This is a genomic window from Neorhizobium sp. DAR64862/K0K3, assembly GCF_050500185.1.
GTDB classification, from domain to species: domain Bacteria; phylum Pseudomonadota; class Alphaproteobacteria; order Rhizobiales; family Rhizobiaceae; genus Neorhizobium; species Neorhizobium soli.
Map to the genome: position 1 here is coordinate 1,969,239 of NZ_CP191449.1, position 112,269 is coordinate 2,081,507.

A 112,269-nucleotide genomic window follows, 5' to 3' on the forward strand; every position below is an offset into this window, starting at 1 on the left:
GCCAGCCGTTCCAGCTCACCCGGATCAAGCGGCTTTCCCACGAAGGTCGTTCTTACGTCCATGACCCTGCCTCCCACTCTTCATCAGTGATTTCTAATATTAGGCAGAATGGACAAAACGCAAAACACAGGTTTTGGTTAAGATTAACCGGTAACTAAACGCCGGCGGTGAAAACCGCTTTTCAACAGCTTTTTCGATGGGATTTCGGACCGGGAACGCATCAGCAAATCTCTTGACCAAACAGTGGCCTCGCGCCATAAACGACGGATGAACACGGCGATTTCCATCTGCGGGATCATTATTCGCTCAGCGTAAAGCGCTGGCCTGGCCGTTTTCGTCTCTCGAAAAGCTTTGAAGACAAACGCTCTGGTCCGCTCGCCATAGATGCATGCGACGTCAGGATGTTGGGAGATTTTTCGATGAGCGTCACGCTCAAGCTATACAATACCTTGATCCGCGCGAAGACGGCGTTCGAGCCCATCGATGCCGACAACGTCCGCATGTATGTCTGCGGCCCGACGGTCTACGATTTCGCCCATATCGGTAACGCCCGGCCGGTGATCGTGTTCGATGTGCTGTTCCGGCTGCTGCGGCACGTGTATGGCGACGCCCACGTGACCTATGCGCGCAACATTACCGACGTGGATGACAAGATCAACGCCCGGGCGCTGCGCGATTTTCCGCATCTTGCGCTCAACGATGCGATCCATGCGGTGACCGAAAAGACGGCGAAGCAGTTTCACGACGACGTCGCGGCCCTTGGCTGCCTTGAGCCCAGCATCGAGCCGCGCGCCACGGACAATATCGCGCAGATGATCGCCATCATCGAAAAGCTGGTCGGCAACGGAAATGCCTATGTCGCCGAGGGCGAAGTGCTGTTCGACACCAAGTCGATGGCCGATTACGGCCAGCTTTCCAAGCGTCCGCTGGACGAGCAGCAGGCCGGTGCGCGCGTCGCTGTTGATGCGCACAAGAAGAACCCGGGCGATTTCGTGCTGTGGAAGCTTTCCTCCCACAACGAACCCGGCTGGGACAGCCCTTGGGGCCTCGGTCGTCCCGGCTGGCATATCGAATGCTCAGCAATGAGCGGCCGCTATCTCGGCGAAGTCTTCGACATTCATGGCGGCGGGCTGGACCTGATCTTTCCGCACCATGAAAACGAGATTGCCCAGTCGCGCTGCGCCCACGGCACCGACGTGATGGCAAATGTCTGGATGCATAACGGCTTCGTGCAGGTCGAAGGCCGCAAGATGTCGAAGTCCGACGGCAATTTCATTACCATCAACCAGTTGCTGGATACCGACACATTCGGCGGCCGCAAGTGGCCGGGCCAGGTGCTGCGCCTCGCCATGCTGATGACGCATTACCGCGAGCCGATCGATTTTTCGATCAAGCGCATCGAGGAGGCCGAGCGGCTTCTTGCCAAATGGCCGGCCGTCGACCTCGCCGACATTCCTTCGAGCACGCAGCCCTGCCCGATCGTCCTCGACGCGCTCGCCGACGACCTCAACACGGTTGCCGCGATCCAGCGCATCCACGCACTGGCGCAGGAAGCCAACGCCGACAGCACGCTGCTGACGATGTTTGCCGCCAGTGCCGCCCTTCTCGGCGTCGCGCCGGAAAAGACGGAAGTGGACGGGGCGCTTGCCGAAGCGGTGGATGCGCTCGTCGCGCTGCGTCTCGAAATGCTCAAAGCGAAGAACTTTGCCGAAGCCGACCGCATCCGTGACGAATTGTCAGCCAAGGGCATCCAGCTCAAGGATGGCAAGAACGCCGAGACCGGCGAACGGGTGACCACCTGGGAGGTAAAGCGCTAACGCTTGCCGCATGGGCGGGGTGGTCCTATGCTTTTGGCACGGGACCACCCAAAGGATGAGGGGAGGATGACATGAGTGCAGAGCGCCAACCAAACCCTGTGGGCAGTCGCGGCCGTCAGACCTCGCTACGGGGCAATACATGACGAGCCATGACATTTACACCGGCGGCTGTCAGTGCGGCGCCCTGCGCTTTCGCCTCGACGGCAAGCCCGACCATGTCTCGATCTGCCATTGCCGCATGTGTCAGAAGGCGTTCGGTGCCTATTATGCGCCCCTCGTCTCCACCCGCGGCACCGGCTTTTCGTGGACGCGCGGACAGCCGAAATATTTTCACTCTTCGAACCATGTGCGGCGCGGCTTCTGCGACAATTGCGGCACGCCGCTGACCTATGAGGCGGCGGACGGTATCGCGGTTTCGGCCGGTGCTTTCGACGATCCGTCGGCGCTACCGCCGTCGGTCCAGTACGGCACCGAAGGCAAGATACCCTTCGTGGATCATCTGCACACCCTGCCGGGGCACGATACAATGGATGATATCGACGAGGCGCCGTTCCTTTCCGATATCGTTTCCAACCAGCACCCGGATCACGATACACAGACGTGGCAACCAGTTCCCGCCGATCGCGGAATGACGAAGGAGGACGACGCATGAGTGAAACGGAAAAAGCCGGTCAGCCGAGAACCGGCGGGTGCCAGTGCGGCGCCGTGCGTTTCAGGATCAACGGACAGCTCGGTCGTGCCTCCATCTGCCATTGCCGGATGTGCCAGAAGGCGTTCGGCGGTTTCTTCGGGCCGCTTGTGGCAGCACCGCAGGAAGGTGCGGAGACCGGGGTCGAGTGGACCCGCGGCGAGCCGAAGTATTTCCAGTCGTCGATCAATATCGACCGCGGCTTTTGCGCGGAATGCGGCACGCCGCTGACCTATCGTACGCCGACCAGCCTCGATATCGCGATCGGTGCCTTCGACGAGCGCGACGACCTGATGCCGCAGGTGCAGGTCAACCACGCTTTCCGGCTGCCCTGGGTGGAGACGATCTTCGACGCTCCCGTTCATGGCGATACAGACTACTATTCGAAGCAGGAGCAGATCATCTCCTTCCAGCACCCCGATCACGATACGGAAAACTGGCCGGCGAAAGGGCTGCATCTATGACGGAAGTGCTGCGCACGCTCTACCCGGCAACGACTGCCTTTGAGACCGGTACGCTCGATGTCGGCGACGGTCACTCGATCTATTTCGAACGGCATGGCACGAAGGGGGCAAAACCCATCGTCTTCCTGCATGGCGGCCCGGGCGGTGGCATCACGCCGATCCAGTCGCGACTGTTTGATCCTGAACTCTACGACATCCTTCTGTTCGACCAGCGCGGCTGCGGCAAGTCGACGCCGCATGCAAGCCTTGAGGCCAATACGACCTGGCATCTGGTCGCCGATATCGAGCGGCTGCGCGAGATGGTCGGCGTCGACAAGTGGCAGGTGTTTGGTGGATCCTGGGGTTCGACGCTCGGCCTCGCCTATGCTGAAACCCATCCCGAGCGGGTGAGCGAGCTGCTGCTGCGCGGCATCTACACGCTCACCAAAGCCGAGCTCGACTGGTACTACCAGTTCGGCGTCTCGGAAATGTTTCCCGAAAAATACGAGGCGTTTCTCGCGCCGATCCCCGAGGACGAGCGCCACGAGATGATGGCCGCCTATCACCGCCGCCTGACCGGCACCGACACGGCGGCGCAGCTTGAGGCAGCCAAGGCCTGGAGCATCTGGGAGGGATCGACGATCACCCTTCTTCCCGATGCGGCACTGACCGCCGGATTCGGCGAGGAGCATTACGCCATCGCATTTGCCCGCATTGAAAACCACTTCTTCATGAATGCCGGCTGGCTTGAGGAAGGCCAGCTGCTGCGTGATGCGACAAAACTCAAGGGCATTCCGGGCATCATCGTGCATGGCCGTTACGACATGCCCTGCCCGCTCAAATACGCCTACCAGTTGTCGAAAGTCTGGACCGACGCAGATTTCCACATCATCGAAGGCGCTGGACATGCCGTATCGGAACCGGGGATTACGGATCAACTGATCCGGGCGACGGATCGGTTTGCGGGGAAGGCATAAATGCGAAGCTTGCGGGGCGTCTCGCCCCGCATTCGGCTCCCGCCAATGCCTCACCCCTCCCGATCAACATCCCGTTATGCCGGTTGAGATTAACCGCCGGCCGGCACAGTTAGGGCTCCCTGCCTTATCGCATCCTCCTGAAGCCGAGCCCCATCGACGTGTTTCATCTCGCCAAAGCCCTTCTGTGCCTCTACGTCGTCCTCCGCTTCCTTCTGCCGCTGCCTTGGCCCCGCTGGGCGAAGGGAACGATCGCGGTCGTGCTGATGGTGGTGTTCCAGCACAGCCTGATCAGCCGGATTGTGTTTGGCACGATGTTTTCGCCTGAAGTGCCGCGGATGACGATGATCATCGTCAACTGGATGGCGGGCACGATCCTGTTGCTTGGCATATTTCAGCTTGTGCTCGATCTGGTCTCCCTCGCCACGGCAGCACTTCGCCGTCGCCGGATCCGGATACCGGTCGGGCTGCGCTACGGGATCGGTGCACTCGCCATGTCGCTTGCGGCTTTTGCCGTCAATCAGGCAATCCGGGTGCCGCCGGTCAAGGAAGTCGAGATCCGGATCCCCGACCTGCCAGCGCAGTTTGATGGCTACCGGTTGATCCAGCTGACGGATCTTCACATCAGCCGCCTGTTTCAGGCGCCCTGGGTCGAAGAGACGGTAGCCAAGGCCAATGCCCAGAATGCCGACCTCATCGTCATCACCGGCGACCTGATCGATGGCGATCTGCAGGCGCGCAATCTGGATGTTGCCCCGCTTGCCAAACTGCGCGCTCCGGACGGCGTCTTCACCATTCCGGGCAATCACGAATATTACTTCGGCCATGACGACTGGATGCGGCAATACGAGACGCTTGGCCTTCGCACCATTTCCAACGGCCACGTGGTGCTGTCGCGCGGCGGTGCGCAGATGGTGCTGGCCGGCGTCAACGATCTCAACGCCACCCGGTTCGGCCTGGAAGGCCCTGACGTCGGCAAGGCGCTATCAGGTGCGCCAGCTGATGTTCCGGTCATCCTCCTCAACCACCAGCCACGCGATGCGAAGCTTTCGGCGGATGCCGGGGCCGATCTGCAGCTGTCCGGCCATACCCATGGCGGCATGATCTGGGGGTTCGATCGCCTTATCGCCCGCTTCAACAACGGCTTCGTGTCCGGTCTCTACGACGTCGATCAGATGTCGCTCTATGTCAATAACGGTACGGCCCTGTGGATCGGTTTTGCGCTCCGGCTGGGCGTGCCCTCGGAACTCACCGTGATCACGCTGCGGCCGAAGTGAGCCGCGTTATCCAGTGTGAGTATGGGCTGGAGCGGTCGCGCCACTGATCCATGCTTCACAGAAATGAATTGGCCGGGGGCTCTGCCTTGGTGTATCCCGCCAGCCAACGATAACAAATTGCCGGAAACGCCCTGATGGCCACCGATACCGTTCCCCTCGCCGCACAACCCGCGGGAGCGAAGAACGAGGACACGCCGCGCGGCTTTGCCTTCGGCATCACCGCCTATCTCCTGTGGGGCGTCCTTCCCTTCTACCTGAAAGCGGTCGCGCATCTTCCGGCGCTGGAAGTGCTGGCGCACCGCGCCATCTGGTCGGTGCCGATCGCCGGCCTCGTGCTGATCATTCTCGGACGCACCGGGGATGTGAAGACCGCGATCCGGACGCCGCGCATGCTCGGCATGGCCTGCGTCACCGCCGCCTTCATCACCGCCAACTGGGGCATCTATGTCTGGGCGGTCTCGAACGGTCATGCGATCGATGCCGCGCTCGGCTATTTCATCAATCCGCTGTTCAGTATCCTCATGGCAGCGCTGGTGCTGAAGGAAAAGCTTTTGCCGATGCAGAAGGCGGCGATCGGGCTTGCCGTGGTCGGTGTCGCAATCCTCACCTGGGGTTCGGGCGGACTGCCGTGGGTGTCGCTGGCGCTGACATTTACCTGGGGTTTTTATGCCCTCTTCCGCAAGACGCTGCCGATCGGTCCGAACCAGGGGTTTTTCCTCGAAGTGCTGCTGATCAGCATTCCGATGCTGCCCTACCTCATCTGGCTGGAAGCGACGGGCCAGGGCCATTTCCTGAACGGTGTCGGCTACGATGCGGCCCTGCTTGCCTTTGCCGGTATAGCGACAGCCGTGCCGCTGATGATCTATGCCAATGCCACCAAGCTGCTGAAGCTGTCGACCATCGGCATCATGCAGTATATCGCACCGACAATGATCTTTTTGACCGCTGTGTTTATCTTCAAGGAGCCGTTAAGCGGCATCAAGCTCACCGCCTTCGTGTTCATCTGGTCGGCACTTGCCGTCTATACGCTGGCGATGCTGCGGGACCTTCGCAGCCGCTGACCGCCCATCAGGAGATTTCGTTCATGCAGATGTCAGATATCCCCTTCGGCACGACCGACTGGTCGCAGATCGAGCCGACCGTCCACAAGGGTGACACCGGACACTCGACCTGGCGCACCCGCCATTTCGGACCAATCCGGGTGCGGATGGTGGAGCATTCGCCGGGCTATCTCGCCGACCACTGGTGCGAGAAGGGCCATATCCTGCTGTGCCTCGAAGGCGAGATGACGACCGAACTTGCCGACGGACGCGTCTTTGTGCTGAAGGCCGGCATGAGCTATCAGGTGGCCGACAGCGCCGAACCGCACCGGTCCTCGACGACACTGGGCGCCAAGCTCTTCATCGTCGACTGACGCGTCTCTAGCTTCTCTGCAGCGCGAGATGCGCGCCGAGACCGACCAGGATGGTGCCGCCTGCCCGCTGGGCAAGCTTTTGCGCCGTGCTCGATCGGTTGAGCCGTGCCATCACCAGGCCGGCAAGGGCGACGGCGAAGATATCGGCAATCGTGAAGATGATGCTGACGGCCAGTCCCAGAACCACGAATTGAACCCAGACCGGAAGGCTGGCCGCGCTGTCGATGAACTGCGGCAGGAAGGCCAGGAAGAAGATCGCCGTCTTCGGGTTGAGAACCTCGACGACGATGCTTTCGGCAAATGCCTTTCGGGCAGATCTCGGTGTCTCCGCCTGCAGATCGCCTGAACCCGCAGCCTTCGTGCGAAACAGGGAAATGCCAAGCCAGATCAGGTAGATCGCGCCTGCAAGCTTCACCAGCGCATAAACTACTGGGACGGCGTGAAAGAGAACCGAGAGCCCTGCAGCTGCCGCAACGATATGCGCGTAGGATCCGAGATGGACGCCGAGCACCGCCATCATGCCCGCCTTGCGTCCGGCAACCATCGTGCGGGCCGCTACGTAAAGCATCGCGGGTCCCGGAATGAAGGCGAAGATGGACGTCGTCACAAGGAAGGCGAACAGGATATTCCAGTCTGGCATGCGGTGCTCCTGTCCCCTGCCCTAGGCGGGAGCCTGAAACCCTAGAGTTTCGAGATGACGGCGGCTTCGCCCTTTGACGCGGCCTGCTGTTCGTCGCGGTCGAGAATGGCCGGCACGATGTCATCCACGTCAGGGATCACCATCGGCTGTACCAGATGCCCCCGGTGGATGAAGCCTTCCTCGCGCATATGGGTGACGAGCGACAGCATCGGATCCCAGAAACCGCCGATATTGGCAAACACCATCGGCTTCTCATGACGGCCGAGCTGGCCCCAGGTCATGATCTCGACGATCTCTTCCAGAGTGCCGATGCCGCCCGGAAGTGTGACGAAGGCATCGGAGCGTTCGAACATCTTGTGCTTGCGCTCATGCATGTCCTTGGTCACGATCAGTTCGTCGAGCTGGCCGAGCGAATGGCGGGTTGCCTCCATATCGACAAGAAAGTCCGGAATGATGCCCGTGACCTTGCCGCCATGCGCCAGAACGCCTGCGGCAACCGCACCCATGATGCCCTTGGTGCCGCCGCCATAGACCAGCCGCAAACCGTGGGCTGCAATGGACTTTCCGAGCGCACGGCCGGCCTGGATATAGGCGGGATCGCGTCCCGGCTGGGAGCCGCAGTAAACGCAGATGGATCGTATTGGCACAGTTTTCTCCGTCAAGCACTTCAAAGAGTTGGCACGCGACGCACCAACCATGAGATTTGGCTGGAAATACTGCGCAGAGCAAGGCTGAAACACTGGAAAAGCTTGTTATGACTAGAGGAAACGGATAATCCGGAAAGACGATGGAGGGTCCATCGGGAAAAGGCTTTGCTCATGAAAAACCGCGCCGGTTGGCTCGCTCTGGTCGTACTCGCCATCGCATCGCTGCTGATGGTCTTTTTCGTGCTGCCGCGGATCAATCATGATGCCAAACCGCTCGGCGATGCGATCAACGCTGCCGGCGATGCGGTCAAGGACGCGGTCGAGAGCACGAAGCAGGCGGTGAAGCCGACAGACGCACCGAATTCTCCGGACGCGCCGAAACCGCAGGAGCAGGCATCCGTGCCCGCGACGACGCCGGCCGCTCCCATATCTCCCCCGGCAACCCCTTCCGCTCCGGCAGCGCCCTCCGCTCCGGCCGCACCCGCAGCAACAGCTGCACCGAGCGCGACAAGCCCGGTCACCGCCCAGCCGAACGCTGCCCAGACGCCAGCCAAGCCCGCCTTTGACGTGCTGCGCGTCGAGCCCGACGGTTCGGCCGTGATTGCCGGCCGCGCGCTGCCCAATTCGACACTCGAAATCTCCAGTGGCAACTCGGTCGTCGCAAAGATCGACGTCGGCCCGAGCGGCGATTTTGCAGCCGTTCTCGACAAGCCTTTGCCGCCTGGCGATCACCAGCTGGTTCTCAAGGCCACCGGCAAGGACGGCAAGACGGTCGTCTCGGACGAGACCGCGACGGTCTCCGTACCGAGCGATCCGAAGACCGGCAAGCTGCTTGCCATGGTGACGACGCCGGGCAAAGCGAGCCGGGTCATCGCGACGCCGAACGCGTCTGCGCCTGCCGCACCGAATGCCGCAACATCACCGACACCCCCTGCCCCTGGCGCTGCGCCGTCCACTGCAGGCCAGACGGCTGCGGGTCAGTCTCAGACGCCAGCCGTCACTCCGGCCTCGCCGCAGGCATCGTCGCAGATCGCATCCAGCGCGCCAAACGTCTCTGCTCCGTCCTCGACCGCGGCTCCCGACGCGACGCCTGCTCCGGCTGGAACACCGGATCTGCAGATCACCGCCGTCGAGCTTGAAGGCTCGAAAATCTTTATCGCCGGCATCGCCCGCTCGGGTGTCATGGTGCGCGGTCTTGTCGACGGCGAGCCCGTCGGCCAGTCGCGCGCAGGCGGCAACGGCCATTTCGTCATCGAGGGCAACACGCAGCTTTCGGTCGGCGATCACCGGATCAGCGTCGAGGCACTGAACGGTGCCGGCCAGCGCACCGTCATGGTCGAGGTTCCGTTCAACCGTCCGGCCGGCGAACAGGTGGCGGCAGTCGCAGCCCCCGCAGTTTCAAGCCCGATGTCGACGATCGATGGCGGCGCCTTCGAGAAGCTTCGCAACGAAGTGGTACGCGCCTTCAACCTGCTGCAGAACCTCTACGCCGACGGCAAGGTGCCGAGCGGCGAACAGATGGCGGCGGCACGTTCGTCCACATCGATTACGCTCAAGTCTTTGACCGAATACCGCCTGCCGGCCGACGCTTCCGTTTCCGCCCGCTCCGTTGCCGACAATGCCGCCAAGGATGCAGCGTCAGCACTTGCCGCACTCGACAAGGTTCCAAACGACGTTGCCGCCGTTGGCGCAGCCCTCAAGGACCTCGGTGCCATGATCGCCCGCGCCGTCGGGCCCGCCATGGCACGGCAGATGGATGGTGGCAACGAACAGGAAATGGCCGGCACGCCGGCTGCTCCCGCCACAGGCGTCGACGGCACAAAGACGTTCCAGCAGGCGCCACTGACGCAAAGCGAACGCAACTCGGTGATCATCCGACGTGGCGATACGCTGTGGCAGATTTCGCGCCGGATGTATGGCCAGGGCGTGCGCTACACGACGATCTACCTCGCCAACGAGGATCAGATCCGCAACCCCGACATCATCCAGCCCGGCCAGATCTTCGGCGTGCCGGAGGAGTTCCGGCCGGATTCGGAAGAGCTGCACCGCGAACGGATCCAGCATCGGAAATGATGACGCAGCCCCAATTCTCCTGAAAACGACTTAAAACCGCAGGGCCAATGCTTCGGGTTCCCCAATCTCCACATTCCTGTGCTCATCACGGGAATGCGGGAGGTTGAGCTTCACGTCGCGGCGGCGGCTATCGGTGCAACACTCTGCAGAAAAACAGACTTACGACCGATCGCCGATCATCAGTTGCGACGGCGTGACTGCCAGTGAATGGGCGGCAACGTGCAGTGAAAGACTGTTGCGCTCGACAAGTGCTGTGACCGTTTCCAGTATATTCAGATGCGGTACATGCTTGACCACCGTATAGGCAGTGAAAGCCGCGCCGGCCGAGGCTCCCCACAGAAGAGTGCTCAGGGCAGTCGCAACGGCAATCGTCTTGAAGCGCATGATATTCCTCCCAATGCGAGCTTCCCTCGAATAGCCAGACCTCCTCCGCCTCGCAATTCGGACTTATACACTCCGTAGTCATACCTACTTTCGACCGATGAGGCCAGATGAGGTTTCATGCGAGTTTCATTTGCAACATGGCCCTGCGCAGCCTATTTGCCGGGAAGGCGTTTCTTCGCCCTCAGATTCAGGTAAAATCCATGGCAGCAAAAAAGAAGACCGTATCTGCGGATAGCGGCAATCCCTTCAGCACACTCGTCAACCTGTGGCCCTATATGTGGCCGGTCGGACGCGCGGATCTGAAAGCGCGCGTCATCTGGGCGACGGTGTTTCTGCTGCTGGCAAAGCTGGTGCTGATCTCTGTCCCCTATTTCTTCAAGTGGGCGACGGATGCGCTAAACGGCAAGCTCGACATGGCGGGCATCCTGCCGGTCTTTCTGCTGGGCGCCGTCGTGCTGGTCGTCGCCTACAACTTTACCCGCATTCTGCAGGTGGGTCTGAACCAGCTGCGTGACGCGCTGTTTGCCTCGGTCGGCCAGCACGCGGTGCGCCAGCTTGCCTACAAGACCTTCGTGCACATGCATCAGCTTTCGCTGCGCTTTCACCTGGAACGCAAGACCGGCGGCCTGTCGCGCATCATCGAACGCGGCACGAAGGGCATCGAAACGATCGTTCGTTTCACCATCCTCAATTCGGTGCCGACGGTGATCGAATTCCTGCTGACGGCGATCATATTCTGGGCCGCCTACGGGTTCGCCTACCTCGCCGTCACGGCTGTTACGGTTGCCGCCTATATCTGGTTCACGATCAAGGCCAGCGACTGGCGCATCTCCATCCGCCGGACGATGAACGACAACGATACCGAGGCGAACACAAAAGCCATCGATTCGCTTCTCAACTTCGAGACGGTGAAATATTTCGGCAACGAGGACATGGAAGCCAAGCGCTTCGATTCCTCCATGGAGCGCTATGAAAAGGCCGCGACCGACGTCTGGACCTCGCTCGGATGGCTGAACTTCGGCCAGGGCGTGATCTTCGGGCTGGGACAGGCAGTGATTATGATCATGTCGGCGCTTGCCGTGCAGCGCGGCGACCAGACGATTGGCGATTTCGTGTTCGTCAACGCGCTGCTGATGCAGCTCGCGGTTCCGCTTAATTTCATCGGCTTCGTCTACCGCGAAATCCGCCAGGGGCTGACCGATATCGAGCAGATGTTCGACCTTCTTGAAGTCGAAGCAGAAGTCGTGGACCGGCCGGACGCGAAGGATCTTGTCATCGGACAGGGACCTCAAAAAGGCGCCATCGCCTTTCGCGACGTGCAGTTCTCCTATGATCCGGCACGACCGATCCTTAAAGGCATCTCCTTCGACGTGCCGGCCGGGAAGACGGTGGCGATCGTCGGCCCTTCGGGTGCTGGTAAATCCACCATTTCGCGCCTGCTCTACCGCTTCTACGATATCCAGGGCGGATCGATCACCATCGACGGCCAGGATGTGCGCAACGTGACGCAGAAGTCGCTGCGCTCGGCCATCGGCATGGTGCCGCAGGATACGGTGCTGTTCAACGACACGGTCGTCTACAACATCCGCTACGGCCGGCCGGGTGCCTCGGATACCGAAGTCCAGGCGGCGGCCGAGATTGCCCAGATCGACCGGTTCATCAAGGCTCTGCCGGATGGCTACGAGACAAAGGTCGGCGAACGCGGGTTGAAACTCTCGGGCGGCGAAAAGCAGCGAGTGGCGATCGCCCGAACGGTTTTGAAGAGCCCGCCGATCCTTATTCTCGACGAGGCGACCTCGGCGCTCGATACGACGACCGAGCACGAGATCCAGTCCGCACTCGATCTCGTTTCGAAGAACCGGACGACGCTTGTCATCGCCCACCGCCTCTCGACGGTTATCAATGCCGACGAGATCATCGTTCTGCGCGACGGCCAGATTGCCGAGCGCGGCACCCATTCGGGGCTGCTGCAGCAGGAAGGCCTCTACGCCTCGATGTGGAACCGTCAGCGCGAGGCGACGGAAGCGGAAGAGCAGTTGAAGAAGGTGCGCGAAAACGACGATCTCGGCATTGTCCGTCGCGGCGCACCTGCTGCTGAGTAAGGGCAGCAGAATAACAGGAGAACAGCATGAGACGATATACGAACAGGCGGATGCTGGTACTCGGCGGTATCGCCATCATCTATATGCTGGTGCTGGTCTTCTACGGCTCGCCTCTGCTCGCCTTCTCGACCTGGATGGGCTGGGTGGACCCTGAGGCGGTTCGCTGAGGCGAAGATTTCTGTGGCAATGCACCGCGTCTGCGAGTGTCAGAAGACGAGGATGGGCCTTCGGGAAACTGACGCGTCAGGGATAAACCGCGTTCAAGCAGAGGTCGCTGGGCGCTTCAAACGGTGTATTCCGTCAATTATACCGGGAAGTTGTATGACGTCATGGGCGCATCGACGGAACCGGATTGCCGCAAATAGGGTTTTTCTATAGGCAGGCAGCACAGACCATTGAGGAGAACCAAGGGTTGATCAATCTTTTCGACACCATCCGCAACACGCTCGTGCCGATCCACAAGGAAGGCTACGTTTTCGTCGTCATCTTTTTCGTCGTCTCGCTGATCCTCGGCTACTTCGCCGAGCCGCTGTTCTGGATCGGCCTGGTGCTGACGCTCTGGTGCGCCTACTTCTTCCGCGATCCGGAACGGGTCGTACCGCAGGATGACGATCTCGTCATCAGCCCTGCCGACGGCCGCGTCAGCCATGTTGCTCTGGTCGTGCCGCCGGCCGAACTGGATCTCGGCATCGAGCCGATGCTGCGCATCTCGGTCTTCATGAACGTGTTCGACTGCCACATCAACCGCGCCCCTGTTCGGGGCCAGGTGACACGCATCGAGTATCGCGAAGGGCAGTTCGTCAACGCGGAACTCGACAAGGCGTCCAGCGACAACGAGCGCAACGGGCTTGTCATCGACACCCCGCACGGCCGGGTCGGCGTTGTACAGATCGCCGGTCTCGTGGCACGCCGCATCGTCTGCTGGGTCAAGCCCAACGAGCCGGTCAGCGCCGGTGAGCGCTTCGGCCTGATCCGCTTCGGTTCGCGCCTCGACGTCTTCGTTCCGGCCGGTGGCCAGGCGCGCGTCGTGGTTGGCCAGAGAGCGGTCGGCGGCGAAACCGTATTGGCCGAATTCGGCTCCGCCAAGGGACCGACCATCGGCCGTCGTGCCTAACTAAACGCAAGGAGATCATCTGATGGAGACGCCCGTCTCGCCGCCGGAACAGAACCATACGACCGACGAGGCCCGTGGTCCGCGCCTGCGCGAGATCCCGGTCCGCCTGATGATCCCCAACCTGATCACGGTGCTGGCGATCTGCGCCGGCCTTACCGGGATCAGACTTGCCTTCGAGGGACGGTTCGAGCTAGCTGTCGCGATGGTGCTGCTGGCAGCCTTCCTCGACGGGATCGATGGTCGGATCGCACGGCTTCTGAAGGCAACGTCGAAATTCGGCGTGCAGATGGATTCGCTCGCCGACATCATCAATTTTGGCGTCGCGCCCGTTCTCGTTTCCTATGCCTTCCTGCTCGACGGAGCGAAATCCTTCGGCTGGATAGCGGCACTTCTCTATGCGATCGCGGCTGGCCTGCGGCTTGCCCGGTTCAACGTGATGGAAGACCGCGGCATCAAGGCGCCCTGGCAGTCGGAGTTCTTTGTAGGCGTCCCGGCACCCATGGGTGCGCTTCTCGTGCTTCTGCCGGTCTATCTCGGTTTTCTCGGCGTCGAACAGACGAAGTTTTTCGTGTATGCCAGCGTTCTCTACACGCTGTTGATCGGCTTCTTGTTGGTCTCGCGTCTGCCGGTCTGGTCGGGCAAGTCGGGCCGCATCCGCCGTGACTTGATGCTGCCGATCATGCTTGTGGCCGTTCTCTATGTCGGCCTCTTGATGAGCTACACCTGGGAAATCCTGGCAATCACCGCGATTGCCTATCTCTGTGTTCTGCCGTTTTCTGCCCGTGCGTGGAAAAAGCGTTATGGCACGATCACCATCGAGGACGAGCGCACGCACGTCTGATCGTCCTTCCCTTGCGACTGATGCTGCGGCGCACACGAATTGTTGCGTCGCAGCCCCAGCTTGCGGCAAGTTGGCGCGTCCATTCTTTCTCTATCGCATCGTAAAGCCGCAGCCATGATTCCGCCCGGATTGGCGGCGAAATGCGCCGGCCCGCCCTTAAGCGGAACAGAGATTCGTGAGGAGACAGACGTGAGCAGCGAAACCAACAAAACCAACATCGAGACCAAGCCGGACCTCTCCAGCCATTACCGTCCGCTCGGCCTCAAAGCCGTTGCTGCTGCGGCGATGATGCTGAAGCGCAAGCCAGCGCTCAGCCCGGCTCGCTGATCCGTCTCAGGCGCCGCGCAGGAAGCTTATGAGAAGCCCGAGCGCGAGCAAGCCCATGACAACGCCGATCAGGCCATCCAGCACCCGCCACGCGGCGGGTCTGGCAAATAGCGGCGCCAAATAGCGGGCGCCGTAGCCGAGGCCGAAGAACCAGGCGAAGGATGCGAGCACCGCGCCCGCGCCATAGGCTACCCTTTCCGGGCCCTGATAGGCCGCAGACAGGCTGCCGAGCAGCACGACCGTATCGAGGTAGACATGCGGGTTTAGAAATGTGAAGGCGAGACAGGTCATCACCGCCGCCTTGAGTGCCATGCCCTCAGGCGCGCCGGCGACCATCGCACCGGGCTTTACCGCCCGCCGGAATGCCATGGCCGAATAGGTGGCGAGGAACAGCGCGCCGCCGAGCGTCACCACCGAGATCAGCAGAGGCGACTGCGACACGATCGTTCCAAGCCCGCCGACGCCCGCGGCAATCAGCAAGGCGTCGGATGCCGCACAGATTAGGCACAGCACGAAGACATGGCTGCGGATCAGCCCCTGACGCAGGATAAACGCATTCTGAGCGCCGATCGCCACGATCAGCGAGCCGCCCAGCGCAAAGCCGGAAAAACCGGCGGATATCAGGTTCATAGGGAAATCCGTTCAGGACGTGATTCGAAGACTGGATGGTGTGACGCGGTCGGAACGGATCAAAACAGCGACATCTGGCCGCTGCTGCCGGATGCCTTTGGCGGCTTTTCCTGCGGCTGTGCCACCGCGACCGGTTTCTGCAGATCCTTGCCCATGTTGGACACCTTGTTGACCAGATCTGATACCGGAAACGCCTCGAAGAAATCGTCCTGTACCGGCCGCATCAGATCCGCCACGTGGCGTGGCTCACCGTTCTTGCAATCCAGCCAGCGATCGAAATCCTCCGGCGCGATGACGACGGGCATGCGGTCGTGGATCGGCCGCAGGGCGTGATTGGCAGCAGTCGTCAGGATCGCCGCGGTATCGACTTCCGAGCCATCGGCAGATGCGTAGGTTTCCATCAGTCCCGCAAAGGCGATGACGCCCCCATTCTTCGGGCGGATCCAGAAGGGCTGTGAGGGCAGTCCCGTCTCCTTTGGGGGCCGGCGCCATTCGTAGAAACCGGAGGCCGGAATAAGAACGCGGCGGTGACGCATGGCGGCCCGGAACGACGCCTTTTCGGCCGCCGTCTCGGAGCGCGCGTTGATCATCAGGGGAAAGTCCTTGATATCCTTGACCCAGCCCGGAATCAGGCCCCACCGGGCAAGTACGGCGCGACGCGGCGGAAGATTGCTGCCGGGCTTCACATACTCGTTGTGCATGACGATCAGGATCGGCTGCGTCGGGGCAATATTGTAGCGGGCCGGGAAACCTTCCTCCCCCAGCGCCTGCATGACCTCCAGAATTTCCTCAGAAGTCGCCGTCAGGGCGTAGCGTCCGCACATACGAGATTAGATGGCACCGGGGTAGGCAGACGTCAAGCGGATCAGGCGCTGCGGGGACCGAAGAGGATGATCGCGCCGCCGAGGAGGCACACGGTCGTGCCGATCAAGTCCCAGCGGTCGGGCATCCGGTTCTCGACACCAGCAAGCCAGAGGATGGAGGCCAGAATGTAGATCGATCCATAGGCGGCGTAGGTCCGCCCGGCCGCGTCGCTTGGCACGAAGCTCAGCACCCAGGCAAACAGCGCGAGCGACACCATACCCGGCACCAGCCACAGAGCCGGCTTTTCCAGCCGCCACCAGGCCCAGAAGGCAAAGCAGCCGGCGATCTCGAACAGGGCGGCAAGCGAGTAGAGGAGATAGGTTTTCATGCTGTCCAGCCGTTGAGGTTCACCGGCATGGTTCGGGCCGTGTCATGCCGTGAGAGAGGGTTTTTGCGCGCGACATGATATGTCCTTGATGGGCGGCTATTCCCGCCTACACTATCCTGACCTTATCGCTCTTCAAAGCTTCAGCAGTCCATGACAACAGCCACGCCCTCCCCGCAAGCCGCGTCGTCGGCCATTCTCGAACGTGACGGCAAATTTCTGCTGATCCGGCGATTGAACCCGCCCTCGGCCAATCTGTTTGCCTTTCCAGGGGGTCGGGCCGAGCCCGGCGAGACGCCATCGGAGACGGCGGTGCGGGAATTCTTCGAGGAGACCGGCATCGCTGTGCGCAATCCGACCCTGTTTGCCACCTACGACCTTAATAAGGACAAGGACGACAACCGCCATTTCTCGCTCTCGGTGTTCCGTGTCGAAGCGGACCCCGAAGGAGAAGCGATTGCCGCCGACGATGCGGCCGATCCGGGATGGTATTCGGTTGAGGAGATCCGCAATCTTCCAGTGCCTGCGAGCGTGCTGGAGTGCGCCGAAAGGCTGGCGGCGGAACTGAAACGCGGTTAGGAGTTCGTATGCACCGCCTGATGTCTTTCCTCACGTCTTCCCACCGATTCGCGATCGTTGCTGCGATCGCGCTGAGTTGTGCCGCCGCGCCGGCTGGCGCCCAGTCGCAGAAAGCACCGTCGAAGCAGGCGCCGTCTGCGACAACGGCCGCGCCACAGACGGAAACCGAATCAAAACCGGCTCCGTATGATTCGCAGATGATGCGGCTTGCGGAAGTGCTGGGCTCGGTCACCTATTTGCGGTCGCTTTGCGGTGCAACCAGTGACGATTGGCGCGGATCCATGCAGAAATTGCTGGATTCTGACACCGCCAGCGAGCCTAAACGGCGGGAACGCTTGACCGCCGCCTACAACCGCGGCTACCGCTCGTTTGCCGCGGTTCACACATCCTGCAATGAACCCGCACGCATGGCTGAGGAACTCTACCGTGCCGAAGGCGCAACACTTGCCGCCGAAATAGCCAGTCGCTACGGAAATTAGCGGTTTATTTACCTCTTTTGACCTCAAGCCGTGTCGTTTTGATAAAAGGCTGATAAAGTTCTTAATGGGTCAGTAATTAATACGGGTACCGAGGATCAAGAGTATGCAGACAGGCCGCAACGAAATCGATGACATGATCGTCCACGAGAAGATGCAGGCTGCGTTGGAATATCAGAATGAAGCCTGGGCTGATGGCCGTGCCGATGGCATCGAGGCTGAAATCATTGCTGATGTCGCGATGGCCTGTGCCATTCGCGAGACGATCCGCCTGCTGGGCGAAACCGGCGCCGAAGCGCTGCTGGATTCGCTGAAGAACCGCATGCTGGCCGGAGAGTTTTCGCCGGAACGGATCGTTCAGTAATCTCGCACATCCTTATCAGGCATCAAGAAAAGCCGAGAATTCCCCTTCGGAAGGCGGCCGGAATGCATATCATGACAAACTTCAACGGTCTGCGTCTGGCGCTTGCCGCAACATGTTTTTGCGGCTTGCAGGTTATGGCACCGGCTTCCGCGCTGGCGCTGAGCACCACCGCGCAGGGTGAAACAGGCGGCAGCAAGCCATCGTCCGGCGTCATGCAGGCTTTCGAGGGTCCGCAAGTGCCGGCGACCGGGTCGGCCCAGGCCCCCGTAGCAGCGCCCGCTGCACCTGCCGCCGGCCAGCCAACGGCTGCGGCGACCGACACGATCCAGGCCGACATCATCCGCGACATGACAACACTGCCGGAGCCTGTCAAGAAAATGCGCGCCGCCTTGATCGAGGCCGCTGCCTCCGGCGATATCGAACGGCTGAAGCCGCTGACCAATCCCGGCCCGAACCAGACCCAGGTTATGGACTATCAGGGCGACGATCCGGTCGGAGCGCTGAAGAACTTTTCCGGCGATCCAGACGGCCAGGAAATCCTGGCGATCGTCATGGACCTTCTCTCCGCCAGCGCCGTGAGGCTCGAGGCCGGGCAGCCGGAGGAGGTTTACGTCTGGCCGTATTTCGCCGGCAAGTCGATCTCTGCGCTCACCCCACCCGAGCGCGTCGAGCTGCTGCGGATCGTTACGGCCGGCGATATGATCGGCATGGAAGAAAACGACGCCTATAATTTCTACCGCATCGGCCTGTCGCCCGACGGCCAGTGGAAGTTCTTCACCGGCGGCGACTGACTCTTGCCGTTCCGCTTGCGGCACCGCGACTGCCCTTGTTCGCGCGGTCGGGAGGGCTTACCTGTCGGGTTCGACATTCCGGCTCAACAATCGGACCTTTCGCCATGCCCGCCGTCCATCTTCCTTCGCGCCAGCTGATCCGGGTTTCCGGTGTCGATGCACGCGATTTTCTCCACAGCCTGATCACGACAGATATCGAATCCCTGCCTGAACGCACGGCCCGCCCCGGTGCGCTTTTGACGCCACAGGGCAAGATCCTGTTCGATTTCATGATCTCCCGTGACGGCGACGATTTCCTGATCGAAACCGAATCGGCCCAGCGCGACGCGCTGATGCGCCGGCTCACCATGTACAAGCTGCGGGCGGCCGTGACGATTGCAGCCGACGATGCCGATGGCGTGACGGTAACCTGGGGCGACGGTTCGGTTACTGGTGCTGCGGATGCGGCGTTTGCCAAAGCCGGCGTGACTTTGTCGCGGTATCCGGGAAAGCCCGAGGGCATCGCGATCGACGCGTCGGAAGCCGAGTACGAGACGCTGCGGGTCACGTCCGGCATTCCGGCCTCCGGCTTCGACTATGCCCTGCAGGATGCCTTTCCGCACGACGTTCTCCTCGACAAGACCGACGGGCTGTCGTTCCGCAAGGGTTGCTATGTCGGGCAGGAAGTCGTCTCTCGCATGCAGCACCGTGGCACCGCACGGCGGCGTGTCGCGCTCGTCACAAGCGAGACTGCCCTGCCCGTCTCAGGCACGGACATCATGGCCGGTGGCAAGCCGGTCGGCACGCTCGGATCCGTCTTGGGTAACAAGGGGCTTGCAGTCGTGCGGATCGACCGGGTCGGCGATGCGATCGCCAATGGTATTCCCCTGACGGCGGGCGATGTGACCGTCCTTCTCTCGCTGCCGGAATGGACCGACCTGTCGTTCCCGACAGCGACGCAAGAGGCCGAGCCGTGAGCGGATCGAAATCAATGCGGGCCTGGCAGCGGATGCTTTCCGGCCGTCGGCTCGACCTGCTGGACCCCTCTCCGCTCGATGTCGAGATTGCTGATATCGCCCACGGGCTTGCCCGCGTTGCGCGCTGGAACGGCCAGACCAAAGGCGACCACGCGTTTTCGGTGGCGCAGCACAGCCTGATCGTTGAGCAGATCTTTTGTCGCACCAATCCCGATGCCTCCAGCGAGGCGATGGCGCTGGCGCTGTTGCATGACGCACCCGAATACGTCATCGGCGACATGATCTCGCCCTTCAAGTCGGTAGTCGGCGGCGGTTACAAGGCGGTCGAATTGCGGCTCGAGGCTGCGATCCATATCCGCTTCGGTCTGCCGCCGCATCCGACCAAGGAGCTGAAGGTGATGATCAAGAAGGCCGACACCGTTGCCGCGTTTTTCGAAGCGACCGAGCTTGCCGGGTTTTCCGTCACCGAAGCCCAGAAATTCTTCGGCGTGCCGCGTGGAATAACCCGCGACATGCTGGAACTGAAGCCGATGCCGGCGCTCGATGCTCAGGCGCGCTTTCTCGAGCGCTTTCATGCGCTTGAAGCCGATCGCGGTGTGACGGCATGAGCCGGATCATCGTCTGTCCGCTCGACAAGATCGCTGAACTCTCGGTCCGCCACGGCGCCCGTGAGATGGTGAGCCTGATTGCCGAAAAGCAGGATTTCCACCGGCCTGCCGTGATTGCCGCCGCGCGCCACCTGAAGCTCAAGATGAACGATATTGGCTTTGCCGGCACCGGCACTCTGATTGCGCCGAGCGAGGCACATGTGGAGCAGCTGATCGCCTTCGTCAAAGACTGGGATCAGTCCGCACCGCTCGTCGTGCATTGCTGGATGGGCGTGTCCCGCTCTCCGGCAGCTGCCGTCATTGCGTCGCTTTCACTTTATCCCGATCAGGACGAGGTCGAGCTCGCGACAAGGCTGCGCAAGGTCGCGCCGCATGCGACGCCGAATACAAGGCTGATTGAGATCGGCGACCGTCTTTTGCAGCGTGACGGACGGCTTGTGCAGGCGATCAAGCGGATCGGGCGCGGCGCTGAAACCGATGGTCGGGCCTCGTTCGTGCTGCCTGTTACGGCACAGGCCGAAATCGAAAACCGCGCGTCCTGATCCCCTGCGGCGGGTGAGAAACGTCGCTCCGTTTGCCTTGACCTGACAGTCACCCGCGCCAATTAGCCTCCTCTTTACAGCAAAGGATCAGGCCCCGAATGGAACAGGCATCGGCTTTCGTCGTCGCAACTCGTACGGCACTCTCACAGCTCACAGCCCTCGGCATCCAGTATTCATTCTCGGTCATCGGCGCCATTCTTCTTCTGATCGTCGGATGGGCCGCCGCCCGCCTGCTCAGCCGCTGGGCGCATAACGGTCTGTCGCGGGTGAACGGCATCGACGCAACGCTGGCGCAGTTCTTCTCCAACATCATCCGCTACGCGGTGCTGATCATCGTCGTGGTGATGGTGCTCGGCCAGTTCGGCGTCCAGACGGCATCGGTCCTTGCGGCGCTGGGCGCGATCGGCCTTGCGGTCGGTCTTGCCCTGCAGGGCACGTTGCAGAATATTGCAGCCGGCATCATGCTTCTGGTTCTGCGCCCGTTCCGCGTCGGCGAATCGATCGAGACGGGCAATGTCAGCGGCACGATCGTCGATGTCGGCCTGTTCGCGACCGAGCTTCGCACCGCCGAAGGCGTCTATCGCCTGGCGCCGAATTCGACGCTTTGGAACGTGCCGATCACCAACTATTCGCGCCTGCACACGCGCCGGCACGAGATCTCGGTGACGCTGTCGGCCGACCAGAGCCTTGACGAGGCCGAAGCCAAGCTCAAGTCGATCGCCAAGGCGGAAACGCGGGTGGAGAGCAACCCGGCACCGACCACCTATCTTGCGGATTTCGATGCCGGCAGCGCCAAGCTGACACTGCGCTACTGGATCAAGAGCGCCCAGTGGTGGGCGGTCAGCCGCGACATGACCAAGGCCGTCAAGCTTGCATTCGACAAAGTGGTCGAGGAAGAAGTGCCGGCCGATACGCAGGACGACGGTCCGGCTTCATACACCCCATAACGGTATCGACGGGTAGATCGGCTTTTCTTTGCGGACCAATGGTATAACGTCCGCTGACCTTCTCAACCGAGCCCGCTAGCATATGATCCTCCAGCTTCTGCTGATCGTTCTCATTCTCTCCCTCGTCGTCTCGCAGCGAAAGCTGTCGGGCCGGGTCGCTTCGCTGGAGAAAGAACTTTCGGATGTCCGGGCGCGCCTGCTGAGCGGCGTTCCCGTCACTTCCGAGGCGGTCGTGTCGCCCGAGGCGGCGCTTGCAGAGATACGCACCGAAGCCGCGGCTGAGATGGCCGCCGACACGGGCTTTGCAAAGGCTTCGGCAGAACCGTCGAAGACCGAAGTCCTGGCAGAGATCACGGCGCCCGAGGAGAGGACGTCCAATCAGGCAGCCGAAACACCTCCGCTCCCCGCGCCCACTCCGCGCTTCCGCCGTGAAAATCTGGAAAGCTATCTCGGTGCTCGCTGGCCGGTCTGGGTGGGTGGCGTGGCACTCGCCTTTGGCGGCATCTTCCTTGTCCGCTATTCGATCGAAGCCGGTCTGCTCGGCCCCGGTGCTCGTCTGTCGCTGGCAGCGATATTCGGCTTGGTGCTGATTGCCGCCGGCGAGCTGGTGCGCCGTCGGGCAATGCCCACGATGTCGGAGCTCTACGCCAATGCGATGATCCCCGGTGCGCTGACGGCCGCCGGTAGCATCACGCTGCTGGGCGCGTCCTTCGCGGCCTACGCCTTTTACGATTTCATCGGCTCCGGCACCGCCTTCATGCTGATGGCCCTGATTTCGTTTGCAACAATCGGGCTGTCGCTGCTGCACGGGCAGACGCTGGCCGGGCTTGGCCTGCTTGGCTCGCTGATCACGCCGCTTCTGGTGACGACCGACGACCGAGACGTCAACGCGTTGTTCCTGTTTCTCGGCGTGAGCTGGCTGGCGTTGAACGCCGCCTCGCGCATCCGCCGCTGGACCGTGGTGCCGATGATCGCCAATTTCGGGATCGGCCTCTGGGTTCTCGCCTACACGTCACAATCGCTGCCGATCGACATGATGCCGCCTTCGCTGGTGCTGCTGATGATGATTGCCGGAACGATCCTCATCTGGCCCGGCCGCGTTTATACGCGCGGCTCGACAGGGAGCGGCGGCTGGCGGGCGCTGCTGAAGAGGCCACCGCTGCGGATCACCCTGTCGTTATCAGTCACGGTCGCGCTTTCGGCGCTTGCCATGCTGGTCGCCACGCCTGGGGGCTCTCTTCATCCGCTGTTCGTCTTCGTCGCCCTGATCGGCGCGCTGGCCGCCGTCGGCAGCAGTCGCAGCTACGGGGTGTGGACGGTCGTGGTTGCAGCGCTCGCCGCGCATGCCGGTATCGCGACCGTTGCGTCGACATTGCTCGCCTATGTGATGCCCCAACCGGTGACCGGCACAACCGCGCCTGTCGTTGCCGCTTTCGGCCACGAGATTGCAGGCTTCCTGCTCCTCGGCGGCATCTTCACGCTGCTCGGGGCCGGGTTCCTCAGGCGCTTCCGGCATGAGGAACCGACGTTTTCGGTACTCTGGTCCTTTATGATGGGGGCAATGCCGGTCACGATCGGGTTCATCTCGTTTCTGAACTTCGGCAATTTTTTCCGCGACTGGACGCACGGCCTCTATGGCATCGGCATCGGACTTGTGATGCTCGCGGTGGCGGAGTGGCTGTTTCGCGGACGTGACGAAAGCGATGGCGACGGCATCGATTGGCCGGCGAATATCGCCGTGCTCGGGTCCTTCGCGGGGTTCACGCTGGCGCTTCATGCGCTCACCAACGGCATCGTCACGACCATCCTTCTTTCCGTTCTCGGCTTTGCCTATCTGATGGCGATGCGAGTGCGGACATGGGCTGCCCTGCCCTGGATGATGGCGGCGGCAATCGCGATCGTGTTCGGTCGCATCGCCTGGCAGCCGACGCTGGTCGGGCCGGACAGTCTCGGCACGACGCCGTTCTTCAATGCGCTGCTGCCGGGCTACGGTATTCCGACCCTGCTCGCGATTGTAGCAGCCTGGATGCTGCGAAATTCACCCGATGTCCGTGTCCGCAACGTTTTGCAGGGACTGGCATCGCTTGCAGCCCTGCTGACACTTGCCGTGCTGATACGCCACGCGATGAATGGCGGCGTGCTCGATGCCAGTACGCCGACGCTTGGCGAGCAGTCGATCTACACGCTCTTGACGATCGGCTTCTCCGGCATTCTGATGACGCTCGACCTGAAAAGCCCGAGCCCGGTCTTCCGCTACGGCTCGATGATCGCCGGCGCGATCGCGACGGTGAACGTGCTCTCGGCGCATGTGTTTGCGCTCAATCCGTTCTTCTCCGGCGAAAGCACCGGCTCCTGGCCCGTCCTCAACCTTCTGCTGCTCGGTTATCTTCTCCCGGCGCTCGCCTATGGACTGACCTCGTACTTGGCGCGCGGCCGGCGGCCAGCGCCCTATGTGGCGATGCTCGCCGTCTCGGGCGCCCTGCTCGGCTTTCTCTGGGCGACGCTTTCGGTTCGACGCTTTTTCCAGGGCCAGAATATTGCCCAGTGGAAGGGCTTTCTCGCTTCCGAAACCTATGCCTATTCTGTCGTCTGGCTCCTGATCGGCATCGGCCTTCTGGTAGCGGGCTCGAAATGGAACGCCAAGAGCCTGCGGCTTGCTTCTGCAGTGCTGGTGCTGGTGTCCGTGGCAAAGGTTTTCCTGATCGACATGGCCAATCTCGAAGGCATTATGCGGGCCCTGTCCTTCATCGGGCTGGGGGCAGTTCTGATCGGAATTGGGCTTTTCTATCAACGGATTCTGGTCAACAAGAACGACACATCTAATACAGACGATTCTCACGAACCCTCGTAGAAACCAGCATGACCGCGTCACTCGCAGAAGCCTTTTCGCCCCACCAGGATCTGGCCAGAAGCCTCATTCCGCATGCGAGTGCTGGCGACGATGGAAGCCACGATCTGGCTCACATCGCCCGCGTCTTCAAGAATGCGATGCGCATTCATCAACACGAAGGCGGCGACGGGCGGGTGCTGGCAGCCGCGGTGCTGCTGCATGACTGCGTTGCGGTGGAAAAGAACTCGCCACTGCGCAATCAGGCATCTCGTCTTGCCGCGGAAAAGGCGGCGGGCATTTTGGGCGAGATGGGCTGGAGCGAGACCGATATCGATGCGGTTTCCCACGCCATCCTCACCCACAGTTTTTCGGCAAACCTCGAGCCGCAGACCATCGAGGCGAAGATCCTGCAGGATGCGGACCGGCTCGATGCAATCGGCATGATCGGTGCGGCACGCTGTTTCTACATTGCCGGGCGGATGGGTTCCGCGCTTTACGATCCGGCCGATCCTCTCGCCAAGCATCGACCGCTGGACGACAGGACGTTTGCAATTGATCATTTCGAAACGAAGCTGTTCAAGCTCGCCGACGGCTTCAAGACGCAGGCCGGCAGGCAGGCGGCAAACGAACGCCACCAGCGTCTGAAAAGTGTTCTCGACCTCTTTCTCGATGAAATTTGAGGAAAACCCATGCATGTCAGCGAGATCAACTACTACCCCTTGAAGAGCGGCCGCGGCATTTCGCTCACTGAGACGCAGATGACGTCCACGGGCATACCCGGCGATCGCAGCTTGATGCTGGTCGATACCAGGGGGCATTTCGTCAACCAGCGCGATCTTCCAGAAATGGCGCAGTTGCAGGTCCTGCCCGACACGGACGGGTTCCGGTTTTCGATGGAGAGCAAGGGCGAGATCACCGTCGCCCGGCCGCCGGGCTACCGGCGTACCGATGTGGTCGTTTGGAATTCGATCGTCAGCGCCGCGCTGGCCGACAAGGATATCAACTCGACCCTTTGCGACTGGCTGGGATGCGACGTGCGGCTTGTTTTCTTCGATGAACGTTCGAAGCGGACCGCAAGCGACGACTGGGCAGGACCCGATACGCCGGTCACATTTGCCGACGGATACCAGGTCCTGGTCACGACCACCGGCTCGCTCGAGGCGATCAATGCCGACATGGAGAAGCATGGAGAAGGCGCCGTCGGGATGGACCGGTTCCGCGCCAACATCGTCATCGACGACGGGGACGCCTTTGGCGACGACCATTGGGAGGCGATCGAGATCGGCGGCGTTCGTCTCGATCTCGTCAAACCCTGCGCCCGCTGCATCATGATCACCCAGGATCAGGTGACCGGTTCACGGGATGTCGCCAACCCGATGCCGGCACTCGGTCGCCTGCGCATGTCGGGCGACCGGCGTGTTCCCGGCCCGCTGTTCGGATGGAACGCCGTGCCGCGCGGCAGCGGCATGATCGCAATTGGTGACGACGTGAAAGTGGTCTCAACACGCGGCGCGTGGGCCATCAAGCAGCGGTAAAGAAAAGCGGCCGTGTTGTTGTCTGGCCGCGTCCCCTTACCGGACTTGAGAACTGTCGTGAGCTTACCGAGCCAAGCGCATTGCCTGGCCCTGGCAATCCAGCACCTCGTCGATGGCGTAACCAATTTTTTCGATCAGTTCCTGCAGGTTCGGGTTTTCCGGATCGAGAAAATCGCCAACGAAGGCGACAACATTATCCGCCGTCAAAGGAAAACCGCTGATGCTACACTTCAGGATTGCCTGGTTTGCAATCGTGGTCGCGGTGATGCGCTCCAGAAATTCGTTTCGCTGGTCTTCCGTCATCCCAGTGAGCATCGTTTCTCCTGATTTGCTTGCCCAAGTCTAACTCAACCTTGAGAACATATGTTCCAGTCGCCAGTACGGGGAAGACCTCAAGTGCAGGTCTCCAGAACTATTTGCAGTTTCTCATATACCTTTTTCGGGTCTGAAGGTTCCCTCTGACGGCACCGCATGGCAGACATGTCCAATCGGCGTTTGTTGACAAAGGTCAAAACCGGTCAAGAACACCAATCTCACAAACGTAGGGCGTCACGGCGGCGCTTGCGCGCTCCGCACTGGAATCGATCACCATCATGACATCTCGGTCTACGGGACTTCTCTTCGCGTTGACTGCTGTCATTATCTTCGCGGTTCAGGACGGCATCTCGAAACACCTGGGCGGCGCCTATCCTCCCATTTTCGTGGCGATGATCCGCTACTGGGCCTTCGCAGGTTTCGTGCTCATCGTGGCCGGTCGCTCGTCCGGCGGTGTCAAAGGTGCAGCGTCCGCGAACAGGTTGTGGCTGCAGATTGCCCGCGGGGTCATTCTGGTTTTCCAGATCGCGCTGTCGATCTTCTCCTTTGCCGAGGTCGGTCTTGCGGCCACCCATACGATCTTTGCTGCGACGCCGCTGCTCGTTGCCTGCCTTTCGGTGCCCTTGCTTGGCGAGAAGGTCGGCTGGCGGCGGTGGACCGCGATCGGCGTCGGCTTTGCCGGCATCCTGATGATCATCAATCCGCTGCATGCGACATTCGATTTCCGGATCGTCATCCCGCTGATCGGCACCACGATGTTTGCGCTCTACTCGGTGCTGACCCGGCTCGCGAGCCGCACCGACACGGCCGATACCGCGTTTTTCTACACAGGTATTGCCGGTGCTGCGGCGATCACGCTGGTCGGTCCGTTCTACTGGTCGAACATCACGCTCTCCGACTGGTTCTGGATGCTGACGCTTTGCATTACCGGCATGACCGGGCACTATCTGCTGATCCGCGCCTACTCGCTCGTCGATGCCGTCGCGGTACAGCCGATGTTCTACGTACAGTCGGTGCTCGTCTGCCTGATCGGTGTGATGCTGTTTGGCGAGATGATGACCATCAACATGGTGGCCGGGTGTGCGATCGTCATTAGCGCCGGCGCCTTCACGCTCTGGCGCGAATCGCGGCTTGGCAAAGTCCCACCGCCCCCGATCGAGCCGCCCGGCGCGCTGTAGAAAAGGCTTTGTCGCATCAGCTGTTGTGATGCATCGCGTCAGGAAAAGTCGTTTCCCATTTCACACCTGCGCGGCTATGGATAATGCCTGATTTCAGGAGGCAAGCATGTCCAACCCCGCGCGCTCATCGATGCCCTGGCTGATCATCACGGCCGGTGCCTTGGTTGCGATGCTGACCTTCGGCCCGCGTTCGGCAATGGGCTTCTTCCAACTGCCGATGTTGTCCGATCGTGGCTGGGATCGCACCACTTTCGGGCTCGCGATGGCGATCCAGAACCTCGCCTGGGGCCTTGGCCAGCCGATATTCGGAGCGATAGCGGACAAATACGGTACCGGCCGCGTGCTCGCCCTGTCCGGTCTCCTCTATGCGGGCGGACTGTTTCTGATGTCGTCCGCGCAATCAATTCCGATGCTGCACCTGTCGGGCGGCCTGATGGTGGGGCTTGCCGTCGGCGCCGGTTCGTTCGGCACGATCCTGTCAGCCTTTGCCCGCAACGTGACGCCCGAACAGCGCTCCTTCGCGTTCGGGATCGGCACTGCCGCCGGCTCCGCCGGGATGTTTCTGTTTGCGCCGCTCAGCCAGGCGCTGATCACGGCCTACGGCTGGTCGGACAGTCTGATGATCATGTCGGCGATGATGCTTGCTGTTCCGCTGCTTGCCATCCCGCTCCGTGGCAACGCGAGCTCCGGCACGCAGAACCAGACGGAGTTAAAGCAGACCGCGGCGCAGGCACTGCGGGAAGCCTTCGGGCACAAGTCGTACCTGTTGCTGACCTCGGGCTTTTTCGTCTGCGGTTTTCAGGTAGCTTTCATCACCGCGCATTTCCCGGCCTATCTTCGCGATATCGGCATTGACGCTCGGTATGCGGTGATCGCCATGGCACTGATCGGTTTCTTCAACATCATCGGCTCGCTCGGCGCCGGCGTGCTCGGGCAGCGCTACTCGAAACCCTATCTGCTCGCCTATATCTATATCGGCCGCTCGATCGCCGTCACGGCCTTCCTGCTTCTGCCGCAGTCTCCGACCTCGGTCATCATCTTTGCCGCCGTGATGGGTCTCTTGTGGCTGTCCACGGTGCCGCCGACCAACGGACTGGTGGCGATCATGTTCGGCACGCGGCATCTGGGCCTGCTTGGCGGTTTCGTGTTCCTGTCGCACCAAGTGGGGTCGTTCCTCGGCGTCTGGATGGGCGGCGCGCTTTACGACAGGCTCGGTTCCTATGACATGGTCTGGTGGTTCGGCGTCGTGTTCGGCCTGTTTGCCGCGGCCGTACACTGGCCCATTCGCGAAAAGACGGTGAACCGCCAACCGGTCATGCAGCCGGCGGAATGATACCTGATCCTTGCGGCGTCTGATCGTCAGGGGCTTTCGACAGCGCCTTCAGCGCCGCCTGAACGAACCCGTCGCGGGCGGTACTCTGGGTCATTCCGCGCGGTTCATAGACATGCCGGGATAGGAAATGGCCGGTCAGACGGAAGGCCGCGGCCATGCCGTCGCGGTCGGCAGTCCTGGATGCTCCCTCTCCCAGAAAATCCGGCAGGGCCAGCATGCGGTCCGCATAGGGAGCGCCGGCATCGCGGCTCACGGCGCGACCGGATTTTGGCGACACATAGACAAGATCGCTGCGTGTGCCTGTCGCTGCACATTCCGAAAGATCCAGTCCGAAACCAAGATCGTTCAGTACCGCGAGTTCGAACCGGACGAAGAGTTCGCCCGCATCGGACGGATCATCCATCGCATCGAGAATGATATCGAGGGCTTCAAACAGGTGCGGATGCGGATCACGCTCGGGAAGCAGCCGAAGCAAAGCCCCCATCGCCTGGACACCGTAGACCGCCGTTGCGGTTTCCATCAGCTTTGCTGCACGCAGTTGCAGCGGTTCGAGCTTGAATTCGCCGAGATGCTCGTCGAGACGCGCGCGCCAGACCACCTCCACGCGGTTTCCCGGCTGCAGCACCGGTTGCATCGAGCGCGAGCGGCCGGATCGGACGATGCCGAGATGGCGGCCGCGTTCGCGCGTCATCAGTTCGGCGATGACACTCGTCTCGCCGTGGCGTTTCACGCCGATGATGATTGCCTCGTCCTGCCACTGCATCGATAGGTGAACTTCCTGTCTGCGTTGATCAGTTCTACCGTATAACCTCTTGGGACTGAATCGGTTTCTGCGTCTTTCCGGCACGGTTTGCGGGCTCTGTCGGTGTCTAGGTGTGGCTGTCGCGCCTCCCTTGATTTATCTCTCGATCGGGCTGGAACAAATTGCCTTCGCCGCGGATTTCTCCGCCGAACAGCCAAGAGCAATACGCTGCCGGAGATCACATGAAAAACGCCCTGCTCGCTACCGCTATCATTGCCGCGATGCCCTTTGGCCTCGCCTTGCCAACGCCTGCGGCCGCACAGTCGCCGCAGCTTGAACAGGCCTGCGTCGCGGTTGCCAAGAACTTCCTGCTCATTCCAGACGTCAAGACCGGCATTGTGCAGTCCTTCCCGGAACTCGATCCGCCGGGCGCACGTCTCACCTATTCGACCCGCCAGGACGCCAAGCCGACGGACTTCACCAACGAGATCGATTGCGAGTTCGGCAAGGGTGGACCTCCCTTCACGCTGCTGCGCTTCTGCATCTCGAAGACATGCTACGGCCCGGGTGAGCAGGAGCCCGAAAATCGTCGTCGCTTCGAAGAGGTCAAGGCGCTGATGGAGCGCAAGAAGTAAGATCTCCGTCTCAGCCGAGATCCGGCGTCAGCATGTTCAGTGCTGAAGACAGATATCGCGCGGCCAGAGCATGGCCGCGCGCTGAAGCGAGATCCAGCGCTGCCCGGCAGTGGCTCTCGAGCGGATCACTGATCTGAATCGGTTCGGCGAGAGCTGGCTGCACGATGACAGTGCCGCTGTAGATCGAAGGCAGTCCATCGACATCGCGCAGACAGCGTCCGTTCGCGCGAACACTAACCTTACGGCCATCCGGATGGGTCAGGCTGTATTCGGCATTGTAGGCTGCACCATCGACGATCGCCATGTGGATAGCCTTGGCCACACGCTGCTTGTCGCCTTCGTCGATGTAGCGCACCAGGACGTCGATCGGCATTCCGATCGACAGGTCCTCAATCGAGAGACCAAACACATGGGCGATGACCTCGTCACCATAGACGCGGTTTTCTGCAACATTCCAGCTGTAGAACCCCACCGCGTTGATGAAATCTTGATCCGCTTCGTCAGAAGCGATCGTTCCGCGTGCCATGTCCGCTCCCTATGCCAATACGACGCGTAGTTGTACCATCACCATCGCGTTAGCAATCGCGTACATTGATAGATGACAAGTTGCTACGGGGTTCTACGTAACGAATCACGAGCGCCCTTTGGCTGACAGGAATGTCCAAGGGAGCGATTCTGCAGCCATCGTGCACGACCGGAGGATGCAGCCGCAATTTGCACGAACCATGGATGCTTTACGCTTTTTTGCCGCCATCTAGCACGTTGAGTGCGGAGGACAGGTAGCGGGCCGCAAGCGCGTGGCGGCGGCTGTTGGCGATTTTCAAAGCCTCGAGACAATGGGTCTTGAGTGGATCGCCAGAATGAGCACCACTGCCCACTTCGACAGCGGTAACGGAGCCTGTGTAGATCGACGGCAGGCCGAGCTTGTCGCGAAGGCATCGTCCCTGCCCTGTCACCGTGACGCGGCGACCGTCCACATGGGTGATCCCATAACTCTGGTGGCACTTTTTGCCAGAAATGATGGACTCGTGCAGGGCTTTTGCTACGCGCTGCTTGTCGCCATCGTCGACGTTGACGATGACCTGTTCGATCGGCGCGCCGCTCTCGAGGTCCCTGTAGGGGACCCCGTAGATGAATGCGAAGACCTGATCGCCGTAGACCTTGTTCTCCTGAACGTTCCAGCTGAAGAACCCAACCGCATCGCTGAGATCCATACCACTGAAGGCATCAAAACGTCTTATATCGCTCATGCCTGGCACCACCTCCACGATTTGCCGAGATCGCCTCAGTCCTTCAATACAACCAGCGTAACCCGTCGGCGTATTTTAGGAAATAACAATTAAGCATTTCCGAATTTACTAACATTCGAAATTACACAGCAGTTCCTTCTCCCGATATCAAGCTAACGCATCGGAAGGAGTCGGCAAGCCAAAAACGGTCAAACATTCAGTTTTTCGGGAATTCCAGCCCCATTTCGCGGAAACGTTGTGGATCGTCTCCCCAATTTTCCCTGACCTTCACAAAAAGGAACAGGTGTACGGGCTGTTCAAGGATCTCGGTCAGTTCCTTGCGCGACGCTGTGGAGATCGCCTTGATGGCGTCGCCGTTCTTCCCAAGAGCGATCTTCTTCTGGCTTTCGCGCTCGACATAGATGACCTGTTCGATCCTGACGGAGCCATCCTTGCGCTCTTCCCACTTCTCAGTCTCGACATGCGAGGCGTAGGGAAGCTCTTGGTGGAGCCTGAGAAAGAGCTTCTCGCGGGTGATTTCGGCAGCAAGCTGGCGCATCGGCAGATCGGAAATCTGATCCTCCGGGTAGTACCAGGGGCCTTCCGGCAGGGTCGTGGAGAAATAGTCCATCAGATCGTCGCAACCCGAGCCTGTCGTGGCCGAGATCATGAAGGTGCGCACGAAATCGATCTTTTCGTTGGCCGCAGCAGCAAGTGCCAGAAGATCCTCGCGCTTGACCTGATCGATCTTGTTCAGAAGCAGCAGTTTCGGCTGATGCACATCCTTCAGACCCTCTAGGATCGCGTCGGCATCGCCGCGCAGGCCGCGTTCGCTGTCGATCAGGAGCGCGATCATGTCGGCATCCTTGGCGCCGCCCCAGGCGGTGGTCACCATGGCGCGGTCCAGCCTGCGGCGCGGCTTAAAGATGCCGGGCGTATCCATGAAGACGATCTGGGCGTTGTTGTGGATCGCGATGCCCCGAACGATGGCGCGGGTCGTCTGCACCTTGTGGCTGACGATCGACACCTTGGCGCCGACGAGACGGTTGACCAGCGTCGACTTGCCGGCATTGGTCGCTCCGATCAGCGCCACGAAACCGGAATGGGTCGGGCCGGCTTCAACCGGAGCCGCGGGGGTCTCATCGGCTGCGGCTTCCGGCTGCGCGGCGTTTGCCTGGTCGTCTTTGCCTTCGGTGGTGTTGTCTTCGATCATGATGTCCAATCAGTCTTCAGCAGAGGTCTTCTGCCAGACGCCTTCGCGTTCGAGTATCCGGGTGGCAGCCACCTGTTCGGCTGCACGTTTCGACCGGTCGGCGCCCGTTTCGGGCGAAACACCGGGAATCTCGACCGTCACGGTAAAGCGCGGGTCGTGATCCGGGCCGGAGCGGTCGTCAATGCGGTAGGACGGGGTCACACCGAATTTGGCATGTGCCCATTCCTGCAATTCCGTCTTGGCGTCGCGGCGGGCGCCATCGGCGCGGGTCGCACGCGCCTTCCAATGACGCAGAATGAAACCGCGGGCAGCTTCCAGTCCGCCATCCAGATAAAGGGCGGCAATCAAGCTCTCCACCACATCGGCGCGGACGTTCATCATCCGCTTGCCGGTGATCTTCTTGACGTCGGCGCCGGTTCGGATGAAACGGTGCAGTTCCATCTCGTCTGCAACAATGGCACAGCTTTCGGCGCTGACCAACTGATTAAGGCGCACAGACAGCTCACCTTCCGGTGCGGACCGGAAGGTGGTGAACAGAAGTTCGGCAACGCAGAGCCCGAGCACACGGTCGCCCAGAAACTCCAGACGCTCGTAATTGGCATCCTTGGCAAGACCGACGCTGGCATGGGTCAGCGCCCGGTCAAGCCACTGCTTCTCGGAAAAGACATGGCCGATTATCGTCTCGAGACGGCCGCGTTCTTCTTCCGAGAGTGAGAGCGGTTTCATCAATGAACGCCCTTGAAGAGACGGTCCCAACGCATGTTGGACGGCCATTTCCAGATCTCGCGGAAGGACGTGTCGTTGCCGAGCGAGAAGAAGATGACGCTGGCGCGACCGACGAGGTTTTCGGCCGGAACCATGCCCGGACCTTCGTCAAAGCGGCTGTCGAGCGAGTTGTCGCGGTTGTCGCCCATGAAGAAATAGTGTTCCGCCGGCACGACGAACTCGCGGGTGTTGTCGCCGCGCGAGCTTGGGGACTGGTCGAGCGTGTCAAAGGTCACGCCGTTGTCGAGCGTCTCGCGGAAGACCGGAACGTTGGTGCCGGGATCGGAGCGGTAGTCGGATGTGAAAGCGCCGTCGCCCTGCTTGGGTACAGCGGTTCCGTTGACGAAGAGCACGCCGTCGCGAACCTGGATGCGGTCACCGGGAAGGCCGATCAGGCGCTTGATGTAATCGATCTCGGGCTGCTGCGGCAGGCGGAACACAATCACGTCGCCGCGCTTCGGCTCGCTGAACTGAAGGACGCGGCCCTCAAACAGGTCGGGCGAGAACGGCATCGAATATTTCGAGAACCCGTAGGCGAACTTGTTGACGAAGATATAGTCGCCGACCAGGAGCGTCGGCATCATCGAGCCGGACGGAATCGTGAAGGGCTGGAACAGGACGGTGCGGATCACCATAGCCAGCAGCAAGGCCTGGATGATGACCTTGATGTTTTCCCAAAGGGCATTCTGCGGCTTCGTCTCGGCGTTATCGGACACGTATTTCAATCTCTCTCTTCACGGCGGATGGCTACCTGTGTGAAACGTGCCGCAATCTTCGAGAGATCACGCCCGCCGTTCAGGTCATTCCTGCGTGGCACCTTGTAGCTACAAAACCGCTGCGCGCTTTTGCGGGACATGCTTTAGCGTCTTCACAGAGCGGCGGCAATGGGCCACCGCTTCGCCAAATTCGGGTACGCTCACGGAGCGGCCACCGGTCGCGCCTCAATGATCACGAAGGCCTGCGCATAGGGATACTCGTCGGTGATCGTGACGTGGATGAAAGGCTCCTGACCGGCGGGCATCAGTTCCGCCAGCCGCTCGCCCGCGCCACCCGTCAACACCATGGTCGGCTTGCCGCCCGGCAGGTTGACAACGCCCATGTCTTTCCAGAACACGCCGTTTGCAAGGCCGGTGCCGAGGGCCTTGGAGCAGGCTTCCTTGGCGGCGAACCGCTTGGCATAGGATTCGGCGCGGTTCTTCCGACGATCGGACTTTGCGCGCTCGATATCGGTGAAACAACGATGGGTGAACCGTTCCCCGAAACGTTCGATGGATTTTTCAACGCGTCGAATGTCGATCAGGTCGCTGCCCATGCCGATAATCATGAAATTCCCTCTCTCTCAAGCATCGACTGACTTGCGGTCTGACGGCCGCGCCGTCAAGTTCCCCGGCTGATATTCCCGCTCATAGGCCTGCTGATATTCGCTGCGGCGGGCAAGGCGACGCTCCGTCTGGCTGTTGCGAAAACTGCGGATTCCGAAATAGGTCGCGACATAGACAAGCAGTCCGCAGAACAGTCCGGGAGGCAGCGAGCCGATCAGCATCGGTTCCAGGATCGGGTCCCAGAGTTCCGATAGCTTGAGCTGGGAAAACAGCGCCGCTAGATCGACCGGCCGCGCTTCGCCGCCGCCAGCGCGGCCAAGGATGAACTGGCCGATTTCCCACGTAAGGGGCCAGATGATGGGACAAGTAACGGGATTGGCGAAGGCCGTGCCAAGCGCCGCAGCGACCATGCTGCCGCCCAGCACCCAGGCAAAAGGAATCGCAAAAAGGATGTGGAAGCCGAGAAAGGGTGTCCAGGCGCTGACCATGCCGATGGCAAGACCGGCAGCAACCGCATGCGGCGAACCGCCGATGCGCAAGATCTTAAGCCGGTAATATCCGAGCACACGGCGGAACCCCTTCGGGGGGAATATTGCGCGATGCAGCTTTTCTCGGAAGGTCGGGGCTTTGCGGCGCCGAAAGGGCATGAAGCAGCTTCTTTCTGGTTCGGTCCGGCGAAGGATCCGAGAACCATCATCTCAGTTCGGAAACGGTCTTCGTAGCGGAAGCCCAAGATGATGGCGAAAATTGGCCGCTGGCATCGGGCCGCTTCGCGCACGGCCCCCGGATAGATCTACTGCACGACAGACGACCGAGCCGCTGTCATGTCATTGAATTCAGATGGACTTGCGAAACATGCCACGGTCGATCTGGCGAACGCGGTGCTCGAGATCGAAGCGATCGCAGGCTTCATTGAGGTATGCCATTTCGCGTTCCTGGACGGAAGGGCCGCGCAGGACGCGGGCGAACTTGCGGACGGAGGTAAACATCTGACGTCTCTTTCGGTAAATGTTGCGGTGCAGCAGATATAGGCTGAACCAGCGGGCTTTACCAACGCAAGGGTTACCTCCCAGCCCTGCATTGAATGCATACCCTCTCAAAGCGAGCGCACTCAAAACAGGCAGTCCGCGTCGACGGTCGGCTGGGGTTAGTCGTAGACACGCTTCAGGTTGGAAACGCAGTCCAGTTCCTTCAGCTGCGTCAGGAGCTGGTTGAGCTGGCGCACGTCCCAGACTTCGACTTCCATGGCGATCTCGGAGAAATCGGCGGCGCGATTGCTGGCCATCGACAAGGATCGGATGTTGATGTCGAGACCGCCGATTGTCTTCGCGACCGTCGCAAGGGTGCCTGGCTCGTTGATCGTGTTGACGTCGATGCGGGCAAGAAAACGCGACTTGTTGGCCTCGTCGAGATCCCAGCGCACATCGATCCAGCGCTCCGGTTCCTCATCGAAGTGCTGCAGGATCGGCGCCTGGATTGGATAGATGGTGATCGCCTCGCCCTTGTCCATGATCCCGACGATACGGTCTCCGGGCACGGCGCCGCTCGGTGCGAAACGCACCTGCATATTGCCGGCAAGACCGCGGATCGGAACCGGTTCCGGGCTCAACGCAACGACATCGCCGGCATTGACGGCCGTCTGGGCATCCTCCAACGGTGCCTTTGGCTGGTTCGGCAGCTTGAACATCATGCCGGACGCACTTCGCATGTTGAACCAGCCGTCATCGGCCGATGGCTTCACGGTAACGCGTTCATCCTTGAAATCAGGGAAGACGGCGCGCAGCACGTCGAGCGACGACAGCTCCCCTCGCCCGACGGCAGCGATCGCATCCTCGACATCCTTGTGGGCAAGCCGATGCAGAGCAGGCTTCAGCGCCTCGCGGGTAAAGGTCTTTGCGGCGCGATCGAAGGTGCGCTCCAGAATGCGATAGCCGAGGCCGGCATACTGTTTGCGGATCGCCATGCGGGTAGCGCGGCGGATGGCCGAGCGGGCCTTGCCGGTGACGACGATTTCTTCCCAGGCGGCCGGCGGAACCTGCACGCCCGAGCGGATGATCTCCACCTCGTCACCGTTGTTCAGCCGGGTGACAAGCGGCATGATACGGCCGTTGATCTTGGCGCCAACCGTGGTGTCGCCGATATTGGTATGAACCGCATAGGCAAAGTCGATCGGCGTGGCACCGCGCGGCAGCGCGATCAGCTTTCCCTTGGGCGTGAAGCAGAAGACCTGATCCTGGAACAGTTCGAGCTTGGTATGCTCCAGAAATTCTTCCGGATTGTCGCCTTCGGCAAGCGACTCGATCGTATGGCGCAGCCAGGAATAGGCGCTCGATTCCTTGGGCAGAAGATCGTCGCCCTTGGCACCACCCGACTGGCCGTCCTTATAGAGCGCATGCGCGGCGATCCCGTATTCGGCAATCTCCTGCATCATCTCGGTACGGATCTGCAATTCGATACGCTGCCTGGACGGGCCGACGATCGTCGAGTGGATCGAGCGATAGTCGTTCTGCTTCGGGTTGGAGATGTAGTCCTTGAAGCGGCCCGGCACGACGCGCCAGCGGGTATGAACGATGCCGAGCGCCTTGTAGCAGCAGGCGACGTCGTCGACGACGATGCGGAAACCGTAGAGGTCGGAAAGCTGCTCGAAGGACAGCGACTTCGACTGCATCTTGCGGAAGATGGAATAGGGCTTCTTCTGGCGTCCCTTGACGGCGGCGTCCGGCAGGCCGTTGGCGACGAGAAGATCGCGCAACTCGTCCTCGATCTTCTTGATCAGCCCTTCGTTGCGGGCCGAAAGATCGGCCAGCCGCTGGGTGACAGTCGCATAGGCTTCCGGGTTGATGTAGCGGAAGGACAGGTCCTCGAGCTCGTCGCGCATGTCCTGCATGCCCATGCGGCCGGCCAGCGGCGCATAGATATCCATCGTCTCTTCGGAAATGCGTGCCTTCTGCTCAGCCTTCATATGGTCGAGCGTGCGCATGTTGTGCAGCCGGTCGGCAAGCTTGACCAGCAGGACGCGCACGTCGTCGGAGATCGCCAGCAGCAGCTTGCGCAGGTTCTCGGCCTGCTTGGCCTTTTTCGAGACGAGATCGAGACGCTTGAGCTTGGTCAGACCCTCGACGAGACGACCGATATCCTCGCCGAACAGTTCATCGATCTCGGCGCGGGTCGCAGTCGTGTCCTCGATCGTATCGTGCAGCAACGCGACGGCGATCGTCGACTCGTCGAGATGCATGTCGGTGAGGATGGCAGCCACTTCGAGCGGATGCGAGATATAGGGATCGCCAGAGGCACGTTTTTGCTGGCCATGCTTTTGCATGGCGTAGACATAGGCCTTGTTGAGAAGAGCTTCGTTGGCCTCGGGCTTGTACTTTTGTACCCGCTCAACAAGCTCGTACTGCCTCATCATCCCGTGAAATGCCCTCGATACCGGGTCCAACAAAATAAAAATGGCGCGCCAACCATCAGATCAGCGCGGCCATCATAGCTATCAAGCCAGATTAGGGCGAGAGAATGAACGGTCCCTTGCCCAAACAATGCATCAATCAGTAATCGTCGCTCTTTTCCGGCGGCACGAGGCCTTCGATACCGGCGAGAAGGTCTTCTTCCGACATCTGGTCGAAATTGACGGTTTCCGCAGCGCCGTCTTCCTCGTCGTTGCCAGAGGCTGTCGACGTGCTGCCGGCAGCAATCAGGGTTGCCGGATCGGGCTCGGGCTCGTCGATCTCGACATGCTTCTGCAGCGAATGGATCAGGTCTTCCTTCAGGTCGTCGGGAGACAGCGTTTCGTCGGCGATTTCGCGCAGTGCGACGACCGGGTTCTTGTCATTGTCGCGATCGATGGTGATCGCTGCGCCCTGCGAGATCTGGCGGGCACGGTGGCTGGCGAGAAGCACCAGCTCAAAACGATTATCGACTTTGTCAATGCAATCTTCTACTGTGACACGGGCCATTGCCTGTCCTTTGCGGTCGTTATTTTCGGAATTGCTACGTCCGATACAGCCATTGCCGGCGAAATTCAAGTTTATTCATGCCGACTGCCGCATGCCGCCGACCGTGGTGGCGATGACTCTGGCCAGATTCAACGAAAGGTTGCTTGGATAAAAGCGAATCCTACCATAAATGACATTTATATGATTAGCTGGTAATTTAACCGATAAATACCTAAGCGATCGGCTCAACTTTTCATTTGACGGGTCCTTGGTCAAGCAGCTTGAAGGGGATGGAGACATATGTTTGACCCAAGAGAGAAGATAGCTCTCTTTATCGACGGTGCTAATCTTTACGCGGCCTCGAAAAGCCTTGGTTTCGATATTGATTACCGTAAGCTTCTGAAGGCTTTTCAGAAGCGCGGCTATCTGTTGCGTGCCTATTACTATACGGCGCTGATCGAGGATCAGGAATATTCGTCGATCAGGCCGCTGATCGACTGGCTGGATTACAACGGCTACAAGGTTGTGACAAAGCCCGCCAAGGAGTTCACGGATTCGCTTGGCCGCCGCAAAATCAAGGGCAACATGGATATCGAGCTCGCGATCGATGCGATGGAACAGGCCGAGACCGTTGATCATCTCGTGCTGTTTTCGGGCGATGGCGACTTCACCAATCTTGTCGAAGCGCTGCAGCGCCGCGGTCGCAAGGTCTCGGTCGTTTCGACGATGCAGACGCAGCCGCCGATGATCGCCGACGACCTGCGCCGGCAGGCCGATCATTTCATCGATCTGATGACACTGAAAGCCGAAGTGGGCCGCGATCCATCGGAACGCGCACCACGGCCGACGGAGCCTGCTCCCGAACCGGCCGAAGGCTGAGATCATCCCCGGAAAGAAAAAAGGCGCCGTTCGACGGCGCCTTTTTTTGTTGGGGAAAACGACTAGGCCGAATGCGGCTCCGGCGTCACCGAAGATGACGCCCCCTGCCCGGCGCTGCGCTTTCGTGCACGAAACACGCCCTCGACGATCAGGGCCAGGGGAAGCCCGATAAAGAACGGAATGAAGAAGTAGATCACTCGGAACGCGACAAGCGAACCGATCGACGCCTGATCGCCCATCACGTGGCGAACGGTTGCCTCGAGGACTCCAAGGCCACCCGGCGCATGGGTAATGAGGATTGCCAGATTGGCGAGCACGAACGCGGTCGCGGCCTTCAGGTAGCTGACATCGGCGCTCGCTGCCATGACTTCGCGCAGACAGGCGGATACGAGCGCGAAATTGATCGTGCCGATCACCACCTGTGCGATGGCGATCCTGAGCGTCGGCATCTCAAAGCTCCAGGAGCGGATCTTCAAAGGCGCGCGCACCGTTGCCGCGAGGATGAGATATACACCCGTCACGGCGAGGCAGGCAAAACCGATCCCCATGACCATCGCCTCCGACAGCCGCAGGACTGTTGCGGCATCCTTCGGATTGATGATCATCACGATACCCGACAGAACGGCCATGCCGATGCCGACAGTGACACCGGAAAACAGGACGATCTTGGCAACGTCCTCGGTGCTCATGCCCCAGTGATGATAGTAGCGATAGCGCAGCGCGCCACTGCTGAGACCCGACAGGCCGACACTCTGACCGATCGACAGCGCGATGAAGGAGGCAAGGCCGATCTTGGGATAGGAGAGGTCGTTCTTCACATAGCGCACGCCGGCCCAATCGAAGCCAGACAGGCAGACATAGGACCCGGCGGCAAACAGGCCCGCCATGACGAGATTATAGGTCGGGATATCCCGGACGGACTGGACTATGTCGCTGAGCGAGTATTCGCGGAACGTGTGGTACAGAAGGTAGCCGGCGGCGCCGAAGCCGATGACAATCGTGATGTAGGTAAAGATCTGCTTCTTCGTCATCGCCCACTTGCCCCAAAATAACGAGCTGAAACGGGCGATGTGTGGTTTTGTTCCGCAGTGAGGGTTCTCCAGCTCGCTCGAGCACGCGCTTAACGCGACGCCCGACCGGTCAGCCTCAGCCGGCCTTGAAAAGCCGCGACTTCTCGCGGTTCCAGTCGCGTTCCTTCTCGGTCTCGCGCTTGTCGTGCAGCTTCTTGCCCTTGGCGAGCGCCAGTTCGAGTTTCGCGCGACCCTTTTCATTGAAGTAGACCTTCAACGGCACCAGCGTCATGCCTTCGCGGTTGATTCCGACACGCAGGCGGGAGATCTCGCGCTTCGACAAAAGCAGCTTCCGGCGACGGCGCGGCTCGTGGTTGAAGCGGTTGGCCTGCAGATATTCCGGAAGATGGCTGTTGATCAGCCAGATTTCATTGCCTTCGTCTGAGGCGTAGGACTCGGCGATATTTGCCTTGCCGTCACGCAGCGACTTAACCTCGGTGCCGGTCAGCATGATGCCGGCTTCGTAGGTATCGAGGATCTCGTAATTGAAACGGGCCTTGCGGTTTTCCGCGACAATCTTGTTCACCGTGCGCTGGCTGCCTTTGGGGGCCATTGAAATCTTCCGTCGCCCTTCATCTGAAACACAATCCCCGCCCATGGGCGATGAGCGGGGTTCGATTTCTATATAATGCGCCAGGCAGCAAAAGTGAAGCGCTGCGGCTTCAGTTCAGGATACCCGCATGACGCAGTGCTGCATCAATGGCAGCTTCCGTCGCCGGTTCCAGCGTCGACATCAGTGGAGAGCGGACGGCGCGGTTCAGACCGCGGACCTTGTAAAGCCCGTATTTCGAACCGCAGACGCCGGGCTCCATGAAGATCGCCTTGTGGAGCGGCATCAGGCGATCCTGATACTCGAGTGCCTTGGCATAATCGCCGGCAAGCGTGGCGGACTGGAACTCGGCACAAAGCCGCGGCGCGACATTGGCCGTCACCGAAATGCAGCCAACGCCACCATGGGCGTTGAAGCCAAGTGCCGTCGCATCCTCGCCGGACAGCTGCACAAATTCCGACCCGCAGGTGATGCGCTGTTCGGAGACGCGCTCGATCTTGCCGGTCGCATCCTTGACGCCGACGATGTTCTTGTAGGCCTTGGTAAGGAAACCCATCGTTTCCGGGGTCATGTCGATGACCGACCGGCCGGGAATGTTGTAGATGATGATCGGCAGATCCGTGGCTTCGGCGACCGCGGAAAAATGCGCGATCAGGCCCTTCTGGGTCGGCTTGTTGTAATAGGGTGTGACCACCAGAAGCGCATCGGCGCCCGCGGTCTGCGCATGCTGGGCAAGCTCGATCGCTTCGCGGGTGTTGTTGGACCCGGCGCCGGCGATGACAGGGACGCGGCCGCGGGCGGCCTCGACGCACAGTTCAACGACCCGCTTGTGTTCGTCGTGCGAGAGCGTCGGAGATTCGCCGGTCGTGCCGACCGGGACCAGACCGGAACTGCCTTCCGAGATCGTCCACTCCACATGCGCGGCGAAAGCATCCTCGTCCACCGCGCCGTCGGTGGTGAAGGGGGTGACGAGAGCGGGGATCGATCCCTTGAACATGCAAAACTCCCAAAGGCCGAAGGGCACGGAACAATCCATGCTTCGGCCGTAATCCGCGACTATAAGGCTGGGCACCATAAATCGGCGACCGGGCGGCGACAAGCGGAAGTACATGGGTTTTCAGCGTAAATTCCACTTAAGAATTCGCGCGATCGTGACCGCTGTGGTAAGGTTTTGTTAAGCTTGTCAGCAGCTAATAAGGGGTCTGAAACATCGTTGTCGCGAGTTGCCGGATGAGCAAACCCGTTGTAATCCTCAAGACGCTCGGGGCAGCGCTGTCAATCAGCGTCGCGGTCCTGCCGGCTTACGCTGCACCTCCAGGTTCCAATGCAGGCGTCGCACCGCTCCCATTCGTGAGGCCGGACGCTCCCGCTGCAATCCAGGGCTTCACCACCGTTCCGACGCCCGTCCCTGCGCCACCGACAACACCACCGGCCACTCCGGCGCTGGTTCCCGTGCCTGACATTACCGGCGCAATCCCCAGGATGAACCGGCCGCTTGCGACGCCCGCTCCCGCCCCTGCTCTCAAGGCCGGTCTCGATGCACTCTCCGACAACGATGCCTCACAGGCGATCGCCATGCGCGACAGCCTGCCGGAAGGCTCGCTCGACGAAAAGATCCTGACCTGGGCGATTGCCACCTCGGGCGCCCGCAGTATTCCTTCGAGCGAAATTGCCGCTGCGCAGCGCAGGCTCGTCGGATGGCCGGGGCTTTCCACCCTGCGGGCGCAGTCCGAACGCGCGCTCTACCGCGAAAACCCGACGCCGGCCCAGGTGCTTGCCGCTTTCGGCACGACGAAACCGGAAACGCCGGAAGGTGCCGTCATTCTATCGAGGGCGTTGGTGGCAAGCGGCAAACATGCCGATGCCGGGCGCATCCTGAAAAACATCTGGGCATCCGAGCCGCTGGACAAGCCGATGGAAGACCGGATCCTTGCCGAGTTTTCTGCGCTTCTTTCGCCTGCGGATCACCGGGCGCGGATGGATTACCTGATGTACCGCAGCCGCGGCGCGCAGGCGAAGCGCTTTGCCGAGCTCGGCGGTTCGCAATCGCTCTACAAGGCGTGGAACGCCGTCATCGTCAACGCAAAGACGGCAGGACCGGCGATCGAGGCAATTGACCGTTCGCTGGCAAGCGATCCGGCTACCCTGTTCGTGCGGATCGAATATCTGCGCCGCCAGGACAAGTACCAGGAGGCCGCAGCGCTTCTTGCAAAGGCTCCGCGCGAAGCGGGCCGTCTGATCAACACCAGCGAATGGTGGAACGAGCAGCGAATCGTTGCCCGCGGGCTCGCCGATCTCGGCGATGTCAGGCTGGCCTACCGGACGGTGTCCGACCCAATGGCGGCTCTCTCCACCGACAAGGTGGATGCGGAATTCCATGCGGGCTGGTACGCGCTGCGGGCGCTCAACGATCCGGCCACAGCCGAAAAGCATTTCTCGAGGATTCTTGCCGCCTCGAGCCGTCCGCTCTCGGCATCGCGCGCGCTCTACTGGCTCGGACGCGCCGCGGAAGCTGGCGGACCGGGTTCCTCATCGGAATTCTACAGCCGCGCTGCCCGGTTCCCCGGCACATTCTATGGCCAGCTCGCCGCCGCAAGGCTGGGCACGCGGACGCTCGATGTCAGTTATCCGACGCCATCGGCAGCCGACCGGCAGATGTTCGAAAACCGCGAGGCCGTTCGGGCTATAGCAAGACTGGACGCCGCCGGCCACGATCGCCGGTCGGCAGCGCTTTACAAGGCACTTGGCGAAGAGCTGACAAGCCCCGGTGAACTCGCGCTGCTTTCGTCACGCGCGGAAGCGCAGGGTGACCATGCGCTGTCGCTCTCGATCGGCAAGAGTGCCTTTTCGCGCGGCATCGACGTTGCAGCGCTTGCCTATCCGCTCGGCGTCATTCCTACGGCTGCCAATATCGAGGGGTCCGGCAAGGCGCTTGCCTACGCGATCGCCCGTCAGGAAAGCGCGTTCAATCCGACAGCCGTGTCACCGGCCAACGCCCGCGGGCTGCTGCAAATCCTGCCGACGACCGCCCAGGGCGTGGCGAGGCGCCACGGGCTGGCGTTCAAGGCCGACCGATTGACCAGCGATGCCGGCTATAACGCGACGCTCGGTGCCCATTATCTGGGAGAGCAGATCGAGACGTTCGGCGGCTCCTACATCATGACCTTCATCGCCTACAATGCGGGGCCGAAACGGGTGAACGAGTGGATTGCCCGCTATGGCGATCCTCGCGGCAAGCCGATCGACGAAGTCGTCGACTGGATCGAGCGCATCCCCTTCCCCGAAACGCGCAACTATGTGCAGCGGGTAATGGAGAACTATCAGGTCTACAAGATCAGGCTCGGCCAGACGTCGGATATCGTGACAGACCTGCGGTTGGGACGCCGATAATCTTATCTTGCAGCGCCTGGTTCATCTGATCACACCTCAGAATGCAAAAAGGCCCGGCAATGCCGGGCCTTTCGGGTTTGATCGCAGGAATTAGAATGTGCGCTGGAAGCGCAAGAGACCCGACCATGCTTCGTCGTCGAGCGTGGCGTTGTTCCACTTGGTGTAGGCAATTTCCGGCTGGATCAGGAAGCCCTGGATCGGCGTCCACTGCAGGTTGGCGACAGCCGAAAGGACGTCGCTATCAGAGTAGGAAACCTGCATGTTGGCAGCAAGGTCTTCGTTGAACTCGTAACCGGCACCACCCCAGACGGCCCAATCACCCCAGCCGAAGCCATCAATGATTTCAGGTGCATAGGAGTTGAAGCTGTCGCCGTCGCTGTTCCAGCCACCCATGAGGAAGGCGGTGAACGCGCCGAACTTGCCGCCGACACGTGCCTTGACGGCACCTTCTTCAACCGATTCGTCGTAACCACCGGTTACGCCAACCATGAAATTGCCTGTGTCGTATTTCAGACCAGCGGCAACATTCGGCCAGTCGCTAGCGCCACCGGCGGTGTCGTTGTCGTTCTGGCCGTCGTCTTCGAGAGCGGCGAATGCCGAGAAGCCGTTGCCACCCTTGTAGGTGTAGGCAACCATGTTGACTTCGCTCGGGCCGTAATTGATGACGTCGTCGCTGTCGACGTTACCGGCGTAATCGATGAAGGATTCATAGAGCGAATCCTGCAGGCCGACCGCAAAGCCGCCGAGTTCGATCGTCGCAACCATCAGGCGCGTACGGGTATTTTCTTCGTAGCCGTAAGACGGGTTATGCGGATCGTAGTCGAAGCGCGCCGTGAGGTTGGTCTTTAGCGTGCCCATTTCGGTGTCCGAAGCGGTGCTGAGATAGAGCTCTGCGCGGCTGTTGGTGTAGAGACCATCGGCATCCGGGCTGTAAGCGCTGCCATAAGCGGCATCAAAACGGACGCGACCGCCGACCTTGAGGCAGGTTTCGGTGCCTGGAATGTAGAAGTAGCCGGTGCCGAACGCGTCGCAGACGCGGACGTATTCCATGGGTTCCGGTTCGGCGGCGACGATGGCGTCGGCGGCCTGAGCGCCGGAGACTGCTGCGAGGGCAGCAGCGGAGCCAAGAAGAAGGCTCTTAATGTTCATTTTGTAATCTCCAAACAAACGCAGATGAAACAATGCATGTCGTAAAACAAGGTCGTCCATGGAAGCAGGAATCACCCCGAGTCGCGTGGTCGGCTGCCGAGACGCTAGTCGTCGATCAACTTTGCGGCAACGAAATCGGCACTGTTGTGTCCATTAGCGCCTCAATCGAACCGGTCGGTGTTGCAAGCATTCATCAGTTTGTTCGTGTGTTCTAAATCGCTGGAGAGCGGACGATGCTGCGTTGCAGCGAATCATCAAGCGACCGCCCGAATCAAACGCCGAAACGCAAAAGGCCCGGCAGAAGCCGGGCCTTTCGTAAAACCAAATCCTTTTAAAGGATCAGAACGTGCGCTGAAGGCGAACCATACCAGCGAACTGGTCTTCGTCGATTGCATCCCAGCTGGTGTAGGAGATTTCTGGCTGGATCAGGAGGCCGGAAACCGGGGTCCACTGAACGTTACCAGTTGCTGCGAAGGTTTCGTTGTCCGTGTAGGAAAGCTGTACGTTTGCAGCAACCTTGTCGGTGAACTTGTAGCCTGCGCCACCCCAAACAGCCCAGTCACCCCAGCTCGTGCCGACGCTGTCGCCAGGCGCGTACTTGTTGGTGGTGTCGCCGTCTGTGTTCCAGCCACCGAGAAGGAAGGCCGAGAATGCACCGAAGGTGCCGGAGATGCGCGCCTTGATTGCGCCTTCTTCCTGCGACTCGTCGTAACCACCGACGAGCGAAGCAGCGAACGTGCCGCTGTCGTACTTGATACCGGCAACAGCATCCGGCCAATCGCTTGCGCCGCCTGGGATGTCGTTGTCGTTGGTGCCGTCGTCTTCGAGCGAGACTACAGCCTTGAAGCCGTTGCCACCGTCAAAGGTGTAGGTAACCTGGTTCAGTTCGAACGGGCCGTAGGAGATCACGTCATCGTTGATGACGTCGCCAGCGTAGCCGGAGAACGACGAATACTGCGAGTCAGCAAGACCAACCAGGAAGCCACCCCAGGTGATGTTGGCTTCGATCAGACGCGTGCGCGTGTTTTCTTCGAAACCAGCGGCCGAGTTGTGCGGGTTGTAGTCGAAACGAGCTACGATACGGGTCTTCAGTGCACCCCATTCGGTGTCGGAAGCTGTGTCGAGCGAGATGTGCGCGCGGCTGTTGGTGTACAGGCCATCGCTGTTTGGCGTGTAGGCATCAGCATAGCCTGCGTCGAAACGAACGTAACCACCGATCTTGAGGCAGGTTTCCGTGCCTGGGATGTAGAAGTAACCCGTGCCGAAAGCGTCGCAAACGCGAACGTATTCCATTGGCTCCGGCTCAGCAGCGACGATAGCGTCAGCGGCCTGGGCACCGGAAACTGCTGCGAGAGCTGCAGCGGAGCCGAGAAGAAGGCTCTTGATGTTCATATTTGACCTCCAGTCAAAGTTTCAAAAGGGGTGAGTAGCTTGCTGGAGCCAGCACATCTGCCCCTCCCCGCGACTCAAGAAACGGCGACGAACCGACGCGCTTCATGTCCCGAAGCTACGAGACCTTCCCAATTGTGACAAGTAAATCACAAGCTTCGATGCGCGTTTTTGGTGTTTATTTGCAAAAGTGTTGCAACGTTTCATCGCATTGGTTTCGAGCGTTAACCAACACTTAATAAACGGGCCGGGAATCGGCCGTCCGCGACGCGTTGAGGAACTGCTGACCACCTCAATCGCGGCAGAGAATCACCAGATGGCCGCGACCGATCACGACAGAAACAGCTGGCTGTTTCATTGCCCAAACGACAAAAGGCCCGGCGTGAGCCGGGCCTTCCGTGAAACAATCCTTGGGTAAGGATTAGAACGTGCGCTGAAGGCGAACCATACCGGTCCACTGATCGTCGTCCATCTGCGCGTTGTCGACGCTCGTGTACGAAACTTCTGGCTGGATCAGGAGGCCCGAAACTGGGGTCCACTTGACGTTTGCCGTAGCAGCAAGAACTTCGGAGTCGGTGTAGCCAACCTGTACGTTAGCAGCAACCTTGTCGGTGAACTTGTAGCCAGCGCCACCCCAAACAGCCCAGTCACCCCAACCAACGACTGCGTCGCCGTAGTTCGTGCCTGGTGCGTACTTGTTGGTGCCGTCGCCGTCCGAGTTCCAGCCGCCCATGAGGAAGGCCGAGAATGCGCCGAACTTGCCGGAGATACGGCCCTTTACAGCGCCTTCTTCCTGCGATTCGTCGTAACCGCCGACGAGCGAAGCAGCGAACGTGCCGTTGTCGTACTTAGCGCCGAGAACTGCATCCGGCCAGTCGCTTGCGCCGCCTGGGATGTCGTTGTCGTTGGTGCCGTCGTCTTCAAGCGAAGCAACAACCTTGAAGCCGTTGCCAGCGTCGAAGGTGTAGGAAACCTGGTTGAGTTCGAAAGGACCGTAGGAGATCACGTCATCGTTGATGACGTCGCCAGCGTAACCCGAGAACTGCGAGTACTGCGAGTCAGCGAGACCGACCAGGAAGCCGCCCCAGGTGATGTAAGCCTGGTTCAGACGTGTACGAGTGTTTTCTTCGTAGCCGAACTGCGGATGATGCGGGTTGTAGTCGAAACGAGCTACGATCTTGGTCTTCAGAGCGCCCCATTCGGTGTCCGAAGCGGTGTCGAGCGAGATGTGAGCGCGAGTGTTGGTGTACGAACCTTCGCGGTCGAGGCGGTATGCGTCGTTGTACTTAGCGTCGAAACGAACGTAACCACCAACCTTGAGGCAGGTTTCCGTGCCCGGGATGTAGAAGTAACCTGTGCCGAAAGCGTCGCAAACGCGAACGTATTCCATTGGCTCCGGCTCAGCAGCGACGATCGCGTCAGCAGCCTGGGCGCCGGAAACTGCTGCGAGAGCTGCAGCGGAGCCGAGAAGAAGGCTCTTGATGTTCATATTTGACCTCCAGTCAAAGTTTCATATGGGGATGGGTCTTTTGCTAAAGGCCAGCGTTCCCTGCCCGTCCCCGGGACTTTGAAAACGGACGAACCACCGCCGCGCTTCCGTGGTTCAAATTACAAATGCAGGCCGCGCATGCAATCGCGAACTGGCCATCCGCACCTTCTACCCACCTGCTTCACAAACCCGTGTTGCCGAAAGAGCACAAAAGCACCTCGGGCGACCGTTAAAAGTTTACGCATCGTTAAGAAACACATTGGAAAGCAGCCACTTAGGCTTCGCGCAAGGTTCAGCGAACTACGCGCGCAACAGCAATTCTAGGATCGCAAATCGATTGGGATTTTGAAGTTTGGGAATGGCGGAGAGGATGGGATTCGAACCCACGATACGGTTTTGCCGTATACTCCCTTAGCAGGGGAGCGCCTTCGACCACTCGGCCACCTCTCCGGTCCGGCCTGATTATTTCGGAACGTTGCCGATTGCAAGGTCTTTCGCAGGCCGATCCCGATTCGAGACCGGAATAGGCGTGGAATCAGTAGCTGGCAGGCCCTGCTCCGCCCGAACCGCGTCCATAGCGACCGGCGAGCGTCTTCAGCGCATTGGAATAGAGAGCGACATCGGCACCGACGGCCACGAACGTAGCGCCGAGATCGAGATAGCGGCGGTTGAGTTCTTCGTCGAAGGTCAAGATGCCGGCCGGTTTGCCGGCGGCGACGATTCGGCGAATCGCGTTCTCGATCACGTCCTGCACTTGCTGTGCACCGATCTGGCCGCGAAAACCCATGTCGGCGGAGAGATCGGCCGGGCCGATGAAGATTCCGTCGACGCCTTCGACCTCCGCGATTCGCTCGATATCATCGATCGCCGCCATGGTTTCGACCTGCACCAGAAGGCAGATCTCGTCTGCAGCCGTGTCTGTATAGTCCGCGATCGCGTTGAAGGCGGACGCGCGGGCAACGGCTGCACCCACGCCGCGCTTCCCCTCCGGCGGATAGCGGACGGCATCAACCAGTGCTTTCGCCTGTTCGGCCGAATCGACCATCGGCACCAGAAGCGTGCGGGCGCCGATGTCGAGCAGTTGCTTGATCATCCAGGTCTCGCCCATCGGCGGGCGAACGACGGCTTCCGATGAGGAGGAAGACAGGGCCTGCAGCTGCGCCATGATGCTGCGAAGATCGTTGGGCCCGTGTTCGCCGTCGATGACCAGCCAGTCGAAACCCGCATGGCCGGCAATTTCCGCCGGCAGCGGCTCGGCCATGTTGAGCCAGAGGCCGATCTGCGGCAGGCCGGCTTGCAAACGAGCCTTGAAGGCGTTTTTCGGTGCCGGCATGGTATCTCCTTCTAAAAATGCTGTCTTTGTTACGCGAGCAACTGCTTGAGGTCGGTCGCCGGATCGGCGATCAGCGCCTTGTCTGCCGTCAGGCCGTTGTCCAGCAGCTTCTTGCCGGTCACATAGGCCTTGGCGTCGTTGATCGCATCCACGGCGATCAGGCGGCCCTCGCGGAAATACCAGATCGAGACGCTGCCTTCCCGGCTGCCCGGCCGCATCACTGTCTCGTCGTAGCCGAGGTTGAACCCGGCGATCTGCAGCTTCACGTCATACTGGTCGGACCAGAACCACGGCTTTGCCTCGTAGGGCTCGGCTGACCCGGTCAGGGTCGCGGCAACCGATTCGGCCTGGTCGACTGCGTTCTGCACCAACTCGAGACGGATGTTGTTGCCCTTCCAGGGCAGCATGGCGCAATCGCCCATGGCAAAGATTGCCGGATCGGACGTGCGAGCATAGTCGTCGACGAGGATGCCATTGCCAACGTCGAGGCCGCATTGCTGGGCCAGCCGGTCGTTCGGCGTGACGCCGATACCGACGATGACGAAATCGATATCGATGACCGTGCCATCGGACAACTCGGCCCCGCGAACCCGGCCGTCCTCGCCGATCAGGCGGGTAAGGCCTGTCTTTTCCCGGATGACGACACCATGCTCGGCGTGAATGGCCCGCATCACGTCGGCGGTTTCCTTCGACGCGACTCGCTGGAGAATGCGGTCAGCCATCTCGATGAGCGTCACTTCAAGCCCGAGATGGCGGGCGACGGCTGCGGCTTCGAGGCCGATATAGCCACCGCCGATGATCAGAAGCCGGCGACCTGCCTTCATCTCGTCGGCGAGGAGATCGGCGTTGCGCTTGTCACGGACGGTAAAGACACCCGTGAGATCACCGCCGATGCTGGCTGGAAGGGTGCGCGGCGTCGAGCCGGTAGTCAGCGCCAGATGTTCATATTCGAGGACAGACCCGTCCTGCATTCGGATCGTCTTTGCATCCCGGTCGATTTCTTCGACAAAGGTCGAGAGCCGGAGCTCGACATCGTGTTCCGCAAACCAGGTTTCCGGGCGAAACGTCAGGCGGTCGAAACTCATCTCGCCCATCAGGTACTTCTTGGACAGTGGCGGCCGCTGATAGGGAATGACATCTTCGGAGCCAATCATCGTGATCGGCCGCTCATCCTTCAGCGCTCTCAGCTTGGCGGCGAGCGCGAACCCGGCCTGCCCTGCCCCGACGATCACCAATCTACCTGCTGCCACGCCCTGCTCCCATCGCGAAAAACTCGCGGCTGAAGGGGTAGCGCCGCCCCGGCGACCCGTCAACAGCCCGATTTCGGCACACTAACGGTGCAACTTGCGCAACGCGTGATCATGACGCGACGAAAACGCGCAGATCAGCGGCATTTTACCCATCTGTTTCAGAATGATTCATAAAAAGAGGAATAAAGTCATAGTCGAGGACGAGAACGAGGGAGGCGATCTGCCGGGTACGATGATGAAGGATACCGCACACGACCATGCTCATACGGGCGATCGGGCATTTGAAAAGTTTACGATAGACCGGCCCGGCCGGATCATCTTTGTCGGACACCATCTCTCGACCAATACCGCCTTCCGCTGCCTGATCCGGACCATCTCTCTTTATGGCGCCGAACTGGACGTCAGTCCCAGCCTGCCGGTACCGGCCAACTTCTTCCTGGAAATCCTCGGCATTCACGACGAAATCGGCTGCACCGTGATGCGCCGCGAAGAGGAGAAGGTCACGGTCGCCTTCAACATGCTGATCGATGCGGAATTCCTGCATCACGTCATCCGGCTTTCGTTCGAAACGAGCCACTAAGCCGGGTCGTCGTCAGGGGCATAGTTTTGCTCCATGTGCACCATCAGCGGCCTTGTCCGCCCTTGCACGCCGTTCAAAGCCCCCTATTGTGTGCGGACTTTTTGAACCGGATCCTGATATCATGTCTTCATTCTCGCGCTTCACGCCTCTCGTCGGCGCTCTTCCCGCGACCGTTCCCTTTGTCGGCCCCGAGGCCATTGAGCGCGCCAGAGGGCGTGCCGTGCAAGCCCGAATTGGCGCCAACGAGAACGGGTTCGGCCCTGCCCCGTCAGTCATCGAAGCCATGAAGTCCGCCGCCGCAGACAGCTGGAAATATTCGGACCCGGAGAATTACCAGCTGAAGCAGGCGCTTGCCGCGCATCTTGGCTGCAGCGCCGAAAACATTGCGATCGGCGAAGGCGTGGACGGTCTGCTCGGCCAGATCGTGCGGATGGTGATCGAGCCCGGAATGCCTGTCGTCTCCTCCTACGGCGCCTACCCGACCTTCAACTTTCATGTGGCCGGCCATGGCGGTAAGCTGGTAACAGTGCCCTACCGCGACGATCGTGAAGATCTCGACGCCCTGATGGACGCCGTCATCCGCGAAAACGCGCCGCTCGTCTATTTCGCCAATCCCGACAATCCGATGGGCAGCTGGAATGACGCGGAAAAGATCGTGTCCTTCGCGCGGGGCCTGCCGGAAAGCTGCCTGATGGTGCTGGACGAGGCCTATTGCGAAACGGCGCCCGATGGAGCGACACCGGAACTCGCAGCGATGATCGACCTGCCGAACATCATCCGCACCCGGACCTTCTCCAAGGCATATGGTCTGGCGGGTGCTCGCGTTGGCTACACCATCTCGACGCCCGACAACGCCACCGCGTTCGACAAGATCCGCAACCATTTCGGCATGAACCGAGTCGGCGTGGCAGCAGCACTGGCGGCACTGAAAGACCAGGATTATCTGGCTGAGGTGATCGACAAGATCAAAGCCTCTCGCGACCGGATCTCGGCGATCGCCCGGGCCAACGGGCTCGAGCCGCTGCCATCGGCAACCAATTTCGTGGCGATCGACTGCGGCCGCGATGGTACCCGTGCGCGGGCGATCGTCGACGGTCTGATGGAGCACGGCGTCTTCATTCGTATGCCGGGCGTGGCACCTCTCAACCGCTGCATCCGCATCAGCGCAGGACCGGAGCAGGATATGGCATTGCTGGAAGAGGTGCTGCCGAAAGTTCTGAAGGGTCTCTAGATCAGAAAAAGACCGCGCCGGCCTTGTTTCTGCCGGTCGCGGTCTTTTGATCTTCAGCGGCTGCGGTTTGTTGCCGGGAACAGCTCCGGTTCGCGCCGCGTCTCCATCCCGTTTTCTCTCTGGTAGGACCGTGTTCTTGATCGCCGGCCTTCTTCTGGGCCGGTCGCATGACTGAATATGCGCTTGCGCGTTAGTGGATGGTCATCCATTCGCGGGCTGCGCGCAGCGCTTCTGCAAGCTGCATCTTGGTCATCGTCGCGGCGAGATCGGCGCGCAATTCGGCGGCGCGGTCGCAGCCCTTGATCGCGGCGATGTTCAACCACTTGTGGGCAGAGACCAGATCGACCGGGCAACCCCGTCCGGTCGCATACATCAGACCCATGTCGCAGAGAACGTCTGCGCGAGCCTCGCCACCCATGGTGGCCATTTCGGAAGCATTCATTTCAAAGCGTGCCATCGGTTCGTATCCCTGTTTCGAGAACGTTGTTCTTGTCGTCTGCCCTGTTTTCCGTCGGGACCGTCGCTGTCTTGTGCAGCTTGTTGTCGGCCCTTCCGGGTGGCGGTTTGTGCCGCTCTTTGATGATTTGAGTATCCGCCAAAGCTTGCAAAAAGCGCCTAAAAAGCATGATTAATTTGCTGAAAACAAAGTGCAAACGCTTGGTAAACTTGGTTTCTTGTTAAACATCGCGGCCCCTGGCTATTAAGGGTTTTGCGGACATTTTTACGAAAAATTCAGATCTGGATTTCAACCCTTTCTTCACCACGAATTCGGGTCGCGTTTTCATCGCGTCGAAATAAACGCGCGTCGCTCGTCGAAAACGGCGGGAGATTCGGCTGATATTCCGCCCCATGCGCAGGCTCAGGATATTTACCTTTACGTGTGCGTAAGCTAGATTTTCCGCTGTTCGCGCGAGGAGGTGCGAACGCTCAGACATATGACCGGTGCGGAAGCGCCGGCTCCGGGAGGGAAAACCATCATGAAGCGCATTTCGATACTCGCAGCTGCTTTCTCATTCTTCGCCTTCGGCATAGCCGGCACCGGCCATGCGGCAGAAGCGATCGAGGGCAACTGGAAGACCGCGAGCGGCGAGACGGCAGAGATCGGCAAATGCGGCGGCGCCTTCTGCGTGACGCTGAAAACCGGCAAGCATGCGGGACGGCAGATCGGCAAGCTTTCGCCCAAGGGCGGCGACTATACCGGTGAGATCACCGATCCCGAGGCGGACAAGACCTATAGCGGCTCCGGCTCGGTCAGCGGCAATTCGCTCAAGATGAAGGGCTGCGTGATGAAGATCCTCTGCAAGTCGCAGACCTGGACGCGTCTCTGACGCTATCGTCGCGAAAGCCGCAGCAGCGTCTGCCCCGGCGATCCCGTCATTCACCTCGATATCGGTGGGCCGGGATCGCAGTCTTAACTTCGCAGTCGCATCGCGCCGGCGCGTTTCAGGCTGTTATCCTCGGCAGGTGTCGTTTGATTGTCGAAAACTTCCCATTATAATAGCGCATGAACACACGAATCTCTTCACTCCCCGCCCTTGCTTTCATCAGCCCGAGCCCTGTCGCGGCGCAGGCTTTCGACAATGCGGAAGCAGCCGTCGATGCGCTGACAGCGCTTTACGAGCGCAACACGTCCTTCCTGATCGATGCCTTCGGCGCACTTGCGAAGGGTGCGGCCGTGACCGGTCGATACCGCGCCTGCTATCCGCAGGTGATGATCGAGACCACGTCGTTCGGCCATGCGGATTCGCGTCTCTCCTATGGCCACGTGACGTCCCCCGGCGTCTACACGACAACGGTGACCCGGCCGAAACTGTTTCGCCATTACCTGATCGAGCAGCTCGATCTGCTCATTCGCAACCACGGCGTTCCCGTGATCGTGTCGGAATCGACGACACCGATCCCGCTGCATTTCGCATTCGGCGAAGGCGCGCATATCGAGTCTTCCGTCAGCAACGCGATGGCCGACATCCCGATGCGCGACCTGTTCGACACGCCGGATCTCAACAATACGGACGATCTTATCGCCAATGGCGAATACGAGGCCCCGTTCGGCGAGCCTGCGCCGCTTGCGCCGTTCACCGCGCAGCGCATCGATTATTCGCTGGCAAGGCTCAGCCATTATACCGCGACCGGGGCAGAGCATTTCCAGAATTACGTGCTGTTCACGAACTACCAGTTCTACATCGACGAATTCGCCGCCTGGGCGCGCAAGCTGATGGCGGAAGGTGGCGACGGGTATACGGAGTTCGTGGAGCCGGGCAACATCCTCACCACCGCCGGCAACGACCGGCCGGAGAACCCGGGCACGATCCGGATGCCGCAGATGCCGGCCTATCACCTCAAGAAGGGCGATCATTCCGGCATTACTCTCGTGAATATCGGCGTCGGGCCTTCCAACGCCAAGACGATCACCGACCATGTCGCCGTGCTGCGTCCGCATGCGTGGCTGATGGTGGGACACTGCGCCGGCCTTCGCAACAGCCAGCGGCTGGGTGATTACGTGCTGGCCCACGCCTATGTCCGCGAAGACCACGTGCTCGATGACGACCTGCCCGTGTGGATCCCGATCCCGGCGCTTGCCGAAGTGCAGCAGGCGCTGGAAAGCGCCGTCGAGGAAGTGACCGGTTACGAGGGTTTCGAGCTGAAGCGGATCATGCGCACCGGCACAGTGGCGACGATCGACAACCGCAACTGGGAACTGCGCGACCAGCGCGGGCCGGTAAAGCGGCTTTCGCAGTCGAGAGCGATCGCGCTCGACATGGAATCGGCAACGATTGCCGCAAACGGCTTCCGGTTCCGTGTGCCCTATGGAACGCTGCTCTGCGTGTCCGACCGGCCGCTGCATGGCGAACTGAAGCTGCCCGGCATGGCGACGGCGTTCTACCGGACCCAGGTCAGCCAGCATCTGCAGATCGGCATCCGTGCCGTGCAGAAACTGGCCGCCATGCCCACTGAGACGCTGCATTCGCGCAAGCTTCGAAGCTTTTACGAGACGGCTTTCCAGTGACAGCGGGTTAAATCGCGTATACACTCCTGCGTGCATGGAGGCTGCAATGCGCGCGACATCGACAGTCAATGACGACCTACTGATTGAGGCGAAGGAAATCATCGGCCTGCCCGAAACGGCAACCGTCGAGGACGTGCTTCGCCACTTCGTGGAAGGTGAGCGGAGGCAGCGTGCCCTGAACCCTCTGGAGGGCACGGGATGGGACGGTCCCCGCCACAGCCGTCCAACATTTGAGACGCTGGCGGAAGAATTCCGCAGGCTGACGGCAGACCGTGACCACACGCCATCGGAAATGCTGCAGCGCGAGGGACGCAACGAGCGATGACCCTTTACGTGGTCGATGCGAGCGTCGCCGTCAAATGGGTCGTCGAAGAACCCGGCACCCAGCAGGCTATGGCCCTTTTGAACCGACACGAGTTGGCGGCGCCTGATCTCATTCTCGCGGAGTGCGCCAACATATTCTGGAAAAAGGTCTGGCGCCGGGAGTTGTCACTGCCGGAGGCACGGTTTGCCGCTCTGATGATCGAGGGATCGGATCTGCAACTTCGGGAAATGCTGCCGATCTGGCTGTCGGCGATCGAGCTTGCCGCGCAGATAGACCATCCCGCCTACGATTGCCTGTATCTGGCCCTTGCCCAACGTGAAGGGCTGCAATTCGTGACGGCCGATGAAAGCCTTGTGCGCAAGCTGGGTCAGAGTACCGATCGGGCGGTAAGGAAGCTGGCTGTTCCTCTTTCGTCTTTCGCCTGATCAATCCCCCCTCTTCGGCCGTGCCGCCAAAAGCGACAATGCGGTGCCGACCAGTGACGAGACGATGACGAGGATATGGGTGTTGACCGCAGCCTTGCCGAGTTCCTCCAATGCCATCCCACCCGCATCCGCTCCGAAGGCTAGCGCGCCGGCGGTAATGCCGGCGGGATAGGTGCCGACGCCGGCGGGTGCGTGGACGGGCAGTACCGATGACAATTCACCACCGAGCGCGCCGCCGAATCCCGGACCGACCGAGAGCCCGCCGAGCAGGCCGAGGACCCAGGCAAGAACCGCGATCTTGGTGAACCAGTTGACCAGTGTTGCGCCCCAGGCCCGAGCAAAGGCGTTTGCATCAAGCGGCAGTCCGGCCTTGATCTCGTCAAGCAGCGTCTTCCCCTTCGCCGGCAGCAGCTTTTCCGCGAGCTTGAAGGCATGTCCGCGCAAGGCGAAGGCGAGTGCCGGCAGGATGAGAAACGATGCCCACAGCGCCCAGCCCCAGAGTGCACCCGTCGCGCCACCTGTCTGCAGCACGAGCCCGATGCCGGCGGCGGCCAGCAGGGCGTGCAGATCGAACAGCCGCATGACGAGAAGTGCTGCCGTTGCGCGGGTGAGAGAAACGCCGAACTCGCGCCGCATCAGAAGCGGGAAGCTTGCTTCGCCCGAGCGGAAGGGCAGCATGATGTTGAGAAGGTTGTGGACCTGCACGAGCCGCAGCAACGTGCCGAAGCGGCCGCCGGTTTCGTGCGGGAAATAATCGTAGATCCGCCAGGTGCGCAGCACATAGGTCGCAAGCAATAACGCGAGCGCTAAAGCAGCCGTTCCCCACCCGGCGGCGCTCCATAATGAAACGACCCTGCCCCAGCCCCAGACATAGTGGATGAAGGCGGCGTAGAGGGCCACGATCGCAACTGTGCCAAGCGTCATGGCGTGGCGAATTATCCACGGTCTGCGGCTGGAAACCGGAGAATTCTTCATATATCAGGGGGCCCAATACGAGGTTTCGGGTCAAGCATTAAGACCAAGGCGCAGAGACTGCGGCCGCCATGACGGCGGATCGTCACGCCCGAGGTTTCCCGAGTTTCTAGGAGAAACACAAGGTGCGTACAACAGCAAGTTCGGCGGCCGGCACGATCGATGGCACGCTTGATGGTACGATCGGCACCGTTTCACCGGTCGAACTCTCCCTCGTCGTGCCGCTCTTCAACGAAGAGGAAAGCGTCGGTCCGCTGATCGAGCGGATCTGCGCCGCCATGGCCACCTATCCCTCGGCATGGGAACTGATCCTGGTCGACGACGGAAGCACCGACGCGACGATCGCCAATGCGAAGCTTTCGCTGTCGCGTTCGGGTCTCATCCTGCGGATCATCGAGCTGCAGCGCAATTTTGGACAGACGGCAGCGATGCAGGCCGGTATTACCGAGGCGCGCGGCCGGCTGATCGCGACGCTCGACGGCGACCTGCAGAACGACCCCAAAGACATTCCTTCGATGGTCGCCGAACTCGAGCGACGCGAACTCGACCTGCTGGTCGGCTGGCGCAAGAACCGCCAGGACGGGCTGTTCCTGCGCAAGGTGCCTTCCTTTATCGCCAACCGGCTGATCGGGCGCATCACCGGCGTCCGCCTGCATGACTACGGCTGCTCGCTGAAGATCTATCGCTCGGCGGTCATCAAGCAGGTCCAGTTGATGGGCGAGATGCACCGCTTTATCCCGGCCTGGGTTGCGGGCGTCGTGCCGAGCTCGCGGATCGGCGAAATGCCTGTCACCCATCACGCCCGCCAGCACGGCGTTTCGAAATACGGGATCTCGCGCACCTTCCGCGTCATTCTCGATCTTCTGTCGGTGATGTTCTTCATGCGCTTCAAGGCGCGGCCGGGGCATTTCTTTGGATCGCTCGGCCTTGGCCTCGGTGCGCTTTCGGCTCTGATCCTGTTTTACCTGTTCATCGACAAGTTCATTCTGGGCAACGATATCGGGACACGTCCGCTCTTCATGATCGGGGTGATGCTGTTCCTGTCCTCGGTGCAGATGATCACCACCGGCATCCTCGCCGAAATGATCGCCCGCATCTATTACCGTGACGGCGCGTCGCTCTCCTATATCGTCAGGGCAGTCCACGAGGGTGTCGCCTCGAGTGACGCTACGCCGCAGCCGTGACACACTCAGCGATATTCTGAAAAAACAAGTCGAAAGGGCCGCCAGCACGCTGGCTTGCCGCTTGATCTGCGGGCACGGCATGATACGCCAGACAGACAATCGCGCCTGAATTATTCAGTCTTCGTCACCGGCGGACCTGGAGAAAACCTTTTGCATAGCCTTGAGGGTTCACATTTCTCCACTGTCAGGGTCTCCGCGGACCGGCTTTCCCGCGGCCGCACGTTTTTCACGGTCCTGGCGCTCTATTTTCTGGTGAATATTGGGGTCCGTCTAATTCTGCCGCATGCGCTGGAACTAGACGAAGGCGAACAGGCCTATCTGTCGCAATGGCTGCTGGCCGGATACGGCACCCAGCCGCCGATCTACAACTGGCTGCAATACCTCGCGGTTCATCTCTTTGGCATGTCGATGCCGACCTTGTCGGGACTGAAGAACCTGCTTCTGTTCGGCGCTTACGGCTTCTATTTCCTCGCTGCCCGACAGGTCTTGAAGGACAAGCGCCTCGCAGTGGCGGCGGTGCTCGGTCTTTTGACCATCCCGCAGGTCTCGTTCGAGGCGCAACGGGACCTCAGCCACACCGTGGCGGCGATCTTCGGCAGTTCGCTCTTCCTGTTTGCGCTGTTCAGGCTTTTATCCGTTCCGACGCTTGCCTCGTTCCTTCTGTTCGGGCTCGCCACGGGAATCGGCGGAATGACCAAGTACAACTTTGTCCTTCTTCCGCTGTGCGCGATGCTTGCAGTGCTGATGGAAAGCCGGTTTCGAGACCGGGTCCTGGACTGGCGCATCCTTTTGAGCGGTCTGGTGGCGCTGCTTGTCGTTGCCCCGCATGCCGTCTGGCTGCTCGACAATTTCGAGGCGGCCAGCAGCCGGTCGGTGGACAAACTCATCAGCGCTGACGCCGGTACGCTCGCAGCGATCTCCCGCGGACTGCGATCTCTGCTCCTGTCATCGACCGGGTTCATGGCCCTCACCGCAGCGGTGTTCGCCATCTCGCTGCGTGAAATGCTTTCGACGGTCATGAGGGCCGACGACGACTGGAGCCGGCTTGCCGGTCGCATCCTGGCATTCGTGATGGCCGTCCTTTTGGGCATGGTCCTGTTCGGCGGCGTGGATGACGTGCGCGACCGCTGGCTCACGCCGCTGCTGCTGATTCTGCCGCTTTACCTGACGCTGAAGATCGACGCAGCCGGGATCGACATATCGATGCCGCTCAAGCGCCTCTGGGTCACTGCTGCGGCGATCATGGTGATTGTTCCCCTGATCCTGTTTGGGAGAGTGGCGATCGACCCTTTCACGCGCAACTACGGTTACGTCAATATTCCTTTCGACAAGTTGGCGAAGCAGATAAAGCCGGAACTCGCAACCGATGGTTCCGACCCACGCTCGGTGCTGATCATTGCCGCCGATGGGCATCTGGCCGGAAATATGCGTTTCAACCTGCCCGATACGACCGTTGTCGTCTCGCACCAGCCGGCCGGCATGGTGACCACGGCAGTCTCCGCCTACCGCAAGGCAGTCTTTGTCTGGCGCCGCTCGGATGGCACAGTGCCGGACGGGTTTCAGGCCGTCTTTAGCCGCTATTTGAAGACGCAGGGGCTCGAAGGGCTTTCGGCTAACCCGGTCATCCTGCGCTTTCCCTACTCCTGGGGACACGAAGGCGACCAGTACCCATTCGCCATGGCAGTTGTCGATCTGCCGGACTGACCCTATTCCGTCACGGTTTCTGCGAGGTGATCCAGAGCCTTTGACAGCGTTCCGACCATTTCGTCGACTTCCCCGCGGGTGATGGTGAAGGCCGGCGATGCCAGCATGCGGTCTGCCGTAGCGCGCATGATCAGCCCGTTTTCGAGGCAGTGGTTGCGCACAAGCGACCCGATATCGTCGGGTTTGGCATAGCGCCGCCGGGTCGCCTTGTCGGCTGCAAGCTGAAGGCCGCCGATCAACCCGACGCTATCGGCCTGTCCGACGACCGGATGCGCCTCAAGGCTTTTCCAGCCTTTCGCAAAATAGGGTCCGATATCGTCGCGGATCCGTTCGACCAGACCTTCGTCTTCGATGATCCGCAGGTTTTCGAGCGCGGCTGCTGCGGCCACCGGGTGGCCCGAATAGGTGTAGCCGTGGAAGAAGTCGCCGACCTCGTTGACCATCACATCCGCGACCCGGTCGGAGACCAGCACGCCGCCGATCGGCAGATAGCCGGAGGACAGGCCTTTCGCGATCGGCGCGAGATCGGGCTCAAAGCCGTAATGCTGGTAGCCGAACCAGGAGCCGAGCCGGCCGAAGCCGCAGATGACTTCATCGGACACGAGCAGAATGTTGCGCGCCTTGCAGATGCGCGAGATCTCCGGCCAGTAGGTATCCGGCGGAATGATCACGCCGCCGGCGCCCTGGATCGGCTCAGCGACGAAGGCGGCAACCTTGTCTTCGCCCAGTTCATCAATCTTGGCTTCAAGCTCGCGCGCTGCTTGCAGGCCGAATTCCTCCGGCGAAAGATCGCCACCCTCGGCATACCAGTAGGGCTGGCCGATATGGTGGATGCCGTCGATCGGCAGGTTGCCCTGTTCATGCATCAGCTTCATGCCACCCAGCGAGGCGCCGGCGACCGTCGAGCCGTGGTAGCCGTTTCGCCGCGCGATCACGAGCGTCTTTTCCGGCATGCCGAGCGCTTTCCAGTAGACGCGAGCCATGCGGAACCAGGTGTCGGTGGCCTCTGATCCGGAATTGGTGAAGAACACGCGGTTCATGTGCGGCCCCGCATGCGACGCGATCTTCTGGGCAAGCAGAATGGCGGGCGGCGTCGTGGTGCCGAAGAAGCTGTTGTAATAGGGCAATTCCTGCATCTGACGGTAGGCAGCGTCCGCGATGGACTTTCGGCCATAGCCGACGTTGACGCACCAGAGGCCCGCAAAACCGTCGAGATATTTCTTGCCCGTCGAATCGCAGATATGGCGCCCCTCGGCCCGTTCGATGATTCGCGTGCCCTTGGCGTTCAGCTCTTTCATGTCCGAAAACGGATGAATGTGGTGGGCGGCATCGATCGCGGCGAGATTGGAGATCGTCGGCTTCTCGTTCATGCGGTTTCCCTCAGGGCTTAGACGCGGCTCAGATTGTGCGACCAATTCTTATCGGCTACCAACGAGGCAGCGCAACCATCGAGATGATGCTTCATGACCGAGACCGCAGCCGAGCCCCATATCGAAATCATGCTGGTCGGCATGAACGGCGACCTGCGCGGCAAACGCATTCCGATGACGGCCGAAAAGAAGATCTGGGACGGGACGGTGCGGCTGCCCTCCTCCACCCAGTCGCTCGATATCTGGGGCTGCGACAATGACGAGCTGACCGGGCTTTCGATCTCGATCGGCGATCCCGATGGGCTCTGCATTCCCGACCGCCGCACCCTTGCGCCGATGCCCTGGGGGCCGCCGGGCTCGAAGCAAGTGCTTGCGACCATGCACGAGATGGACGGGCAGCCGAGTTTCATGGATCCGCGTGCGATTCTGGCCGGTGTGCTTGAGCGTTTTTCGAAGCTTGGGCTTACGCCGGTCGTGGCGACCGAGCTCGAATTCTACGTGCTAGAGGATGACTGGCGCGAAACCGGACGTCCGCGGGCGCCGGCAAAACTTGCCTATCGCGGCGAGCCGAACGGTTTCCAGCTCTACGACATGGGCGCAGTCGATGCGCTCGACGGTTTCCTGCAGACAGTGCGGACATGGGCGCATGCCCAGGACCTGCCGGCGGATGCGACGACGGCCGAATTCGGGCCCGGCCAGTTCGAGATCAACCTTCTGCACCGCGGGGATGCGCTGGCGGCGGCCGACGACTGCATCTGCCTCAAACGCATTGTCGAACAGGCGGCCAGAAAGCACGGATTGAAATCCACCTGCATGGCGAAACCCTATTCGGATCATGCCGGGTCCGGCCTGCATGTGCATGCCAGCATCATCGATGCCGACGGCGATAACATTCTCGACGCCAAGGGCGGCGACCCTGCGAAACTGCGATCCGTCACCGCCGGCCTGCTCAACACAATGCGTGATGCGCAGCTCGTGTTTGCGCCCTTTGCGAACTCCTACAGGCGTTTTCAGCCCGATTCGTTTGCGCCCGTCGATATCGACTGGGGCTTCGGCCATCGCGGAACGGCAGTCCGCATTCCGGACGCGAACGGTCCCGCCGCGCGCATCGAGCACCGCGTTGCCGGTGCCGATGCCAATCCATACCTGCTGCTGACCGCCATTCTCGGCGGCATGCTCCTAGGGCTCGAAGCGGATCTCGATCCCGGTCCGGCAACGGAGCCCGGCCAGAAACCCCCAGCTGACGCCAAACGCCTCACCCATGATTTCCTGACCGCGGTCGAGGATTTTGCTGCCTCGCCTTTCATCCAGGACGTGTTCGGAAAGCGATACCAGACGCTCTTCGGCGACACGAAGCGCAAGGAGGCGATCACCTTCCTGCGGACCGTCAGCGACTTCGACTACCAGACCTATCTGCCTCGAATCTAGGATCCAGCATCCATCGGCGGGCGGCTGGCGGAACGACGATCTTCGCCATATGATGGGAACCTGCCTGCGAGCCTGCAGGGGTTGCAAAAGGACGTCAGGCGCCACGCGCGGCGCGGACGGGCAAGGGCCGCTTGGCCGATGGAGACGCTGATGCCGTTCTGCCGAGCTGCCGCAGCAGCCTTTCTCGGCCTTCTCCTGACCGCATCTCCGATGTGGTCGCAAGACGCGCCGCTGACCGTCGTCCTGAAGCCCGGTCAGACCGCTGCCGACGTGCAGCAGGTGCTGGATCTTGCGGCCCGCACGGGCCGACCGCTGACGGTTCAGGTGGAGACCGCGACCACAACCACCGGCGCCGCTGCATACCCCGCGACCTCCGCATCGGACACGACCTCTGGCACTGCCACCGCAACCAGCGCCGATACGATGCAGATGACGCCGGAAATGGAAGCGGCCAACATGGGCATGGCCAGCTGGGAGCGGTTTTCGGATGCCTCGTCCCAAGGTTTCACGACGGCGATTGCGGGGCTGCAGGCCCTGTCCACCATGGTGGGCATGACGACCACGCATCTGGATGCCGAGGGCATTGCGAACGGCCGGATCGCGATGGTGGCGCTGCTTTCGCTTTTGGCGGGCGGCGCCGCGGCGCTTAGCGTTCGGCTCCTGTTTGCGCAGTTGCTGCGACACAGCCATTTGCGGGCCCGTCACATCGCCGGCAAGTTCCGCCGCTTCTTCAAGCGCCTGGTCGGCGATCTGCTGTCGATCGCGATTTTTCTCGGTGTCGCCCGGTGGGTCCTGCTGACGATGCTCGCGGATACCACGGCTGCCTTCCAGGTCTGCCAGGCCGCCATTGCCTTCGCCCTGATCCTGCTTGTCTACATGGCGGTGGGACGGTTTCTGTTTCGGCCCGATGAGAGCGGCGAAACACTGTTCGCGATCAGCAATCCGCAATGGCATTTCCATATGCTCACCGCCTATGGCGTGATCACCGCCCTGTTTGGTGAGACCATGCGGCTGTGGAACTGGCTGGGCCTGGACCGGGCCTCGCTCGACGGGTGGTTCCTGATCGGCGGCACCCTGCTGACGCTGCTCAAGCTAACCTGGTTCTGGGGCGGCCGCGCCGGCATCCGCGCTGCGTTCAAGGGCTCAAGCCCGGGCCCCGTCCGGCGCGTCATCGGCAACTTGCTTCCGGATTTCTATGTCGTTTCGGCCATCTTCATCTGGTTCTTCGGGTCGGTCATCATCGGCTCGCCGGACAGTGCCCGCTGGAGTTTCGCGGCCGGCTCGACTCAGGTCATCCTGCTGCTCCTGCCGGTGTTCGCACTCGGTGCCCACCACGTGGTGGACGAGTTCGCGCGGCACTGGGAAACCACCCATGGGGCGGGCCTTTGGTCATCCGTGCTCGCCAGCCTTCGCGTGGTGTGCTCGGGCGCTGTGTGGATCGGCGGCCTCCACCTGATCACCGCGCTCTGGTGGCCGCTGATGACCAGCGGCGGCGACATTGCGACCGGCTGGATCCTCTGGCTGGAGCGGCTGAGCTTTGCCGTGGTCGCAAGCTGGGCCGTCTACACGCTGGTGTGGAAATACGCCGAGACGATCGCCCCACCGCAGACCGTGATGCTGCCCGGCCAGGAAGACGAGCAAGCGGACAAGAAGCAGACAAGCCGTCTGACGACGGCGCTGCCGGTGATCCGCAACCTGGTTCTCGGTGCGGTTCTCGCGGTCGGCTCGCTGATCGTCCTCAGTTCGCTTGGCATCAACGTGGCGCCGCTGCTGGCCGGGTTCGGAGTGCTCGGGCTTGCGCTTTCGTTCGGGTCTCAGGCGTTGGTGAAGGACGTCGTTTCCGGCATCTTCTTTATTGTCGACGATGCCTTCCGGATTGGCGAGTACATCGATACGGGCAAGCTGCAGGGGACCGTGGAGCAGATCACCGTGCGCTCCGTGCGGCTGCGCCATCACAACGGACCCATCCACACCATTCCCTTCGGGCAGATCAGCTCCGTCACCAATTTCAGCCGCGACTGGGGAACGATCAAGTTCCAGCTCCGCTTCGAGCGCGACAGCGATGCCGAGACCATCCGCCGTGCCGCCAAGAAGGTGGGGCTGGGCATGCTGGAGGATCCGGAATTTGGGCCGCAGTTCCTCATTCCGCTGAAGATGCAGGGTATCCAGGACATCACCGAAACGGCGATGATCGTGCGCTTCAAGTTTACCTGCCTGCCCGGCAATCCGGGCATCCTGAAGCGCGAAGCGATGACGCGGCTGCTGGCCGCCTGCAAGGCCGCCGGCGTGCAGCTCGCATCCAATGCGGTGACGGTGCGCTCGAACGGAGCCAATTCCGTCGATATCGAAGCCGCCGCCGCCGGCACGCCGCCACCGCTGACGTCGATCGCTGTCTGAGCGTTCGACATTGCCGCGTTCAGCGCCGATCAGACCGTAGACGGTTCCGGCGACATATTCGCAGCGGCATTTTCGCGTCCTGCGGCCGTATTCTGTCCGGGAACCAGAACCTTCAGCTCGCCGGCATGGATCTTCAGCGTCACGTCCCGCTTCATCGGCAGGAGTTCGCCATCGATGACACAGCTGACGTCGCGGCGGTGGCGAGGAAAGTGCAGTTCGAGTTCTGTTGCCGTCATCGCCGTGACCGCGGCGTTTTCCTTGAGCTTGCCGCGCAGGATGTCGAAGGTGAGTTTTGCGACCCCGGACGGCTTCATCGGTTCGGCGAGGTAGAACCCAAGATGGCCGCTGGTCAGGTCATCGGCAAACATCAGAGGATCGGTGCCAAACTCGTTGTTTGAGACCGAGATGGCCGACACCTTGCGCGAAGTGCGCTTGCCATCGACGACATATTCCATCTCGAATTCCGGCGGGTTGAACATGACGCCGATTGCAGCCCTTGCGCTTGCCCGCATCTTGCCGAGCCTCGAGGCAAAATTCATCGAGTTGCGGTAGCGCACCATCCGGGCATGCAGGCCTGCGGAAAACTGGTGCACGAAGCTTTTTCCGTTGGCGCTGGCGATATCGATCGCTTCGGGCGTGCCCTCTGCCAACGTGTCGAGGACTTCCCAGATGTCGAGCGGCAGTTTCAGCGAACGGGCAAACAGGTTCATCGTGCCGGCCGGCACCACGCCGAGAACGATACCGCTTTTCCAGGCAATGCCCGCCGCCGCGGAAATCGTGCCGTCGCCACCGCCGGCGATCAGTCCTTCGACGCCGGGCATCGAGGCTGCCTTTTCCATCGTCTCGACGACCTTGTCGCCGGCAACAACCTCGCACTCGATCTCGTGGCCGGCAGCCCGGAAGGTCTTCAGGGCGTGGTCGCAGTAAGCGTCCATATCCGTGGTTCGGAAAGTCCCGCCATCGCGGTTGAAAACGGCATGTAGTTTCATCGACAAGGGACCAGGTGCTCGAGGGCGGCGGATAAGGACAGGGTGGAAAATGGTGAGGCCGCGGCAGATATCAACGGCACCGCATGGCGATTGCACGATTGTGGTACAGTTGGTTTTTGTCAAAAGCCTACCGCGCTGCACAATCACGTGCTAATCTGCTGTCAATTCAACTGCCTCAAAGCCCCATCATTTGCTCCCGGACGCGCTCGCTTCGAGCCGTACCCGTCCGCTTTTTCAACAGATGCGATACCATGACAGACACCGCAGTCCGACACGTGCCCGATGCCAAGGCCAACACCAGACCTGACGACAGCATCCCGAAAACCAGCCTTTCCCCCCTCGCCGTCCTTCTGATCGAATTCGCGCTTGCCGTCGGCGGCTTCGGGATCGGTACCGGCGAGTTCGTCATCATGGGCCTGCTGCCGAATGTGGCGGAGACGTATCAGGTCAGCATCCCAACGGCGGGCTATGTGATCAGCGCCTATGCGCTGGGTGTGGTGATCGGCGCGCCGATCATCGCAATTCTATCGGCCCGGCTGCCGCGCCGCACGCTGCTTCTGGCTCTGATGGGTGTCTTTGCGGTCGGCAACATCCTGTCGGCGATGGCGCCAAGTTTCTGGAGCTTTACCGCGCTGCGCTTCGTCACCGGCCTGCCGCACGGGGCCTATTTCGGGGTCGCCTCGCTGGTGGCCGCCTCCATGGTGCCGCCCAACAAGCGCGCCCGCGCCGTCGGCCGCGTCATGCTGGGTCTGACGATCGCGACGCTGCTCGGCACGCCGCTTGCCACCTTCATGGGCCAGATGCTGTCCTGGCGCTCCGCCTTCTACCTTGTCGGCTTCATCGGTCTCCTGACCGTGGCACTCGTCTGGTTTTTTCAGCCGAGGGACAAGGTGCAAGAAGGCGCCAGCATTCGCCGCGAACTCAGCGCATTCGGCAAGACACAGGTCTGGCTGACGCTCGGCATTGCCTCGGTCGGTTTCGGCGGCATGTTTTCGGTGTTCAGCTACATCGCCTCCACCACGACGCAAACGGCCGGGCTTCCGGTCACCATGGTGTCGATCGTCATCGCCCTGTTCGGCATCGGCATGAATGTCGGCAATATTGTCGGCTCGAGGCTTGCCGATATTTCGCTGAAGGGCACGATCGGCGGAACGATGGTGTTCTACGTGGCCGTGATGCTGGCCTTTGCGACCTTCGCGCATATCCCTGTCATGCTCTATATCACCGTCTTCCTGGTCGGCTGCGGATTTGCCTGCGGCCCGGCGCTGCAGACGCGGCTGATGGATGTGGCCGCCGACGCCCAGACGCTGGCGGCCGCTTCCAACCATTCGGCCTTCAACATCGCCAACGCACTCGGTGCCTGGCTCGGCGGGCTCGTCATCGCCTGGGGCTGGGGTTTTCAGGCAACCGGTTATGTCGGTGCGGTACTTTCGCTGATCGGGCTCTGCGTCTTCAGCGTGTCGGTCGCTCTGGAACGTAAGGCAAAGCCCTCAGCCTGAGCCAGGAAAGTGCTGGCTCGGTAAAGCGTACCGGCGCTCGTCTGCGCCGACTTGCCGTTGCCGTCGTTACGCGCGATGTATCGTCCTCGATGCCCTGAGCTTGACGAGGAGATTCCATGCGCGCTGTCGGTTTTAGCGAAAACCTGCCGATCACATCCGAAAACGCCCTTCTCGACATCGAGCTGCCGGAGCCCGAGGCCAAGGGGCGCGACCTGCTGGTCGAGATCAAGGCCGTGTCGGTCAATCCTGTCGATACCAAGCAGCGCCGGTTGCAGCCTGTCGAAGCCGGCCAGTACCGCATCCTCGGCTTTGATGCAGCCGGCGTGGTGCAAGCGGTCGGGCCGGATGTGAAACTCTTCAAGCCGGGTGACGAGGTGTTTTACGCGGGCGCGGTCAACCGTCCCGGCACCAATGCGGAACTGCATCTGGTCGACGAGCGGATCGTTGGCAAGAAGCCTTCCATCCTCTCCTTTGAGGAGAGCGCCGCCCTTCCGTTGACCGCCATCACTGCCTACGAGACGCTGTTTCACCGGATGAAGGTGCAGGACAAGGTGGCGAGCGCCTGGAATGCGGTTCTGGTCATCGGCGGCGCCGGTGGCGTCGGCTCGATCGCCATCCAGTTGCTGCGGGAGCTGACCGACGCGACGGTGATCGGCACCGGCTCGCGGCCGGAAACACAGGACTGGATCCGCACGCTCGGCGCTCACCATGTTCTCGACCATTCCAAGCCGCTGGCAAAACAGATCGCCGGGATGGCGATCGGCAACCCCGCCTTCGTGTTCTCGACGACGGAAACCTCCGATCACATCAACGACATTCTGGAGATGATCGCGCCGCAGGGGCGACTGGGGCTGATCGACGACCCGAAGGAGCCGATCGATATCCGCCGGTTCAAGCGCAAGGCTTTGTCGATCCATTGGGAGACGATGTTCGTTCGGCCGGTGTTCCAGACCGCCGACATGATCGAACAGTACAAGCTGCTCAATCATGTGTCCGAACTGGTGGATGCCGGCAAGATCCGCACGACGCTGTCCGACGTGATCGGCCCGATCAATGCTGCAAACCTCAAGAAAGCCCACGCCAGGATCGAAAGCGGCACAACGCGAGGCAAGCTGGTTCTGTCCGGCTTCTGACCACGCAGCAACACACACCCCATAAGGTGTATCGATAAAAACTTACACCTTATCACGTTTGTCGTTTGGAGCTATGGTCCAGGCGGGTACGCGCAAAGGGGGTTCTTATGGCGACATCGCAGTCCAATACATTCGGAAATCCGCTGGATATCGTGACCGGGTCCACATGGTTCGGGTATCTGGCCCGAGCCGTCCTGACGTTCATGTTCTGGGGAAGCGGGCTTTCCAAGCTCATCGATTTTCCGGCCGGCGTCGCGGAGATGACGCAGTTCGGGCTGGAACCGGCATTCGCCTTCAACGTGGCCGTCATTATCACCCAGCTGGTGGGTTCGGCGCTTATCATCCTCAACCGCTGGACCTGGCTCGGTGCCGGGGCGCTCGGCGTGTTCACGGCGCTGACGATTCCGATCGTCCACCATTTCTGGACGATGGAAGAGCCGTTCAAGACGCTAGAGTTCTACGTGGTGATGGAGCATATCACCGTGATCGGCGGCCTGATGGTCGTCGCCTGGAAATCACGCTGAAGGGTAATCAGGTCCACCCATAACATCCACATGCGAAAAGGTCCGCCGCCACGACAGTGACGGCAGGCTTCTTACGGATGGCTGCGGCTTGGATCAGGCACTCGCCTGGATGACGACGACCTTTGCGCCGACCTGGACGCGCTGGAAAAGATCGATGACGTCGTGGTTCATCATGCGGATGCAACCGCTCGACATCGCGTGACCGATCGAATCCGGCTGGTTGGTGCCGTGGATGCGGAAATGCGTATCGTTGCCGCCGCGGTAAAGATACATCGCACGTGCGCCGAGCGGGTTGTTAGGGCCTCCAGGCATGCCGCCTGCGAGCGCCCGGTAGCGCGGTTCGCGGCGCTGCATGTTGGCCGTCGGCGTCCAGGTCGGCCATTCGGCCTTGCGGCCCACATAGGCGTTTCCGGAGAGTGCAAGACCGGCGCGGCCGACACCGACGCCGTAACGGATCGCCCGGCCGCCGCCGAGGATGTAGTAGGCCCGGCGCGCAGGCGTATCAACGACGACGGTACCCGCTTCGTAGGAGCTGACATAGTCGACTTCGGTCCGGCGCAGTTCGGGCCTGATCCGATCGATTGGCACCGGTGACAAGGGGAAAGCCTCGCCTGGAAGCGCCGCATAGTTGCGCTGTTCTGGATAAGTGGAAGCGCAGCCGGCCAGCAGAAGCGGCAAACCGACCAGCAGGCCGCGACGGGAAATCGACATGAATGTGTCCTTGGCGAGTCGAGAAGATGACCAAGAATTACGGATATTATGGTTAATGAAGTGATAAGGCGGGTGCGGATCGAGCGAGTTCAATGGCGTATTTGCACCGACAACACTGTGCACGCCCACAGGCGCACGCGACTTTGTTAAGCGCATCATCTGGATGTTATTTTTCATGCGAAGGGAGACTGACCATGCGAACGACGATCACCATCGATGATGAACTGCTTATCGATGCGAAGGAACTGACCGGTCTTCAGGAGACATCGGCGATCGTCAAGAAGGCGCTTACGCTTCTCGTTCAAAACGAAGCTGCACGGCGCCTTGCTCTTCTGGGCGGAACGGAACCAGACTTCAGATCAGCGCCCCGCTGGCGGCCGGACGAGCAGTGATTCTGGTCGATACAGTCATCCGGGCCGACCATCTCGGCAAACCAGACCCGAGGCTGATTGCTCTGCTGGAGAATGGACAAGTCTGCACTCATCCGCATGTGATCGGGGAACTGGCGCTGGGGAACATGCGCCAATACGATGTGATCATCGGCTATCTGCATCGGCTGCCGAAATCCGTAACAGCGTCAGATGCGGAGATTCTGGCAATGATACGGACACAGAAACTGTCCGGCTCAGGTATCGGCTATTGTGACGCGCATCTCGTGGCGTCTCTGTTGTTGACGCCGGATCTGTTGCTTTGGACACGGGACAAGCGGCTGAACGCTGTCTCCCACCGGTTCGGCCGTGGCTGAACCTCAGTCTGAAGCGCTCCCAGCAAACCTGCGCAGCGATTTGCAGCCGGGACTGTGCGGAGGCGCCTCTCTAGATCGCTGTGCGTCCAATTGAACGCACAGCGGTTGCTCTGGTCTCCCTCGGCACCTCAAGGATCACATATTCTGATACACCGGCCCCTCGCCGCCCTGTGGCGGGACCCAGACGATGTTCTGGTTGGGGTCCTTGATGTCGCAGGTCTTGCAGTGGACGCAGTTCTGGGCGTTGATGACGAAGACTTCTTCGCCGTCCCTCTCCACCCATTCATAGACCCCGGCGGGACAGTAGCGGGTGGAGGGCCCCGCATAGACTTCGAGCTCGGAGCGCTTCTGCAGGTCCATATCCTTGACCTTGAGATGTACCGGCTGGTCTTCCTCGTGGTTGGTGTTGGAGAGAAACACCGAGGAGAGACGGTCGAAGGTCAGCACGCCATCGGGCTTCGGATAGTCGATCTTCTTGTGCTGTGCCGCCGGCTCCAGGCTTTGCGCATCGGTCTTGCCGTGCTTCAGCGTGCCGAAGAACGAGAAGCCGAACAGCTGGTTGGTCCACATGTCGAGACCGCCGAGCGCGACGCCGAGACAGGTTCCGAGCTTCGACCAGAGCGGCTTGACGTTGCGCACGCGCCTGAGATCAGTGCCGATCGCCGTCTGGCGCCATTCGTTCTCGATCTCGACCGGCTCGTCATTGGCGCGGCCGGCAGCGATGGCGGCGGCCAGCTTGTCGGCGGCGAGCATGCCGGAGATGACCGCGTTGTGCGATCCCTTGATGCGGGGCACGTTGACGAAGCCGGCGGAACAGCCGATCAGCGCGCCACCCGGGAAGGACAGTTTCGGCACCGACTGGTAGCCACCCTCGGTAATCGCACGCGCGCCGTACGAAAGGCGCTTGCCGCCCTCGAACGTGCCGCGGATGGCCGGATGCGTCTTGAAGCGCTGGAATTCCTCGAACGGATAGAGATAGGGGTTCTTGTAGTTGAGGTGGACGACGAAGCCGACTGCGACCGTGTTATCCTCCAGGTGGTAGAGGAAGGAACCGCCGCCGGTCTTCATGCCGAGCGGCCAGCCGAACGAGTGCTGCACGAGGCCCTGTCTGTGGTTCTCCGGCTTGACCTGCCACAGTTCCTTGATGCCGATGCCGTATTTCTGCGGCTCGCGATCCTTGGCGAGATCGAATTTCGCGATCAGCTGCTTGGCGAGCGAGCCACGCACGCCTTCGCCGATCAGCGTGTACTTGCCGAGCAGTTCCATGCCGCGGGTATAGGCAGGACCCGGTTCGCCGTTCTTCTCAATCCCCATGTCGCCGGTTGCGACACCGATTACGGCACCCTGGTCATTGTAGAGCACTTCGGCGGCAGCAAAGCCGGGATAGATCTCGACGCCCAGCGCTTCGGCCTTTTCGGCGAGCCAGCGACAGACGTTGCCGAGCGAGACGATGTAATTTCCGTGATTGTTCATCAGCGGCGGCATGGCGAAGTTCGGCAGGCGGATCGAGCCGGCAGGACCGAGCAGCAGGAACTGGTCGTCGGTTACTTCGGTCTTGAAGGGATGGCCCTCTTCCTCCCGCCAGCCGGGCAGGAGCGCATCAATGCCCGACGGATCGACCACGGCGCCTGAAAGAATATGCGCACCGACTTCGGCGCCTTTTTCCAGAACGACCACCGTCAGATCCGGATTGACCTGCTTCAAGCGGATCGCAGCCGACAGGCCTGCCGGGCCAGCGCCAACGATCACGACGTCGAACTCCATGCTTTCACGTTCGGGAAGCGGGTTGGCGGAAAGGTCTTGGGCGTCCATTGCAAACTCCGATGCCGGCCCCTCGCCGGCGCAGTAGGTCTGTTTCTGTCTTGTCAAAAGCGATCCCGCTTGTCGAGGCGCGAAAACGTCTTCCGGCTTGTCATTCGCGCAAAGCACGCTTCCATTTTCTCAACTTACGTTGACGTACACGTAAATACTGGTTCTGGCGCCAAAGGCAAGTTCTGGCTTTCGCCACTGTTATACCAAAGCTATAAAGCCCCGGCATCCAAATGACCGGTCCAGCGTCGCAACCTGTCGTCGCGCCCGAAGGCCCGTCATGAACCTCGTGCAGAGAAGGAAAGCTTCATGGATCTCGGTATTGCCGGCAAACGCGCGCTCGTACTCGCCTCCTCCCGCGGCCTCGGGCTGGGGATCGCCAAGGCTCTGGCGGCGGAAGGCGCAAACGTCCTTCTGGTCGGTCGCTCGGGCGATCAGCTCGCCGAAAACTGCAAGGCGATCAATGCGCTCGGCAAAGGCAAGGCTGACTGGGTCCGCGGCGATCTCGGCGAAGAGAATTTCGTCGCTTCGATGGTGACGGCCGTTGAGGAAAAGCTCGGCGGCATCGACATTCTCGTCAACAATACCGGCGGCCCGACGCCCGGCACGACTGAGGACATGAGCGCCGACAAGCTCGACACGTTCTTCCAGTCGATGGTGCTGCGCGTCATCACGCTCACCAACACGTTGCTGCCGCAGATGAAGGCGCAAGGCTGGGGCCGCGTTCTGACGGTCGCCTCCTCCGGCGTGGTTGAGCCGATCGCGAACCTCGCGCTGTCGAATACGCTGCGTGGCGCGCTGGTCGGCTGGAACAAGACACTTGCGACCGAAGTGGCGGGTTCCGGTATCACCGCAAACATGCTGCTGCCTGGCCGCATCCTCACCGACCGGATCGAGGAACTCGACACGGCCAATGCGAAAAAGCAGGGCAAGACGATGGACGAAGTCCGCGCCGCATCGGTCAAGACGATCCCCGCCGGCCGGCTCGGCACGGTCGAGGAATTCGGCGCTGCCGGTGCCTTCCTCTGCTCGGAAGCCGCAAGCTACATCACCGGATCGATGCTGCGCGTCGATGGCGGAGCGGCCCGCTCGTTCTAACCTGACAAGACCACTTTGAAGACGACACGGATCGCGCTAGGCTCTGATTCTGGCGCGGTCCACGCCTCCCCCCTCCGAACGGGAAAGTAAACCTCATACCGGACCTCTGATCATCGAACCGACTGTTCGAGCATCCGCACAAGGAGGGATTGCGAAACACGCTCGCGATAGGAGGTTTGACCATGAAAACGACAGTTCCGATCTACCAGCTGAAACGCAAGGCGAAGCTTCTCGCCCGGCAGACATCCACTCCCCTTCACGCCGCGCTCGACCGCATCGCCGTCGAGCAAGGGTACCGGAGCTGGAGCCTGCTATCGGCCAAACATACCGAAACATCGCCCGCCGAAATCTTGTACCGAAGCCTGAAACAGGGCGACATGCTGCTGGTCGGTGCACGGCCGCGACAGGGCAAGACGCTGATGGCGCTCAGCCTTGCCATCGAGGCCATGAAAGCCGGCAATAGCGCCTTTTTCTTCAGCCTCGATTATACGCCTGCCGACATTCTCGGGCGCTTTCGCGCGCTTGAGGTCGAGCCTCAGAGCTTCGGAGACCAGTTCTCGTTCGACTGCTCCGATGCGATCAATGCCGGCCACATGATCGAGGCGCTGGAAACCGCTGCAGCCGGCACATTGGTCGTGGTGGACTATCTGCAACTGCTCGACCAGAGACGCGAAAACCCGCCGCTAGCCGAGCAGGTTTCCGCACTCAGTGCCTTTGCCCGAAGGCGTGGCTTGATCATCGTCTTCGTGACGCAGATCGACCGCGCTTACGACGAGGCGACGAGGCCCCTCCCCGACATCGCGGATGTCAGGCTTCCCAACCCGATCGACCTATCCAAGTTCAGCCGGACCTGCTTCCTGCAGGGCGGCAGCGTGGCGTTCCGGCCGAACGGGTAAGCGGCATCAGAGATCGGCGGCAAGCTTGGCCAAGTCGGCGATCAGGCTGTCACGCACAACATAGCTGATCGGCGTGTCGGGATAGCGCTTCACGTCGACCAGCAACCTTGCAAAGATCACGCGGCGGTCGTTCTGCTCGGCCCAGCCGACGAACCAGCCGATCGGGCGGGAATAGTCCGGCTTGCCGTCCTTGCCGCGCATCCAGCCGGCGCCGGTCTTGCCCTGCACGTCCCAGCCGTCAGCAGCTGCAAAATGCGGCAGGATGGCCTGTGTCATGTCGGAAGCCTTTTCCGAGATCGGCAGCTTGCCGGTGAGGAAGCGGCGGATGAACGCCACCTGCTGGTCCGGCGAGATCTTCAGCGACGACATCAGCCAGGCTTCCGTCAGACCGTCCGTGCCCGCGGGTCCGCCTGAGACATCGCGGTTGCCGTAACCGAAGGCCTTCACATAGGCCGCGAACCGTTCTTTGCCGAGCTTGCGCGTGATCTCCTGCGAATACCAGACGATCGAATCGCGTTCCCAGATAGTCGGGTCGACATCCTTTTGCTCACGCTGCGAGCGGTTGAACTTCGCCTGGTATTTCCAGAGCGGCGTCGTCTCGTCGGTGAGGATGCCGGCGTCATAGCCCATCATCGCGAGCGGCAGCTTGAAGGTGGATTGCGGATAGAAAGCCTGATCGCAGGCGCCTTCCCGGTGCACTTGTTCACCTGTCTTTTCCTCGATCACGACCGTACAGGCGATGGGCTCGGCAGCATGGGAGGCCACGCCGGAAAACAAGCACGCAACCGTGATCAACGACAGAAACTTCATTTTCTTCAACACTCTAGCAGTCCTCCTTGTGCGACGCCGGGAAGATCCTCCATGAATGTGTAAACATTGAGTTAACTTGTCATGCCGGTTTTGACCCCTCGTCAAGGCGACGCTGTTACAGGCCGAGCTTGATTAGAACCCAAGGGGCATACCGTGTTAATTGACAGCCTTTTCAAAGGCGGATCGAGTTCATCCTCGCCGAGCCAGACGTCCAGTTCCAGCCAACCATCCTCTACGAGCCAGACGTCCACCTCAAGCACACAGCCAGCAAGCACAACATCCGGCACTTCAGCCGCAACCACCCCGACCAGCACCGAGCAGGTCAAACCGGTCGCGAGCGCAGAACCCGAAACGCAGGTCGACAATAGCGATGACGGCATCTACTCCGCCACGCCTCCGGCGTCGGGTGACGAGACTGCAGAAGCCGAGCCAGTAGCGGCCGATAATGATGAAGCCAGCGAGAGCGTAGGCGACACAGACAAATCCGAGACGCCGGTTTCCACCGCGCCGGAAACTGCTGCGACCGGCGATGCAAAGCCTGAAAGCACCGAGACCAGCGGCGCCGAAACAGACCGCGACGCTTCGATGGTTGAAGACGACGACACCGCAGCGCCAACGTCCAGTGCGCCATCGGGAAGCACATCGACCGGAAGCGTGCCGGCAGAAAGCACGACGGAAGCGGAGCCATCCGCTGAACCTGAGGCGGGTGCCGTTCCTCCAGCAAACAGCGCTCCATCAAACAGTGCGCCATCGAACAGCGTGAGTTCCGGCAGCGCGTCTGGCCCATCCTCGTCGGGTCCGGTACAGGCTGGCACGGCATCCACGGCACCGGCGACGGGCTCGAGCACGGGAACGACCGCTTCGTCGTCCAACGCTCCGACCACCGCGTCGACCTCCGTCTCCAAGACGGCTTCTGCCGATCGCGTCGCTGACTTCCTCGACCAGGTCGCTAGGATCCAGACGCGTTTCGGAACGACAGGTACCAGCGAGGAACAACAGGCTCGCGAACGGGCTTCGGAAGTCGTCCAGAGCCTAATGGTCAGCCAGTTGCTGGACAATATCGTCTCCAAGCAGAGCCAGACGATTGGCACCCTGTTCGGCTCCCGAGACGAGGCCGACACGCTCGAAACGGAAAAGATCTACAGCGCGGCATGAATACCATCGGCAAGGGATGCAGTCCCTTTCCGCTCTTGCCTTCGCCTGCACCTTGTGCCATCACGCGCCCTCTCGAAAAACGGGGCGCGTTTTCGCGTTCTGTTGCCCTCGGAGGCGGCGCTTCCGGTTCATCATATTCGACGTAGATCTTTAAGGAGCACGGCCATGGCACGGGCGCTCGGGCTTGATTTCGGCACGACCAATACGGTTCTGGCATTGGCGGACAGTGGCGCCACCACGCATTCGCTGGAGTTCTCCAGCAGCGCCGGCACCACGGATTCGATGCGCACGGCGCTCTCCTTCATGAAGGATGCGAAGCTTGGCGCGCAGGCGCTGAAGATCGAGGCCGGTCAGGCCGCCATCCGCCAGTTCATCGACAATCCCGGCGATGTCCGCTTCCTGCAGTCGATCAAGACCTTTGCCGCAAGCCCACTGTTTCAGGGCACGCTGGTGTTTGCCCGCCGGCACATGTTCGAAGACCTGATGGAAATCTTTCTGAAGCGGTTGCAGGCCTATGCGGAAGGCAACTGGCCGGGCGAAGTCTCGCGTCTCGTCGCAGGACGTCCGGTGCATTTTGCCGGCGCCAGCCCGGATGAGAAACTTGCCACCGATCGCTACAACGAAGCGCTGACGCGGCTGGGCTTTCCGGAAATCCACTATGTCTACGAGCCTGTCGCAGCCGCCTATTACTTCGCGCAGAGCCTGAAGAGCGATGCCACCGTTCTGGTGGCCGACTTTGGCGGCGGCACGACGGACTACTCGCTCATCCGCTTCGAGCGTGTCGCCGGCAAGCTCGTCGCAACTCCGATCGGCCATTCCGGCGTCGGCATCGCCGGCGATCACTTCGACGCGCGGATGGTGGAGCATCTGGTGGCGCCAGAGATTGGCAAGGGCACGCATTTCAAGAGCTTCGACAAGCTTCTCGAAGTGCCCTCCAGCTATTATGCGAATTTCTCGCGCTGGAACCAGTTGTCTATCTTCAAGACGACCCGCGAGTTCACGGATCTGAAATCGCTGGTGCGCTCGGCAACCGATCCCGACAAGCTGGAACTGTTTATCGATCTCGTCGATCACGACGAAGGCTATCCGCTCTATCAGTCGATCTCGGCCACCAAGATGGCGCTTTCTGCGTCCGACGAGGCGGAGTTCAATTTCTCGCCGCTCGGCCGGGGTGGCAAGAAGATGGTGAAGCGGACCGATTTCGAAACCTGGATCGCCGACGACCTCGCCCGGATCGAAGGTGCGCTGGACGACGTGCTGACCAAGACAAACACGGCACCTGATGAGGTCGACAAGGTGTTCTTGACCGGTGGGACATCCTTCGTGCCGGCGGTGCGGCAGATCTTTAACCGGCGCTTCGATGCCGGCAAGATCGAGAGCGGCGGCGAACTGTTGTCGATCGCCCACGGTCTGGCCCTGATCGGCGAAAGCGGCGATGTGGAGCAGTGGGCGGCGTAAGCACTCCACGAGGTTCTCCACAGCCGCGGACGGAATCCCATTCCAACCCGAGCCCGACATGCTATAGGGTGCGCATATGAGCCCCACCGCCTCCGAACTCGATCCTGCCGAACTTGCAGCGCTGCTGCATTTCTATGCGGATTCGGGTGTCGACTGGCTGGTCGAGGACGAACCGGTCGATCGCTTCGCGCAGTTTGCCGAGCAGAAGGCGGCAAAGTCGCAAGGGCGAGCGGCACCGAACACTTCGTCACCCTCGCCGCAAGGTGAGCGTGAGGCCTATGCTGGCGGTGGCGATACACCACAGCCGCAGCGTCCCGCGCCACCAGCTCCGCGTCTTACCCCCTCCTCCATGCAGCAGGTCGCCATTCCCGATGGCGGCGCGGTCAATGCCGCGCGTCTTGCGGCAGACGGTGCCCGTTCGCTTGCAGAGTTGAAGACGGCGCTGGAAACCTTCGGTGGCTGCAATCTGAAACACGGCGCCCGCTCAACGGTGTTCATGACCGGCGATCCGCAATCGCGCATCATGGTGATCGGCCCGATGCCGAATGCCGAAGATGATCGCGACGGCACACCGTTTTCCGGGCGGCAGGGCCAATTGCTCGATCGGATGCTGTCGGCGATCGGCCTGTCGCGCGAGACGGTGCTGCTCACCAACATCATCCCCTGGCGTCCGCCGGGAAGCCGGATGCCGTCCGACGCCGAACTTGAAATCTGCAGACCGTTCCTCGACCGGCAGATAGCGCTTGCCGAGCCACGCCATCTGCTGCTGCTCGGCAACTTTCCCGCGCGTCTGTTCCTCGGCGACACCGGCACGATCCATTCCATGCGCGGTGAATGGCGCGAGGTCACGGCAGCGGGACTTGCGGTTTCCGCGCTCGCGACGCTTCACCCGCAGGATCTGCTTGCGGCACCGGCCAACAAGGCTCTCGCCTGGCAGGATATGCTGCTGTTCAAAAGCCGCATTTCCGGCACTTGAATGCCCAGAATCTAGGCAGCGGACCGACGATTCGCGTTAAAATTACCAATTTGTGAATATCGTTATGCGTGCGCTGCATGTCAGCGCCGCGTTTGCCGCCATTGATGAATCAATGCTGCGCTGCAATATATCATCCTGTCTTGGGAGGACACGGTTTAAGGAACCAAGGCAATGACCACACGCTTTCGTCCGATCCATTCGGGCTTTGAAACCCTCCGCGTTGCCGGCCTCGCGCCGCGCTCCTCGAACGGGTACCACCATTTCGGATCTGCCACGCACGAGCAGATCACGTCGCGCTCGATGAGCCGTCCGGTCGGGATAACCCGTCCGTCCGCCGTCTTCGCAGACTTCCGTGAACGCTGAGGGTATGACGACAATGAAAACCGTTCTGCACCCGATCCGTACGATCCGCGACAGCATTCTCCAGATCAGCTGCGCGGTATCTGCATCCGTCGAGTTTTCCCGTTCAGCGGTGAAGCGCTCCGACGCGGAAACTGCAATTCCGCTGTAAAGCGTCATCCATGTTGGATTGAACTGTCGAGGGCTGCGTCACGCGGCCCTTTTGCGTTTGGCGCCATGTTCCTGCAGCACGGATTCAGTTGGCGGTGCTTGACGCCCGGCGTGCCGCCTTGCGCTCGAGACCCAACCGATGCTCGCGGTAGATGATGAAGATACCGGCGGAAACCGTAATCGCGGTACCGATCAGCGTCGTTGCCGTCGGCACGTCCGCAAACAGCAGATATGACACGGCAATGCCCAGAATGATCGACGTATAGTCGAAGGGTGCGACTGTCGAGACATCGGCAAATCGATAGCTTTCGGTCAGGAAGATCTGCGCTACGCCACCGCATAGCCCGGCCGCGATCAGAAGCAGAAAACTGCTCCAGGACAGCGACACCCAGCCGAACGGCAGGCTGGCCAGCGACAGAAGCGCGCCGGTCAGCGAAAAATACAGCACGATCGTCGCCGTCTTTTCGGTCTGCACCAGCTGGCGCACCTGCACCATGGCAAGACCGGCCAGCACGGCGGCACAGAGAACCGCGATCGCCCCGAGCGCCTGTTCCGAGGCAAACCCGCCGTCGCGGAGCAGTGTCAGCTTTGGCCAGGAGACGACGAGAACGCCAACGATTCCGATCAACACCGCCGTCCAGCGATAGACGCGCACTGTTTCCTTGAGGATGAGCGCTGCAAACACGACGGCCATCAGCGGTCCCGCGTAGCCGATGGCGATCGCTTCCGGCAGCGGCAGGTGGATCAGGCCGTAAAAGCCGAAGGCCATCGACATGATGCCCAGCACACCGCGCTTGAAATGTCCGAAAATGCTCGACGTGTGGAATGCCGGCCATAACTGTCCGAGAACCGACAGGTAGAGCACGATCGGCACGATCCCGAAAGCGGAGCGGTAAAAGGTGATCTGCCCTGCAGGGATCCCCGTTCCGGCGGACTTGATGCAGACCTGCATGGCCACGAAGATGACGACGGAGATGACCTTGAAAAGAATGCCCCGCAAGGGGTTCTGCGCGTCGGCCACCATCATGCACTCTGCAAAAATCACGGTGACGGGACCGTAATCGCAGCACCACCAAAGAAAAGGATTCGAATACAAATCACAATAACCACATTTCCCGGGGCCGCGACAGGAAATTGACAAAGCACAATCACGAAGCATGATGGCAAGTCAGCTTCCGCGAGGCTGCTCAAGACTGGAACAAAATCGCGTTATCTTAAAGGTGGCTTCAACAATCGTTTAGTATTGCGTGCAATGATCCGCGGCGGCGATGGGGATTGTCGAAAGCTCAATGCGCGCAACCGCGCAGATCCTCGACGCGTTCAATTTGAAGAGCCGGTTCAGGAAAAGTCATGCGAACAGATACGGGCCAGATCGTACATCTGGCAGATTACCGCCCCACTGATTTCGTTCTGGAACGTGTCGACCTCACCTTCGAGCTCGACCCGACGAACACGAAAGTGGATGCCCGGCTGATCTTCCATCGCCGCGAAGGCGTGGATCCGTCCGCTCCTCTGGTGCTCGATGGCGACGAGCTTGCTCTTTCCGGCCTGCTGTTTGACCAAAAGGACGTGCCGGCCAGTCAGTACGATGCCACGCCGGAAAGCCTCATCATCCGTGATCTGCCGGCCGAGGCGCCGTTCGAGATCACCATCACGACCCATATCAATCCGGAAGCCAATACGCAGCTGATGGGGCTTTACCGCACCAACGGCATCTATTGCACGCAGTGCGAGGCCGAAGGCTTCCGCCGGATCACATACTTCCCTGACCGTCCCGACGTTCTGGCGCCCTACACGATCACCATCATCGGTGACAAGGCCGCCAACCCGGTCATGCTGTCGAACGGCAATTTCCTGGGCGGTGCCGGATATGACGAAGGCCGCGCCTTTGCCGCCTGGTTCGATCCGCATCCGAAGCCATCCTACCTGTTTGCTCTCGTCGCCGGCGATCTTGCGGTCGTCGAAGACACGTTCGTGACGATGTCCGAGCGTGAAGTCACGCTGAAGATCTATGTCGAGCACGGCAACGAGTCGCGCACCGCCTATGCCATGGACGCTCTGAAGCGTTCGATGAAGTGGGACGAGGAGCGGTTCGGCCGCGAATACGATCTCGACATCTTCATGATCGTCGCCGTCTCAGACTTCAACATGGGCGCCATGGAGAACAAGGGGCTCAACGTCTTCAACGACAAGTACGTGCTGGCCGATCCAGAGACTGCAACGGATCAGGACTACGCCAATATCGAGGCGATCATCGCCCACGAATACTTCCACAACTGGACCGGCAACCGCATCACCTGCCGCGACTGGTTCCAGCTGTGCCTGAAGGAAGGCCTCACGGTCTATCGCGACCACGAATTCTCGGCCGACCAGCGCTCGCGCCCGGTCAAGCGCATCGCCGAAGTGCGCCATCTGCGCTCGGACCAGTTCCCGGAGGATGGCGGCCCGCTCGCCCACCCGGTGCGCCCGACGACCTATCGCGAGATCAACAATTTCTACACGACGACGGTCTACCAGAAGGGGTCCGAAGTCACCGGCATGATCGCCACGCTGCTCGGCATGGACGATTTCAAGGCCGGCATGGATCTCTATTTCGAACGGCATGACGGCCAGGCCGTCACCGTCGAGGACTATGTGAAATGCTTCGAGGACGTGAGCGGCCGCGATCTCGCCCAGTTCTCGCTCTGGTATTCGCAGGCCGGCACGCCGCTCGTCAACGTCTCGACCGAATACGACCAGGCATCCGCCACGTTCAAGCTGTCGCTCGAACAGATGGTGCCGGCAACGCCCGGTCAGCCGGACAAGCAGCCGATGCACATCCCGCTGTCCTTCGCGCTGATCCTCGACAATGGCGCCATTGCCAACGCGACATCCGTCAAGGGCGGTGAAGTGACCGGTGACGTCCTGCATCTGACCGATCGCCGCCAGACCTTCACCTTTACCGGCATTGCGTTGCGGCCTGTTCTGTCGCTCAACCGTTCGTTCTCGGCGCCGGTCAACATCGCCTTTACCCAGACGCCGGCCGATCTTGCGCATATCGCTCGTCACGACACGGATCTGTTTTCGCGCTGGCAGGCCCTGACGGATCTCGCCATCCCGAACCTTACCAAGGCTGCCCGCGATGCGCGGGAAGGTCATGAGGTCACCTGCGACCCGGCGCTGATTGCGGCACTTCTGGAAGCGGCCGGTGACGACACGCTGGAGCCGGCCTTCCGCGCGCAGGTTCTGGCACTTCCGAGCGAAGCCGACATCGGTCGCGAGCTTGGTGGCAACAACGATCCGGAAGCCATTCACACGGGCCGCAATGCGGTCTTGAAGCTCATCGCAGATGCTGGTGAAGACCTCTTCAAGCGTCTGTTCAGTGACATGAAGGCAGATAGTGCCTATTCCCCGGATGCCGAAAGCGCCGGCAAGCGGGCTCTCAAGGCTGCGGCACTGACCTACCTCGCCTATGCCGAAAACAGCCCGCAGCGCGCGGCCGAAGCCTTCAGTGCCGCCGACAACATGACGGAACTCTCGCAGGCGCTCACACTGCTTGCCCATCGCTTCCCGGAAGCCTCGGAAACGACGGGTGCGCTCGCAAGCTTCCTGACGCGGTTCGACGCAAACCCGCTGGTCATCGACAAGTGGTTCTCGCTGCAGGCGACCATGCCCGGCGAAGATGCGCTGGCACGGGTCAAAGCGTTGATCGACCATCCGCGCTACAATGCCGGCAATCCGAACCGTGTTCGCGCACTGGTCGGCATGTATGCCTTCTCGAACCCGACCGGCTTCAACCGCCGCGACGGCGAAGGCTACCGGTTCCTCGCCGGACAGATCCTCGAGATCGATCCGAAGAACCCGCAACTTGCCGCCCGCATCCTCACCTCGATGCGCTCATGGCGCTCGCTGGAGCCGACCCGCGCCGACCAGGCCCGCGACGCTTTGATGACGATTGAACGTAGCCCGTCCCTTTCGACTGACGTGCGCGACATCGTTGAGCGTATGCTTAAGGGCTGAGACAATCTTCGTGCAAAATGACATCCGCGTCGGCTGCCTGCCGGCGCGGATATTTTTTGCGCCGATTTGGCACATTTTGGTACATCTTGCTTGACGGGGCTTGATAACTCGCATCCTGAAAAGCGTTACCCAGACACCTGATTTGCGGATCCTCTCAGGCGTAAATGCGTCGACTATCATATGGTTAACGAAATGTTACCAACCCTCTGGACACAGAGAATCACTCTGTGATTCATTAGGTCAGATTCGAGCGGCGGCGCAGCGAATCACGACGAGGGATCGGATGACGATGATATCGGGCGTGCAGCGGGAAACCGAGGCCGGGGGATGGTTGCGCTTCAAGTTTCCAGGCTTCAGCAGCCTTGGACGGACGGCTCCGGAGGAAGCTCAGCTTTCCGTCCGGCCGATCGCACAGCAGACGCCGCGCGTCGAGCTGGTGCTGAAGCGTTCCATTCCAATTCTGATCCTTATCTTTCTTGCCGTCGTTGCCGCATCGCGCATTATGGGGATCGTGGGCGAGCATGGCCGGATGGAAGATGCCGCGCGCCAGTCCGCGTCACTGATGTCCGCGACCGCATCCGCCGCTTTCTCCGGACAGGAATCGCTGTTTGCTGCAGCCGACCGCCAGACTGCCCAAGCGCGTCTCTCGACATTCCTCGGCCAGGACAAGCTGGAGCGGGGCGCTGTCGTGCTCTTTACCGATACGACCGGCCGGATCTTCGGCGGCATCGGCGATACCGGCAGCTATCTCGGCAAGCGTCTTTCCTCGGTTCTTCCCGAAACCGCAGCCATGCGCCGCGTCGGCGGGTCGGGCACGGTCATCGAGACCTTTTTCGGTGATGTCCCCTACTATGCGTCGATCAAGCCAATCGGCAACGACGGCGCGCTGATCGTAGCGGCCCATTCGCTGGAGACGACGAACGAATTCGTACGTGGCGAAGTCTCGCTCAGCGTCACGATCTTTGCCGGCATTTCGGCCATCCTGCTCGTCATCCTCTATGCCTATTACGCTCAGGTGAAGCGCGCCCGCGATGCCGACGAGACGTTCGTACAATCGAACCTGCGCATCGAGACGGCGCTGTCGCGCGGTCGCTGCGGCCTGTGGGATTTCGACGTTACTAACCGGCGCCTGTTCTGGTCGGGCTCGATGTACGAGATGCTCGGCTTCCCCCCGGTCGGCAACGTCGTGTCCTTTACCGATGCGGCGCGGATGATGCACCCGACCGACGGCAACCTCTACGCACTCGCCCGCGCCATCAGCCGCGGCAATGCCAAGCAGGTGGACCAGGTCTTCCGCATGCGCCACGCCGCCGGCCACTATGTGTGGATGCGCGCTCGTGCCCAGGTGGTGCGGATGGCAAACGGCCGCACGCACGTCATCGGCATCGCCATGGACGTAACCGAGCAGCACCGGCTTGCCGAACGCTATGCAGAAGCCGACCAGCGCCTGGCCGACGCTATCGAGTGCACGTCGGAAGCCTTCGTGCTCTGGGACAAGAACGACCGCCTGGTGATGTGCAACACTCACTTCCAGCAGGCCCACGGTCTTCCGGACTCAGTCCTCGTCCCCGGCACCGAACGCAGCACCGTGCTTGGCGCCTCTGCCCGTCCGGTGATCGAACGCCGCGTCGCCGATCCGGATCGCAGCGGCCTGTCGCGCACCACAGAAGTGCAGCTGGCCGACGAACGGTGGCTGCAGATCAACGAACGCCGCACCCGCGATGGCGGCACGGTTTCCGTCGGCACCGACATCACCCTGCTCAAGCGTCACCAGGAACGTCTGCGCGATTCCGAGCGCCGCCTGATGGCGACGATCGGCGATCTCTCCGCCTCGCAGAAGAAGCTCGAGCGCCAGAAGGAAGAGCTTTCGACCGCCAATGCCAATTACCAGGCGGAAAAGGAACGCGCCGAGGCCGCCAACAAGGCGAAGTCGGAATTCCTCGCCAACATGTCCCACGAACTCAGAACGCCGCTCAACGCCATCCTCGGCTTTTCCGAGATCCTCGTGAACGGCATGTTCGGTCCGCTCGGATCCGCCAAATACAGCGAATACTCCCGCGATATCCACGACAGCGGCAAGCATCTCCTCAACGTCATCAACGATATCCTCGACATGTCGAAGATCGAGGCCGGTCATATGCTGATCCAGTCGGAGCCCGTCAACCTGACGCCGCTGATCGAGGAAAGCCTGAGGCTGACGGCTGTGGTGGCGCAGGAAAAGCAGATCGCCATCCGCCAATGCCTGTCGCCTTCCCTCGACATGATCGGCGATCGCCGGGCGCTGAAACAGGTGATGCTGAACCTCCTCTCCAACGCCGTGAAATTCACCGACGAAGGCGGCCGCATCGAACTGCGCGCAAAGCCGATCAGCGGCGGCATCGTGCTCACCATCGCCGACACCGGCATCGGCATCCCCAAGGCATCGCTGTCGAAGATCGGCCAGCCCTTCGAACAGGTGCAGAGCCAGTATGCCAAGAGCAAAGGCGGCTCCGGCCTCGGCCTCGCCATATCCCGCTCGCTGATCACCCTGCACGGCGGCACGATGCGGATCCGGTCCGTCATGGGCAAGGGAACCGTGGTTTCGATCCACATCCCCCAGAGCGACATGGTCCAGTTTGCGGCAAAGAAGGTGGCTTGAGGAATACCTCACGATCAATCCCAGATCGCAATTGACTCGCCCTCACACACCTGCGACCCACTTCGCCTGTTGAAGGAGATCACCTGTGAGCAGCGCTGCAGACGCCCCTATCTCCACGCTCGAAGAGATTGCTGACGACACGCGGGCGGCGCTTGCGATGATCAACGTCAAGCTGGATTCGAAGCCGGATCAGGGTCGGATCATCGATCTCGTCTGTGTGATCTTCGGGCTGGTACTGGCAGCAATCGCTGCTACCGCCGGGATATTCACTCTGATCAGATGATCATCGGTCAAAACCGGCAGACGGGGCTCAGGCTCTCACCACCTTCTCGAAAACCTTCCGCACCGCCTTGGATAGCCGCTTTACCTCGCCCTCGAGCGTTGCGAGGTCCGGGCAGTCTCCAGCCCGGCAGATGCGCTCCACGAGACCGGATGGCGCATCCTTCGGCTCGAATGGGCCGTCAACGCAGAGCCTGATGATCTGCGACAGTTCACTGAACAATCTGATTGCATAGAGGCAGGTATCGAGGTCGCCGGGCGTAATCATTTCCTCGCCAAGGCGTTTCAGCAACTCGCCGGTTGTCGAACCGTAGGTCGGGACGACAATGCCCTTCGCCGGTGCGATTAGCCGCAGGTATTGGGCCAAGAACTCTAGATCGATCAGTCCCCCTGGAATCAGCTTGAAATCCCAGATATCGCGGGGCGGCTTTTCCTTTCCAATCAGGACCCGCATCTCGGAGACTTCCCTGGCGATCTTGGCGATATCGGGCCGTGCCGCCAGGACGTCGTCGATCACGTCCCTGACCTCGTCCTGAAGGCTTGCGTCACCGCAGACGAGACGTGCACGCGTCAGCGCCATATGCTCCCAGGTCCAGGCCTCCTCGCGCTGATATTTGCCGAAGGCACCGATGCGGGTGGCGACCGGTCCCTTGTTGCCGGATGGCCGCAGCCGCAAATCCACCTCGAAGATCACGCCTTCGGCCATCGGCGCCGAAAGTGCTGCGACGAGCCGCTGCGTCAGGCGCGTGAAATAGCGTTGCGCATCGAGCGGCCTTGGGCCGTCGCTTTCCGCGACCGCGCTGTCATAGTCGTAGAGGAGGATGAGATCGACATCGGAGCCGGCGGTCAGCTCGAACGAACCGAGCTTGCCCATGCCGAGCACGGCCAGCCGACCGCCCGGATAGGCGCCATGTGCCGCCTCGATTTCGGCTGTCACCGCAACCAGAGCCGCCTCAATCAGCAGATCGGCGAGATGGGTAAAGGCGCGACCGGCCTCCTCTCCCGAAATCGACCCGGTCAGGAGCCGGATCCCGATCAGGAACCGGTGTTCGGCGGCAAAGATCCGCAGCCGGTCCAGCCGGTCCTCGTAGTGCCGCGAGCTTGCCAGAAACGCCGTCAGCCGCGAGGCGAGAAAGTCGCGGGTGGGGATCTCCGCCATCAGCCCGGGATCCAGCATGCCGTCGAACACATGCGGTTTGGAGGCGACAATATCGGCCAGCCGCGGCGCAGAGGCCATGATCGTCACGATCAGCGACAGAAGGAGCGGATTGTTGCCGATCAGAGAAAACAGCTGGATGCCGGCCGGCAGGCCTTTGAGAAAACTGTCGAACCGCAGCAGGGCCTCGTCGGCGCGGCGGCTCTCGCCGATTGCCTTCAAGAGCGCCGGCATCATCTCCGTCAGCCGCTCGCGGGCTTCCGATGACTGGGTTGCCCGGTAGCGACCGGAATGCCAGGTCCGGATCACGCGGCTCATGTCGGCGGGGCGCTCGAACCCCAGCCGGCCCAGCGTCTCCAGCGTATCCGGATCGTCCTTCTGGCCGGTAAAGACGAGATTGCCTTCGTAGTTTCCGCCCTGCGAAGAAAGCTTTTCCTCTTGCTCGAACAACCGGGAATATCGCTTCTCGACCGTCCTCAGAATGGCTTCAAGCCTGGTCGAAAAGGCCGCAACGCTGTCGAAACCGAGCATGAAGGCAATGCGCTTCAGTTCCGCCTCGGTGGTCGGCAGCCTGTGCGTCTGCTCGTCATGCACCATCTGGATGCGGTGCTCCACATCGCGCAGAAACCAGTAGGCATCGGTCAGCGCCGCCGCGATCTCCGGCCTGATCCACTTCGCCTCGGCCAGCGCCTTCAGCGCTGCCTCTGTCTCGCGCGTGCGCAAGGCCGGCATGCGGCCGCCGGCGATCAGCTGCTGGGTCTGCGCAAAGAACTCAATCTCGCGAATGCCGCCCCGGCCGAGCTTGATGTCATGGCCTTTGACGGCGATCGCACCGTGGCCCTTGTGCACATGGATCTGCCGCTTGATCGAGTGGATATCGGCAATCGCCGCATAGTCGAGATATTTGCGAAACACGAAGGGCGTCAGCAGCTTCAGAAACCCCTCGCCCGCCACGATATCGCCAGCCACGGGTCTGGCCTTGATGAAAGCTGCCCGTTCCCAGTTCTGGCCCCTGCCCTCGTAATAGATCAGCGCCGCATCCATCGACACGGCAAGCGGAGTCGAGCCCGGATCGGGCCTCAGCCGCAGATCGGTGCGGAACACATAGCCGTCTGCCGTGCGCTCCTGCAGAATGCGGATCAACCGCCGCATCATCCGCCCATAGGTTTCCGAGGCATCGAGCGGGTCGGCAAGAATGCCGGCGTCGGGATCATAGAAGACGACGATGTCGATATCGGAAGAGTAGTTCAGCTCGCGGCCACCGAGCTTGCCCATCCCGAGCACGATCAGGCCCGATCCGCGGCTCGGCTCCGCTGGATCGACGAGCCGGAGCTTGCCACTCTCATGGGCTGCCAGAAGCAGATGATCGATCGCCGCCGCCGTAGAAGCCTGCGCAAACTCGCTCAGCCAGCGCGTCGTATCCCGTGCCGAGAAGATGCGGGCAAGATCTGCGAGCGCCAGCAGAAAGCCGAACGCGCGTTTGGCACTGCGCAGCGCCGTCATCACCTCGTTCTCGGACGGGATCCTTGCATCCACCGGTCGCCAGGCGTCTCGCGCTGCGTCAACCAGCGCGGCCAGCGCATCCTCGACCTGCCCGTCGATCGCACCGGCCAGAAGCTTAGGCCTGATCGAAGCCACATCGCGGAGAAACGGTGACAGCGAGAACGCTGCGACAAAAAAGGCCTTGAGCGGCCCATCGGCCTTGACGAGTTCAGCCACGGAAGGCTCGGTCTTGCCGATCTCCTTCAACAGGGAAAGCGCAAGCTTGGCCTCCGCCTGGTTCAGCGGCCGGATCACACCAGCCGCTACGTCGTCGAGCCGGTTTCCGGTCTCCATTCTTTTCCTCCCGCGCTCCGCCAGCCTAGCCCTTCACCACCGGAAACACCATGGTCACCGTCAAGCCGGGAGCCTCAGTGCTCGCCTCGTCGGTCGCGGAGAGCTCCAGCCTTCCGCCATGCAGCCCCATCACTGCCTCGACCAGAGACAGGCCGAGACCGGTTCCGGGCTTGGAACGGCTTGCATCCAGCCGGAAGAACCGCTTCGTCACCTCTTCGCGTTTGTCCGCTGGCACGCCTGGACCGTTGTCGCACACGGACAGCCGGATCAGCCCGCCCACCGAGGACAGTTTCACCTTGATCTCGGGAACACCGCCGGCTTCAGCGGCATATTTGATCGCGTTGTCCAGCAGGTTGAAGATCGCCTGGCCGATCAGTTCGCGGTTGCCGTTTACGGAAAGGCCGGGCTCGATCTCCGTGACCAGCGCCAGTCCCACCTCGTCGGCCACCGGTTCGTAAAGCTCGGCACAGTCGGCAGAGGCGGCAGAAAGATCGACCTCAGACATTTCCGCTGCCATCGAGCCCGCCTCGACCCGCGAGATCATCAACAGCGCGTTGAAGGTCCGGATCAGCTGGTCGCTTTCGCCGATGATCCCTTCCAGCGCGTGACGACGCACATCCTCGCGGTCTTCGGAAAGCGCATCGGCCGCCTTGTTGCGCAGCCGTGTCAGCGGCGTCTTCAGATCGTGGGCGATGTTATCGGAAACCTGCCGCAGTCCCTCGTTGAGTTTCTCGATGCGGCCGAGCATGGCGTTGAGCGATTCCGACAGCCTGTCGAACTCGTCGCCGGAGCGGCCAACCGGCAGCCGCTGCGACAGGTCGCCCGCCATGATCTTCTGGCTTGCGGCCGACATCCGGTCGATCCGTTTCAGCGCATTGCGGCCGATGCCGAACCAGATCACGAGAGCACCGAGCCCCATGATCGCCAGCGCCACCATCAGCGCCTGGCGCACGATATAGCGGAAACGGCTGGGATCTCCGAGATCGCGGCCGATCATGATCCGCAGACCATTGTCGAAGCGCAGCACGTTGGCGATCGCAAGATGCCGCCGCGCGCCCTGGTTCTCGGAGTATGGGGTGTAGCCGAACGGCATGTCCGTCCAGCCTTCCTTGTCGAGAACGCCCGGCTGCACCGACGCGACATTGCCGGCCAGAATATCGCCGCTCGGGCCCGCAATCACATAGAGATTGGCACCCGGCTGGCGGGCGCGACGCTCCATGATGCGCAGCAGAAGGTTGATCCCGCCGCGATCATAGGCGCGCTGAATGTCCTGGATTTCCTCCTGGATCGTCTGGCGCGTCTGCTGCACCAGCGTCTTTTCGGAAAGCGCGGTGACATAGAACACCAGGAATGCGGCGCAGAGCGCAAACAGCAGGATGTAGAGTGCCGAAAGCCTCACCGCCGTGGAGCGGAACATCAGCCTTGCGCGGTTGACGATACGGGCAAACACGAAGGCTTACCCCTCGTCCTTGATCATGTAGCCGGCGCCACGAATGGTCTTCAGCAGCGGCTTGTCGAAATCCTTCTCGATCTTCGAGCGCAGCCGCGACACATGCACGTCGATCACATTGGTCTGCGGGTCGAAGTGGTAGTCCCAGACGTTTTCGAGAAGCATCGTGCGGGTCACCACCTGTCCGGCATTCTTCATCAGGTATTCGAGAAGACGGAATTCGCGCGGCTGCAACAGGATCTCCTTGCCGGCGCGCTTCACCTCGTGCGACAGCCGGTCGAGTTCCAGATCGCCGACCCGGTAGGCCATGTCCTGTTCCGGCGTGCCCTTGCGCCGGCCGAGAACTTCGACACGCGCCAGAAGCTCGGAGAATGCATAGGGTTTTGGCAGATAGTCGTCGCCGCCGGCGCGCAACCCGGTCACCCGGTCGTCCACCTGGCCAAGCGCCGAGAGGATCAGCACCGGCGCATTGACGCCGCGCTTGCGCAGTTCCGAAATCACCGACAGACCGTCGCGCCGCGGCAGCATGCGGTCGATCACCATCACGTCGTAGGAATTCTCGGTGCCCATGAACAGGCCGCTTTCGCCATCGCTTGCATGGTCGGCAACAATCCCTGCCTCGCGAAAGGCCTTCGTCATGTAGGCCGCAGCCTCGAGATCGTCTTCAATCACCAGAATCTTCATGTGCGGGACAATAGCGTCGCTTGCGATTTTTGCACCAGCGGAATCATCGGAACTGCCGGATTGTGGGATGATCGTCTGCATCTTGAAACTCCATGAACGGTGAAGGGCGCCGACCGTTGCCGGTGGCGCCCTTCATGAGGTCGTCTGGGAGGACCAACCTATTGGGAACCGGAGGCTTTAATCAGCCTTCGTCGATCGGCAGCGCCACGAAGCGGCTGGTACCGTCGGCCTCGACCTGGAACAGCGCACGGGTGCGGCCGTCCTTGCGGGCCTGTTCAATCACCTTGCCGATGTCATCGGCGGTAGCGACCTTGCGGTTGTTGACCGACAAGATCTTCTCGCCGTTCTTCAGACCACGGGCCGCTGCTTCGCTGTCCGGATCGACTTCGGTCACGGCAAGGCCGGAACCGTCTTCGGCGGGAGCAACGGTGATGCCGAGCGAGGCGAGCGCCTTGCTGGTCGAGGGAACCGGCGCATCCGGCTGCTTCGGTTCGGCCGAAGCCGCCTCGTCGCTTGCCATGTTGCCGAGCGTCACGGTGACGTTCTGCGACTTGCCTTCACGCCACAGATCGATCTTCACCTTGGCATCAGGGCCGAAGCCTGCGATGCGGCGCGACAGTTCGCGGGCATCCTTGATAGCCTGGCCGTTGACTGCGGTGATGATGTCACCTTCCTTGATGCCGGCCTTCTGGCCTGGCGATCCCTCCTGCGGAGCAACGACAAGCGCGCCGGCTGCTTCCTTGAGGCCGAGCGAGTCGGCGATATCCTGCGTCACCGGCTGGATCTGCACGCCGAGCCAACCGCGCGCCACCTTGCCGTCCTTCATCAGGTCGTTGATCACGTCCTTCGCGGTCGAGGCCGGGATCGCGAAGGCAATGCCGACATTGCCGCCCGACGGCGAGAAGATCGCCGTGTTGATGCCGACAACCTGGCCGGAAAGGTCGAAGGTCGGGCCGCCGGAATTGCCGCGGTTCACGGCCGCATCCACCTGGATGTAGTCGTCGTAAGGACCGGAGCCGATGTCGCGGCCACGGGCCGAAACGATGCCGGCAGTCACGGTGCCGCCAAGGCCGAACGGGTTGCCGACAGCCACGACCCAGTCGCCGACGCGGGTCTTGGTGTCGTCGGCAAAGGACACGTAGGTGAACTTGCGGCTGGTGGCATCGACCTTCAGAAGCGCCAGATCGGTGCGGCTGTCGCGGCCGACCAGCTTGGCTTCAAGCTCGGTGCCGTCGTTGAGGACGACCGTGTAGGCCTGACCGTCGGAGACAACGTGGTTGTTGGTGACGACATAGCCGTCTTCGGAGATGAAGAAGCCGGAGCCCTGTGCGGTCGGACGCAGGTGATGCGGACGGTTTGCGCCCGGGCCACCACGATCGGCACGGTCACGCGGACCGGCACCGGGTCCGCCATTCGGACCACCGGGAGCGCCTGGGCCGCCCTGGCCGCCGAATTCCTTGAAGAAGCGCTTCAAGGGATGGTCATCGGGCAGCTGGTCGAAACCGCGACCGCCGAAGTTGAAGTTGAAGTTGTTGCCACCTTCATCGGCGGTCTCCTGCGGCTCGTCCGACTGAACGCGAACGGACACGACGGCGGGCGATACGGCGGAGACCACGTCGGCAAAGCTCGGCGCCTGGGGCGCGGTCACGCTGACGGGGGCCGCGAAGGATGCGGTCACCTGGGCCGGAATGCCGGTCGACAGCATGACGGCCGCAAGGCCGGCTACGGTGGAAGTCTTGAGAACCGTCTTCAGGGAGGGACGTTTAATGGTGCGCATCTGAGCTACCTTCTTCTTCTCGTCAGTCTTGGTGTTGCCGGAGGTCCGGCGGCGGTGGTTGAGAAGAGATATAGGAGCCTGCACCTTAACTGCACGTGTCGGCGGCATGAATTGTTGGTAATGTTCGAGATTCTTGCAGCCTTGAGAAACGGCAGGCCTTACCGCTTCAACAGCTCGTCGATCCGCTTCTTTTCGGCATCTGTCAGAGCCGCGATGGAGCGTGTGTTTGGCCGGGTGCGGATAAAGACGAACAGCGCGACGATGCCGATCACCAGCGCCCCGATCGGCAGCGCCCAGAGAATGATTGTCCTTGCGCTCACACGCGGATTGAGCAGCACGAACTCGCCGTAGCGGGAGACGACATAGTCGATCACCTGCCCGTCCGTATCCCCATCCGTCAGCCGCTCGCGCACCAGAACGCGAAGATCACGGGCCAGCTCCGCATTGCTGTCGTCGATCGACTGGTTCTGGCAGACCATGCAGCGCAACTGCGTCGAAATCTGCCGCGCCCGCTGTTCCAGCGCCGGATCCTTGAGGATCTCGTCCGGATTGACGGCGAAGGCGGGAAGCGGTGCGAGTAGCAGGAAGAGCGCAAGCAGAGCCTGGCATGATCTGCGCAAACCCCATCCTCCCCTCATTCCTGTGCTCGTCACAGGAATCCAGGCACGGCGCGTCCGCGCTGTGAAAGAACCCGCTGTTTCAATTGCGTCTTTTGCGCCCAGAGACCCGGGCGCGCTGGATTGCGGTGACAAGCACAGGAATGAGGGAAGCCGCGAATGTTTCATTCCGCCGGCTCCAGCCCACCCTTCGGCGTCACCACCTTCGGCCGCTTGGCCGGCGCGCCGACCCTCAGCCTGCGATCGGACAGCGACACGAACCCGCCCATCATCATGATCAGACATCCGCCCCAGATGCACAGGATGAACGGCTTCCACCAGATCCGCACGACAATCCCGCCGCTATCCATTGTGTCGCCGAGCGACACATAGAGCTGGCTGAGACCGAAGGTGAGAATACCGGCCTCAGTCGTCGGCATGCGCCGCGCCGTGTAGAGCCGTTTCGAGGACCAGACGTCGGCGACAGCAGCGCCGCCCTTGCGGGCCGTGAAATGCCCGCGGCTTTCGGTGAAGTTCGGGCCGACAGCATCGCGGAACCCGTCGAAGGTGAGCGAATAGCCACCGGCCTCCACCGTCTGCCCCTGCTTCATCTCAACCACCGTTTCGGTGCCGAATGTCGTCGCCGCAAAAATCCCGAGCACGGTGACGCCCATCCCGAAATGCGCGAGTGCCGTTCCGAACGCCGAACGCGGCAGGCCCCTCACGCGTCGAAGCCCTGTCGCGAAGCCGAGCTTGCCGAAATTGCCGCGATACCAGAGATCGGCGATCGCGCCGAACATGCCCCAGAAACCGAGCGCCAGCCCGAAGATCGACAGGACCGGCCCTCCGCCCTGGAAATACGCGAATGCGAGACCGGCCGCGAGCGACAGTCCGGCAAACACGTAGAGGCGCTGCAAAGCTCCCAAGAGATCGCCGCGCTTCCACGCGAGAACAGGGCCGAACGGCACTGCGATCAGAAGTGGCAGCATCAGCAAGCCGAAGGTCATGTTGAAGAACGGCGCGCCTACGGAGATCTTTTCGCCGGTCAGCGTTTCCAGCACCAGCGGATAGAGCGTGCCGGTCAGAACAGTGGCAGTTGCAACGGTCAGGATCAGGTTGTTCAGCACCAGCGCGCCCTCGCGCGAGATCGGCGCAAACAGTCCGCCCGCCTTCAGGCTCGGCGCCCGCCAGGCAAACAGCGAAAACGCGCCGCCGATGAAGACGGCGAGGATACACAGAATGAAGATGCCGCGCGCCGGGTCGGACGCAAACGAATGCACCGAGGTCAGCACGCCAGACCGCACCAGGAAGGTTCCAAGCAGCGACAGCGAGAAGGTCATGATCGCCAGAAGCACGGTCCAGATCTTCAGCGCCTCGCGCTTTTCCATCACCAGTGCCGAATGCAGCATTGCGGTGCCCGCAAGCCACGGCATGAAGGAAGCGTTCTCGACCGGATCCCAGAACCACCAGCCGCCCCAGCCGAGTTCGTAATAAGCCCAGTAGGAGCCCATCGCGATGCCGGCGGTGAGGAATGTCCAGGCCGCCAGCGTCCACGGCCGCACCCAGCGCGCCCAGGCGGCATCGATACGCCCCTCGATCAGCGCCGCGACGGCAAACGAAAAGCAGACGGAAAAGCCGACATAGCCGAGGTAAAGCAGCGGCGGATGGATGGCGAGGCCGAGATCCTGCAAAACCGGGTTGAGGTCCTGCCCTTCCGCAGGTGCGGGGTCGAGCCTCAGAAACGGGTTGGACGAGAGCAGGATGAACAATAGGAAGGCCGAAGAGATCCAGGCCTGCACGGCCAGAACATTGGCCTTCAGCGTATCCGGCAGATTGCCGCCGAACCCTGCCACCAGCGCCGAAAACAAGGCGAGGATCAGCAGCCAGAGCAGCATCGATCCTTCGTGATTGCCCCAGACGCCGGAGAATTTGTAGAGCATCGGCATCATCGAATGGGAGTTTTCCCAGACGTTCTTGACCGAAAAATCCGACACCATGTAGGCCCAGGTCAGTGCCGCAAACGAGATGACCACCAGAGCGAACAGCGTCAGCGACCCGGTCGTTGCCAGCGCCATCATCGCGGGGTCGCGACGCCTGGCACCGATCATCGGCAGGGTGGACACGATCAGCGCGGTGGCAAGCGCCAGAACCAGCGCGTAATGGCCGATCTCGACGATCATTGTCTGGTCACTCCCTCGCCGGACGTTCCCGGCATCTGCAGCATCACCTGCGGCTTGCCGTCGATTTTGGCTTCAGGCTGAGCCGCATCCTTTTTCGGCGCCATGCCCTTGCCGGTCCCGTCTTCCCAGACACCGTCCTTCTTCAGACGGTCGGCCACTTCCTTCGGCATGTAGTTCTCGTCATGCTTGGCCAGCACGCTGTCGGCGGTAAACCGGGTGCCGCCGTCGAACACGCCTTCGGTCACCACGCCCTGCCCCTCGCGAAACAGGTCGGGCAGAATGCCGGTATAGCTGACATCGACCTTGCCATTACCATCAGTCACGGTAAAGCTCACCGTCGATCCCTGGCCGCGCTTGACCGATCCCTCTTCCACCAGCCCGCCGAGCCGGATGCGCGTTCCCGGCTGGATATCGGTCTTGGCCAGATCGCCCGGCATGAAGAAATACGCGACCGACTGCGAGAAGGCGAACATGACCAGCAGCACCGCGATCGTGACGAAGCTCATGCCGCCCAGAATCACCGCCATGCGTTTCTGCTTGCGTGTCATGGTCTTGCTCCTCCCGGCGCCGGCGATGCATCCGCATCGAGCCCGATATCCTTGCCAAGCGCCAGCAGACGCTTGCCATCATTGCCGTCAGGCGGAAACTGCGCCAGTCCGGTCGAAAGTGCGTCGCGGGCCTTCGCCTCGTCGCCCAGCACCGCATAGGAGCGCACCAGCCGCAGCCAGCCCTCGATATTGTCGGGCTCGTCCTTGAGCTTTGCGGCGAGACTGTCGACCATGCCGGCAATCATCGCCTTGCGATCACCCTGCGACAAGTCCTGCGCTGCCGCAACATCTTCCTGTGTCGGTCCTCCGAGCGAAGGGGCCGCAGGCTTTGCCGCCAAAGGCGTCCCGCCGTTCTTGACGATATGTTCGTCGAGCAGACCCTTCCAGGGCGCATCGGCAGGCGTTGCGCTTGCAAGCTCCTCGAACGCTGCCCGTGCCTCATCCTTCCTGCCGCCCTGCTCAAGCCCGAGCGCTGCATAAAAGCGCGAGCGCGGGTCGGTCGGATCGAGCTTCACCGCCTGCTCGAATGCCTGGCGCGCCGCTTCCGTGACGATCCCGTCATTGGCGACAACAAGCGTTTCGCCGAGCCCGGAATAGCGGGCATTGCTCGGACCGATGAACCGGATCGCATTGCGATAGGCAAGTTCGGCGTCACCAGCCCGGTCCAACCGCAGATAGATCGGCGCCAGAATATCCCAGCCCGCACCATCGGTCGGATTTTCGGCCAGGTGCCGCTCCACCTTGGTGACGAGCAGCGCGATATTGTTGCCGGGGTTTTCAAGACGCGCCTGTAACGGCTGGTCCGGGATGCCGGGATTTCCGAGGCTCAAGTAAAGACAGAGCCCCAATGCCGGCGGCACGACGGTGACAAGTGCCGTGGCGATCCGGTGCTTGCCCGCACCGGCCCCGCCGGTATTGTCCTGATCGTTTTCGGCCGCAGCGGCAATCAGCCGGCGTCCAACCTCGGCGCGGGCGTTCTCCGCCTCCTCAGTGCTGATCAACCCGCCTTCGCGGTCGCGGTCGATTTCCCGCAGCTGGTCGCGATAGACTTCGACCTCTCCGGCCCTCGTGGAATTGCTCCGACGAGCATTCGATACGCCGGAAGCAGCCGCCGAAGCGCTGCGCGCAAACGGCAGGAGAAGGGCCACTGCGACGGCAGCCGTCAGCAGCGCGAGAACGATCCACAAATACATCATCGCCCATTACCGCAATCGGTGACGCTTTCCAATGGCCGGCCAGTGGTCTAGCGCGCGTTGACGCGAATTTGACGGGTATTGGCGCAGCCGGCAAGCGTTCCCTTAGCAGCAAAGATCGAGACCGCCCCCGACAGCATCGGCAACGTTTTTTTATTTTCCGCGTCTTATCGGGATTGTCAGGTCAACGGCGTCCATGTGCCGCTGGCGTTGCGGCAGGCTGCCCCCCGCGACATCAGTTCCTTGCCGGCGGCCGTGACGGTGTGGCGATACTGGCGGCAGTTCTGCGAGCCGACCTGGAACGGCGCGTTGGCGATCACTTCGCCGCTCGCATCGTCACCCTTCCACTTGATCGTCTGGCCGACGGCACTGCCTTCAAGCGCGCGGTATTCCGCCTCAAGCGCCCGCGTCCGATCGCTGCTGGAGAGCTCGGCGCCGGTCCGCCCGACGATCCCGCCCTGCAGCGCCGTGATATAGGCAGCCGAACTTGACGGCCGTTGCGACAGCAAGCCTTTCGGTGCACCCGCCGCGGTGGAACTGGTGTTGCACCCTGCCAGCAGGCCGGCAATCGTCATGAATGTTGCTGCAGTGAGGAGATGTGACAACCGCATCGTGTCGGGAACCGCGCTCGTTTCGTTTTCAGGATCGGAACCGGCATCATTCGGTTTCCGGCTTGGCGCCATTATGACGCTATTGGGTCGGAACTGAAATGCTGCGATTGTCGCCTCTCCTATTTGTGCGCAGTTCTTGTTGTCGCCGTGTCGTCACGGCATGATGTTGCATTGGCTGTAGACAAGATATAGCAGGCGATCCGTCCGTCCAGAACCGTCGGAAGCAAGTGCGGCGTCGTTGCCCATCGGCCACAGTTTTCTTCCCTCAACCGGCCTTGTACTCAGCCGGCGACTTCCTTGATCATGCCCGGCAGCAGCAACTGGGTCCGAAGGCCACCGCGCACCCCGCGCGTCATCTCCAGCTCGCCCTGATATTCGCTGACGATCTCGCTTACAATCGACAGTCCCAGCCCGGCGCCCGGCTTGCTCTCGTCCAGCCGCCTGCCGCGCTTGACCGCTTCGGTGATCTGGTCGGGATTGAGACCCGGCCCGTCGTCTTCGACGGCCATCTCGATCCAGGGACGCTTGGCCGCCTCTCCCTCTGCCTTTTCCGGTGGCGCTGTTGCAAGCGCTGCCGTCACCCAGACGCCGGTACGACAGAACCGTGCGGAGTTTTCCAACAGGTTTCCGATCGTCTCCTCGACATCCTGCTGCTCCAGCGCAAGCGCTGCGCCCGGCGGATAGACGGAAAGGTGGAATTCCTTGTCGGGGTTGAGGCGGCGCATCACCCGCACCAGCCGCTCCAGCACCGGCTCGATATCCGTGCGCGCCAGAAGCGAGTTGCGCTGTGCCGCGATCCGGGCCCGGTTCAGATAGGATTGCACCTGCGCCTGCATCGTCTCGGCCTGCGAGCGGACGAGATCGGACTGGACCTTGTCGAGCATGCGCGACTCGTTCAGCAGAACCGCGATCGGCGTCTTCAGCGAATGCGCGAGATTGCCGACCTGCATGCGGGCCCGCTCGACGATGCGGCGGTTGCTTTCGATCAAAGCATTGATGTCGTTTGCCAAGGGCATGATTTCACGCGGGAATTCTCCCTCCAGATGCTCCGCCTCGCTGCGCCTCACACGCTCCAGCGAGCGGCGCGCCGCATCAAGCGGCTGCAATCCGTAGAGGATGGCGAGGCCGTTGACGATCAGGCTGCCGATCCCGAACACGCCGAGCGCGATATAGAGGCTGCGCGAAAAGCTGCGGATATCGTCTTCCACGGCATCGAGATTGCCCGAGACGCGAAACCGCGCCGCGCGTCCCTCGCCGTCCAGAACCACCTCGGTTTCCGCCACCAGAACATGGTTCCCGAAGGCGTCGCGGGTCGGATAGAAGCGTTCGTAGCGATTGTTGAACGGCGCCTGCAGGATCGACGGCACCGTGATGTTGGAGGTCCCGAGCGACGAGGACGAGATCGCCGTCGCGGCAAACGTGCCGAGCGGCTCGATGATCCAGTACCATCCGGTCTCCGGCTGCGAGAAACGCAGGTCGCCCAGTTGGGGGTTGCCGATCAGCTTGTTGTCCTCGCCGATCGTCACGGAATTGATGACGTTATAGAGCTGCGCCCGCAAAAGGTCGGTAAACGAGCGTTCGGCGGACTGGCGGTAGAGCTGCGAAATGACGATCGAGATCACCACCAGCGCCACCGCCGACCACGTGGTTGCCAGAAGCAGAACGCGAGCGGTGAGCGAGCGAGGCCCTATCCGCTTAATGCGCATCGTTGGGCGCTTGCATGCGGTAGCCGAGGCCCCGCACGGTTTCGATCAGGTCGACACCGATCTTCTTGCGCAGGCGCCCGACAAACACTTCGATCGTGTTGGAATCGCGGTCGAAATCCTGGTCGTACATGTGCTCCACAAGCTCGGTGCGCGACACGACCTGGCCCATGTGATGCATCAGGTAGGAGAGAAGCCGGAACTCGTGCGAGGTCAGCTTCAACTGTATCCCATCGACGCTTGCCTTCGATGCCTTGGTATCGAGACGAACCGGACCGCAGATGATCTCGGACGACGAATGCCCCGCAGCACGCCGGATAAGCGCACGCACGCGCGCAAGCACTTCTTCCACGTGGAAGGGTTTTGCCACATAATCGTCGGCGCCGGCATCGATACCCGACACCTTGTCGCTCCACCGGTCACGCGCCGTCAGCATCAGCACCGGCATGCCCTTGCCCGCCTCACGCCACTTCTCGACAACGGTGATGCCGTCCATCTGCGGCAGTCCGATGTCGAGGATCACGGCGTCGTAGGGCTCGGTCTCGCCGAGATAGTGCCCTTCTTCGCCGTCGAAGGCCTGATCGACCACATAGCCGGATTCCTTCAACGCGTCGGAAAGCTGGCGGTTGAGGTTGACGTCGTCTTCGACCACGAGAATACGCATGAAACTGTCCTGAAAATCACTGCGGGCCCCGCCGCGGTATGAAGCTTACAAGCCGGTTTACAGGCAACCGGCCTACATGGGAACCCGGACCGTCACCTTGCGCGGACGTTCGCCATTGCCCTGCACCAGGACGGTGACGATGCAGGTCTGTCCGTCCGAGGATGGCTGGGCGGACAAAAGCTGACCTCCCGTGTCGCGCAATACCTTGTTTGCCGCCGTGCCGCAGTCGCCTGCAACCAGGATCAGATAGTCGCGCGCCGGCGCGTTTGCCGGCACAAAGGCCGCCAATCCCGCTATTGTCGCGGCGATGATCGCAATGATCGGCAGTCGCGCCATGGCTTTCGGTTTCCACTCATAAGACGACAGGTGTCACGCCCCGGGATCACGGTCTTGAATCACGTCCCCGAAATCATGTCCAAAGCATTCGATGGAGTATGTATCCAATACCAACTGAATGGCAAATGAATGGTCTGTAATGCTGACCCTCGTGGCGCCGTCATCCCTTGCCCGTCGGATGGATCGGCGCGCTCGCGACGATCCGCCCGTAGAGCGCCAGCAACCCGCCGAAAGCACCGGCAAAGGTGACCAGAATGTCGGCAAGCTCCCCTTGCGCATCAGCGTTAATCTCCACTCCCGCCACATGCGCAAGCGGGGCGGCAACGGCAATCAGCGCGCCCCAGATCGTCTTCGATTGATACCAGGCTTTTGTCCCGTCCATAGCTGTCTCCCATCACGATATTGTCAGAAATCGGCACACAAAAATTGGCACTCAAACTCGGCTGTCAGAACGCGATCGTCGCAAGCGCCGCAATGCCGAGCGGCACGGCTTGCCCGATCTGGCGGATGCTCAGGGTGAGGCTCGGCTGCTGAGAGCCGAAATCGGCAAGCTCGTCGCTCGCCGGATAAAGGAACAGCGGAGCCTCGACCTCCACCCGCCGCACCACGACGCCACTGGTCCCGAGGATCTCGACGCGGTAGCCTTCGTCCGGCTCGTCTCGCGGAATATCGCGCCCGTCCCAGCCGTCGGCATCGACGCGCCCGCGCCGGATCCAGCGGAACTGGGCAGCGCCATCGGCCAACCGGACACCGCGGATATGCACCGGCGAAAGCGGCGTCTGCGCCCTTTCTCCACCGGCAAACACATGCGGTCCGGATCGGCCTCCGACGGCGCCCAGGCTTTCGGCCAGGAAATTCAGCCTCCGTCCCTGCTCGTCACCGGTCAGCCCGAGCGGCTTCACGGCATCGTCCAGCACCACGCAGGCCGCACCGACAGCGCTCCCGGCCGCCATCGCATCCTCGGTTCCCGCCAGTCCCCGCAGCAATCCGGACAGCCGCCATCGCCCCGCCGCGATCTCCTGCGCCTCGGCAAACCCGACGATCTCCCAGATGCCGTTTGACGCGCGGATGGCTAGCCGGTTGTCGCCGCTCAACACCGCCAGCGTCTGCGCCGACGAGAGACCGCCGAAATAAAGGTCGAGATCGAGCACTTTTGAGCGGTCGAACCGTCCCGTTACACCGGGATCGAGCGCCGAAACCAGCAAGCCGAGCCTTGCTGGGCGATCGACCGTCACCCGCCGGCGATATCCATCGGTCGTTGCCGAAGACGAAACCGCGATCCGCCGCCAGGGCCTGCAATAGGCTGCCACCGCCGCAAACCCTGCCTCATCGGACGAGGTCAGCCGCGGCAGGTCGAGAAAATGGAGGACCGGCGCAAAGGCGTCGCTCGCCGAACGACCGCTCTCACGCCGCGTCGTCACTGCGTCATAGCGACCAGGCGGAAGCGGCGCATGGTTCTGTGCCTCGATCCGCCGCACCGTCCCGTCCTCGACCCGCTGGACGACGAAGATACCGTCGGGACCATCTGCCAGGTGCACCGCATCGCCGGGCTCGAGCGCCAGATCCTGCGGCGGCAGCGTGAAGGAGATCGAGCGCCGTGCCACGCGCTGCGCTCGCAGCACCGATTCCACCGCCCCGAGCGCCGCCTCCTCGCCAAGCGTCGCCGGCAGGTCGTAGCTTGCCACACGCTCGCTTTCGGCCGTAGCGCGGCGCGACCGTGCGCTCGCCTGCTCGTAGTCCAGAACCGGATTGTAGAAGCCCAACACCGCTTGCGCCGGGAAGTCGCTGTCGTGGCCCCGGCTTTCCGACCAGAGGGGTTCGCCTTCGACCTCCGCCACGATCCCGATCTCGCGCGCGGCAAGGCTCGCACCCTGCCTCGAGCGGAATCGCAAACGTCCCGCATCCTCGCTGACGTCGATCTGGAACACGCTTAGCAAGGGCTCCAGCAGCGAGCGCGCCGAGGTAACATCGGCCTGCACGTAGCCGGTCAGATCGCCGGTCACGCCGGACACGTCGAAATCGTCAAAACCGTGATCGGTGAGGATGGCCGCGATCGCGTCGGCAAGCGTCGTTCCGCCCAGCCTGCCGTTCAGCCAATGCCCCGTGCGCCAGTTCTCGCCGTCGCTCCAGATCGTCAGGTCGTCGGGAAACGCCGGAGACGGCCGCGCATCCCACGTCCAGACGAACACATGATCCGGATCGACCATGCCGGCGGGTGCCGCATCGCCCTGCCACCAGCCATGATGCGCTTCAAGAAACCGTCGCTGCTGGCTGTCGGAGCGCCCGCCGGACGAGAAATACGGCAGGCTGCTTTCCACCGATTTCGGATCGACAAACACATTCGGCTGGTTGGCGCCCTTGTCGACAGCCGGGCAGCCCAGTTCGGTAAACCAGGTCGGCTTCATAGCGGGCAACCAGGCCGTCGCTTCCGCACTCTCCACGCCGCCCACCCGGTTATAGTGACGGTTGCTCCACCAGCCCTGGATATCCTTGGCGCGAAACACCCAGGGCTTGCCCGCCAGCCCGTCGCTGATCGGCGAGCGCAGTCGGTTCGCCCGGTCGGCCTCGCTTGCATAATACCAGTCGAAGCCCTCACCCGCCGCAATCTGCGCCGCCATCGCCGCCCGGTCCTCGCAGGACCGGAACCCATCCGGATTTGCCGCTGCCAGATCCTCGTCGCGCCAGTCGGCGAGCGGCATGTAATTGTCGATCCCGACCGCATCGATATAAGGCGACGCCCAGAGCGGATCGAGATGGAACAACACATCGCCGGAACCATCCTGCGAGTGGTAGCCGAAATATTCGCTCCAGTCGGCGCCATAGGTCAACGCCGTCGCCGGTCCGACAAGCGCCCGCACATCCGCTGCCAGCGACACCAGCGCCTCGACAAACGGAAACGCACCGCTCTGATCCCGGATCTGCGTCAGCCCCCGCAGTTCCGATCCGATCACCAGCCCCTCGACGCCACCGGCCGTATTGGAGAGCCCCGCATAGTGCAGCACCATCCGCCGATAGCCTTCCGCCCCGCTGGCAAAAGCCTCGACCTGCGTCCTCGCAAGAGCCGTCCTGTCGGCACTTCCAGCCAATCCCGCGGCCGGATGACAGGTGATCCGCCCGCGCCACGGGTAGCTTGCCTGTTCCGCCTGACCATAGGGATCGGCCAGACCATTGCCCGGCGCGATGTCCATCATCACGAACGGATAGAGAAAGACCTTCAGCCCACGCGCCTTGAGATCCGCGATCGCCGCCAGCACGCTCGCGTCCCCAGGCGTGCCGCCATAGGCCGGGCCGCCTCCCGACGAGCTGACGCGATGCGCCGCGCTCCTGACCACGCCTGCAACCGACCATGGCGTGCTTTCGTCGCGCCGCGTCTCGACCTCGACGCCCGGCAGAATGCGGCATTGCCCGGCGCGCAGATCCGTCCCGAACCAGGCAACGACCAGCGCCACACTCTCGATATTGGGGCAAAGCGCCTGCAGTTCGTCGAGCGATGCCTGCCAGTCGGTCGTTGCCACCATCGTGTTGCGGTTGAGAATGCGTGCGCTGCCTTCCGCCGTCTTCTCGGTCACCTGAACCGTGTGATAGCCATGCTCGGTCGCGCCGGGAATGATCGTCACCGCCCGGATCTGCCGCTCCAGCGTCCCGACCGGCCGCACCACCTCGAACTGCAGCAGCGGAATGCGGTTGCCAAACGCTTCGAGCGGCAACCGGTCGAACACGACATACGCAAGCCCACGATAGGCCGGCGCCTTCCCTTCGCCCTGCTTTGCCTCGATCAGCGGATCCGGCAACTGTGTCTCGTCGCCCACATGCACCCGCATCTCGACCGCCGTCAGGTCCATTTCCTGACCATCGGCCCAGACGCGCCGCACGCAGGCGATCGGCCCCTCGCAGAGCCCGACGGCGAAGTTGGCGAAATACTGAAACGTTTCCGTCTGAGACCCGCCCGTCGCCTTGGCGCCGCTCCGCTCCCGCGTCGCCTCCTCCTCGAACCGCGTCGCCCAGATCAGCGTGCCCCCGATCCTCGCGGTCCCATAAACCCGGCTGACCGGCGCCCCTTCGTCCGCCCCCGGAATACGCGCCGTCGCAAGCCTAGCACCCGAGACGGTCGAGGAGCCGCCAAGCAATGCCCGATCAACGACGCTCCCCGCCAACGCCCCCGCCGCCCGTCCAAGGATCGCCCCGACAGGACCAAACACACCGCCAAGTGCCGCACCCGCCGCCTGAAACAGGATCGTCGCCATAAAAACCCCTCACGCCGACCCAGTCGTGAACTGGATGCGCGCTAAAATTGTCAAGTTATTGGATTGTGGGAGGGAGGTGGCTGCCGCTCACTTGCTCGCCGGCGACTGCCCCTCATCCCTTGCCGTCGGAAACCGGTGCACGGCAGCGATTTTGCGGCGCCAGGAGGGCACGAGAACCGAGCGCGTCACCGCCATCTGCTCGTAGGCATGAATGAAATGGGACGGCCCGGCCAGAATGCCCGCATGCTTCATCATCGTGTCCGGTCGCCAACGAAACAGCAGCAGATCGCCCGGCTGCATCTGCACGACGCCAAATGACGGTCCAAACAGCCGGATGCCATCCTCCGCCATCCGATCTTCGCCGCCCCGTTCCGCCCAATCGGGCGCATAGGGCGCCACCGGTTCCGGCTCCTCGCCATAAAGCTCCCGCCAGATGCCGCGGATCAGGCCGATGCAATCGCAGCCGATGCCGCGCGTTGCCCCCTGATGCCGATAGGGCGTGCCGATCCAGGTCTCAGCCACCGCGACGATCCGCTCTCCGGCGGCACTCATTCGAACAGCGCTCCGCCGTCATGCAGCCGCTCGCCATCCACATAGGAATAGGCAAAATCGGAGCCCGGCACATGCGGAAAGCCGCGGAAGTTGAGAAGGTTCGCGAACCGCCCGCCGCACGTCGAAACCGTCTTGTCGCAACCGGCCGTCAGCGTCACCGCCTGCCCGGGAACGACCGCCTGCTCCAGCGGCAACCAGAATGTCAGCCCCGCCTTGCCGTCGGCGCGTCGCTCGTGAACCTCGATATCCACCTGCGCCCCGCCCGCAAATTGTGCGACGCCACGGCCGAAAAATCCTTCCGCAAAACCGGACAGACCCGACACGACGATGCGGCTTTTATCGATCACCGCATCCACCAAGCCATTCCCGCGCCAGGCCGAGAGGTCGACCCGGCAGCTGTTATCACCAAGGCTCGCGTCGCAGCGCCTGCCATAGACCCGCCCCTGTGGCTGGCCCAGCCGATGCGCAAGGCTGCGCAGCTCTGCCTTGAAGGCGCCGCCCGATCTGGAAACTTCGCCGATCTCGCGGATATTCAGCAGCATATGCTGAGCGGCATCCGCCCAGTTGACCACGAACAGCTCAACCCGCGCGCCGTCATAGCGCCCGCTTGCAAGATCCGCCTCGTCGATCGCAGCGCTGGAGAGGCCGCCTTCCACCTCTTCCGCGCTGGCTGCCATGCCGAGCGCCTGTTCTGCCTCGCTTGCCGCAAAACCGCTCGCCGCCAGAAACGTCGTGCCGTCGAACGCAAGATCGCGGTCATGCTCGGTAAACCCCAGAACCACCGCGTCGCGTCGCGTCACGCGCCAGCCGTAGCAGATCGTCGTCGCCTCGCCTGCAAGATGGCCCGCCAAACCCGCCGGGATCGCCCTCATGCCAGCACCTCCGTCAATGGAATGGCCGGGATACACCCGGCGTCGAAATGCGCCAGATTGATCTCGATCCGGTCGGTATCGAAGCGCACGGCCACGTCGAATTCGAACCCGGCCCGCACGATCTGGCCGGCCGTAGGCACCTGCCCTGCCGCAAAGGTCACGATGCCGGCCGTCGTATCGACGATGAAGGACGTCGCTGCCTTCGCCACGCCGCCGACCGACACGACCACCGTTCCCGCCACCGGCTTGGTGATCCGTCGCTCCCAGCCGCCGGCCGCATCCGCATAGGTTTTCGTCAGCGAGAACGCGGAGGTCGCCCCATCGCCGACCCCGATCTGCTGGTCGCTCGCCGAGATCGCCTGGCCCGGACCGCAGGATTTCCAGTCGACCGGATCGCGAAACCTGAAGCCGTAGAGCTGGCCGCCGCGTGCCTCGAAGAATTCCAGAACCGCATAGAGATCGGCAACCGATTTCACCCCGGATCCAGCCTCATAGCTTCGCCGCGAATCGCGCCAGCGCTGGTTGCGGGCCTCCCGTCCATTGGACAGATTGACGATATCGGTCCGCCGCATAGGCCCGCCGGAGGCGCCAAGCGCCACCCGCAGGGGAAAGCGCACTTCATGAAATCCGCTCATCGCTGCTCCTCACAATCCTCTGTTTCCGCGCGAAACGCTGCGTGCCAGCATGGCCGAAATCTGGCCCTCGCTTTTGCGGAAGCTTGCCGCATCGGTCGCCGTCACGTTGAACACCACCTGCGCTCCCCCGCCGCCGCCAGCTGACGCCACACCGAGCGCCCCGTCCGCGCCGCGCCGAAGCGGCAGGATCGCCTCGGCACCCGCCTCGCCCATCAGCCCGGTGCCGCCGCCCATCGAAAAGAAAGTCGGCGCCCGCACGACACCGCCATCGGCAAACGGCGTCACCGAACCGATCAGCCCGCTCACTGCATTGCCGAGCAGGCTTTCGAGCGGCTTCAGCCCTGCCGATAGCGAAATATCCGCCAGCCGGTTGCCGAGCCCCTTCAGCACGTCGTCCAACCCCTTGCCCCCGGTCGTCGCCGTGCTCAGTGCACTGGTCAAAGCCCGGCCGAACCGGTCCGAACGCGCCTCAAGATCCGCCATCACGCCGGACAAGGCTTCAGCCCCCGTCACGGCCGCACCAAACGTCTCGTCATCTGGATCCACAGCCTCAGCTCCCGTTCAAATTTCGCCGACCAGCCACCTTGCGGCGGGCAGGAACAATGCTAGATTGCAATTAATACTATTTGCACCTTAAGATGGAGGAGGCCGAATGCTGATCGATCGAACATGGTTCCGCAAAAATCTCGGATGGATCATTCTGTTTCTAGCTGTCTTACCGGCTGCAGCCTGGGTCATGGTTTACGGCAGCATCCACCTCCCGGTACTCACTTTCGCCCTGTGCGAGCAGACCAGATGCACCGCTCAGGACTGGGCAAGCGCGACCAGCGGTTGGGCAGCTCTGGTGGCTGCCATCATCGGAACCTTTCTGGCACATGGCCAGCTTTCGCAACAGCGCCGGCAGACTGCCTTCATGCTGGGCGATGCGCCTCCGACGATCGAGCGCGTCGTCATGCGTGACGACCAACAGTATGACTGGATCAGAGTCATCAACTGGAACAGACGAAACTTCAACATCGTCGAGGTGCAGGCGACGGTCGGGTTTCGCAACATGCCGATGGGCAGCGTGAAATTCGTTCGCAAGAACGGGGATGGCTCCATCAGGGAGCTCACACCCAGCGTCGAAGCGGGCAAACTGCAGTATTTCGTTGCCATCCCTGGCTGGATAGATCGTCAGACAACGCCCGGCGCGGTCGAGTTCCGATGCGCCTTCGATCTCAAGTCGGCTCCGCGCGCCCTGGCGAGAAAGCGCGGAAACTACATCACCTTCAAGGTAGCGATCTTCTCCGGCGAGGATCTGACCGAAAGAACCCTGAAGATCAGGCTACCTGCCGGGACGGTCGTGAACTACGTCGATCAAAGTATTGATCCAGTCAACGATCAAGGACTGCACCCGGTCGCCTCGGTTGGTCACATGTCATGAGGCGCGGGGCGAACTAGCCATCCGGAAAAGCCAGCATCAGCGTCTCCAGCCCGGCTCGCTCGATCGACGTTGTGCGTTTGATCAGACCACCGGTTGCGGCAAACAGCTCCCGTGGCGTCATCGCCCAGAATTGCGGTGCGGAAAGCCGCAGCAGGCAGAGACCGGCATGCATCGCCGCATCCCATGGGAAAGGCTCAAACACCTGCGCCTTCCCGCCCGCTGCGGCCATCAGGGGTTTGCCGGTGACGTGCCCTCATCCGTGCCGAAGGCAGCACTCAGCAACTCGCCGACGATCCGCGCGCAGGAGAGGATCCCGCCATCGACGCTCATCGCAGCCGCCTCGTCGTCGGTAATCAGGTTGCCGCCGCCGCGAAGGCCGGCCCCGATGATGCGGATCATGTCGGCTGCCTTCATCCGCCCGGAGGAAAACCGTCCCGCGAGCTCCGTCAGATCGCTCGCCGCAAAGGCCGTTTCCAGTTCCGCCAGCGCGCCCAGCGTCAGACACAGGATCCGCCGCTCGCCGTCCATTTCGGCCTCCACCTCGCCGCGGCGGCGGTTGGCCCGTCCATGCATGCCCATGAAATCCCCCTTTCATGCTCCTACAATGCTGTGAAAGTCACGACCCCGGCGGATTCGAGCGCAATCTCGAACCGGATTTCGCCATTGTGCTCGCCGGAATATTCAAGCGCCGTCACCTGGAACGCCCCCGCGAGCGTCGCGAAACTGGGGATGATGATCTGCCAGGAGAGGATCGTGCCGGCAAAGAACGTGCTGCGCACCAGCGCATCGCTCGTGCCGTCCTTGAAGATCCCCGAACCGCTCAGCGATGCCCGCTGCACACCCGCCCCGCCCAGAAGTTCGCGCCAGCGCCCGCTGCTTTCGGCATCGGTAATGTCGACCGTTTCGGCGTTGAAGGCGATCCGCCTGGAGCGCAGTCCCGCCACGGTCAGAAACGTCCCGCTATTGTCCACCTTCAGGAGAAGGTCCTTGCCCTTCTGTGCCGCCATGTCCCGATCCTTTTCCAACCGCTTTCAAGCATTGATGCTTTCGGGTTCGCCGCCGACCTGCTACAGCCGCGGGACACATCCCTTTGCCCGCTTCCCATCGCGATATCGCATTGACCAAGTCCCCCCTCCGGTCCGCCCAGACCATTGGCGTTCTCGCCATCACGCAACTCATCGGCTGGGGCACCACGTTCGAAAGCCTCGGCGTTCTCGGTCGCTCCATCGCGCCCGATCTCGGCCTCGCCAACGAAATGGTGTTTGCCGGACTGTCGGTGATGATGCTCGCCAGCGCCTTTTGCGGCCCGCTTGTGGGACGGCTGCTCGGCCGCCACGGGGCGGCAAAGGTTCTGGCCGCCGGTTCCGTATTCTTCTGCGTCGGATTGCTCGTGCTATCGCTTGCGAACGGCCTGCCGCTTTATGCGGTCGCCTGGATTCTGCTCGGTGCCGGCGGCGCCTTTTGCCTGTCGGCGCCGGCCTATGCCGCGGTGGTCGAGCGTGAAGGCACGAAGGGCCGTCGCAGCATCACCATCCTGATGCTGTTTACCGGCCTCTCCGCCACCATCTTCTGGCCGCTGCTCAGTCTCGGCAACGATCTCATCGGCTGGCGCACCACGCTGATGGTCTGCGCTTTCCTGCATCTGTTCGTCTGCGTGCCGCTCTATCTGTTTGCCCTGCCGAAGCCGATCGCCTGGGACACCGCCGATGCCGGCGTCGATGCGCCGCCGGTTGCCTTTACCGCCCGGCAAGGCAGGCTCGCCTTCCTTCTGGTCGCCACCGCCACCACCATTGCCTCCTTCGCATCCTACGGCGTGTCGCCGTCGCTTCTGGAACTGTTGCGGCAATCCGGCGCGACGCCGGAATTTGCCCTGCAGCTTGCCGCAGCGCGTGGCGTCATCGGCATTTCGGCGCGTGCCTTCGATATGCTGCTCGGCAAGCGCGGCAATCCGTTCATCACGGCAGTGACCGGCAACAGTTTCATGATCCTCGGCTTTCTCAGCCTCATCGTCCTGCCGTCGTCGACAGCAACGCTGTGGATCTTCATCGGGCTTTACGGCATCGGCTCGGCAGTCCTGCAGGTCGCAAAGGCGCTGCTGCCGCTTGCCCTGTTTTCACCGCGCGACTACGGCCGCCAGGCCGCACGGCTGTCCATGCCGCAAAACCTTGCCAATGCGCTCGCCCCCGTCGTGTTCACCGCACTGCTCGATCGTTCGGGCGCTCTCACGGTTCTCGTCGTCACCGTCCTTCTGGCCGGCTCGGCGCTTACAGGCATCCTCTTCCTGATGCATCTCGTCCGGCTGAGTAACCGCATGGCGGCCTCTCACTCGGTCACCGCGCGATAACGCAGCTCGACCTGAAGATACCGCGTGTTAGGTTCGCGCCTGGTGCGCGATCCCGTCCGCAACAGGCTCACCAGCACAAACCCTTCCAGCGTCAGCGCCGCATCGTGCAGCAGCGTGTCCACCCGGCTTGCGATCTCCTGCGCCTGCCGCCGCCCCTCGGCCTGCGACCACACGGTGATGGTCAGCGTATGCACCTCGCCCGGTTCCGTGCCGGTCGAATAGTCACGCGTCTCCCATTCTCCGAAGGCGATCGCCGGCAGCT

The 112,269-nt window shown here is 61.6% G+C and carries 113 protein-coding genes and 1 tRNA gene (2 of these 114 running past the window's edge); 56 read left to right on the forward strand and 58 right to left on the reverse strand.

All coding sequences use genetic code 11. The features are described 5' to 3' along the window. A protein-coding gene (locus ACQY1L_RS09590; RefSeq protein WP_062453357.1) for a hypothetical protein crosses the window boundary here: on the reverse strand, positions 1–62 show its 5' portion. The gene continues 166 nt to the left of window position 1, outside the view; 62 of the gene's 228 nt are visible here — the first part of the coding sequence; its start codon is at positions 60–62; its stop codon lies beyond the left edge, outside the window. Positions 63–419: 357 nt separating this feature from the next. On the opposite strand from ACQY1L_RS09590, the gene cysS reads away from it, so the two are divergent. The 7 genes from cysS to ACQY1L_RS09625 all read left to right on the forward strand — a co-directional run bounded on the left by cysS (position 420) and on the right by ACQY1L_RS09625 (position 6,613). Further along, positions 420–1,817 (forward strand): cysteine--tRNA ligase, encoded by a 1,398-nt coding sequence (gene cysS, locus ACQY1L_RS09595; RefSeq protein WP_430240756.1) that lies wholly within the window; start codon positions 420–422, stop codon positions 1,815–1,817. A gap of 139 nt (positions 1,818–1,956) precedes the next feature. Then, positions 1,957–2,469, forward strand: a complete 513-nt coding sequence (locus ACQY1L_RS09600; protein ID WP_430240757.1) for a GFA family protein — start codon at positions 1,957–1,959, stop codon at positions 2,467–2,469. Next, entirely contained in the window at positions 2,466–2,969 is a 504-nt protein-coding gene (locus ACQY1L_RS09605) for a GFA family protein (protein WP_192086775.1), read from the forward strand. The genes ACQY1L_RS09600 and ACQY1L_RS09605 overlap by 4 nt, the downstream gene beginning before the upstream one ends. Next, the gene (gene pip, locus ACQY1L_RS09610) at positions 2,966–3,925 is read left to right on the forward strand and encodes a prolyl aminopeptidase (RefSeq protein WP_092661842.1); all 960 of its coding nucleotides are present in this window, start codon (positions 2,966–2,968) and stop codon (positions 3,923–3,925) included. The genes ACQY1L_RS09605 and pip overlap by 4 nt, the downstream gene beginning before the upstream one ends. A 158-nt stretch (positions 3,926–4,083) precedes the next feature. Beyond that, the gene (locus ACQY1L_RS09615; protein WP_430240758.1) at positions 4,084–5,199 is read left to right on the forward strand and encodes a metallophosphoesterase; all 1,116 of its coding nucleotides are present in this window, start codon (positions 4,084–4,086) and stop codon (positions 5,197–5,199) included. A gap of 134 nt (positions 5,200–5,333) precedes the next feature. Then, positions 5,334–6,260, forward strand: coding sequence for an EamA family transporter RarD (gene rarD, locus ACQY1L_RS09620; RefSeq protein ID WP_113111110.1), 927 nt, complete (start codon positions 5,334–5,336; stop codon positions 6,258–6,260). A 23-nt stretch (positions 6,261–6,283) separates the two neighbouring features. After that, positions 6,284–6,613, forward strand: a complete 330-nt coding sequence (locus ACQY1L_RS09625; protein ID WP_430240759.1) for a DHCW motif cupin fold protein — start codon at positions 6,284–6,286, stop codon at positions 6,611–6,613. A gap of 7 nt (positions 6,614–6,620) precedes the next feature. Here ACQY1L_RS09625 and ACQY1L_RS09630 read toward each other — a convergent pair whose 3' ends face one another. Both ACQY1L_RS09630 and ACQY1L_RS09635 read right to left on the reverse strand, forming a co-directional pair. Further along, positions 6,621–7,253, reverse strand: coding sequence for a LysE family translocator (locus tag ACQY1L_RS09630; RefSeq protein ID WP_430240760.1), 633 nt, complete (start codon positions 7,251–7,253; stop codon positions 6,621–6,623). Between the two features lie 41 nt (positions 7,254–7,294). Further along, positions 7,295–7,915: a TIGR00730 family Rossman fold protein gene (locus ACQY1L_RS09635; protein WP_430240761.1), complete on the reverse strand. Its 621-nt coding sequence runs from the start codon at positions 7,913–7,915 to the stop codon at positions 7,295–7,297. A gap of 156 nt (positions 7,916–8,071) precedes the next feature. On the opposite strand from ACQY1L_RS09635, the gene ACQY1L_RS09640 reads away from it, so the two are divergent. Beyond that, positions 8,072–9,973 (forward strand): LysM peptidoglycan-binding domain-containing protein, encoded by a 1,902-nt coding sequence (locus ACQY1L_RS09640; RefSeq protein ID WP_430240762.1) that lies wholly within the window; start codon positions 8,072–8,074, stop codon positions 9,971–9,973. A gap of 159 nt (positions 9,974–10,132) precedes the next feature. Here the strand turns inward: ACQY1L_RS09640 and ACQY1L_RS09645 are convergent, their stop codons facing one another. Further along, complete coding sequence (locus tag ACQY1L_RS09645; protein WP_062453367.1) at positions 10,133–10,357, reverse strand: hypothetical protein; 225 nt, start codon at positions 10,355–10,357, stop codon at positions 10,133–10,135. Positions 10,358–10,557: 200 nt separating this feature from the next. Between ACQY1L_RS09645 and ACQY1L_RS09650 the strand changes: the two genes are divergently transcribed. The 5 genes from ACQY1L_RS09650 (at position 10,558) to ACQY1L_RS09670 (ending at position 14,741) form a co-directional block, all read left to right on the forward strand. Then, entirely contained in the window at positions 10,558–12,459 is a 1,902-nt protein-coding gene (locus ACQY1L_RS09650; protein ID WP_092661830.1) for an ABCB family ABC transporter ATP-binding protein/permease, read from the forward strand. A 26-nt stretch (positions 12,460–12,485) separates the two neighbouring features. Further along, positions 12,486–12,626: a hypothetical protein gene (locus ACQY1L_RS09655; RefSeq protein ID WP_156461813.1), complete on the forward strand. Its 141-nt coding sequence runs from the start codon at positions 12,486–12,488 to the stop codon at positions 12,624–12,626. A gap of 245 nt (positions 12,627–12,871) precedes the next feature. Beyond that, positions 12,872–13,573, forward strand: coding sequence for a phosphatidylserine decarboxylase (locus ACQY1L_RS09660; RefSeq protein ID WP_180215429.1), 702 nt, complete (start codon positions 12,872–12,874; stop codon positions 13,571–13,573). A gap of 22 nt (positions 13,574–13,595) precedes the next feature. Then, a complete protein-coding gene (locus tag ACQY1L_RS09665; protein WP_062453369.1) occupies positions 13,596–14,414 on the forward strand; it encodes a CDP-alcohol phosphatidyltransferase family protein in 819 nt (272 codons plus the stop codon). Between the two features lie 189 nt (positions 14,415–14,603). Continuing rightward, positions 14,604–14,741 (forward strand): hypothetical protein, encoded by a 138-nt coding sequence (locus tag ACQY1L_RS09670; protein ID WP_192076685.1) that lies wholly within the window; start codon positions 14,604–14,606, stop codon positions 14,739–14,741. 6 nt (positions 14,742–14,747) lie between these two features. On the opposite strand, the gene ACQY1L_RS09675 is transcribed toward ACQY1L_RS09670, so the two are convergent. From ACQY1L_RS09675 to ACQY1L_RS09685, 3 genes are all read right to left on the reverse strand, one after another. Beyond that, positions 14,748–15,365, reverse strand: a complete 618-nt coding sequence (locus tag ACQY1L_RS09675; protein ID WP_430243880.1) for a LysE/ArgO family amino acid transporter — start codon at positions 15,363–15,365, stop codon at positions 14,748–14,750. Between the two features lie 65 nt (positions 15,366–15,430). Continuing rightward, positions 15,431–16,195, reverse strand: coding sequence for an SOS response-associated peptidase (locus tag ACQY1L_RS09680; protein WP_209900444.1), 765 nt, complete (start codon positions 16,193–16,195; stop codon positions 15,431–15,433). A gap of 41 nt (positions 16,196–16,236) precedes the next feature. Further along, entirely contained in the window at positions 16,237–16,563 is a 327-nt protein-coding gene (locus ACQY1L_RS09685) for a YnfA family protein (protein ID WP_062453372.1), read from the reverse strand. Positions 16,564–16,713: 150 nt separating this feature from the next. On the opposite strand from ACQY1L_RS09685, the gene ACQY1L_RS09690 reads away from it, so the two are divergent. The 11 genes from ACQY1L_RS09690 to ACQY1L_RS09740 all read left to right on the forward strand — a co-directional run bounded on the left by ACQY1L_RS09690 (position 16,714) and on the right by ACQY1L_RS09740 (position 26,188). Next, complete coding sequence (locus ACQY1L_RS09690) at positions 16,714–17,139, forward strand: NUDIX hydrolase (RefSeq protein WP_430240763.1); 426 nt, start codon at positions 16,714–16,716, stop codon at positions 17,137–17,139. A gap of 8 nt (positions 17,140–17,147) precedes the next feature. After that, positions 17,148–17,618 carry a TIGR02301 family protein gene (locus tag ACQY1L_RS09695; RefSeq protein WP_244474014.1) on the forward strand — a complete coding sequence of 157 codons (471 nt, stop codon included), beginning with the start codon at positions 17,148–17,150 and terminating at the stop codon, positions 17,616–17,618. Between the two features lie 103 nt (positions 17,619–17,721). Further along, positions 17,722–17,979, forward strand: coding sequence for a hypothetical protein (locus tag ACQY1L_RS09700; protein WP_062453374.1), 258 nt, complete (start codon positions 17,722–17,724; stop codon positions 17,977–17,979). 62 nt (positions 17,980–18,041) lie between these two features. Continuing rightward, positions 18,042–18,770: a hypothetical protein gene (locus tag ACQY1L_RS09705; protein WP_062453375.1), complete on the forward strand. Its 729-nt coding sequence runs from the start codon at positions 18,042–18,044 to the stop codon at positions 18,768–18,770. Between the two features lie 104 nt (positions 18,771–18,874). Beyond that, positions 18,875–19,726 (forward strand): YgfZ/GcvT domain-containing protein, encoded by an 852-nt coding sequence (locus tag ACQY1L_RS09710; RefSeq protein ID WP_430240764.1) that lies wholly within the window; start codon positions 18,875–18,877, stop codon positions 19,724–19,726. A gap of 14 nt (positions 19,727–19,740) precedes the next feature. Continuing rightward, positions 19,741–20,334, forward strand: a complete 594-nt coding sequence (locus ACQY1L_RS09715; protein WP_210311804.1) for a YfbR-like 5'-deoxynucleotidase — start codon at positions 19,741–19,743, stop codon at positions 20,332–20,334. Beyond that, on the forward strand, positions 20,331–20,876 hold the full coding sequence (locus ACQY1L_RS09720) for a tyrosine phosphatase family protein (protein WP_430240765.1): 546 nt from the start codon (positions 20,331–20,333) through the stop codon (positions 20,874–20,876). The genes ACQY1L_RS09715 and ACQY1L_RS09720 overlap by 4 nt, the downstream gene beginning before the upstream one ends. 98 nt (positions 20,877–20,974) lie before the next feature. Next, the gene (locus ACQY1L_RS09725; RefSeq protein WP_430240766.1) at positions 20,975–21,823 is read left to right on the forward strand and encodes a mechanosensitive ion channel family protein; all 849 of its coding nucleotides are present in this window, start codon (positions 20,975–20,977) and stop codon (positions 21,821–21,823) included. An 82-nt stretch (positions 21,824–21,905) separates the two neighbouring features. Further along, the gene (locus ACQY1L_RS09730; RefSeq protein ID WP_430240767.1) at positions 21,906–24,674 is read left to right on the forward strand and encodes a DUF2339 domain-containing protein; all 2,769 of its coding nucleotides are present in this window, start codon (positions 21,906–21,908) and stop codon (positions 24,672–24,674) included. A gap of 8 nt (positions 24,675–24,682) precedes the next feature. Continuing rightward, positions 24,683–25,333 carry an HD domain-containing protein gene (locus ACQY1L_RS09735; protein WP_092661820.1) on the forward strand — a complete coding sequence of 217 codons (651 nt, stop codon included), beginning with the start codon at positions 24,683–24,685 and terminating at the stop codon, positions 25,331–25,333. A gap of 9 nt (positions 25,334–25,342) precedes the next feature. Beyond that, positions 25,343–26,188 (forward strand): MOSC domain-containing protein, encoded by an 846-nt coding sequence (locus tag ACQY1L_RS09740; protein WP_430240768.1) that lies wholly within the window; start codon positions 25,343–25,345, stop codon positions 26,186–26,188. 63 nt (positions 26,189–26,251) lie between these two features. Here ACQY1L_RS09740 and ACQY1L_RS09745 read toward each other — a convergent pair whose 3' ends face one another. After that, positions 26,252–26,503 (reverse strand): hypothetical protein, encoded by a 252-nt coding sequence (locus ACQY1L_RS09745; RefSeq protein WP_184654833.1) that lies wholly within the window; start codon positions 26,501–26,503, stop codon positions 26,252–26,254. Positions 26,504–26,781: 278 nt separating this feature from the next. Between ACQY1L_RS09745 and ACQY1L_RS09750 the strand changes: the two genes are divergently transcribed. Next, the gene (locus tag ACQY1L_RS09750) at positions 26,782–27,681 is read left to right on the forward strand and encodes a DMT family transporter (RefSeq protein WP_430240769.1); all 900 of its coding nucleotides are present in this window, start codon (positions 26,782–26,784) and stop codon (positions 27,679–27,681) included. A gap of 106 nt (positions 27,682–27,787) precedes the next feature. Next, positions 27,788–29,014 carry an MFS transporter gene (locus tag ACQY1L_RS09755; protein WP_430240770.1) on the forward strand — a complete coding sequence of 409 codons (1,227 nt, stop codon included), beginning with the start codon at positions 27,788–27,790 and terminating at the stop codon, positions 29,012–29,014. Here the strand turns inward: ACQY1L_RS09755 and recO are convergent. Further along, positions 28,995–29,777: a DNA repair protein RecO gene (gene recO, locus ACQY1L_RS09760; RefSeq protein WP_113111126.1), complete on the reverse strand. Its 783-nt coding sequence runs from the start codon at positions 29,775–29,777 to the stop codon at positions 28,995–28,997. The genes ACQY1L_RS09755 and recO overlap by 20 nt on opposite strands. A gap of 221 nt (positions 29,778–29,998) precedes the next feature. Here recO and ACQY1L_RS09765 point away from each other — a divergent pair, with 221 nt between their 5' ends. After that, the gene (locus ACQY1L_RS09765; protein ID WP_062453386.1) at positions 29,999–30,391 is read left to right on the forward strand and encodes a hypothetical protein; all 393 of its coding nucleotides are present in this window, start codon (positions 29,999–30,001) and stop codon (positions 30,389–30,391) included. Positions 30,392–30,401: 10 nt separating this feature from the next. On the opposite strand, the gene ACQY1L_RS09770 is transcribed toward ACQY1L_RS09765, so the two are convergent. From ACQY1L_RS09770 to rpoZ, 10 genes are all read right to left on the reverse strand, one after another. Beyond that, positions 30,402–30,917 (reverse strand): PAS domain-containing protein, encoded by a 516-nt coding sequence (locus ACQY1L_RS09770; RefSeq protein WP_092661812.1) that lies wholly within the window; start codon positions 30,915–30,917, stop codon positions 30,402–30,404. A 208-nt stretch (positions 30,918–31,125) separates the two neighbouring features. Further along, positions 31,126–31,641: a hypothetical protein gene (locus ACQY1L_RS09775; RefSeq protein WP_062453388.1), complete on the reverse strand. Its 516-nt coding sequence runs from the start codon at positions 31,639–31,641 to the stop codon at positions 31,126–31,128. A gap of 196 nt (positions 31,642–31,837) precedes the next feature. After that, positions 31,838–32,833, reverse strand: coding sequence for a GTPase Era (gene era, locus ACQY1L_RS09780; protein ID WP_430243883.1), 996 nt, complete (start codon positions 32,831–32,833; stop codon positions 31,838–31,840). A 9-nt stretch (positions 32,834–32,842) separates the two neighbouring features. Continuing rightward, complete coding sequence (rnc, locus tag ACQY1L_RS09785; RefSeq protein ID WP_430240771.1) at positions 32,843–33,559, reverse strand: ribonuclease III; 717 nt, start codon at positions 33,557–33,559, stop codon at positions 32,843–32,845. Continuing rightward, on the reverse strand, positions 33,559–34,314 hold the full coding sequence (gene lepB, locus ACQY1L_RS09790; protein ID WP_062454754.1) for a signal peptidase I: 756 nt from the start codon (positions 34,312–34,314) through the stop codon (positions 33,559–33,561). Before lepB ends, rnc begins: the two co-directional genes overlap by 1 nt. 200 nt (positions 34,315–34,514) lie before the next feature. Further along, positions 34,515–34,922, reverse strand: a complete 408-nt coding sequence (gene acpS / locus ACQY1L_RS09795) for a holo-ACP synthase (protein ID WP_062453390.1) — start codon at positions 34,920–34,922, stop codon at positions 34,515–34,517. A gap of 15 nt (positions 34,923–34,937) precedes the next feature. Further along, positions 34,938–35,567, reverse strand: coding sequence for a DUF2062 domain-containing protein (locus ACQY1L_RS09800; RefSeq protein ID WP_430240772.1), 630 nt, complete (start codon positions 35,565–35,567; stop codon positions 34,938–34,940). A 189-nt stretch (positions 35,568–35,756) separates the two neighbouring features. Next, positions 35,757–35,909 (reverse strand): DUF3563 family protein, encoded by a 153-nt coding sequence (locus tag ACQY1L_RS09805; RefSeq protein WP_082471869.1) that lies wholly within the window; start codon positions 35,907–35,909, stop codon positions 35,757–35,759. Positions 35,910–36,067: 158 nt separating this feature from the next. Continuing rightward, positions 36,068–38,329 carry a RelA/SpoT family protein gene (locus ACQY1L_RS09810; protein WP_113167359.1) on the reverse strand — a complete coding sequence of 754 codons (2,262 nt, stop codon included), beginning with the start codon at positions 38,327–38,329 and terminating at the stop codon, positions 36,068–36,070. Positions 38,330–38,465: 136 nt separating this feature from the next. After that, positions 38,466–38,873 carry a DNA-directed RNA polymerase subunit omega gene (gene rpoZ, locus ACQY1L_RS09815; RefSeq protein WP_062454756.1) on the reverse strand — a complete coding sequence of 136 codons (408 nt, stop codon included), beginning with the start codon at positions 38,871–38,873 and terminating at the stop codon, positions 38,466–38,468. Positions 38,874–39,152: 279 nt separating this feature from the next. Here rpoZ and ACQY1L_RS09820 point away from each other — a divergent pair, with 279 nt between their 5' ends. Continuing rightward, the gene (locus ACQY1L_RS09820; RefSeq protein WP_062453393.1) at positions 39,153–39,731 is read left to right on the forward strand and encodes an NYN domain-containing protein; all 579 of its coding nucleotides are present in this window, start codon (positions 39,153–39,155) and stop codon (positions 39,729–39,731) included. Between the two features lie 62 nt (positions 39,732–39,793). Here the strand turns inward: ACQY1L_RS09820 and ACQY1L_RS09825 are convergent, their stop codons facing one another. The 3 genes from ACQY1L_RS09825 to dapA form a co-directional block, all read right to left on the reverse strand. Further along, positions 39,794–40,762: a lysylphosphatidylglycerol synthase transmembrane domain-containing protein gene (locus ACQY1L_RS09825; protein ID WP_092661804.1), complete on the reverse strand. Its 969-nt coding sequence runs from the start codon at positions 40,760–40,762 to the stop codon at positions 39,794–39,796. A gap of 115 nt (positions 40,763–40,877) precedes the next feature. Further along, positions 40,878–41,354, reverse strand: coding sequence for an SsrA-binding protein SmpB (smpB, locus tag ACQY1L_RS09830; protein WP_430240773.1), 477 nt, complete (start codon positions 41,352–41,354; stop codon positions 40,878–40,880). Between the two features lie 109 nt (positions 41,355–41,463). Next, positions 41,464–42,348 (reverse strand): 4-hydroxy-tetrahydrodipicolinate synthase, encoded by an 885-nt coding sequence (gene dapA / locus ACQY1L_RS09835; RefSeq protein ID WP_430240774.1) that lies wholly within the window; start codon positions 42,346–42,348, stop codon positions 41,464–41,466. Positions 42,349–42,581: 233 nt separating this feature from the next. Between dapA and ACQY1L_RS09840 the strand changes: the two genes are divergently transcribed. Then, positions 42,582–44,741, forward strand: a complete 2,160-nt coding sequence (locus ACQY1L_RS09840; RefSeq protein WP_430240775.1) for a transglycosylase SLT domain-containing protein — start codon at positions 42,582–42,584, stop codon at positions 44,739–44,741. A gap of 90 nt (positions 44,742–44,831) precedes the next feature. On the opposite strand, the gene ACQY1L_RS09845 is transcribed toward ACQY1L_RS09840, so the two are convergent. From ACQY1L_RS09845 to ACQY1L_RS09870, 6 genes are all read right to left on the reverse strand, one after another. Next, positions 44,832–45,890 carry a porin gene (locus ACQY1L_RS09845; protein ID WP_184654826.1) on the reverse strand — a complete coding sequence of 353 codons (1,059 nt, stop codon included), beginning with the start codon at positions 45,888–45,890 and terminating at the stop codon, positions 44,832–44,834. A 339-nt stretch (positions 45,891–46,229) separates the two neighbouring features. Then, positions 46,230–47,282 (reverse strand): porin, encoded by a 1,053-nt coding sequence (locus tag ACQY1L_RS09850; protein ID WP_092661800.1) that lies wholly within the window; start codon positions 47,280–47,282, stop codon positions 46,230–46,232. Between the two features lie 418 nt (positions 47,283–47,700). Then, positions 47,701–48,768, reverse strand: a complete 1,068-nt coding sequence (locus ACQY1L_RS09855) for a porin (protein WP_062453399.1) — start codon at positions 48,766–48,768, stop codon at positions 47,701–47,703. 359 nt (positions 48,769–49,127) lie between these two features. Next, a tRNA-Ser gene (locus tag ACQY1L_RS09860) sits at positions 49,128–49,218 on the reverse strand. 85 nt (positions 49,219–49,303) lie between these two features. Next, positions 49,304–50,101, reverse strand: coding sequence for an aldolase/citrate lyase family protein (locus ACQY1L_RS09865; RefSeq protein WP_062453400.1), 798 nt, complete (start codon positions 50,099–50,101; stop codon positions 49,304–49,306). A gap of 29 nt (positions 50,102–50,130) precedes the next feature. Further along, a complete protein-coding gene (locus ACQY1L_RS09870) occupies positions 50,131–51,351 on the reverse strand; it encodes an NAD(P)/FAD-dependent oxidoreductase (RefSeq protein ID WP_430261846.1) in 1,221 nt (406 codons plus the stop codon). Between the two features lie 232 nt (positions 51,352–51,583). Here ACQY1L_RS09870 and ACQY1L_RS09875 point away from each other — a divergent pair, with 232 nt between their 5' ends. Together ACQY1L_RS09875 and ACQY1L_RS09880 are read left to right on the forward strand one after the other, a co-directional pair. Further along, positions 51,584–51,931: a hypothetical protein gene (locus ACQY1L_RS09875; protein ID WP_062453402.1), complete on the forward strand. Its 348-nt coding sequence runs from the start codon at positions 51,584–51,586 to the stop codon at positions 51,929–51,931. A 121-nt stretch (positions 51,932–52,052) separates the two neighbouring features. Beyond that, positions 52,053–53,162, forward strand: coding sequence for a pyridoxal phosphate-dependent aminotransferase (locus tag ACQY1L_RS09880; protein WP_430240776.1), 1,110 nt, complete (start codon positions 52,053–52,055; stop codon positions 53,160–53,162). A gap of 190 nt (positions 53,163–53,352) precedes the next feature. On the opposite strand, the gene ACQY1L_RS09885 is transcribed toward ACQY1L_RS09880, so the two are convergent. After that, entirely contained in the window at positions 53,353–53,619 is a 267-nt protein-coding gene (locus tag ACQY1L_RS09885) for an SEL1-like repeat protein (protein ID WP_062579770.1), read from the reverse strand. A gap of 520 nt (positions 53,620–54,139) precedes the next feature. On the opposite strand from ACQY1L_RS09885, the gene ACQY1L_RS09890 reads away from it, so the two are divergent. The 4 genes from ACQY1L_RS09890 to ACQY1L_RS09905 all read left to right on the forward strand — a co-directional run bounded on the left by ACQY1L_RS09890 (position 54,140) and on the right by ACQY1L_RS09905 (position 56,919). Continuing rightward, the gene (locus ACQY1L_RS09890) at positions 54,140–54,490 is read left to right on the forward strand and encodes a DUF2147 domain-containing protein (protein WP_062579766.1); all 351 of its coding nucleotides are present in this window, start codon (positions 54,140–54,142) and stop codon (positions 54,488–54,490) included. 176 nt (positions 54,491–54,666) lie between these two features. Continuing rightward, positions 54,667–56,169, forward strand: coding sequence for an AMP nucleosidase (gene amn, locus ACQY1L_RS09895; RefSeq protein ID WP_062453407.1), 1,503 nt, complete (start codon positions 54,667–54,669; stop codon positions 56,167–56,169). Between the two features lie 46 nt (positions 56,170–56,215). Further along, positions 56,216–56,494 (forward strand): hypothetical protein, encoded by a 279-nt coding sequence (locus ACQY1L_RS09900; protein ID WP_430240778.1) that lies wholly within the window; start codon positions 56,216–56,218, stop codon positions 56,492–56,494. Next, the gene (locus tag ACQY1L_RS09905; protein WP_430240779.1) at positions 56,491–56,919 is read left to right on the forward strand and encodes a type II toxin-antitoxin system VapC family toxin; all 429 of its coding nucleotides are present in this window, start codon (positions 56,491–56,493) and stop codon (positions 56,917–56,919) included. Before ACQY1L_RS09900 ends, ACQY1L_RS09905 begins: the two co-directional genes overlap by 4 nt. Here the strand turns inward: ACQY1L_RS09905 and ACQY1L_RS09910 are convergent, their stop codons facing one another. Beyond that, positions 56,920–57,894, reverse strand: coding sequence for a lysylphosphatidylglycerol synthase transmembrane domain-containing protein (locus ACQY1L_RS09910; RefSeq protein WP_430240780.1), 975 nt, complete (start codon positions 57,892–57,894; stop codon positions 56,920–56,922). Positions 57,895–58,049: 155 nt separating this feature from the next. Between ACQY1L_RS09910 and ACQY1L_RS09915 the strand changes: the two genes are divergently transcribed. Next, the gene (locus tag ACQY1L_RS09915; RefSeq protein ID WP_062580229.1) at positions 58,050–59,075 is read left to right on the forward strand and encodes a glycosyltransferase family 2 protein; all 1,026 of its coding nucleotides are present in this window, start codon (positions 58,050–58,052) and stop codon (positions 59,073–59,075) included. Positions 59,076–59,225: 150 nt separating this feature from the next. Further along, on the forward strand, positions 59,226–60,779 hold the full coding sequence (locus ACQY1L_RS09920) for an ArnT family glycosyltransferase (protein ID WP_430240781.1): 1,554 nt from the start codon (positions 59,226–59,228) through the stop codon (positions 60,777–60,779). 2 nt (positions 60,780–60,781) lie between these two features. Here ACQY1L_RS09920 and ACQY1L_RS09925 read toward each other — a convergent pair whose 3' ends face one another. Then, positions 60,782–62,149, reverse strand: a complete 1,368-nt coding sequence (locus tag ACQY1L_RS09925; RefSeq protein WP_430240782.1) for an aspartate aminotransferase family protein — start codon at positions 62,147–62,149, stop codon at positions 60,782–60,784. Positions 62,150–62,242: 93 nt separating this feature from the next. On the opposite strand from ACQY1L_RS09925, the gene ACQY1L_RS09930 reads away from it, so the two are divergent. Both ACQY1L_RS09930 and ACQY1L_RS09935 read left to right on the forward strand, forming a co-directional pair. Next, on the forward strand, positions 62,243–63,577 hold the full coding sequence (locus tag ACQY1L_RS09930) for a glutamine synthetase family protein (protein WP_430240783.1): 1,335 nt from the start codon (positions 62,243–62,245) through the stop codon (positions 63,575–63,577). 150 nt (positions 63,578–63,727) lie between these two features. Further along, entirely contained in the window at positions 63,728–65,974 is a 2,247-nt protein-coding gene (locus tag ACQY1L_RS09935) for a mechanosensitive ion channel family protein (RefSeq protein ID WP_430240784.1), read from the forward strand. Positions 65,975–66,003: 29 nt separating this feature from the next. On the opposite strand, the gene ACQY1L_RS09940 is transcribed toward ACQY1L_RS09935, so the two are convergent. Then, positions 66,004–66,963: a diacylglycerol/lipid kinase family protein gene (locus ACQY1L_RS09940; RefSeq protein WP_092661778.1), complete on the reverse strand. Its 960-nt coding sequence runs from the start codon at positions 66,961–66,963 to the stop codon at positions 66,004–66,006. Between the two features lie 251 nt (positions 66,964–67,214). Between ACQY1L_RS09940 and ACQY1L_RS09945 the strand changes: the two genes are divergently transcribed. From ACQY1L_RS09945 to ACQY1L_RS09955, 3 genes are all read left to right on the forward strand, one after another. After that, positions 67,215–68,462, forward strand: coding sequence for an MFS transporter (locus ACQY1L_RS09945; RefSeq protein WP_092661776.1), 1,248 nt, complete (start codon positions 67,215–67,217; stop codon positions 68,460–68,462). Positions 68,463–68,578: 116 nt separating this feature from the next. Further along, positions 68,579–69,595 (forward strand): zinc-binding alcohol dehydrogenase family protein, encoded by a 1,017-nt coding sequence (locus tag ACQY1L_RS09950; RefSeq protein ID WP_430240785.1) that lies wholly within the window; start codon positions 68,579–68,581, stop codon positions 69,593–69,595. Positions 69,596–69,702: 107 nt separating this feature from the next. Then, positions 69,703–70,119 (forward strand): DoxX family protein, encoded by a 417-nt coding sequence (locus ACQY1L_RS09955; RefSeq protein WP_062453419.1) that lies wholly within the window; start codon positions 69,703–69,705, stop codon positions 70,117–70,119. Positions 70,120–70,212: 93 nt separating this feature from the next. On the opposite strand, the gene ACQY1L_RS09960 is transcribed toward ACQY1L_RS09955, so the two are convergent. Further along, positions 70,213–70,830 (reverse strand): L,D-transpeptidase, encoded by a 618-nt coding sequence (locus ACQY1L_RS09960; protein ID WP_062453420.1) that lies wholly within the window; start codon positions 70,828–70,830, stop codon positions 70,213–70,215. Between the two features lie 194 nt (positions 70,831–71,024). Here ACQY1L_RS09960 and ACQY1L_RS09965 point away from each other — a divergent pair, with 194 nt between their 5' ends. Both ACQY1L_RS09965 and ACQY1L_RS09970 read left to right on the forward strand, forming a co-directional pair. After that, positions 71,025–71,222 (forward strand): type II toxin-antitoxin system VapB family antitoxin, encoded by a 198-nt coding sequence (locus ACQY1L_RS09965; protein ID WP_062453421.1) that lies wholly within the window; start codon positions 71,025–71,027, stop codon positions 71,220–71,222. Further along, positions 71,219–71,575, forward strand: coding sequence for a VapC toxin family PIN domain ribonuclease (locus ACQY1L_RS09970; RefSeq protein ID WP_430240786.1), 357 nt, complete (start codon positions 71,219–71,221; stop codon positions 71,573–71,575). Before ACQY1L_RS09965 ends, ACQY1L_RS09970 begins: the two co-directional genes overlap by 4 nt. Before the next feature lie 135 nt (positions 71,576–71,710). On the opposite strand, the gene ACQY1L_RS09975 is transcribed toward ACQY1L_RS09970, so the two are convergent. Beyond that, the gene (locus ACQY1L_RS09975) at positions 71,711–73,387 is read right to left on the reverse strand and encodes a 4Fe-4S dicluster domain-containing protein (RefSeq protein ID WP_430240787.1); all 1,677 of its coding nucleotides are present in this window, start codon (positions 73,385–73,387) and stop codon (positions 71,711–71,713) included. Positions 73,388–73,693: 306 nt separating this feature from the next. On the opposite strand from ACQY1L_RS09975, the gene ACQY1L_RS09980 reads away from it, so the two are divergent. Together ACQY1L_RS09980 and ACQY1L_RS09985 are read left to right on the forward strand one after the other, a co-directional pair. Then, positions 73,694–74,482 carry an SDR family oxidoreductase gene (locus ACQY1L_RS09980; RefSeq protein ID WP_062453424.1) on the forward strand — a complete coding sequence of 263 codons (789 nt, stop codon included), beginning with the start codon at positions 73,694–73,696 and terminating at the stop codon, positions 74,480–74,482. Positions 74,483–74,664: 182 nt separating this feature from the next. Then, entirely contained in the window at positions 74,665–75,378 is a 714-nt protein-coding gene (locus tag ACQY1L_RS09985; RefSeq protein WP_430240788.1) for a DNA helicase, read from the forward strand. Between the two features lie 6 nt (positions 75,379–75,384). Here ACQY1L_RS09985 and blaOXA read toward each other — a convergent pair whose 3' ends face one another. Continuing rightward, positions 75,385–76,188, reverse strand: coding sequence for a class D beta-lactamase (gene blaOXA, locus ACQY1L_RS09990; protein WP_430243885.1), 804 nt, complete (start codon positions 76,186–76,188; stop codon positions 75,385–75,387). Between the two features lie 153 nt (positions 76,189–76,341). Between blaOXA and ACQY1L_RS09995 the strand changes: the two genes are divergently transcribed. From ACQY1L_RS09995 to ACQY1L_RS10015, 5 genes are all read left to right on the forward strand, one after another. Continuing rightward, positions 76,342–77,343 (forward strand): hypothetical protein, encoded by a 1,002-nt coding sequence (locus ACQY1L_RS09995; protein WP_430240789.1) that lies wholly within the window; start codon positions 76,342–76,344, stop codon positions 77,341–77,343. 165 nt (positions 77,344–77,508) lie between these two features. Beyond that, positions 77,509–78,801 (forward strand): Hsp70 family protein, encoded by a 1,293-nt coding sequence (locus ACQY1L_RS10000; protein WP_062453428.1) that lies wholly within the window; start codon positions 77,509–77,511, stop codon positions 78,799–78,801. Between the two features lie 76 nt (positions 78,802–78,877). Further along, the gene (locus tag ACQY1L_RS10005) at positions 78,878–79,777 is read left to right on the forward strand and encodes a uracil-DNA glycosylase (RefSeq protein ID WP_430240790.1); all 900 of its coding nucleotides are present in this window, start codon (positions 78,878–78,880) and stop codon (positions 79,775–79,777) included. Between the two features lie 171 nt (positions 79,778–79,948). Then, positions 79,949–80,140, forward strand: coding sequence for a hypothetical protein (locus tag ACQY1L_RS10010; RefSeq protein ID WP_062453430.1), 192 nt, complete (start codon positions 79,949–79,951; stop codon positions 80,138–80,140). Positions 80,141–80,153: 13 nt separating this feature from the next. Then, positions 80,154–80,288, forward strand: a complete 135-nt coding sequence (locus ACQY1L_RS10015; protein ID WP_256413693.1) for a hypothetical protein — start codon at positions 80,154–80,156, stop codon at positions 80,286–80,288. A gap of 84 nt (positions 80,289–80,372) precedes the next feature. On the opposite strand, the gene ACQY1L_RS10020 is transcribed toward ACQY1L_RS10015, so the two are convergent. Continuing rightward, the gene (locus ACQY1L_RS10020; RefSeq protein WP_430243887.1) at positions 80,373–81,311 is read right to left on the reverse strand and encodes a DMT family transporter; all 939 of its coding nucleotides are present in this window, start codon (positions 81,309–81,311) and stop codon (positions 80,373–80,375) included. 326 nt (positions 81,312–81,637) lie between these two features. Here ACQY1L_RS10020 and pepN point away from each other — a divergent pair, with 326 nt between their 5' ends. From pepN to ACQY1L_RS10035, 3 genes are all read left to right on the forward strand, one after another. After that, on the forward strand, positions 81,638–84,286 hold the full coding sequence (pepN, locus tag ACQY1L_RS10025) for an aminopeptidase N (RefSeq protein ID WP_430240791.1): 2,649 nt from the start codon (positions 81,638–81,640) through the stop codon (positions 84,284–84,286). A gap of 283 nt (positions 84,287–84,569) precedes the next feature. Continuing rightward, entirely contained in the window at positions 84,570–86,924 is a 2,355-nt protein-coding gene (locus ACQY1L_RS10030) for a PAS domain-containing sensor histidine kinase (RefSeq protein ID WP_430256334.1), read from the forward strand. Between the two features lie 85 nt (positions 86,925–87,009). Then, positions 87,010–87,207 carry a hypothetical protein gene (locus ACQY1L_RS10035; RefSeq protein ID WP_430240792.1) on the forward strand — a complete coding sequence of 66 codons (198 nt, stop codon included), beginning with the start codon at positions 87,010–87,012 and terminating at the stop codon, positions 87,205–87,207. Between the two features lie 27 nt (positions 87,208–87,234). On the opposite strand, the gene ACQY1L_RS10040 is transcribed toward ACQY1L_RS10035, so the two are convergent. The 18 genes from ACQY1L_RS10040 to ACQY1L_RS10125 form a co-directional block, all read right to left on the reverse strand. Continuing rightward, a complete protein-coding gene (locus ACQY1L_RS10040) occupies positions 87,235–90,195 on the reverse strand; it encodes a bifunctional [glutamine synthetase] adenylyltransferase/[glutamine synthetase]-adenylyl-L-tyrosine phosphorylase (RefSeq protein WP_430240793.1) in 2,961 nt (986 codons plus the stop codon). A 25-nt stretch (positions 90,196–90,220) separates the two neighbouring features. Next, complete coding sequence (locus ACQY1L_RS10045) at positions 90,221–91,612, reverse strand: ATP-binding protein (RefSeq protein WP_113111280.1); 1,392 nt, start codon at positions 91,610–91,612, stop codon at positions 90,221–90,223. A 39-nt stretch (positions 91,613–91,651) separates the two neighbouring features. Next, a complete protein-coding gene (locus ACQY1L_RS10050; protein WP_274598264.1) occupies positions 91,652–92,410 on the reverse strand; it encodes a response regulator transcription factor in 759 nt (252 codons plus the stop codon). A gap of 100 nt (positions 92,411–92,510) precedes the next feature. Further along, on the reverse strand, positions 92,511–94,106 hold the full coding sequence (locus ACQY1L_RS10055; RefSeq protein ID WP_430240794.1) for a Do family serine endopeptidase: 1,596 nt from the start codon (positions 94,104–94,106) through the stop codon (positions 92,511–92,513). Positions 94,107–94,264: 158 nt separating this feature from the next. After that, positions 94,265–94,744, reverse strand: a complete 480-nt coding sequence (locus ACQY1L_RS10060) for a cytochrome c-type biogenesis protein (protein ID WP_062453433.1) — start codon at positions 94,742–94,744, stop codon at positions 94,265–94,267. 143 nt (positions 94,745–94,887) lie between these two features. After that, positions 94,888–96,882, reverse strand: coding sequence for a heme lyase CcmF/NrfE family subunit (locus ACQY1L_RS10065; protein ID WP_430240795.1), 1,995 nt, complete (start codon positions 96,880–96,882; stop codon positions 94,888–94,890). Next, complete coding sequence (gene ccmE / locus ACQY1L_RS10070) at positions 96,879–97,430, reverse strand: cytochrome c maturation protein CcmE (protein WP_062453435.1); 552 nt, start codon at positions 97,428–97,430, stop codon at positions 96,879–96,881. Before ccmE ends, ACQY1L_RS10065 begins: the two co-directional genes overlap by 4 nt. Further along, a complete protein-coding gene (gene ccmI / locus ACQY1L_RS10075; RefSeq protein ID WP_430243889.1) occupies positions 97,427–98,623 on the reverse strand; it encodes a c-type cytochrome biogenesis protein CcmI in 1,197 nt (398 codons plus the stop codon). Before ccmI ends, ccmE begins: the two co-directional genes overlap by 4 nt. A 179-nt stretch (positions 98,624–98,802) precedes the next feature. Beyond that, entirely contained in the window at positions 98,803–99,198 is a 396-nt protein-coding gene (locus tag ACQY1L_RS10080) for a hypothetical protein (protein ID WP_425503213.1), read from the reverse strand. A gap of 317 nt (positions 99,199–99,515) precedes the next feature. Continuing rightward, a complete protein-coding gene (locus ACQY1L_RS10085) occupies positions 99,516–100,940 on the reverse strand; it encodes a sensor histidine kinase (protein WP_062453437.1) in 1,425 nt (474 codons plus the stop codon). Next, on the reverse strand, positions 100,930–101,601 hold the full coding sequence (locus ACQY1L_RS10090) for a response regulator transcription factor (protein WP_062453438.1): 672 nt from the start codon (positions 101,599–101,601) through the stop codon (positions 100,930–100,932). Before ACQY1L_RS10090 ends, ACQY1L_RS10085 begins: the two co-directional genes overlap by 11 nt. A 72-nt stretch (positions 101,602–101,673) precedes the next feature. Continuing rightward, on the reverse strand, positions 101,674–101,937 hold the full coding sequence (locus tag ACQY1L_RS10095) for a hypothetical protein (RefSeq protein WP_062579714.1): 264 nt from the start codon (positions 101,935–101,937) through the stop codon (positions 101,674–101,676). Positions 101,938–102,097: 160 nt separating this feature from the next. Next, on the reverse strand, positions 102,098–102,319 hold the full coding sequence (locus tag ACQY1L_RS10100) for a hypothetical protein (RefSeq protein ID WP_062453440.1): 222 nt from the start codon (positions 102,317–102,319) through the stop codon (positions 102,098–102,100). Between the two features lie 64 nt (positions 102,320–102,383). Next, entirely contained in the window at positions 102,384–106,181 is a 3,798-nt protein-coding gene (locus ACQY1L_RS10105) for a baseplate multidomain protein megatron (RefSeq protein ID WP_430240796.1), read from the reverse strand. Positions 106,182–106,268: 87 nt separating this feature from the next. Then, entirely contained in the window at positions 106,269–106,733 is a 465-nt protein-coding gene (locus tag ACQY1L_RS10110; RefSeq protein WP_430240797.1) for an NlpC/P60 family protein, read from the reverse strand. After that, a complete protein-coding gene (locus ACQY1L_RS10115) occupies positions 106,730–107,605 on the reverse strand; it encodes a DUF2163 domain-containing protein (protein WP_430240798.1) in 876 nt (291 codons plus the stop codon). The genes ACQY1L_RS10110 and ACQY1L_RS10115 overlap by 4 nt, the downstream gene beginning before the upstream one ends. Continuing rightward, the gene (locus ACQY1L_RS10120) at positions 107,602–108,240 is read right to left on the reverse strand and encodes a phage distal tail protein, Rcc01695 family (RefSeq protein WP_430240799.1); all 639 of its coding nucleotides are present in this window, start codon (positions 108,238–108,240) and stop codon (positions 107,602–107,604) included. The genes ACQY1L_RS10115 and ACQY1L_RS10120 overlap by 4 nt, the downstream gene beginning before the upstream one ends. A 9-nt stretch (positions 108,241–108,249) precedes the next feature. Then, positions 108,250–108,723 (reverse strand): phage tail tape measure protein, encoded by a 474-nt coding sequence (locus ACQY1L_RS10125; RefSeq protein ID WP_174196049.1) that lies wholly within the window; start codon positions 108,721–108,723, stop codon positions 108,250–108,252. A gap of 169 nt (positions 108,724–108,892) precedes the next feature. Here ACQY1L_RS10125 and ACQY1L_RS10130 point away from each other — a divergent pair, with 169 nt between their 5' ends. Next, positions 108,893–109,663, forward strand: a complete 771-nt coding sequence (locus ACQY1L_RS10130; protein ID WP_174195870.1) for a hypothetical protein — start codon at positions 108,893–108,895, stop codon at positions 109,661–109,663. A gap of 13 nt (positions 109,664–109,676) precedes the next feature. On the opposite strand, the gene ACQY1L_RS10135 is transcribed toward ACQY1L_RS10130, so the two are convergent. Genes ACQY1L_RS10135 through ACQY1L_RS10145 form a run of 3 tightly spaced genes read right to left on the reverse strand, consistent with a single transcriptional unit; the run spans position 109,677 to position 110,670 of the window. Further along, positions 109,677–109,892: a rcc01693 family protein gene (locus ACQY1L_RS10135; RefSeq protein ID WP_430240800.1), complete on the reverse strand. Its 216-nt coding sequence runs from the start codon at positions 109,890–109,892 to the stop codon at positions 109,677–109,679. After that, positions 109,892–110,242: a gene transfer agent family protein gene (locus tag ACQY1L_RS10140; protein ID WP_062453447.1), complete on the reverse strand. Its 351-nt coding sequence runs from the start codon at positions 110,240–110,242 to the stop codon at positions 109,892–109,894. The genes ACQY1L_RS10135 and ACQY1L_RS10140 overlap by 1 nt, the downstream gene beginning before the upstream one ends. A gap of 20 nt (positions 110,243–110,262) precedes the next feature. Next, the gene (locus ACQY1L_RS10145) at positions 110,263–110,670 is read right to left on the reverse strand and encodes a phage major tail protein, TP901-1 family (protein ID WP_430240801.1); all 408 of its coding nucleotides are present in this window, start codon (positions 110,668–110,670) and stop codon (positions 110,263–110,265) included. 110 nt (positions 110,671–110,780) lie between these two features. Here ACQY1L_RS10145 and ACQY1L_RS10150 point away from each other — a divergent pair, with 110 nt between their 5' ends. Beyond that, the gene (locus ACQY1L_RS10150) at positions 110,781–112,007 is read left to right on the forward strand and encodes an MFS transporter (protein WP_430240802.1); all 1,227 of its coding nucleotides are present in this window, start codon (positions 110,781–110,783) and stop codon (positions 112,005–112,007) included. Here the strand turns inward: ACQY1L_RS10150 and ACQY1L_RS10155 are convergent. Then, positions 111,986–112,269: the 3' portion of a DUF3168 domain-containing protein gene (locus ACQY1L_RS10155; protein WP_430240803.1), read on the reverse strand. The gene runs 118 nt beyond the window's last position; 284 of the gene's 402 nt are visible here — the last part of the coding sequence; the start codon falls outside the window, past its right edge; its stop codon occupies positions 111,986–111,988. The genes ACQY1L_RS10150 and ACQY1L_RS10155 overlap by 22 nt on opposite strands.

Coding starts and splice junctions, on each gene's coding strand:
- cysS (WP_430240756.1), top strand. CDS start 420: ATGAGCGTCACGCTCAAGCTATACAATACCTTGATCCGCGCGAAGACG.
- ACQY1L_RS09600 (WP_430240757.1), top strand. CDS start 1,957: ATGACGAGCCATGACATTTACACCGGCGGCTGTCAGTGCGGCGCCCTG.
- ACQY1L_RS09605 (WP_192086775.1), top strand. CDS start 2,466: ATGAGTGAAACGGAAAAAGCCGGTCAGCCGAGAACCGGCGGGTGCCAG.
- pip (WP_092661842.1), top strand. CDS start 2,966: ATGACGGAAGTGCTGCGCACGCTCTACCCGGCAACGACTGCCTTTGAG.
- rarD (WP_113111110.1), top strand. CDS start 5,334: ATGGCCACCGATACCGTTCCCCTCGCCGCACAACCCGCGGGAGCGAAG.
- ACQY1L_RS09625 (WP_430240759.1), top strand. CDS start 6,284: ATGCAGATGTCAGATATCCCCTTCGGCACGACCGACTGGTCGCAGATC.
- ACQY1L_RS09630 (WP_430240760.1), bottom strand. CDS start 7,253: ATGCCAGACTGGAATATCCTGTTCGCCTTCCTTGTGACGACGTCCATC.
- ACQY1L_RS09640 (WP_430240762.1), top strand. CDS start 8,072: ATGAAAAACCGCGCCGGTTGGCTCGCTCTGGTCGTACTCGCCATCGCA.
- ACQY1L_RS09645 (WP_062453367.1), bottom strand. CDS start 10,357: ATGCGCTTCAAGACGATTGCCGTTGCGACTGCCCTGAGCACTCTTCTG.
- ACQY1L_RS09650 (WP_092661830.1), top strand. CDS start 10,558: ATGGCAGCAAAAAAGAAGACCGTATCTGCGGATAGCGGCAATCCCTTC.
- ACQY1L_RS09655 (WP_156461813.1), top strand. CDS start 12,486: ATGAGACGATATACGAACAGGCGGATGCTGGTACTCGGCGGTATCGCC.
- ACQY1L_RS09665 (WP_062453369.1), top strand. CDS start 13,596: ATGGAGACGCCCGTCTCGCCGCCGGAACAGAACCATACGACCGACGAG.
- ACQY1L_RS09680 (WP_209900444.1), bottom strand. CDS start 16,195: ATGTGCGGACGCTACGCCCTGACGGCGACTTCTGAGGAAATTCTGGAG.
- ACQY1L_RS09685 (WP_062453372.1), bottom strand. CDS start 16,563: ATGAAAACCTATCTCCTCTACTCGCTTGCCGCCCTGTTCGAGATCGCC.
- ACQY1L_RS09690 (WP_430240763.1), top strand. CDS start 16,714: ATGACAACAGCCACGCCCTCCCCGCAAGCCGCGTCGTCGGCCATTCTC.
- ACQY1L_RS09695 (WP_244474014.1), top strand. CDS start 17,148: ATGCACCGCCTGATGTCTTTCCTCACGTCTTCCCACCGATTCGCGATC.
- ACQY1L_RS09700 (WP_062453374.1), top strand. CDS start 17,722: ATGCAGACAGGCCGCAACGAAATCGATGACATGATCGTCCACGAGAAG.
- ACQY1L_RS09705 (WP_062453375.1), top strand. CDS start 18,042: ATGCATATCATGACAAACTTCAACGGTCTGCGTCTGGCGCTTGCCGCA.
- ACQY1L_RS09710 (WP_430240764.1), top strand. CDS start 18,875: ATGCCCGCCGTCCATCTTCCTTCGCGCCAGCTGATCCGGGTTTCCGGT.
- ACQY1L_RS09715 (WP_210311804.1), top strand. CDS start 19,741: ATGCGGGCCTGGCAGCGGATGCTTTCCGGCCGTCGGCTCGACCTGCTG.
- ACQY1L_RS09720 (WP_430240765.1), top strand. CDS start 20,331: ATGAGCCGGATCATCGTCTGTCCGCTCGACAAGATCGCTGAACTCTCG.
- ACQY1L_RS09725 (WP_430240766.1), top strand. CDS start 20,975: ATGGAACAGGCATCGGCTTTCGTCGTCGCAACTCGTACGGCACTCTCA.
- ACQY1L_RS09730 (WP_430240767.1), top strand. CDS start 21,906: ATGATCCTCCAGCTTCTGCTGATCGTTCTCATTCTCTCCCTCGTCGTC.
- ACQY1L_RS09735 (WP_092661820.1), top strand. CDS start 24,683: ATGACCGCGTCACTCGCAGAAGCCTTTTCGCCCCACCAGGATCTGGCC.
- ACQY1L_RS09740 (WP_430240768.1), top strand. CDS start 25,343: ATGCATGTCAGCGAGATCAACTACTACCCCTTGAAGAGCGGCCGCGGC.
- ACQY1L_RS09745 (WP_184654833.1), bottom strand. CDS start 26,503: ATGCTCACTGGGATGACGGAAGACCAGCGAAACGAATTTCTGGAGCGC.
- ACQY1L_RS09750 (WP_430240769.1), top strand. CDS start 26,782: ATGACATCTCGGTCTACGGGACTTCTCTTCGCGTTGACTGCTGTCATT.
- ACQY1L_RS09755 (WP_430240770.1), top strand. CDS start 27,788: ATGTCCAACCCCGCGCGCTCATCGATGCCCTGGCTGATCATCACGGCC.
- recO (WP_113111126.1), bottom strand. CDS start 29,777: ATGCAGTGGCAGGACGAGGCAATCATCATCGGCGTGAAACGCCACGGC.
- ACQY1L_RS09765 (WP_062453386.1), top strand. CDS start 29,999: ATGAAAAACGCCCTGCTCGCTACCGCTATCATTGCCGCGATGCCCTTT.
- ACQY1L_RS09770 (WP_092661812.1), bottom strand. CDS start 30,917: ATGGCACGCGGAACGATCGCTTCTGACGAAGCGGATCAAGATTTCATC.
- ACQY1L_RS09775 (WP_062453388.1), bottom strand. CDS start 31,641: ATGAGCGATATAAGACGTTTTGATGCCTTCAGTGGTATGGATCTCAGC.
- era (WP_430243883.1), bottom strand. CDS start 32,833: ATGATCGAAGACAACACCACCGAAGGCAAAGACGACCAGGCAAACGCC.
- rnc (WP_430240771.1), bottom strand. CDS start 33,559: ATGAAACCGCTCTCACTCTCGGAAGAAGAACGCGGCCGTCTCGAGACG.
- acpS (WP_062453390.1), bottom strand. CDS start 34,922: ATGATTATCGGCATGGGCAGCGACCTGATCGACATTCGACGCGTTGAA.
- ACQY1L_RS09800 (WP_430240772.1), bottom strand. CDS start 35,567: ATGCCCTTTCGGCGCCGCAAAGCCCCGACCTTCCGAGAAAAGCTGCAT.
- ACQY1L_RS09805 (WP_082471869.1), bottom strand. CDS start 35,909: ATGTTTACCTCCGTCCGCAAGTTCGCCCGCGTCCTGCGCGGCCCTTCC.
- ACQY1L_RS09810 (WP_113167359.1), bottom strand. CDS start 38,329: ATGATGAGGCAGTACGAGCTTGTTGAGCGGGTACAAAAGTACAAGCCC.
- rpoZ (WP_062454756.1), bottom strand. CDS start 38,873: ATGGCCCGTGTCACAGTAGAAGATTGCATTGACAAAGTCGATAATCGT.
- ACQY1L_RS09820 (WP_062453393.1), top strand. CDS start 39,153: ATGTTTGACCCAAGAGAGAAGATAGCTCTCTTTATCGACGGTGCTAAT.
- ACQY1L_RS09825 (WP_092661804.1), bottom strand. CDS start 40,762: ATGACGAAGAAGCAGATCTTTACCTACATCACGATTGTCATCGGCTTC.
- smpB (WP_430240773.1), bottom strand. CDS start 41,354: ATGGCCCCCAAAGGCAGCCAGCGCACGGTGAACAAGATTGTCGCGGAA.
- dapA (WP_430240774.1), bottom strand. CDS start 42,348: ATGTTCAAGGGATCGATCCCCGCTCTCGTCACCCCCTTCACCACCGAC.
- ACQY1L_RS09840 (WP_430240775.1), top strand. CDS start 42,582: ATGAGCAAACCCGTTGTAATCCTCAAGACGCTCGGGGCAGCGCTGTCA.
- ACQY1L_RS09845 (WP_184654826.1), bottom strand. CDS start 45,890: ATGAACATTAAGAGCCTTCTTCTTGGCTCCGCTGCTGCCCTCGCAGCA.
- ACQY1L_RS09850 (WP_092661800.1), bottom strand. CDS start 47,282: ATGAACATCAAGAGCCTTCTTCTCGGCTCCGCTGCAGCTCTCGCAGCA.
- ACQY1L_RS09855 (WP_062453399.1), bottom strand. CDS start 48,768: ATGAACATCAAGAGCCTTCTTCTCGGCTCCGCTGCAGCTCTCGCAGCA.
- ACQY1L_RS09865 (WP_062453400.1), bottom strand. CDS start 50,101: ATGCCGGCACCGAAAAACGCCTTCAAGGCTCGTTTGCAAGCCGGCCTG.
- ACQY1L_RS09875 (WP_062453402.1), top strand. CDS start 51,584: ATGATGAAGGATACCGCACACGACCATGCTCATACGGGCGATCGGGCA.
- ACQY1L_RS09880 (WP_430240776.1), top strand. CDS start 52,053: ATGTCTTCATTCTCGCGCTTCACGCCTCTCGTCGGCGCTCTTCCCGCG.
- ACQY1L_RS09885 (WP_062579770.1), bottom strand. CDS start 53,619: ATGGCACGCTTTGAAATGAATGCTTCCGAAATGGCCACCATGGGTGGC.
- ACQY1L_RS09890 (WP_062579766.1), top strand. CDS start 54,140: ATGAAGCGCATTTCGATACTCGCAGCTGCTTTCTCATTCTTCGCCTTC.
- amn (WP_062453407.1), top strand. CDS start 54,667: ATGAACACACGAATCTCTTCACTCCCCGCCCTTGCTTTCATCAGCCCG.
- ACQY1L_RS09900 (WP_430240778.1), top strand. CDS start 56,216: ATGCGCGCGACATCGACAGTCAATGACGACCTACTGATTGAGGCGAAG.
- ACQY1L_RS09905 (WP_430240779.1), top strand. CDS start 56,491: ATGACCCTTTACGTGGTCGATGCGAGCGTCGCCGTCAAATGGGTCGTC.
- ACQY1L_RS09910 (WP_430240780.1), bottom strand. CDS start 57,894: ATGAAGAATTCTCCGGTTTCCAGCCGCAGACCGTGGATAATTCGCCAC.
- ACQY1L_RS09925 (WP_430240782.1), bottom strand. CDS start 62,149: ATGAACGAGAAGCCGACGATCTCCAATCTCGCCGCGATCGATGCCGCC.
- ACQY1L_RS09930 (WP_430240783.1), top strand. CDS start 62,243: ATGACCGAGACCGCAGCCGAGCCCCATATCGAAATCATGCTGGTCGGC.
- ACQY1L_RS09935 (WP_430240784.1), top strand. CDS start 63,728: ATGCCGTTCTGCCGAGCTGCCGCAGCAGCCTTTCTCGGCCTTCTCCTG.
- ACQY1L_RS09940 (WP_092661778.1), bottom strand. CDS start 66,963: ATGAAACTACATGCCGTTTTCAACCGCGATGGCGGGACTTTCCGAACC.
- ACQY1L_RS09945 (WP_092661776.1), top strand. CDS start 67,215: ATGACAGACACCGCAGTCCGACACGTGCCCGATGCCAAGGCCAACACC.
- ACQY1L_RS09950 (WP_430240785.1), top strand. CDS start 68,579: ATGCGCGCTGTCGGTTTTAGCGAAAACCTGCCGATCACATCCGAAAAC.
- ACQY1L_RS09955 (WP_062453419.1), top strand. CDS start 69,703: ATGGCGACATCGCAGTCCAATACATTCGGAAATCCGCTGGATATCGTG.
- ACQY1L_RS09960 (WP_062453420.1), bottom strand. CDS start 70,830: ATGTCGATTTCCCGTCGCGGCCTGCTGGTCGGTTTGCCGCTTCTGCTG.
- ACQY1L_RS09965 (WP_062453421.1), top strand. CDS start 71,025: ATGCGAACGACGATCACCATCGATGATGAACTGCTTATCGATGCGAAG.
- ACQY1L_RS09975 (WP_430240787.1), bottom strand. CDS start 73,387: ATGGACGCCCAAGACCTTTCCGCCAACCCGCTTCCCGAACGTGAAAGC.
- ACQY1L_RS09980 (WP_062453424.1), top strand. CDS start 73,694: ATGGATCTCGGTATTGCCGGCAAACGCGCGCTCGTACTCGCCTCCTCC.
- ACQY1L_RS09985 (WP_430240788.1), top strand. CDS start 74,665: ATGAAAACGACAGTTCCGATCTACCAGCTGAAACGCAAGGCGAAGCTT.
- blaOXA (WP_430243885.1), bottom strand. CDS start 76,188: ATGAAGTTTCTGTCGTTGATCACGGTTGCGTGCTTGTTTTCCGGCGTG.
- ACQY1L_RS10000 (WP_062453428.1), top strand. CDS start 77,509: ATGGCACGGGCGCTCGGGCTTGATTTCGGCACGACCAATACGGTTCTG.
- ACQY1L_RS10005 (WP_430240790.1), top strand. CDS start 78,878: ATGAGCCCCACCGCCTCCGAACTCGATCCTGCCGAACTTGCAGCGCTG.
- ACQY1L_RS10010 (WP_062453430.1), top strand. CDS start 79,949: ATGACCACACGCTTTCGTCCGATCCATTCGGGCTTTGAAACCCTCCGC.
- ACQY1L_RS10015 (WP_256413693.1), top strand. CDS start 80,154: ATGAAAACCGTTCTGCACCCGATCCGTACGATCCGCGACAGCATTCTC.
- ACQY1L_RS10020 (WP_430243887.1), bottom strand. CDS start 81,311: ATGGTGGCCGACGCGCAGAACCCCTTGCGGGGCATTCTTTTCAAGGTC.
- pepN (WP_430240791.1), top strand. CDS start 81,638: ATGCGAACAGATACGGGCCAGATCGTACATCTGGCAGATTACCGCCCC.
- ACQY1L_RS10030 (WP_430256334.1), top strand. CDS start 84,570: ATGACGATGATATCGGGCGTGCAGCGGGAAACCGAGGCCGGGGGATGG.
- ACQY1L_RS10040 (WP_430240793.1), bottom strand. CDS start 90,195: ATGGAGACCGGAAACCGGCTCGACGACGTAGCGGCTGGTGTGATCCGG.
- ACQY1L_RS10045 (WP_113111280.1), bottom strand. CDS start 91,612: ATGTTCCGCTCCACGGCGGTGAGGCTTTCGGCACTCTACATCCTGCTG.
- ACQY1L_RS10050 (WP_274598264.1), bottom strand. CDS start 92,410: ATGCAGACGATCATCCCACAATCCGGCAGTTCCGATGATTCCGCTGGT.
- ACQY1L_RS10055 (WP_430240794.1), bottom strand. CDS start 94,106: ATGCGCACCATTAAACGTCCCTCCCTGAAGACGGTTCTCAAGACTTCC.
- ACQY1L_RS10060 (WP_062453433.1), bottom strand. CDS start 94,744: ATGAGGGGAGGATGGGGTTTGCGCAGATCATGCCAGGCTCTGCTTGCG.
- ACQY1L_RS10065 (WP_430240795.1), bottom strand. CDS start 96,882: ATGATCGTCGAGATCGGCCATTACGCGCTGGTTCTGGCGCTTGCCACC.
- ccmE (WP_062453435.1), bottom strand. CDS start 97,430: ATGACACGCAAGCAGAAACGCATGGCGGTGATTCTGGGCGGCATGAGC.
- ccmI (WP_430243889.1), bottom strand. CDS start 98,623: ATGTATTTGTGGATCGTTCTCGCGCTGCTGACGGCTGCCGTCGCAGTG.
- ACQY1L_RS10080 (WP_425503213.1), bottom strand. CDS start 99,198: ATGACGATTGCCGGCCTGCTGGCAGGGTGCAACACCAGTTCCACCGCG.
- ACQY1L_RS10085 (WP_062453437.1), bottom strand. CDS start 100,940: ATGCGCATTAAGCGGATAGGGCCTCGCTCGCTCACCGCTCGCGTTCTG.
- ACQY1L_RS10090 (WP_062453438.1), bottom strand. CDS start 101,601: ATGCGTATTCTCGTGGTCGAAGACGACGTCAACCTCAACCGCCAGCTT.
- ACQY1L_RS10095 (WP_062579714.1), bottom strand. CDS start 101,937: ATGGCGCGACTGCCGATCATTGCGATCATCGCCGCGACAATAGCGGGA.
- ACQY1L_RS10100 (WP_062453440.1), bottom strand. CDS start 102,319: ATGGACGGGACAAAAGCCTGGTATCAATCGAAGACGATCTGGGGCGCG.
- ACQY1L_RS10105 (WP_430240796.1), bottom strand. CDS start 106,181: ATGGCGACGATCCTGTTTCAGGCGGCGGGTGCGGCACTTGGCGGTGTG.
- ACQY1L_RS10110 (WP_430240797.1), bottom strand. CDS start 106,733: ATGAGTGCCGCCGGAGAGCGGATCGTCGCGGTGGCTGAGACCTGGATC.
- ACQY1L_RS10115 (WP_430240798.1), bottom strand. CDS start 107,605: ATGAGGGCGATCCCGGCGGGTTTGGCGGGCCATCTTGCAGGCGAGGCG.
- ACQY1L_RS10120 (WP_430240799.1), bottom strand. CDS start 108,240: ATGAGCGGATTTCATGAAGTGCGCTTTCCCCTGCGGGTGGCGCTTGGC.
- ACQY1L_RS10125 (WP_174196049.1), bottom strand. CDS start 108,723: ATGGCGGATCTTGAGGCGCGTTCGGACCGGTTCGGCCGGGCTTTGACC.
- ACQY1L_RS10130 (WP_174195870.1), top strand. CDS start 108,893: ATGCTGATCGATCGAACATGGTTCCGCAAAAATCTCGGATGGATCATT.
- ACQY1L_RS10135 (WP_430240800.1), bottom strand. CDS start 109,892: ATGGCCGCAGCGGGCGGGAAGGCGCAGGTGTTTGAGCCTTTCCCATGG.
- ACQY1L_RS10140 (WP_062453447.1), bottom strand. CDS start 110,242: ATGGGCATGCATGGACGGGCCAACCGCCGCCGCGGCGAGGTGGAGGCC.
- ACQY1L_RS10145 (WP_430240801.1), bottom strand. CDS start 110,670: ATGGCGGCACAGAAGGGCAAGGACCTTCTCCTGAAGGTGGACAATAGC.